We start from the raw sequence: 114,591 nt of genomic DNA, 5'->3' as shown, positions 1-114,591 counted from the left end.
GGACGCCCCGCTCGAGGAAGCGCACGAAGTCTTTCTTGAGGCCAACGACCTGCCCCGGCGCTTCGCCCGCCCCGGTACCCGGATGATCATCGCCGAGACCGGCTTCGGCACCGGACTCAACACCCTCCTGACGCTTCGCGAGTGGCGCGCCCGGGCCCATGACGACGGCTTCCTGTCGCTGATCGGCTTCGAATCGCGGCCGCTGCATCCCGACGACCTCGCCCGCGCCCATCGGCAACTGGGCCTTGACGGCCCGGACGCCGAACGCCTGCGCGACGGGTATCCCCCACCGGTCAGCGGCCTTCACCGGATCCATTTCCCTCGGGCACGCGCGGTGCTGACCCTGGTCTTCGGCGACGCGGCGATCACCCTCCCGCAGCTGAATGCCGCGGTGGATGCCTGGTATCTGGACGGATTCGCACCCCGCCGCAATCCGGGCCTGTGGAATATCGGTGTCTTCCGGCAGATGTCCCGTATCTCCCGGCCCGGCACCACCTTCGGAACCTACGCCGCGGCCGGTCAGGTGCGCCGCGACCTGGAGGCGGCCGGCTTCGTGGTCCGGCGCAAACCCGGGCACGGACGCAAGCGTGAACGCCTGTGCGGCCATTTCCATGACCCGGCTCCCCCCGCCCTGCCCGAGACTCGCGAACGTCCGCGACGCGTAGCAGTCATCGGGGCGGGCATTGCCGGACTGTCGGCCGCCCTGGCCCTGCAGGACCGCGGCTGCCACCTCACCCTGTTCGATCCCGCGGGCCCGGGCGGGGGGGCGTCCGGCAACCCGGCGGCGGTGCTGCTGCCTCACCTGCTCCCCGATGACCCGGGGCTCAATGCCCTGGCGCTCACCGGCATGCGCCACACCCATGCCCTGATCGAACGCGCCGCCGAGGGCCTGGAAGGGGGCCGATCGACGCTCCTGCTGGGTGACAGCGTCGCCTTCCACGGCATCTCCGCGCACGCACGCAAGCGCGTACAGCGACTTCGCGCGCGCGATCCGGCGGAGAGCGGCTACCTTTTCGACCCGGCCGCCACCGCCCCCGCCGGCACTCCCGGGCCGATGCTGGAATACCCCGGCGGGCGGGCGGTGGACATGGGGGCCCTGTGCCGCGGACTGGCCGCCGCACTGCCCGCGGTGGAGCGCACCGGGGTCAGCGCGATCGAGCCGCACGCCACCGACGTCCGGGTGACGTTCGACGGCGACCACCCCGCGCGGGGCTTCGACGCGGTCGTGATCGCCACTGCCGGCGCGCCCCTGTGCCCGGAACAGGCGCGCCTCGGGACCGTGGGAGGCCAGATGACCCGGGTGCAGCACCCCCTTCCCGGCCCCGATTTCCGCGTGCGCACCGGTCAGGGCTACTGGATTCGACGGGACACGGATGATCACTGGATCGGCGCCACCTACCGCCACGACGGGCTCCCGGCGGATCCGGCAGCGCCCCCCGAACCGACCGCCGAAGACGACCGCCACAACCTGGAGCATCTGGCATGGGTTCCGGGCATGCCCGCCCCCGAGGATGCGCGGATCACGCAGCGCTGGACCGGCATGCGCGCCGTCTTTCGCGACCGCCTTCCGCTGGTGGGCGCTTCGCGCATGGACCGCCGGGGCCGGGTCATGCTCACCCTCGGGCACGGTTCACGAGGCCTGCTCTATGCACCGATCAGCGGCGAGCTGGTAGCCGACCGCCTGCTGGACCTGCCGGAACCGCTGGAGCAGAACGTGGCCCGACGCCTGTCGCCGCAACGGGTCGCCTAGTCCGCCCAGGCCACCGCATTGCGGCCCTGTCCCTTGACGCGGTACATCGCCTGGTCGGCCGCCGCGATCAGGTCGGCCAGGGTCTCCCCGTGTTCCGGATAGAACGCCACGCCGATACTCGCGGTCACCACCACCGCAATACGCTCCCCGTCGTCCAGGGTCAGCTCCCAATGGGTATCGAAGACGCTGCGGATCCGCTCGATCAGCGGATGCACCTCGTCGCGAGAAGTCAGCGTCCCGGTCAGCACCAGGAATTCGTCACCGCCCAGCCGGACCAGCAGATCCTCGGCACGCAGGTGCGCCGCCAGATCCGCGGACATGCGGCGCAGCAGCTGATCACCGACGGCATGGCCGTGTTCGTCGTTCACCGGCTTGAAGCGATCCAGGTCGATGAACACCATGGCCAGCTGCCCCCCGTCGCGGCGGGCTCGGGATGTCATGCGGGGAAACGCCCGTTCCATCGCCGCGCGGTTCGCAGCCGCCGTCAAAGGGTCCTGCCAGGCCAGGGTGTGCAGACGCTCCTCGAGCTTGCGCCGCGCGGTCACGTCCAGCGCATGCCAGACGACCGCGGCACGTCCCTCGAAATGCGCGGCAATGGGGCGCACGCGGGCCTCGAACCAGCGCTGCCCGTTTTCGCAGCCATCCCCGGCGAGTTCCGGCTCCGACCGTCGCGCCGGATGCAGCACACCGGGATCGAGGAGGTATTCGGTCTCCTGCAGGGCCCCCTCGTCCAGCGCCCGCCGCACGACTGCCAGGAACTGCCGGGCCACCGCCTCGGGCAGGAACTCCTGGATGCCGTGCCCCACGATCGACCCCGCCCCCCTCCGCCCCGACGCGTCCGCCTCCTTCGCCCCCCGACTATCCCCAAAGGCCCGGTAGATCATCCCGTCCTCCCCCAGCACCAGGGCATGACCGGGCATGGCTTCGAACAGCGCCTCCTGAAGGTCGCGGGCCTGGGCGAGCGCCTCGAACAGCATCCGGTTGTCGTGCACGTCCACCAGGATCAGCAGCATGGCCCGATCCTGCTCCCACGGGATCGGCACCCAGCGCAGCAGATGAAAGCGCCAGTGGCCGTCCGCCATGCGCACGCGCACCTGGCGCCCGGCCGGATCCGGATCTTCCCTGGAAAATACCAGCCCGTTGGGCAGCAACGGGATATCGTCCGGATGGAACAGTTCGAGGTCTTTCACGGAGGTGCCGTCGACCGGGGATTGTCCGGTCGTGCGGCGAAACGCGGGGTTGGTCCAGAGGACCCGGGTATCCCGGACCACCAGAGTGGCGTCCTCCAGGTTGGCGACCAGCGTGTGGTACTGGCTCAGCAGGCGCGCGCGATCGCGCACATGCCCGCTCACGCGCCAGGTCAGTCCGCCCAGTGCAAGGGTGCCAAGGATCCCGAAGGCCCACCAGGCCGGCGGCCTGGAGGTCGGCATGGCCTCGGGCACCGGGCGCGCCAGCAGGACCCATTCGCCACCGGCAAAGCTGACCGTCTTGCGCCACTCCGCCGGCCCTTCGGCAATCCCGTCCGGATCATGGAACACCTCGCCGCGGTGCCCGGTCCCGTCTCGCCCCTGCAGCGCAAACTTGAGCGCGCCGGGAGTGCGGCCGAACCCCGCGCGCGCCAGTACCCGTTCGAAATCCACCGCCACACTGGCCATGGTAAATCCGGGATCCGTTTGCCGGGCCTCGTCCAGCGGGTCGCCCGTTTCTTCCGGACCGACCGGACTGCGGACCAGGAGGCCGGTCCCGCCCTGTGCCAGCTCCCAGGGCCCGGCGACGACGGTCTCTCCGGTTTCCATGACCCGACGGAAGGACGCCGCCTGCTCCGGATGGCTGGCCACGTCGAGACCCAGGGCATCCACATTGCCCTCGCGCGGGTAGACAAAATCGATGCGGGATCCCGCCAGTAACGTGAGCGAGCGAATGACTTCCGGGTCCCGACGGTACAGCCGGTCGGCCATGCGCTCGAACTCGTCGCCATCCAGGTGCGGGCGTGCCTCGACATAGGCGGAGAGACCAACGGTGGCGTGCACCAGGCTGTTGATCACGCTTTCCAGGCGCGTACGCCTGCTGGCCACCTCGCTCGCCAGGTTCGCCTGATGCCGCTCGGCCAGCTGATGCTCCCAGGCACGGTCGGCCAGCAGAAACATCCCGGCGAAGATCAGCATCGCGAGCAGCCCCGACACCACCGACGTGGCGGCAAAACCGCCCGTCCGACCTTGTGCTGTCCCGTCCGTCCCGGCGGTCGGGGCCTCTCCTGCGGCGCTGTCGCCCGGTATCCCGCGCATGTCCGCCCCCTTCGATCCGAACCCCACACCCCCACTATGCCCATTCACCCGGGGGCGCGTAATCCCCGGAGGATGAAAATGGTCATGGGAGGCTGAGAAAGCTCGTCCGCGACAGGCGGAAAAGACGACAATGGTGGGGACGGCCGGACTCGAACCGGCACGGCCTTGCGGCCGGCAGATTTTAAGTCTGCTGCGTCTACCTGTTTCGCCACGCCCCCGCAGACGCGGCGGATGATACCGCGTCAATCGGCGGAGGGCATTCCTTCCTCACCGGCGGCGAATTCCGCCAGCGGCAGCGGGACGTGTATCGACGCCGCCATGGCCCGCAGCAGTTCCACTTCCGCGGTCCGTACCTGCCCCCCGTGCGTCACCGTCGTCAGCATGGCCCGCACCAGCCGCTCCTTGTCCGCCATGCGCAGCGCATCGAGGGTATCCAGTACCCGGTCGAGGACGCCGGCCCACGCCCGGCTCCCTTCGGATTCGGTCCAGGCTTCGGGGAAATCCACCGCGGCAGGCGCCGCTCCCTCGATGCGCTCGATCCCCGCCGCCAGTGCGGCGCGTCCGGCGTCCGGGTCCCCGGGATGGCCATGACGCGCAAGCACGGCAAGCAGGAACCGGGCCTCTTCGTGGTGCCGGTCCAGTCGCCCATGTCCGCCGGCACCGTCCTCACCGGGCTTTCCGGCATCCATCAGGTGCCGGTTGAGCAGACGCCCCAGGGCATATTCGAATGCCGAAACCCGGCCATCCGCATGGATCAGGCGTTCCACCAGTTCCTGCAGCTGCTCGCGTTCCTCGCGCGGGTGCCGGCGCAACACCGGGAAGGCCATTTCCAGCAGCGGAATCCGCAGGTCGTCGCGCAGTTGCGGCACCATCTCGAGCAGCTGGCCGACCCTGCGCTCGCTGTCGCCGCCGCGTTTCTCCGCGACCATCAGGCGCTGTTGCTCGCGCACTTCGGGGTCGGCATTCATCAGGAGATACAGGATCACCTCGGCCGCCCAGCCATCGCTGTGGGCGGCCTGTTCCAGCGGCCCCGGCATCGAGGCCATCAGAATCCCGGCACCCAGTATCTGCGCCAGCCCGGGATCGGCAATGCCGTCCACCAGGCGGTCGGCATCCAGGGGCAGCCCCCCGGGGCCCCGCTGGTCTTCCTTTTCCTGCTGCTCGGCGGCTGCCTCGGCCGCGGCCTGCTCGGCCTCGGCTTCTTCACCCATGCGCCGGGCGACCTCCTCCAGCTCGGACGGATCGAAACCCGGTTCGATCGCTCGGATCCGCTCCTCCAGCGGCGGGTGCGTCGCGAACATGCGCCCGAGCCCCCCGCTGGCGAAGAGCATGTGCCCCACTTCTTCGGAGTCCGCATCCAGGCGGGCATGACGTGCGCCGATCTTCTTCAGGGCCCCGGCGATGCCGTCCGGCTGCCGGGTGAACTGCACGGCCGAGGCGTCCGCCAGATACTCGCGCTGGCGTGAAACCGAGGCCCGGATCCAGCGGCCGAAGAACAGGCCGATATAGCCCACCACCAGCAGTGCCAGCCCCGCGGCCATCAGGCCGGCGGCATTGCGGCTGTCACGCGAGAAACGCATGGCGATCAGCACGCGCTGCCCCACCAGCGCGAGCACCAGGATCCCGTACAGGATTCCGATCAGACGAATGTTCAGGCGCATGTCGCCATTGAGGATGTGTCCGAATTCATGGGCCACGACGCCCTGAAGCTCGTTGCGGTTGAGGGTTTCCAGGGCTCCCCGGGTCACCGCGATGGCCGCGTCACCCGGCGCATGCCCCGCAGCAAAGGCATTGATGCCGCTTTCTTCCTCCAGCACGTAGATCTCCGGTACCGGCACCCCGGAGGCGATCGCGATTTCTTCGACCACGTTGACCAGGCGTCGGCGCAGCGGATCCCGGGTGTCCGGCTCGACCCGCGTGCCACCCAGCTCCCGGGCGACCTGGCCACCCCCGCCCCGCAGTGACGAGGCCCGATAAAGGCTCGCGCCACCGATCAGGACGATCGTGAACAGGGTCACCCAGAACAGGAGATCGAGATTGTTCCGGACCAGCTTGTCCAGCTGCAGGGGCTCGCCCGGCTGTGCCGATGGATCGTGGCCCAGAAACAGCAGGGCGATCGCGTTCATCGCCACCACGATGGCCAGGACGGCCAGGGAAAACAGGACCAGCAGGACCCGGGTGCGGCGATGCGCCCGGTCCTGGTGTTCGAAAAAGTTCATGGTCGGGCTCGCTTACTGGAAGTTGACCTCGACCGCCTCCCGGCGCTGCGGATCCTCGATTTCCAGCAGCTCGGCGCGACGGAAACCGAAGTTGTTCGCGATCAGGCTGTTGGGGAACATCTCGCGCAGGATGTTGTAACTCATCACCGCGTCGTTGAATGCCTGCCGCGCGTAGGCGATGCGGTTCTCGGTGCTGCTGAGCTCCTCGGAGAGCTGCATCATGTTTTCGTTCGCCTTGAGGTCGGGATAGGCCTCGGACAGTGCGAACAGACGCCCGAGCGCGCCGGACAGACCCTGTTCGGACTGCGACAGCTCGCGCATGGCCTCGGGGTTGGACGGATCGGCCGCCGCCTTCTGCAGGCTGCTCTGGGCCTGATTGCGGGCCTCGATCACCGCTTCCAGGGTGTCCTTTTCGTGGGCCATGTAGCGATCCGCGACCTTCACCAGATTGGGGATCAGGTCATACCGGCGGTTGAGCTGCACATCGATCTGCGCGAACGCGTTCTGATAGCGATTGCGCGACGTCACCAGGCGGTTGTACGTCCACACCCCCCAGATCACCAGGAGGATCACGATCCCGAGCAGGACCCATTCCATGTCGCTTCTCCCATGCTTGTAACGAGGTCTTGGCAGTGTACGCGTTACGCCGCCCACTCGCGAGCGCGACGCGCGGACGCGGGACGTTTATCCTTGGCGGACACACACTCACTCCGGCGGCGGCTCTCATGAATCTTTCGTCCCTGCTGGGCATGATCGGCGGCGTCGTGCTGTTCGTCAGCATCATCGCCTTTACCAGCCAGGACCTGCTGGTGTTCCTCAACCTTCCCGGCCTCGGCATCGTGCTCGGAGGGACCCTGGCGGCCACCCTGCTCAGCTACCCCCTGCACGAGCTGGTGCGGGTGTTCCGTCTCGCGGCCACGGTCATCCGCGACGAGCGCTACGACGTCACTCAGGACATGGAGGAGATCGTCGAGGTCTCGCGCCTGTGGTTCGCACAGAACCTGGCCCGGGTGCAGGAACGGCTGGAGACCCTGCGCAACCCCTTCCTGAAAACCGGGGTGCAGCTGGTGATCGACGACACCCCGATGGAAGACGTGTCCGACCTGCTGCACTGGCGCCTGGCGCGGCTGCGCGCACGCGAACTCGCCGAGGCCCAGGTCTATCGCACCATGGCCACCTACGCGCCGGCCTTCGGCATGCTGGGGACCCTGCTGGGCCTGATCAACCTGCTGCTGACCACCGACACCGACGACTTCGCGGTGATCGCGGTGAACCTCGGCATTGCCCTGATCACCACCTTCTACGGCATTCTGCTGGCCAACCTGGTGTTCCGGCCGATCGCCATCAAGCTGGAACGGCGTACCGAGGAACGGGTGGTGGTCATGACCATGGTGCTGGAGGGCATCATGCTGATGCGCAAGGGCCGCACCCCCGGCTACATCCGCGAGACCCTGCGTTCGTTCGCCGAGAACCACCACGATGAAATCCGTCAGGCACCGTCCGTCGCGGAAGACGAAGCGGAGAGCGGCGGACGCTGAACCATGGCCACCCACGGCGAGCCGCAATCAACCCCGTCGGCCCGGGAGCCCACCCGCGGGGGAGACCATGTCCTCCCGCGGGAGACGCTCGCAGTGGAGACCGGACGCAGCGGGGAAAGCCTGCGCGAGGACGAACACGCCTGGATCCTGACCTACCTCGACGTCCTGACCCTGGTGATCGTGGTCTTCGTGATCATGCTGACCTTCGCCGAACCGCGGGACGAAAGCATCCGTGCCGCCGATGACGACCCGGTGGAGCTGGTCTATCGCGACCTCTCCAACCTGGTCGATCCGCGCCTGTTCCGGCTGTCACCCGAGGCCCCGGAAGTGCCGCCCGGACCGGTCGAAGACCCGCCGCTGGCCGCCGATCCGCCCTCGCCCGTGGCGACCCCGGCGGACGACCCGCCACCGGAGGCCGACCCCGAGGCGGTGCGTGACATGCGCGACCGCGCGCCGGAGGGCGTCGAGGTCATCGAACAGCCCGGCAGCATCGAGCTGCGGATCCAGGACGACATCCTGTTCGCCACCGCGCAGGCCGACCTGGCCGCCGACGGGCAGGCGTTGCTGGACGACCTCCTTCCGCTGCTGGAAGAACATGAGGGTCGCGTGACCATCGAGGGCCATACGGACAACGTGCCCATTGCGACCCCGCGCTTCCCGTCGAACTGGGAACTCTCCTCGGCGCGCGCCAGCGGTGTGGTGCGTTATCTCGTCGACCGCGGCATCGACCCCGGCATCCTGCAGGCGGTCGGCCACGCGGACACCCGCCCGGTGGCCGACAACGACACCCCGGAAGGGCGTGCGGAGAACCGCCGCGTATCCATCGTGCTCGAAACCCCCGCCGACTCCTGAGGCCCGGATCAGGCGACCTCGCCGGCAGCGTGACCGGAGGCCCAGGCCCACTGGAAATTGTGCCCCCCGAGATGCCCGGTGACATCCACCACCTCGCCGATGAAATAGAGCCCCGGGTATCCCTTTGCCTCGCAGGTGCGCGACGACAGGGCGCGGGTGTCCACGCCCCCGGCCATGACCTCCGCACGGGCATAGCCCTCGGTCCCCGACGGCGTGAACACCCAGGGCTGAAAACGACCGGCCAGCGCGGCCAGCTCGGCGTCGGAGAAACGCTCCAGCGGCCGCTCCGCCACCTCCGGATCCAGCCAGTGCCGGGCGACCCGCCGGGTGAGCCATTCGCCCAGCACCCGACGCAGCTGGCGCTTCGGCGTCTCTTCGCGCGCTGCGCGCAGCCCCTGTTCCAGGGACTCCCCGGGGAAGAAATCCACCGTCACCGATTGCCCCGGCTGCCAGTACGAGGAAACCTGCAGGATCGCCGGACCGCTCACGCCCCGGTGGGTGAACAGCACATTCTCGCGAAAGCCCGCATCGCCCGCCTCCGCCACCGCGTCCAGCGCAATGCCGGACAGCGCCTCGACCGCCGCGCGTGCGTCACCGTCCAGGGTCAGTGGCACCAGCGCGGGCCGCGTGGGCTCCAGCGGGATATCCAGACGTTGCGCCAGGTCCATGCCGAAGCCCGTGGCGCCCATCCGCGGGATCGGATAGCCGCCGGTCGCGATCACCAGGGATTCGGCCTCGATGACCGCGGACGGCGTGCGCAGGCGCCACGGCGCCTGATCGGATACAACCTCCACGGGCGTGGACGTCCGCAGGGTCACCCCGGCCATGGCGCATTCGTCCAGCAGCATGCGCACGATATCCTTCGACGAATGGTCGCAGAACAGCTGACCGAGCTTCTTTTCGTGATACGGGATCCCGTGCGCCGCCACCAGGGCCACGAAATCCCAGGGCGTGTAGCGCGCCAGGGCCGATTTCACGAAGTGCGGATTCGCGGACAGGAAGTTCTCCGGCCCGCAATCCATGTTGGTGAAGTTGCAGCGGCCGCCCCCGGACATCAGGATCTTCTTGCCGGCCCGCTCCGCGTGATCCAGAAGGACCACGCGACGCCCGCGCGCTCCCGCCACCGCCGCGCACATCATGCCCGCGGCCCCGGCCCCGATCACCGCGACATCGAAGATTTCCGTCGATTCATTCATGGGGCGGGATTCTACCGGAGCCGCACGCGGGTGACCGGCACGCTGCCCCTTGATTGTTCTATACTGGAAATGGAGCACGTAGCAGGCGCCCGGCTGTATCCATGCGCCCGACCGGGCACCGACCCGGGCCCGGCCTCCCCGCATGGACCGGCCGACGGCCAACCTCGACAGGAGCGACCCATGATCAACGGGATCGGACCCAATCCGGCCGCGACGGCCAGCCAGGCGGCGGCCGTGAATGCCAGCCAGAACCAGGACCAGAACCGCGCCCCGGGGGCCCAGCAGCCGGGCTCGGCCCAGGCGAACCAGTCCACGCCCGGGGCACAACAGGCCCAGCCGGGGCAGGCCGCGGCGATCGGTGCCAACCAGGGCGGAGCCGGCCCGTCGGCTCAGGCCGCCGACAACCCCTCGGCCGCGCGTGGCATCGCTCAGGCCAGCGGCGCCCAGGAAACGAACGCCGCGGGCGGGGCCACGGCCGCCGGTGCCATCAACGGGCCCGAGGGCGGTAACGCCGTCAGCGCCACCGACGAGGCAAGCAGCGTCGACGGTGCTTCCGACAACGGTGACGCCCGATCCGCCGAACTCGCTGCCCGCGAAGAGGAGCAGGCGGCCGAGAACAACCTGGCCGCCACCCTGATGCCCGACGGAACCATGGACAACCGCGGCATCAACACCGCGGGTTCCACTCTGGACATCCAGGTCTGACCTCCCGGCCCAGCTGATCGCGCCCGCCCTGCCGCGGCGGGCCGCCCGCATCACCCTCCACCACCGGACGGGTGACAAACCTCATACGCGGAAGCGCCGGGTCATCTCCTGCAGCTCGCGCGCCAGGCGCATCAGTTCCGCTGCCGAATCACTGGCCTGGCTCGTCCCCTCGGCGTTCTGCTCGGCCTCCTCGGTCACCGTGGTGACATTGCGGTTGATGGTCTCGGCGACCTGGCTCTGCTGCTCGGCCGCGCTGGCGATCTGGTCAATCATCTCGGTGATCGACTGCACCGCCTCGCGGATGTCATCCAGCGCCGAACCGGCCTCGCCGGCCTGATCCACGGTCGCGCGTGCCCGTTCCTCGCCGGCCTGATCCACGGTCGCGCGTGCCCGTTCCTCGCCGGCCTGCATCACCTCCACGGCATTGCGCGTGCCCCCCTGCAGGGTCTCGACCGTGCGCCGGATCTCCTCCGTGGATTCATGCGTACGCGACGCGAGGGCCCGTACTTCGTCGGCCACCACCGCGAACCCACGTCCCGCCTCTCCGGCACGCGCGGCCTCGATCGCGGCGTTCAGCGCCAGCAGATTGGTCTGTTCGGCGATCTCCTGGATCACCTGCAGTACCTTGCCGATGCTCTCCGAATCCTGCTCGACCCGCTGGATTGCCTCCGCGGCGCGATGCACCTCGGAGGCCAGCTGCTCGATCCCGGTTACGGTCCGCTGCACGACCTCCTGGCCACTGCGCGTGGATTCCAGCGAGCGGTGCGCCGCCTCGGTCGCCGATTGCGAGTTGCGGGCCACGTCCTGGGCCGTGGCGCTCATCTCGTTCATCGACGTGGCCACCTGCTCGATCTCCCGACGCTGACGATCCCCGCCTTCGCGCGTGCGGTCGGACACGTTCGAGACCTCTTCGGCCGCCGAAGTGAGCTGCCCGCTGGAACCGACCACTGCGCCGATCAGGGAGCGGAACTGTTCCATCACGTCGTTGAACGCCCGGGCCGCACGCCCGACCTCGTCATCGCCGTGCACGTCCAGCCGCCGGGTCAGATCGCCCCCGCCCCCGGCGATGTCACGCAGCCCTTCCGTCATCTCGGCGAGGGGGCGCGTAACGAAACGGCGGATGAACAGAAAGATCGCACCCAGCAGCGGCAGGCTGACCAGGATCGCGAAGCCGAACAGCTGGATCCCGAAATTCGTCGCCCCCTCGTGCACCTCGGTCATGTCGAGACGCATGGACGTGGCCCCGATCACCTCATCTTCTTCCGCGGCCCCGTGACACGCCATGCAGTTGCGTCCCAGGTATTCGCGATGATTGCGGATCGGTTTCACCACGCGCAGCTGGTCGCGCTCGCGATCAACCTCGACAAAGGGTTCTCCGGTATCCAGGACCTCGCGCTCGACCGCATCACGGGGTTCGCTGTCGGCCGTCCCTTCGCCCCACTGCTCGGTGACCGACGCGGCGCGGATCGCGCGCAGGTCGCGAACATCGCCCATTTCCTGGATCTGATCCATGAATTCGTGGCGCGAATCCATGGTGCCGGTAATCATCAGGGTCGTCAGTCCGGCCCAGGTCATCTCGTGCAGACTGCCGGCAAAATGCCCAGCCTGCTCCTGGGCGGTGTCACGCTGCTCCAGCACCGCCCATCCGATCATGCCGGACCAGACGAAGACCAGGGTCAGCCAGATGACGCCGAGCAGCCTCAGCCAGATGGGAAGGTCGTACAGGCGACGCAGCATGCAGTTACCCCGAGGTCATGGATTGCGGGCGCCCGGATTCACCGGCGCCTCCATCCGGGTTTTCGGCCGTTCGGCCCCAACCTTGAATGCCCGAAGGGAGCGCCGACCCCCCCGGCAGGCACCCCACAAACGAAAAGGCCCGCCAGCATAAAGCCGGCGGGCCTGCAATCGAAGATGGAGGCTGGGCCCGGAATCGAACCGAGGTACGCGGATTTGCAGTCCGCTGCATCACCACTCTGCCACCCAGCCGGGGCAAGGCTTGTTCGACGGTCTTGGATGCCGCCGAAACAGAAAGCCCCGGCGGTGCCGGGGCTTCGGGAAATCGTTTGGAGCGGGAAACGAGATTCGAACTCGCGACCCCAACCTTGGCAAGGTTGTGCTCTACCAGCTGAGCTATTCCCGCCCGTCGACAAATGCGTATTCTACAGACAGCGCCGGCTTCGTCAACACCGGATCCGAAAAATTCGTTCAGGCGTCCCGGGCCGCGGCCAGCATGTACTGCACCATGGACACCAGCGTCAGCACCGCCGCCAGATACAGCAGCCATTCCCCGATCAGGAACAGCGACAGTCCCGCCACCGGCTCGGCCCACAGCAGCAGAAAGATGGCCACCATCTGCGCACTGGTCTTGAACTTGCCGATCCAGGAAACCGCCACCTTCGCGCTAGTCCCGACTTCGGCCATCCATTCCCGCAGTGCCGAGATCGCGATCTCGCGACCGATGATCACGATCGCGGCCAGCGCCAGCCCCACACCGGGGTTGTGGTCCACCACAAGCACCAGCGCGGCAGCGACGATCAGCTTGTCCGCCACCGGATCGAGAAAGGCGCCGAAGCGGCTGGTCACCGACCAGCGCCGGGCCAGATAACCGTCCAGCCAGTCGGTCACCGCGGCCAGCGCAAAGATGATGGCCGCCACGATCCCCGCCGCCGGCATCGGCAGCGCATAGAAGGCCCCGATCATCAGCGGGATCATCACGATACGCGACCAGGTCAGCCAGGTGGGGAGTCGTGGAAACATGTCGGATCAGGCCTCGTGGAACTGGTCGTAGATCGCCTGCGCCAGGCGACGATTGATGCCGGGCACCTTGGCCAGCTCGTCGACCCCCGCGCGGGAGACCCCGCGCAGCCCGCCAAAGTGCTTGAGCAACGCAGTGCGACGCTTGGGCCCCAGACCGCGAACCGACTCCAGGGTGGACTCCTTGCGCGCCTTCGCCCGCCGCGCCCGATGACCGCTGATCGCGAAACGATGGGCCTCGTCACGGATCTGCTGAATCAGGTGCAGTGCACTCGAATGGGGCGGCAGTATAGAAGGCGCCTCCACCCCGCTCAACACCAGGGTTTCCATGCCGGGCCGGCGTTCTTCGCCCTTGGCCACCCCGACCACCCGGATGTGATCCAGCCCCAGATCGGCCAGCACGTTCAGCGCCTGGGTCACCTGCCCCTTGCCCCCGTCGATGAACAGGATGTCCGGTTCCCGGCCCTCGCCCTTTTTCAGGCGCGCGAAGCGACGGCTCAGCGCCTGGTGCATCGCGGCATAGTCATCGCCTGGCTCGATCCCTTCAATGTTGAAGCGCCGGTAATCGGACTTGATCGGCCCTTCCGGCCCGAACACCACGCAGGATGCCACGGTGCCCTCGCCGCGGGTGTGCGAGATGTCGAAGCATTCCATGCGCCGCGGCGGCGCCTCCAGTTCCAGCTCTGCGGTGAGCGCATCCAGGCGCGCGGTCTGCCCGGCCTGACTGGCCAGCCGGGTCTTCAGGGCCTGCTCGGCATTGCGCTGCGCCATGTCGACCCAGCGGGCGCGTTCGCCCCGCAGCGACCACGCCAGCCGCACGCGTGCCCCGCGGCGTTCGCCGAGCAGGGTTTCGAGGGCCTCGGCCCCCTCGGGTTCATGCGACAGCAGCACCTGGGGCGGGGGCTCCCGTTCGGCATAGTACTGCGCCAGCACGGCCGCCATGATCTCGTCGTGATCAGCCGCCTCCGGCACGTCCGGGAACAGCTCGCTGTTGCCCAGGTTCTGGCCATTGCGTACGAAGAACACCTCCACCGCGAAACTCCCGCCCGACTGCGCCAGGGCGATCACATCGGCATTGCCCTCGCCGCCGGCGACAAACTGCTGCTGCGAGATCTCGCGCAGCCGGCCGATCTGATCGCGCAGGCGCGCCGCCTTCTCGAACTCGAGTGCGGCCGAGGCGGACTCCATGCGTTCCATCAGATCACCGATCACCGCCTCGCTGTCACCCTCGAGGAAACGCACGCTGGCCTCGACGTCGCGGGCATACTCCTCCGGTGAAATATAGTCCACGCAGGGGGCAGTACAGCGACCGATCTGGTACTGCAGGCACGGCCGACTGCGATGCGCGAACACGCTGTCCTCGCACTGGCGCACCTGAAACAGCTTCTGCAGCAGTGCGAGACTTTCGCGCACCGCCCCGGCCGACGGATAGGGCCCGAAATAGCGCACGCCCTTTTTCTTCGCCCCTCGATGAAATCCCAGACGCGGATACTCGTGGCCGGAAACAAAGATATAGGGATAGCTCTTGTCATCGCGCAGCAGCACGTTGTAGCGCGGCCGGTGCTGCTTGATGAGATTGGCCTCCAGCAGCAGCGCCTCGGATTCGGTGTGCGTGACCGCGATGCGGATGTCCGCGATCTGCCGCACCATCGAACGGATGCGCGGACCGCGGTCATCCCCGCCGCGGAAATAGCTGGTGACGCGGCTGCGGAGGTTGCGGGCCTTGCCCACATAGAGCACCTTCCCGTCCACGTCCAGCATCTGGTACACGCCGGGCGAACGGGTCAGGTTCTCGAGGAAGGGTTCGGGGTCGAATCCGGTCTCTGGCGCGCTCATGGCGCTGTCAGGATACCTGTTCACGGATGCGGGCGAACAGCGTCCGGAACATCGCCGGGGTCAGGCGCCCGGTCTGGGTGTTGTAGCGCGAGCAGTGATAGGAGTCCACCAGCACGGTGTCGTCATCCAGCCGGTGCTCCGCGGCGTGAGCAAACGGGTGCCGGGCGAGTGCCAGCCCGCGCGTGCGCAGCACCGCGTCGTGGGCGACCTTGCCCAGCGCCAGGATCACGCGCGGACGAACCCCGGCGATCTCCGCTGCCAGGTAGCCGTTGCATTCGCGGATCTCGGCGGTGGTCGGACGGTTCTGCGGTGGCAGGCATTTCACCGCATTGGTGATGCGGCAGTCGTGCAGCATCAGGCCGTCATCGGCCCGTTCGCTCTCGGGCGCGCTGGCAAAACCGTATTCGTGCAGGGTGGCGTACAGCAGGATGCCGGCATAATCGCCGGTGAACGGCCGCCCCGTCGCGTTGGCGCCGTGCATTCCAGGGGCGAGCCCGACGATCAGCAGGCTTGCATCCGCCGGTCCGAACGACGGCACCGGAGCCGCATGGTAGCCGGGGTACTCCGCACGCACCTCGTCGAGGAACTGTGCCAGGCGGGAACAGCGCCGGCAGTCGGGGGCGAACCCCCCGGGCGGTTCCGGGGACGGCGCCCCCTCCGCCGGGTTACTCACCCCGCTCCCACTCGCTGTAGGGGTGGCGCGCCAGTTCGGTGTTGTAATAGCGCGGATCGTGCGAGACCTCGTCGCCGAGCCAGTCCGGGCGCGGGAATTCGGCGTCCGCATCGTCGAGTTCCAGCTCGGCGACGATCAGCCCCGCATTCGCGCCGTGGAATTCGTCCACCTCGAACACCCAGCCATGGTGATCGACCCAGTGGCGGGTCTTCTCCACCTGCGCTCCGGCAAGGGTATCCAGCATTGTGTGTGCTTCGGCTTCCGGGACCGGATACTGGTATTCGTCGCGCTCCACGCCCAGGGTCGCGCTCTTGATGTTGAGATTGGCGGCCCCCGACTCCACCCGAACGCGGATGGACGCCCGGTCGTTGCCGCAGAGGTAGCCCTGGCGCATGTAACAGGAACGGTGCGCCTGTTCGCGCCAGCCGTCCCCAGCCAGCAGGAACTTGCGTTCGATTTCGCGTCCCATGTCGGTGTTTCCCTTACATGCGGATCAGGGCCGAGCCCCAGGTGAAGCCGCCGCCGAAGGCCTCGGTCAGGATCAGGTCCCCGCGCCTGATGCGTCCGTCGCGTACCGCCGTGTCCAGCGCCAGCGGCACCGAGGCCGCCGAGGTGTTTCCGTGTCGATCCACGGTGACCACCACGTCATCCATGGACATGTTCAGTTTCTTCGCGGTGGCCTGGATGATCCGGATGTTGGCCTGATGCGGGACCAGCCAGTCCAGTTCCGATTTGTCGATCCCGTTGTGCTCCAGGGTCTCGTCGACGATCTGATCGAGGGTATTGACCGCCACGCGGAACACCGCCCGGCCCTCCATGCGGATAAAGTCCAGATCGGGGTTGTCACCGGGCTGCGAGATGCCCCCCGGGACTTCCAGCAGGGAGCGGTGCTGGCCGTCGGCATGCAGGTGGGTGGAGATGATGCCGGGATCCGTGGACCGCGAGAGCACCACCGCGCCGGCACCATCGCCCCACAGGATGCAGTTCGAGCGGTCGGTGTAATCGGTGATGCGTGACAGCGTCTCGGCCCCCACCACCAGTACGTGCCGCGGCCCGCCGTTGCGCATGAAACGGTCGGCGGTCGCCAGGGCGTACACGAAGCCGCTGCACACCGCCTGGATGTCGAACGCCGGGCAGCTGCCGACCCCCAGCTTGGCCTGCAGGATACAGGCGGTGCTGGGGAAGATCTGGTCGGGCGTCGTGGTCGCCACCAGGATCAGGTCCAGGTCGGAGGCCTTCAGGCCGGCGGCATCCAGAGCACGCTGCGACGCCTGCAGCGCCAGATCCGAGGTCAGCTCCTCTTCCGCGGCGATGTGCCGCTCGCGGATGCCCGTGCGCTCGCGGATCCAGGCGTCGGAGGTCTCGACCATGGATTCCAGTTCCTCGTTGGTGAGGATGCGCTCGGGGAGGTAGCTCCCGGTTCCGGCAATACGGGCGTGGTTCACTCCGGCGTCTCCTGCCGCAGCAGCCGCTCCAGCTGCTTGTCGATGCGGGTCGCGATATTGGCCTCGGCCTCGATCCGCGCAATGCGGATGGCATTGGCGAAGGCCAGCGAATCCGCGCTCCCATGACTCTTGATGACGATGCCCTGCAGCCCCAGCAGCGAGGCGCCGTTATAGCGCCGGTGATCGAACCGCTGGCGCAGTCGGCGCAGCACCGGCAGGGCCATCAACCCGGCCAGACGCGAGTACAGCGAGCTGCGGAACTCGGCCTTCATGTTGCTGGTGATCATTTTCGCCACGCCTTCGCTGGTCTTCAGCGCGACGTTGCCGACGAAGCCGTCGCAGACCACCACGTCGACGTCACCGCAGTAGACATCATTGCCCTCGACAAAACCGACGTAGTTCAGTGAGGATTCCTCGAGCATGCGCCCGGCTTCGCGCACGCGGTCGTTGCCCTTGATCGCCTCCGAGCCGATGTTCAGCAGACCGACCCGCGGGCTGTCCAGGCCGTCCACGGCCTTCGCCAGCACCGAGCCCATCACCGCGAACTGATACAGGTGCTCGGCCTCGACATCGACGTTGGCGCCCAGATCCAGCATGTGGGTATGGGCGTTCATCGACGGCAGGGCGGTGGCGATCGCCGGCCGGTCAATCCCGGGCAGGGTCTTGAGCACGTAACGCGCGGTGGCCATCAGTCCACCGGTGTTGCCGGCGCTCACGCAGGCCTGGGCCTCGCCCTTGCGCACCTGGTCGATGGCGACCCGCATGGAAGAATCACGCTTCGTCCGCAGGGCGACGGCCGGCAGTTCTTCCATGCCGACCACCTGGGACGCGTGGACGATCTCCACCCGATCGCGCTCGGACGCGTTCCAGTCCTCCAGTTCCGGCTCGATGACCTCCCGGTCACCGACCAGCTGAAGCCGAAAATCGCCCTGCCCCTTGAGGGCCCGTCGCGCTGCCGGAAGCACCACGGACACGCCGTGATCGCCGCCCATCACGTCCAGGGCGATGGTGTAGCTGCTGCTCATGCCGAGTACCGTTGTGGCTGCCGGAACCGGGGCTCCCCGGAAACAACGGGGCCACGAGGCCCGTCACCCCGTGGCCCCCGCATGTCCTGCAATTCAGTCTTCGTCGTCGTCGACTTCGACCGGCTGCTGCACGACCTGACGGCCGCGATAGAAACCATCCGGCGTCACGTGATGCCGGCGATGGATCTCGCCCGTGGTCGGATCGGTGGACAGGGTCGCGCCCTTGAGCCCGTCGTGGGAACGGCGCATGTCGCGCTTGGAACGGGTCTTGCGGCGTTGCTGAACGGCCATGATGAATCTCCAGATTGAAGCCAGTTGGTACGGATAGCCCGTGAAACGGGCGGCAGTATAGCGTTTCACCGCGGCGAATGCCCGCCCCGGTCCCCGCGGTCGGGTCAGGAATCGTCCCCGCGGCCGGCAAGGTCGTCCTTCAGCCCGGCCAGCACCGCAAACGGATTCTCGCGTCCCTCGCCCTCGGCGAATTCGTCCGTCCGACCGGTGTTGCAGTCCTCGTGGCGCGGCACCAGCGGCCAGGCCAGCAGGACCTCTTCCTCCACCCAGTCGCGCGGGCGCAACAGGCCCTCGGCATCCAGCTCGATGAAGTCGTCACCGGCGTCGAGGCCCTCGATGGATCCCTCCAGCGGCACCAGCACCGCGTCCGGCGTCAGGCGAAAACGCCAGGCCATCGGCTGCAGACAGCGCTGACACTCGTGCCACAGCTCGCCCTCGATGGTCCCGGAGAGCCGCAACTCGCCCAGCGCCCCCCGCCGGATCTCGAAACGCGCCGCTACATGCAGCGGATGGCCCTCCAGCGACTCGGCACGCAGACGCGGCAGATCGCCGGCCACGAGCGCGTCCATGACGAACTCGCGTTGCTGGACGCGGGGCTGCTGCGGATCAAGTGAGGCGGGGACGCGGCTCATACAAACGGGACCGTGTACAAGGGCGCGGATTATGCGCGCGCGCGAACAGGGCGTCAAACCGAAACAGAAACTTGCGAGCACCCCCCGGGCGTGTCGATACTGCGGTTTCCAGGGTCGCCCGGAGAGCGATGTTGATCCGCAAACTCCTGATCGCCAACCGCGGCGAGATCGCCGTCCGGATCATCCGCGCCTGCCGCGAGCAGGGCGTCACGCCGGTGGCCGTGCATACGGACGCCGACCGCCACGCCCTGCATGTCCATCGCGCGGCGGAAGCGGTCGACCTCGGCCCCGACACCGAGTCCGGTTACCTCGACACCGCCCGCCTGGTGGAAGCCGCCCGGGCGCGGGGCTGCGACGCCGTGCATCCGGGCTACGGCTTCCTGTCGGAAAACGCCGATTTTGCCGAGGCCGTCACGCAGGCCGGCCTGATCTGGGTGGGTCCGCCGGCCGAGGTCATCCGGCGCATGGGCGACAAGGTCGCCGCGCGGGCGACCATGCAGGCGGCCGGTGTCCCGGTCACGCCCGGATCCGACGGCAACCTCGCCGATGCCGAGGAAGCCCGCGCGGTGGCCGACCGCATCGGCTACCCGGTGATGCTCAAGGCGACCAGCGGGGGCGGCGGACGCGGGATTCGCCTGTGCGAGGACGCCGCCGCGGTGGAGCGGCAGTTCGAACGCGTACGCTCGGAGGCCACGCGGGCCTTCGGCCGCACCGAGATCTTCCTCGAGAAGGCGGTGCTCAATCCACGCCACATCGAAGTCCAGATCCTCGCCGATGCCGCCGGCCGCGCCGTCCACCTGTACGAGCGCGACTGTTCCATCCAGCGGCGTCACCAGAAACTCCTGGAGATCGCCCCGTCGCCGGCCCTGACGAGCGACCAGCGGGAACACCTCGGCGCCCTGGCGGTGCGCGCCGCCGAGGCGGCGGGCTACCGCAACGCGGGGACGGTCGAGTTCCTCCTGGACCATGAAGGGTCCTTTCATTTCATGGAGATGAACACGCGTCTTCAGGTGGAACATCCGGTCACCGAAATGATCACCGGCATCGATCTGGTCCAGGCACAGCTGCGCGTGGCGGCCGGTGAACCACCGGGATTCACCCAGGCCGACATCCATCCGCGCGGGATGGCGATCGAATTCCGCATCAATGCCGAAGACCCGGCGAACGACTTCCGCCCCGACACGGGCCGGATCACGCGTTTCGTGCCGCCCGGGGGCCCGGGGGTGCGCACCGACAGCGCGCTGTACGACGGTTACGTGATCCCGTCGAATTTCGACTCGATGTGCGCCAAGCTGATCGTTCACGCCGATACCTGGCCCGCCCTGCTGGCCCGTTGCCAGCGTGCGCTGAACGACCTCGAACTGCGCGGCGTACACAGCACCGTGCCTTACCACCTGGCCATTCTGGACGATCCGGATTTCCGCAGCGGCCACTTCGACACCGGATTCATCGAAGCCCGACCCGGGCTGGCACACCTCCGGCCGCGGCCCGATCCGCGCCGCCGGGCGGCACTGGTGGCGGCCGCGATCGCCGCCCATCACGGCCTGCAGACATGGGCATGATGAGCCGACCATCCCTTTCCCTTCTGCCAATGGACCGCCCATGGACCGCGTTCGCCTGACCGACGTGACCCTGCGCGACGGGCACCAGTGCCTGATCGCGACCCGCCTGCGGACCGAGGACATGCTGCCGGCCTGTGCGCAGCTGGATGCCATCGGTTTCCACTCACTGGAGGTCTGGGGCGGCGCCACCTTCGACGCCTGCCTGCGCTACCTGGGCGAGGACCCGTGGGAACGGCTGCATCGCCTGAAGGCCGCCCTGCCCCGCACCCCGCTGCAGATGCTTCTGCGTGGCCAGAATCTGCTGGGCTATCGCCATTATGCCGACGACGTGGTGCGCGCCTTCGTGGAGCGCGCGGTGGCAGGCGGGATCGACATCATCCGCATCTTCGACGCGATGAACGATGCGCGAAACCTTCGGGTGGCGATCGAGGCGACCCGCGAGGCCGGGGCCCACGCCCAGGGCACGCTCTGCTACACCACCGGGCCAGTGCATGACAGCGGCCAGTTCGTGGCGCTGGCGCGCGAACTCACGGCCATGGGGGCGCAGAGCATCGCGATCAAGGACATGGCCGGACTGCTGACACCTTCGGCCACGCGCGAACTGGTCACCGAACTGGTCGACGCCCTGGACGTACCCGTGCATCTGCATGCCCACGCGACCTCGGGCCTGTCCGAGCTGTGCCACTGGGAGGCGATCCGTGCCGGCTGCCGGCACATCGAAACCGCGCTGACGCCATTCGCCGGCGGTACCAGCCACCCGCCGACCGAGAGCATGGTGGCCGCACTGGCCGGCACGGAACACGACACCGGCCTTGACCTGGAAGCGCTGCAGACCGTCGCCCGCCATTTCCACGACGTGCGGCCGAAGTACCACCGCTTCGAGAGCCGCTTCACCGGGGTGGACACCCGTGTTCAGGTCAACCAGGTGCCCGGCGGCATGGTCTCGAATCTCGCCAGCCAGCTGCGCGAACAGGGTGCCCTGGACCATTTCGACGCGGTGCTGGAGGAAGTGCCGCGGGTCCGCGAGGACCTCGGATACCCGCCGCTGGTCACCCCGACCTCGCAGATCGTGGGCACCCAGGCGGTGATGAACGTGCTCGGTGGAGAGCGCTACGCCCATGTCAGCAACGAAGTGAAGCGCTATCTCGGCGGGCACTATGGCCGGGCCCCGGGACCGGTGAATGCCGAAGTGCGCCGCCGGGCGATCGGCGACGAGCCGGTGCTGGAAGAACGACCGGCCGACCGCCTGGAACCGGAGATGGAACGGCTGACCGCCGAGGCCGGCGACCTTGCCGAATCACCGGAGGACGTCCTCACCTGCGCGCTGTTCCCCGAGATCGGCCGACGCTTCCTCGAGGACCGGCGTGCCGGGACCCTCGCCCCGGAACCCCTGGACCTGCCCGGCGATGACCGCCCCGGCTGCCCCGCGCCGCGGCGTTTCGTCCTGCAGCTCGACGGCGAAGACCACGAGATCGAGATCCGCGGCAGCGGACCCCGCGCCGATGGCCACCGGACCCTGTTCCTCAGCGTGGACGGCCTGCCCGAAGAGGTTGGCGTGCACACCCTGGATACCCAGGTCACCGGCCCCTCCGGGACGTCCGCAGCGGAGTCGGCGGCGCCATCCGCCGGCGGCGCCGCGGGGCCGGCGGCCGGCCCCGGGGATGTCACTACTACCCTGCCCGGTACCGTGGTGGACATCCTGGTGGCCCCGGGCGACCCGGTGGAGGCCGGGCAGGCGGTGGTGGTGGTCGAGGCCATGAAGATGGAATCCGAACTCGTCGCCCCCGCCGCAGGCACCGTGACCGCAGTACATGTGGAACGCGGCGCCGCGGTGACCGCCGGGTGCGTGCTGGTCACTGTCGAAACCGCCGTCGCCACGAGAGACTGAGCCATGCCATCGCCGGAACGCAGCGTCATCCTTGCCTCGACCTCGCCCTATCGCGCACAGCTGCTGCAGCGTCTGGCGCTGCCGTTCGGCACCGATGCCCCCACCGTGGACGAACAGCCGTACCCCGGCGAAGCACCGGCGGATCTGGTCCGCCGCCTGGCCGAAGCCAAGGCACGCGCGGTCAGCGGGCGCCACGGCGACGCCCTGATCATCGGTTCCGACCAGAACGCCGCCCATGCCGAGCGCATCCTGGGCAAACCCGGAGACGAAACAAGCGCCCGCGAGCAACTGGCAATGCTTTCGGGGGGCACGGTCACCTTCCACACCGGGCTTTGTCTGCTGGACACCGCAACCGGCGAGGCCCAAGTGGAAGAGATCCCCTGCCGGGTGACCTTCCGCGATCTGGACGCCGCCGAGATCGCCGCGTACGTACGCCAGGACCAGCCGCTGGACTGCGCCGGGAGTTTCCGTTCGGAGGGTCTTGGCATCAGCCTGTTCGAACGCATGGACACCGAGGACCCCACCGCACTGGTCGGCCTGCCCCTGATCCGGCTGGCCGCCCTGCTGCGCGCGGCGGGCGTGAGCGTTCCCCCGCGTACCTGAATCCGGGACATTGGTCCGGCAGCGGTTTGCGGGTATGATTCGCGCGACTGACTGCAGCCATTGCCCGGTGATCCCCTGATGAATTCGTCGCAGGAGCTGCTCGACCATCTGAGCCGCAACAGCGCGCCCTACGAGGATCCGCTCCTGCGAGTGGAATGGGCGGCGTTGTCCCTGGACGATTTCTGGATCCCGGAGCCGGCCATCTCGCTGTACGGCACGCCGGAATACGACCGCCTGTCCGATGCGCTCAAACGGCGCCTGTCGCAATACGAATTCATCTACTTCATCAGCGGGGCCCTGTGGCTGGAGGGGCTGTTCATGGAGCGCATCGCACGCATCTCGATGCACTCCGCCGACCGCCTCGACCGGCTCAATTACCGTCTGCACGAACTGCGCGAAGAAGCCGGTCACAGCCTGATGTTCATCGAGTTCATGCGGCGCAGCGGTCTGGAACTGCCGCTCCGGCGGTTCCCCAAGCCGCGCATGGCCACGCTGGTCGGACGCTTCGCCCCGTTCGAATCGGCGGTGTTCTGGATTGCGGTGATGATCGGCGAAGAGGTCCCCGACCGCATGAACCGGCTGATCCGCCGCCACCGCGAGACCATCAGCCCCACGGTGCACGACGTGGTCACCACGCACATGATCGACGAGGCGCGGCACATGGCCCACGCCCGGGATACGCTGGAACAGCACATGGAAACCCTGCCGAACTGGCAGAAGATGCTGTACCGGCCGCTGATGCGCCGGGTGTTCCGCCAGTTCGTGCACGCGTTCTATTACCCCACGCAGGACATCTATCAGCTGGCCGGGCTGCCCGAGGGCCCCGACTACTGCCGCGTCGCCCGCAACAATCCGCAGCGCGCCGCGTTCATCGACGACTGCGTGGACCCCGCCCTGCAGCTCCTGCGCGAACAGGGCCTGGTCCTGCACTGGCGCTGACCCAAACCGGCCGCTGATCCGGATCACGGATCCCGAACGGCACGATGCGCTACCCTTCGGCCCATGCGCCCGACCCGCCGCCTCCGCCCCGCACTCTCCACGCGCCACCAGATCGAACTGGGCGTGTTCGTCGTGGTGCTGGTCGCCATTGCGCTGCGGGTATGGCTGCAGCCCGCGCCGGTCACCGAGCAGATCCAGTTCCGTGAGGAACTGCGGGTGGCCTTCGTGGAACATGCCCTGGGCCGCTCCGACCTGGCGGACTACGGAGGGCGCGAACAACTGGAACTGGAGCTCCTCGACCGCCTCGCCGAGCGTCTGGGCGTTTCCCTGGAGGTCCGGCGCGTGGAACGCCCCGCGGATGTCCACGCCCTGCTCCGGGCCGGTCGCGTCGATCTGGGAGCCGGTCTTCTCGTGCCGCCGGGCGACGATGCCGGACTGCGACGGGGCCCCGAGATTCTCGAGGTTCAGCGTATCCTGGCCTACTGGCAGGGGGCCGAGAACGGCGGCCCCCTGCTGTCGCCCATGGACATCCCCGCAGGCAGCCGGATCGGCGTCCCCGCCGGGGCATCGCTGCCGCCCATGCTGCATCGCCCGCACCGGGAGGATGGCCAGGATGATGTCGCCACCACGGCCCCGCATGAAGTCCTGCCCCTGCCCGGGCCGGAGCGGATGCGCGACGCCCTGGAGCGCGGCGAGATCGACTTTGCCCTGATGACATCGCTGGAATACCGGCGCCTGCAGCGGCTGCATCCCGAACTGCGCGCCGGCTACGAACTGGCCGGCACCACCCCGCTGGTCTGGCTGTTTCCCGACCGTGGCGACACCAGCCTGGAACGTGAAGCCGGACGCTTCCTGCAGTCCCTGCGGGACACCGGTGAACTGGAACGGCTACTGGATCGTTACCTCGGCCACCTGGAGACCCACGACCTGGTGGACACCCTGACCTTCGAGCGACGCGTCCATGACCGTCTGGAACGTTTTCGCGATCTGTTCGAGGCCGCCGGCGAGAAATACAACCTCGACTGGCGCTTCATTGCCGCCGTGGCCTATCAGGAATCGCACTGGAACCCCGACGCGGTCTCGCCCACCGGGGTGCGGGGCCTGATGATGCTCACCCGGGCCACCGCGCAGGATCTGGGGATCCCCGACCGCACCGATCCACAGGCCTCGGTGGACGGGGGCACGCGATACCTGCTGCAGATGCGCGAACGCCTGCCGGAAAGCATCCCCGAACCGGACCGGACCTGGATGACCCTGGCCGCCTACAACGTGGGCCTGGGGCATGTGAACGACGCACGTGCGCTGGCCGCCAACAACGGCGACGACCCGGACCGCTGGGTCGACGTGAAGGAATGGCTGCCGCGACTGGCCGAATCCCGCTGGTACGAACAGACCCGGCACGGCTACGCCCGCGGCTGGGAGCCGGTCAGCTACACCCGCAATATCCGCAGTTACTACGACAAGCTGATGCAGCGCTTTCCCGAACCCGGTGATCGCGTGCAGCCCTCCGCCAACGGCTATCGCGACACCCCGCTGGCACTGTAGCCGGGTTATTCGGCACGCCCTCCCGACGATCCGGCACAGTAGCGTGCCAGCAGGGACACGTCGGCGTCACCGCGCCCGTCCGCGCAGGCGGCGTCCACGGCAGCGCCGATCCGCCGGACCCCGTCCAGCTCCAGACCCGTGCGCCGGGCCAGCTCGGCCACGATCCCGGCGTCCTTCTGGTAGAGTCCCAGCTGGAACCCGGGCTCGAAGTCGCCGTCCAGCAGCCGCTGGCCGTGCACCTCGAGGATCCGCGATCCGGCAAAACCGCCCAGCAGCGCCTCGCGAATGCGTGCGGGATCCACGCCCTGCCCCTCGGCCAGCGCAAAGGCCTCGCCGATCGCCGCCAGGGTCTCGCCGACCACCAGCTGATTGCAGGCCTTGGCGATCTGCCCGGCACCGCTGTCACCGACATGGGTGAGCGTGGAGCCCACGGCCTCCAGCAGGGGGCGGATCTGCTCGACCGCGGCCGCGGGCCCGCCGATCATCAGGCTCAGGGTACCGGCGCGGGCACCGGGCTCGCCCCCCGAAACCGGGGCGTCGATGAACACCATGTCACGCTCCGCCGCGGCGCGTGCGAGCTCGCGGGAACGTACCGGCTCGATGGTGCTGTGGTCGATGATGATCAGGCCCGGACGACCGTGTTCGAGCACCCCGCCGGGCCCCTCCATCAGGGCCGCAAAGTCGGGCGTGTCCGAAACGTTGAGCACCAGGACGCGGACCTGCGCGAGCAGCCCGGCCAGATCCCCGTGCACCCGGGCACCGTCCGGTTCGAGGGCCCGCGCCTGTTCCGGACGCCGGGCCCAGACATGCACCTCGGCCCCGGCCGCGATCAGATTGCGGGTCATGGGGGCACCCATGATGCCCAGGCCCACGCAGCCGACCGGCTGCAACGCGGCGGGGATCGTCGCTGACGACATGGAAAACTCCTCGGACTGGAAATCCGGCCAACGTAGCAGAAAAGGAGCCTGCATTGATTCGCAACCTCAGTCCGCATGCCACCGGTGCCCTGTTCGCGTTCATCGGAGTCATGGCGATCAGCTTCGACGGCCTGCTGGTGCGCCTCGCCGATGCCAGCGCGCCGGACATCCTGTTCTGGCGCGGCCTGTTCATGGCGATCACCCTCACCGTCGTGCTGCGGCTGATGAACGGGCGCTGGAGCTGGGCCTGCATGCGGCGCGGCGGCATGGACGCGTGGTGGACCGCGACCGGATTCGCTGCCACCAACTATCTGTTCGTCCTCGCGGTTTTGCATACTACCGTCGCGAATGCCGTGGTCATCCTCGCCGCCTCGCCGCTGTTCGCGGCCCTGTTTTCGGGCCTGATCCTGCGCGAATGGATCCCGCTGCGGACCTGGGTCGCGATCCTGCTCAGCCTGGTCGGCATCGTCGGCGTGTTCGCCGGCTCGCTGGAAACCGGCGGCTGGCTGGGGGACCTGTTCGCGCTGGGCGCGGCGATGGTGGTCGGCCTCAAGCTGACCCTGCTGCGCCGTTCGCCGCAAATCGACCGGCTCGCGGTGATCGCCACCGGCGGCCTGCTGGGCGCGGTGATTGCGCTCTTCTTTGCCGCGCCGCTGGCTGTGTCGGCCACCCGCCTGGCCACGCTGCTGCTGATGGGCGCGGTCCAGCTGCCACTGGCGCTGGTGATGATCGCCCTGGCCACCCGTCACCTCCCGGCCGGCGAGGTCGCCCTGTTCCTGGTCCTGGAAGCGGTGTTCGGTACCCTGTGGGTCTGGCTGTTCCTGGCCGAAGCGCCGCCGCTGATGACGCTCGTTGCGGGGACGGCCGTTCTCGTGACCCTGGCCCTGCACGCGCTCGCCAGCTGGCGCGACGAGGCACACTGAAAGCCGGTTATACTCGGCGACAGGGAACAGCACGGGGAGCCCCATGCCGGGAAGGCACGATCCACCCGCGAAGGACCACGGACATCCGGCACGGATGTTCGCGGGACTGGCCTGGATACTGATGGGCTTCCTGCTGCTCTCGCTCGCCGGGGGCACCGCCCAGGCCCAGACTCCGGGTGGGCAATCCGACGACGCCGACGAGGCCGCCCCCACCATCACCCTGCATTTCTTCTGGACCCGCGAGTGTCCGCGCTGTCTGGACGCGCTGCCGGTGGTCCATCAGCTGGCGCAGGACTACCCCTGGCTGGCCGTGCGCAGCTACGACCTCACCGCACACCCGCAACTGGGCTCGCTCTACCGCCAGATGGCCGCCGAACGTGGCGAACAGGCCCGGGCGGTGCCCGGTTTCCTGTTCTGCGGGGCGATGCTGGAGGGGTTCGACACGCGCGGACGTCAGGAGGCCCGGCTGCGCGAATTGCTGGAGACCTGTCACCGGCGGGTTCAGGCCGGCGAACCGCCCGAGCTGGAACGCACGCTGTGGACCGGGGCCGAGCCGCTGCGCCTGCCCCTGTTCGGCGAGCTGCACCCCGACCGGCTGTCCCTGCCGGCGCTGACGCTGCTTCTCGCGGGCTTCGACGCGTTCAACCCCTGCGCCTTCTTCGTCCTCTTGTTCCTGCTGAGCGTGGTGGTGCACAGCCGCAGCCGGGGCCGCATCCTGCTGATCGGAGGGGTCTTCGTGACCATCTCGGGGGTCATCTACTTCACCTTCATGACCGCCTGGCTGAACGCCTTCCTGGTACTCGGCGAGATGCCTCTGATCACGCGCATCGCCGGGGCCGTGGCGCTGGCAATGGCGCTGATCAATATCAAGGACTACTTCCTGTTCAAGCGCGGGGTATCGCTGAGCATCCCGGATTCGGCCCGGCCGGGCCTGTTCCGCCGCATGCGCGAGCTGACCCAGGCCGACAGCCTGCCCTGGGTGCTGGGCGCCACCGTGGTCCTGGCGGTGGTGGTCAACCTCTACGAGATCCTGTGCACCCTGGGCTTCCCGATGATCTACACCCGGATCCTGACCACCCACGATCCCGGCGCGGTGAGCTATTACGGCTATCTGGTCGCGTACAACCTGATCTACGTGCTGCCGATGCTGGCGATCGTCGCCCTGTTCGCCTTCACCCTGGGCAACCGCAAGCTGCAGGAACACGAGGGGCGTCTGCTCAAACTGCTGTCCGGGATGATGATGCTGGCGCTGGGCCTGTTACTGCTGCTGCGCCCGGACCTGCTCTCCAGCCCGGTGTTCGCGATCGGGGCGATCGGCGTGGCCATCCTGCTGACACTGATCGTGCGCCGGCTCACCCGAGCACGCGCCTCGAACTGAGGAGGTTCCTGTCACACCCGGGCCGTCGGCTCGAACGGGACGACCAGGGCCTGCTCCTCCTCCTGCATCCGCTCGCGTTCTTCCTCGGCCGCATCCTGCAGCCCGAAGAACCACACCACGAACAGCAGCGTGAACACCACGAAGAACGCCATGCCCGCCCACGAGAGCACGTGCAGCACCGGTCCCGGGCGATCCTTTTCCGGCACCTCGGGACGCTGGATGGCGCGATAGTTGAGCCAGGCGAACACCGGCGAGGTCAGGAACGACACCACCATCGCGAACTGCAGCATCGCCAGCAGATCGGTCAGCAGGAACTGAATGATCACGATGCAGGCCACCACCGTGAACAGCAGCCATGCGACCAGCGTGCGCCGCAGCCCCGTCTCCGGGCGGTCGAACAGCAGCAGGGTGCTCATCGCCAGTGAGCGCGGCCAGCCGTCCATGCAGGTCAGGGTAGTACTGAACATCGCCGAAAACGCCGCCAGCACGATCAGCCAGTGCGCCCAGTCGCCGATGGTCGAGGTATACATCTCGATGAAGCGAGCGGAGAACTCGCCGGCCGTCATGTCAGCCAGCTCGATCCCTGCGCCCGCGCGGTACATCACCAGCGCACCCAGGGCGAGGAAGAACACCGCCAGGACCACGGTCACGATGTAGCCGATGTGGAAATCGGTGGTCGACTCGCCCACCGTGGCGCGGTGGCCGGTCTCGATCTCGCGCGAAGTCCGCCACAGCGACGGCCACGCCGCGATGTCGATGGGCGCCGGCATCCAGCCCATGAACATGATGATGAAGCCGATGGAGGCAAGGTCCCACGGGTCGCGCCCGACGAACCCCTCGGGGATCTCCGCGCTCTGCCAGATCGCCACGATCACCGCGGTCAGGGTGGACACCGCCAGCAGGAACACCACCACCTTGGCGATCTTGTCCAGCAGCTGATAATGCCCGGCGATGATGATGGCGGCACACAGCAACAGGATGCCGATGGCGATCCCGGTCACGTAATCGGCGGCATCCACGAACGGGAACGCCAGAAACAGACTGGCGGAGATGAACGCGACCCCCGCGGTATTGAGGAAGGCATTGACCAGATTCAGGCCAAAGAAGGCCGCGAGGAAGCCCTTCCCCATGCGCCGGTAGCCATGCAGGATCGTGTCACCCGTGGCCGCGCGGTACTTCACCGCGTACAGGAAGAACGGGTACTTGAACAGGTTGGCCAGCAGCAACAATCCCAGCAGGGACCAGCCGTAGAGTGCACCGGCCTGGGTCGAGGACACCAGATGGGAACCGCCGATCGCGGCGCCGGCCATCAGGATGCCCGGCCCGATCGCCTTGCCCAGATCCGTCCGGGGCTGCCAGAACAACTGCATGGATCACCTCGCGTTGGCCGGAACAGTCTGCCGCAGAGCTGCTGCCTTTGCAGGAGCGCGCCTGCGCGCAAACGCGGCGAAGGGTAGCGCATTGCCCCGGCGACGACCATGGGCACCGGAAATCCCCGCGCGGTCCTGCCCCCTTCGCGGCACCCGGCGGGAACGCCTTACACTGTGCGGGACCCCGACTACTCGTTTTGCGAAAAGGACACCCCTTGACCGCCATCCGCATCCAGGACCTGCGCAAATGGTACGACGGCACGCCGGTGGTGGACGGCGTCAATCTGGACATCCCGGAAGGCGAGTTCTTCGGCCTGCTGGGCCCCAACGGCGCGGGCAAGACCACCACCCTGCGCATGTTGCTGGGTCTCAGCCCCGTCGATGCCGGTCACATCGAGGTGCTCGGCGAGACGATGCCCGAAGGCGAGCGCCGGATCCGTCACCGCCTCGGGGTGGTCCCTCAGTTCGATACCCTCGACCCGGATTTCACGGTGGGCGAGAACATGTTCACCTACGCGTCCTACTTCGGCCTGTCCGGCCCGGTGCTGCAGGCGCGGGTCGATGCCCTGCTGGAGCGGGTCAACCTGAGCGACAAGCGCGACGCGCGCATCCAGTCGCTGTCCGGGGGCATGAAACGGCGCCTGACCCTCGCCCGCGCGCTGATCAACGACCCGGCCGCGGTGATCCTGGACGAACCCACGACCGGACTCGATCCACAGGCCCGTCACCACCTCTGGCGACAGCTGCGCGAGCTGCGGGCCTCGGGTGTCACCCTGGTGCTGACCACGCACTACATGGAGGAGGCCGAAGAGCTGTGCGACCGCATCGCGATCATCGACCATGGCCGCATCATCGCCTGTGACACGCCCGCCGGGCTGATCCGCGAGCACGTCGAGCCCTGGGTGGCCACGGTCGCCGGCCACGGCGCCGCCGCGTCCATCGAAAACGAACTGGGGCCGCGCGACCGCGCCCACCAGGTCGCCGACACCTGGCTGATCTACACCCCCGACCCGGAAGGCCTGCGCGGCCGGCTGGAGGCGCGCGGGGAACGCATGGGCCTGCGCGAGGCCAACCTCGAGGACGTCTTCCTCAAGCTCACCGGCCACGACCTGCGGGACTGAATACCCATGCGCCAGCGCACCCACCCCCTGCTGCCCCGGCCCGGCCCGCGCCTGTTCGCCGTATGGCGCCGCAACCTGCGGGTCTGGCGCAAGCTGCTGCTGCCCGCGGTGGTCGGCAACTTCGGCGAACCGATCCTCTACCTGCTGGCGTTCGGGGTCGGCTTCGGCGCCATGGTGGGCGAGGTCGACGGCATGCGCTACATGGTGTTCATCGCCTCCGGCATCGTCGCCTCCAGCGCGATGATGACCGCCAGCTTCGAGGGCATGTACTCGGCCTATACGCGCATGGCGGAACAGAACACCTGGCTCGGCATGCTCGCGACCCCGCTCACGCTGGACGACATCGTGTTCGGCGAGGCGGTGTGGGCGGCCACCAAGGGCCTGATCTCCGCGATCACCGTACTGATCGTGGCCAGCCTGCTGGGCCTGGTGGCCGATGCGCGCGCCCTGCTCGCACTGCCGGTGATCTTTCTCGCCGCCTTCACCTTCGGCGCCCTGGCGCTGGTCATCACCTCGCTGGCGCGCAGCTACGACTTCTTCCTCTACTACTTCACCCTGGCGGTCACCCCCATGCTGCTGCTGTCCGGGGTTTTCTTCCCCCTGGAACAGCTCCCCGGCTGGGTGCAGACCCTGACCTGGATGCTGCCGCTGGCTCATGTGATCGAGCTGGTGCGGCCATTGATGACCGGCGAATGGCCGGTCCGGTGGCTGCCCCATCTCGCGGTCATCACTGGCTACGGGGTCCTGGCCATCAGCGTGGCCAGCTACCGCATCCGCCGCCGGCTGTTGCAATAGAGCGGGAATGCTCCAATGATTCGCGTTGTCCTCTAAAACGAACCCTTTCCATCACCTTCAGGTACGAATCGATGAAGAACTGGCTGTTTGCAATCCTTCTGGCCCTGCCGGCCGCCGCGCTGGCGCAGAACGTGGAAATCCGTGACATCGAGGAAGGCGACGGCGACGAGGTCGTGCGTCATGACACCGTGACCGTACATTACACCGGCTGGGTGTACGAGGACGGCGAGGATCAGGGCGAACCCTTCGATTCCAGTCGTGACCGCGGCCAGCCGTTCACCCTGACCCTGGGTGCCGGCGAGGTCATTCCGGGCTGGGAGAAGGGCCTGGAGGGCATGCGCGAGGGTGGGAAGCGCGAGATCATCATCCCGCCGGAACTGGGCTACGGGTCACGCGGCGCCGGTGACGTGATCCCGCCGAACGCCACTCTGCGCTTCGAAGTGGAGATCCTGGAAGTGGAGCGGGCGCCCTTCGGCGGCCTGAACAATAACGAACTGGCCGGGATGCTGGAACGCGACGACGTGACCGTGGTCGACATCCGCCGGCCCGACGAATGGGCCGAGACCGGGGTGGTCGAAGGCAGCCTGCGCATGACCGCCTTCGACGAACGCGGCCAGTTCATTCCGCAATTCGGTCAGGCGTTCACCGATGCGGTAGACCCGGATGACACCGTGGTCCTGATCTGCCGCACCGGCAGCCGCACCGGCGTGCTGGCCCGCGCGCTGGCCGACGGTCTGGGGTACGAGGACGTCTACAACGTCACCGACGGCATCAAGCACTGGCTGGAAGAAGACCGCGTGGTGCAGCACGACTGCCCCGACACCGAGGAGACGGCGGTTTGCTGATGCGGCGACACGCCGGCCCCGGGGCCCTCGGTCTGGTCCTGCTGCTGCTCGCTGCCCCGGCACCGGGCGAAGAAGACAATCGTGAGGACCTTCCGGCGGTACTCCCCGAGCCGGTGACCACCACGCATTCGCTTGAAACGGTGGACGGCGAACGGCTGGAATACCGCGCGACGGTCGGCTACACCCCGCTGGGCGAGGATCGCGAACACCCCGAGGCACGGGTCTTCAGCGTGGCCTACACGGTGGAGGATGAAGACACCGACCGCCCGGTGACCTTCCTGTTCAACGGCGGCCCGGGGGCGGCCTCGGCCTATCTCAACGTCGGCGGACTCGGACCGCGGGTCCTGGACACCGACGACCGGGGCCTGTCGGCCGCCACGCCACCACGGCTGACGGACAACCCGAAGACCTGGCTGGCGTTTACCGACCTCGTCTTCATCGATCCGCCGGGCACCGGTTTCAGTCGGGTGATGGAGGCCGGCGATCCCGAAGATTTCTTCGAGCCGGAGGGCGACCTGGCCGCCCTGGAAGAAACCCTGGAACGCTGGCTGGACGACCACGGACGGCGCGGCGACCCGGTGTACCTCGGCGGGGAAAGCTATGGCGGCTATCGCGCCGGTGCCCTGCCCGCGCGGCTGATGCGCAACTCCGGCATCAGCGTCTCGGGCACGGTGCTGGTCTCCCCCGCGCTGGATTTCGGCATGCTCGAGGGCGGCACCGGCCGTCCGCTCCCGCACGCCCTGATGCTGCCGGCGCTGACCGCCTCGGCACGCGCGCATGACCGCCTGGGCGATGACCCGCCGAGCCTCGAGCAGGCGGAGGCATTCGCGCTGGGGGACTATCTCGAGGGGCTGCTGCACCCGGGACGGATCGACGCCGACTGGATCGATGAAGTGGCCCGCTTCACCGGCATCGACCGCGACCACCTGCGCGCGACCGGCGGCCGCATCACCCTGAACATGGCGCAGCGTGGCCTGCTGCGAGACGAGGGCCGGCTGGTCAGCCTGTACGATGGCGGGATCGATTCGCCGGATCCGGTCCCGACCCGCACGCGGCCGCGGGCCGATGCCATCCTCGACGGTCTGGTGGCCCCGCTGTCCACCGCCATGCTGGACCACCTGCGCAACACCCTGGACTGGTCGCACGGGCATCAGTATCGCCTGCTCAGCCGCGAGGTCTTCGGTGCCTGGGACTGGGACAGCTCGCAGCGGACCGGCCCGGCCTCGGCGATGGACGACCTGGCCACCGCCCTGGCACTCGATCCCCGCTTTCGCATCTTCAGCGTGCACGGCGAGGCCGACCTGATCACCCCCTATTTCGCCACCGAATGGCTGCTGGGGCAGATCGCGCATGCCGCGGACCCGGGCGACGACGAGCGCATCGTCACCGGCCGCTATCCCGGCGGGCACATGCTGTACATGCGTGCCGACACCAACGCCGGGCTGTTCGACGACGCCCGGCGCTTCTACACCGGACACGCAGAAGACGGAGCTGAAGCGGACCCCGACTGACCGCTTGCCGACCCGGGCGCCCTCCGGTTACTGTAATTATGAACAGTATCCGGAGCCGCCCCCGTGTCGTCCGTCCCGTCGCTCACCCCGCGCCAGCAGGCCATCCTCGACTACATCACCGAGGTGGTGACCACCCAGGGCACCGCGCCTACGCGCAACGAGATCGCCGCGGCCTTCGGTTTCCGCTCGCCGCATGCGGCGGAATGCCACCTCAAGGCCCTGGTGCGCAAGGGTGCGATCGAACTGGTGGGCGGGGCGGCCCGCGGGATCCGCCTGTCCCCCGACACGCGCCCCTCGCCCGCCACGCCGTCCGGGGCGGAGGGCATTCCCCTGATCGGCCGGGTCGCGGCCGGCTCGCCGCTGCTGGCCACCGAACACATCGAGGGGCACTACCAACTCGGCGACGCCCTGTTCCGCGCCCGCCCCGACTACCTGCTGCGGGTACACGGCGAAAGCATGCGCGATGCCGGCATCCTCGACGGTGACCTGCTCGCCGTGCGCCGCACGCCGGAGGCCCGGGATGGCCAGATCGTGGTCGCGCGCATCGAGGACGAGGTCACGGTCAAGCGCTTCCACCACGATGGTTCGCGGATCCGCCTGCTGCCCGAAAACCCGGATTTCGCCCCCATCGAGATCGACCCCGAGCGCCGCGAACTCGCGATCGAGGGGATCGGCGTGGGCGTGCTGCGCGATCTGGAAAGGGAATGAGCCGCGCCCTGGACTCACTGCTGGAACACCCGTCCCTGTGGCGCGGCCGCCAGGGCGCCCCCGCCAGCGGCGACGCGGTCTGGCCAGCGGGGACACCCGAACTGGAAACGGCCCTGGGCGGCGGCTGGCCGCGCGGCCAGCTGGTGGAACTGCTGGGCGCGCCCTTCGGCAGCGGCGAGACCCGCCTGCTGGTCCCGATGCTCGCCGCCTGCGGGCGCGCACGGCTGTGGATCGCCCTGATCGGCCCGCCGGCCACCCCCTGGCTCCCCGGCTGGCAACAGCTGGGCATTCCCCCGGAGCGGGTCCTGCTGGTGCGGGCCGACCAGGACGGCGAACGCCTGTGGAGTGCGGAACAGTGCCTGCGCGACCCGGCCTTTGGCGTGTTGCTGATCTGGATCCATGGCCCCGCGGAGACCGCACGACTGCGGCGTCTGCGCCTGGCGGCCGGCGAAAGCCGCGCCTGTGCCGTGCTCCATCGTCCACCACAGGCCGCGGAACAGCCCTCACCCGCACATCAGCGCCTGCAATGGCAGCCCCATGGCCGGGGCCTGCGCCTGCACTTCATCAAGGGCAGCGGCGCCCGGTACCGGCGCGGCCGGCCGCTGGATCTCTCCGTGGCACACCCGCCTCCCGCGGAGGGCACCCCGTGATCCCGGACGCACGCCCTGCGCGGCCGGCACCCGACACGGAGCAAGCCCCCCCGGGTCCGACCCTGCAACTGCTCCCGGGGCTCCCGGGGCTCCCGGAGCCGGCGCGGGAACCTGACCCCGCTCCCGTCCCCGCGCCGGAGGCCCGGGAATGCTGGCTGGCCGTGCAGCTTCCGCATCTGGCCCTGGACCTCCAGGCCCGCCGCCGCGCGGATGCCGACCGTCTCGCGCAGCACCCCCTGCTGATCGTGGAACGCGGGGAACGCCCCCGGGTGCATGCCGCCAACCGTGCCGCGCGCCGCGCCGGCGCCCGTCCGGGCATGCCCCTGGGCGATGCCCTGGCCCTGCTGGACACCCCGGAACTGATCGAGGACGACCCGGCGGCCCGTGCGCGCGAGATTCACCAGCTGGCCGCCGCCCTGCTGCAGTTCAGCGACCACGTGCATCCCGAACCCGAAGAGCAGCGCATCCTGCTCGAGGCCGGGCGCAGCCGGCGCCTGTTCGGCGGGCTTCCGGCCCTGCGCGAACGCGTGGAGGCCCTGCTGCGCGAACTGGGTTTCCAGCCGCGCACCGGCATGGCCCGCAGCCCGGCCGCTGCACGGCTGTTCGCCACGCACCGGCACCCGGAGATCCCCGAGGACCGCGACGCCCTGCGCCGCAATCTGGCACGCTTCCCGCTGAACACCCTGCCGTTGCCCGCGGGCACCCGCGAGGCCCTACAGGCCACCGGCCTGCGGATGTTCGGTGACCTGCTGCGTCTGCCGCGCGCGGAACTGGCACGACGCCACGAACCGGCACTGCTGCAGACCATCGACCGCCTGCTGGGCGATGCCCGCGAGGCCCTGCCGCGCTTTTGTCCCCCGGCCACCCTGGAACTCGCCCTGCGCCTGGATCACGAAATCCGCGCAAGCACCGCGCTGGTGTTCCCGCTGCGCCGCCTGCTGCAGCAGGCCGAGCAGCAATTGCGCGGGCGGGCCCTGAGCCTGCAGCGCATGCAGCTGGAACTGCGGCATCGCGAGGCCACCACCCGCCTGAGCCTGGAACGCGGCCAGCCGGGCATCCGCGCGGCGGACTGGCTGAGCCTGTGGCAGACCCGACTGGAGCGCGAAACCCTGCAGGCCCCGGTCATCGGCCTGCGCCTGCACGCGGCCGACCTGCTGGACCCGCCCGCCACCGATGACGGCCTGCTGACCGGAGACCCCGCCGGCGAGAACAACCCGGGCACGCACCTGCCCGCCGTGCTTGCCCGCCTGCGGGCGCGCCTGGGGGCACAGAAGGTCGGCGGCCTGAGCAACCGGGGAACCCCGGCCCCGGAAGACGCGCAGGAGCCCGTCGGCTCCACCCTGCAACGGGGCCGATCCACGCCCGGTCCCGCGCAGCAGGCCTGCGGCACGGCCCTGTGGGTGCACGCGCCGGTGCCGGCAGCGGCCACGGATCTGCAGGGGCTGCAGCCCCTGGGACGCATGGAAAACGGCTGGTGGGACCGGGGAAACGATCAGCGCCGCGACTATGCCCTGGCGCGCGACCCCCGCGGTCGCGGGGTCTGGGTGTTCCGCTGCCTGCGCAGCGGGCAATGGTATCGCCAGGGCTACTGGGGATAGCCCCCGCGGTTACCGGTGGTGTTCGCCCGCCCGCTCCGGCTGAAACAGCACCTTGTCGATGCGCACGTGCATCACGCCCCCGCCCGGACGCAGCCACTCGATCTCCTCGCCCTCCGAGAGCCCGAGCAGGGCACTGCCCACCGGCGCCATGATCGACAGGGAAAGGCCGCCGCGGCAACGACGGACACTACAAAGCCGGGCACGCGGACGCCGGTGCCTCTGTCCCATCGATTCTGGGGGCGAATGACACAAAAGACAAACCCTCCGCACGATGTGATCCGCATCAAGGCCACACGGTCACCGAACTGCTACACAGGGGGCAGATGTGCATCCCGAGGCCCGCATGAATCTCCAGATGAACGAACCGTTGCCCGGCTTCGATCGCCCCCTCGAAGTCCTGCGTGCCTGTCATCGTCGCCTGAAGGGCTGTCTGGAGACGCTCGACCGCCTGCAGGCCCATGTCCCCGATCATGGTGCGGATGCCGAGGCCCAGGCCGCCGCCCAGCGGCTGCTGAAATATTTCCATGCCTCCGCACCGCACCACCATGCCGACGAGGACGAAGATCTGTTCCCGCGGCTCAAGGGCCTTGGCCATCATCCCGACTGCCATCCCCAGCTGCCCGACTGGCTGGACCGTCTTACCGCGGAGCACGAAACCCTGGAAAACGGCTGGTCCCGGCTGGAGCCGGCCCTGCTCGACATCGCCGAAGGACGCGATGCCTCGCTGGACGGCGCGGCGGAATGGATCGACCAGTACCGCCGCCATCTGGCCCTCGAGGAAGAAGCCGTGCTGCCGCTGGCCGAACACCTGCTGGACGCCGATCAATGCCGCGCCATCGGCGAATCCATGGCCCGCCGGCGCGACCTGGAACCGGAACCCCATGGCTGATTTCACTCTCGACCTGCGCGGGCTGGGCGACCATGCCCATACCCGCGCCTACTACACCCTGCGCGAACTCGGCGCCGGTCAGACCTTCGACGTGCTGGTGGAGGAAGAGCCCGAACTGCTGATGGCCGCGGTCGCACAGCAACTGCGTCATGCCATCCACTGGGAAACCGTCGAGGCCGGCCCGCCGCTGTGGACCCTGCGGGTCCGCCGGCGCGACGACACCGAGCCCGTCGACCTGGTCGATCTCCTCACCCGCGACCACCTGCGTATCGACCGCCTGTTCGCCAGCGCCCTGCACCGGGTCAATGCCGGCGACGCCGAGGGCGCAGCCCCGGCGTTTCATGCCTACGTCGCCGGACTGCGACGCCACGTACACGTGGAGAACGAACTGATCGTCCCGCTGCTCGATCTGCCGCGCCATCCCCGCGGCGATGACCCGACCTCGATCATGCTGCGCGAACACGAGGAGCTGCTGGACCAGACCGCGATGCTGGAACACGAATTCACCGAGGGCGTGGACGAACCCTGGGCCATCGCACCGTTCTTCGCCCTGATCTCGGGTGGTCTGGCCAAACACGAAGGACGCGAGGAACAGAACCTGTTTCCCCACTGGAGCCGGCATTTGCGCGAACAACCCGATGTCGCGCGCGAACTCTTCGGCAAGGCCCGGAGCATGCTCATCGTCCCCGGCGAGACGGACGAAACGGAGGATTCGCCGGAAACGGATCGTTCCCGGGGGCCTGCCCGCTAAGGATCGTCGATGCCGGGCGTCAGGGTCTCCAGCCGGCCGTCCGGATACAGGCCGACCACCCCGGCCCGCCCGACGCCGCGCACCCGCACCCCGTCCGGGGTATGCGCCTCGTAGTCCTGGTGATGGTGCCCGTGAACGATCAGCCCGGCCCCCAGCAGCTCGGCCAGGCCGTCGATGGTGTCGAAGCCGCTGGCATGCGGCGACGGCGCCTCGTGGGTGATCAGGATGTCGGCCCGCAGCCCGCGCAGGCGTTCGATGTCTTCGGGATAGATGGAGGTGCGATGGCGCCGGGGCAGACCCGGCTCGCGATCCCCGGCGCCCTGCCAGCGATCCCGTTCGGGGAGCTGCGCCACATGTTCGCTTCGGGTGAAGAAGACCGGCGCCTTGCAGCGCGGGCCCCGCGGGTACCAGACGCGGCCACGGAACACCCCGCCGAGACCCGCTACCGGCCGGCCGGCCACTTCCGCGACACGCGCGTGCAAATTGCCCGCCACATAGGAACTGCCGAACACATGCGCCCAGGCCGCATCGGTATCACTCTCGTGATTGCCGGGGATCCAGTAGATCGCCGGCATCGTGGCGCCCGCCGCCACGGCTTCCCGCAACGGCGCCAATACTGCATCCAGCGACTGTTCGCGCAGCTCCATGTCCCCCAGCAGAACCACCGCACGCGGACGATGGCGGGCCACCGCCTCGATCAGGGGATCGAAGAGGCCATGGGGATCGCCATAGAACAGAATATCGGGTGCCACGCCGCTCCCGGGGGTTCGCGAATGCGCCTACCCTAACGCATCCCCGCCCCCGGGCGCGCGCTGCCCGCGATCAGCGGAGGTAACGCCCCCGCAGCATGTTGTAGTACAGCGGCTTGATCATGTGCACCTTCAGTCGCCACCACATCCAGCTTGGCTGTCCCTGATCGATGAAGCCGAAGGTCGGGACCTCTTCCAGGGTGTAGTCAAACTCGACCAGGGCCGCCTTGCCGACCTCGGTGATCAGCGGGCAGGAGGTGTAGCCGTCGAAACGCTGTTGCGGTTCGCGATCCTGCAGCACCGACACCAGGTTGTCCGGGGTCACCGACCCGTGGGCCCGGACCGTGGAGGCCGTCTTGCCAATCGCCGTGTCCACCACGTCGCCGGCGCCGAACACGTTCGGGTAGCGGGCATGCTGCAGGGTCTGGTCGTCCACGGCCAGCCAGCCGCCCTCCGCCAGACTGCCGTCTTCCACCGCGAGACCGGCCTCGCGCACCCAGTCGTGGGCGCGCATGGGCGGCACCACGTGCAGGTAGTCGTAGTCCACCGTCTCGCGATTACCGTCGCCGTCCACGAAGGTCGCACGGCGCAGCTCAGGCTCCACGCCCTGCAGCACGGACCCGGATTCGATCCCGACTCCGCGCTCGCGATAGATGTCGCGCACCATCCCGTCAAAACGTTCGACGCTGAACAGCGCGCCTTCCGGGGCGTGATAGTGGAATTCCATGCGATCCCGCTGCCCCGCCTTGCGCAGCAGGTCCTCCGCGATCAGGGTCGCCTTGATCGGTGCACCCGCGCACTTGATCGGCGTATTCGGAATGGTGAAGCGGGCCACCCCGCCCTGCTCGCCCAGGCGCTGCGTCTGTTCGTAGGCATGCCGCGCCTGCTCGGGGCCGGCATAGATACTGGTCAGGCCGTTCTGCCCGATATCCGCGCGCTCCAGGCCTTCGATCGCCTCGTAATCCAGATGGATCCCGGTGGCCACGACCAGGAAGTCATAATCCAGACGATCGCCGCCGGCGGTCTCGACCACCTGGCTCTCCGGATCCACTGCGGCCACGTAGTCCTTCTTCCAGTCGACGCCGCGCGGGATGTAATGCTCGTTGCGCGCGGTCACGTCGCTGACCGAATAGGTCCCGGCCGCGACCAGGGTCCAGCCGGGCTGGTAGTGATGGGTCTCGCTCGGCTCCACCACGGTGATGCGCGCCCCGTCCAGCAGGTCGCGCAACCGCGCCGCCACGGTCAGCCCGGCGGCGCCGCCGCCCAGCACAACGATCCGCGCGCGGGTCTGCACTCCGGCCTGCGCCGCCGCGGGCGCGGACCCCACGGCTGCCGCGGCGGTCAGCCCGCCGGTCAGTTTCAGGAAGTCCCGCCGCGAAAGTCCGTCCCGCAATACCAGCGGTGCCTTCGACGAACCTGCCTTATTGCGATCTGTCATGTGTATGCCTCCTCGCGACCCCGTCATCCCGCGGGGCGTCTTTTTCCGGAGCGGTCGCCGGTGGCGCCGCGCTTCAACCCTTCTGACATACAGTTTTCGTGCCAGTGCCACAAAACCCGCAAAAACCGCTTTCCGCGCGCCTCGGCCGCCCGACTCCGGACGCTTTGTCTGCCGTGACTGTCATTTCCATGTTCCAGACTGTCATGTGCGGCATGTACAACACCCCGGGACTACGAGGCTCGTCCCGGACCGATGCCGCAAACCGCGTCGCAGCGCGAACACGCACGCCAGAGCGAGAACTGGCACGCAACTTGATTGTCATCCGGGCGGAACGCACCACGCGTCCTCTCTCAATCGTTCACGGAGGCAATGCCATGGAGCTTGACCCCTTACTCCTGTCACGACTGCAGTTCGCATTCGTCGTGTCATTTCACGCACTGTTCCCGGTATTCACCATCGGGCTCGCCTCGTTCATCGCCTTCCTGGAGTTCCGGGCCTGGCAGACCGGTGATGCCCTGTACACCCGGATCTCGAAGTTCTGGATCAAGATCTTCGCGGTCGTGTTCGGCATGGGGGTGGTCTCCGGGATCGTGATGTCCTTCCAGTTCGGCACGAACTGGAGCGTGTTCTCGTATGCCACGGCCAATTTCCTCGGGCCGGTGCTGTCCTACGAGGTCATCACTGCGTTCTTCCTGGAGGCGGCCTTCCTCGGCGTACTGCTGTTCGGTCGCGACCGTGTGCCGCAGGGCGTGCACGTTTTCGCGGCAATGATGGTGGCACTGGGCACCTTCATCTCCTCGTTCTGGATCCTGGTGGCCAACAGCTGGATGCAGACGCCCGGCGGTGTGGAGCTGGTTGACGGAGTTTTCCAGGTGACTTCCTGGGGTCAGGCCATCTTCAACGACAGCTTCTGGCCGCGTTTCTTCCACATGGGTCTGGCCTCGCTGCTGACCGCCGGCTTCGTGGTGGCGGGCGTCTCCGCCTACTACCTGCTGCGCAACAAGCACGTCGAGATGAACCGCAAGGCGCTGGGCGTGACCATGTGGATCCTGCTGTTCGCCGCCCCGGCCCAGCTGGTGGTGGGCGACATCCACGGCCTCAACACCTTCGAGCATCAACCGACCAAGGTCGCGGCGATGGAAGGGGTCTGGGAGACCGAACGCGGGGCCCCGTTCCTGCTGTTCGCCATCCCCGACTCGGCCAACGAGACCAACCACTTCGAGATCGGCCTGCCCAACATGGCCTCGCTGGTGCTGACCCACGAGCTGGACGGCGAAGTGCCCGGGCTGAAGGAAGTCCCTGCCGAGGAGCGTCCTCCGGTCGGCATCACCTTCTGGTCGTTCCGCATCATGCTGGCCATCGGCTTCGTCATGATCGGGTTCGCCCTGTGGAGCGCCTGGCTGCGGTTCCGTGGCGACCTGTACCAGTCCGAGCGTTTCCTCAAGGGCCTGACCTGGATGATCCCGACGCCGTTCGTCGCGGTGCTGGCGGGCTGGTTCGTAACCGAAACGGGCCGTGCGCCCTGGCTGGTCTACGAAATCATGGACCACGCGACCGGCCTCACGCCGTCGCTGACCGGTGGCATGGCGCTGTTCAGTCTGCTGGGTTACATCGCGGTGTATGCCGTGGTGTTCACCGCCGGCGTCTATTACATCGTGCGCATCGTGCGCAAGGGTCCGGAGCCGGACCAACCGGTGCAGGAGCCGCAGCACGCCAAGCGCCCGCTGTCGGCGGCCGATACGCCGTTCAACGACAACCCTGCCGCTGACGCAAGGAGCTGAAACCATGGTCGATATCACACTGGTATGGGTCGTGATCATCGCCGTCGGACTGGTCGGCTACGTCCTGATGGACGGGTTTGACCTGGGTGTGGGGATCCTCTTTCCCTTCGCCCCCGGCGAGCAGTCACGCGACATCATGATGAACTCGGTCGCCCCGGTCTGGGACGGTAACGAGACCTGGCTGATCCTCGGGGGCGCCGGCCTGCTGGCGGCCTTCCCGCTGGTCTACTCGGTGTTCCTGCCGGCACTGTACATCGGGGTGTTCCTGATGCTGGCCGGGCTGATCTTCCGCGGCGTCGCGTTCGAGTTCCGCTTCAAGGCGAGCTCGGCGAAATCGCGGCGCGGCTGGAACGCCTCCTTCGCGATCGGCTCGATGGTGGCGGCCTTCGCCCAGGGGGCGGTCGTCGGGGCCTATATCCAGGGCTTCCAGATGGACGGCCTGAACTACGCCGGCACCGCGCTGGACTGGCTGACCCCGTTCACGGTGCTCACGGGTCTGGGCCTGATGGCCGGCTACGCCCTGCTGGGCGCGACCTGGATGATCCTCAAGACCGAGGGTGAAACCCAGGCATTCGCCTACCGCGTGACCCCGTGGCTGCTGGGTGCCGTGCTGGTGGTGTTCGGGCTGGTCAGTGCGATCACGCCGTTCATTGATGCCAAGGTCATGGAACGCTGGATGGGCACCTTCGAGATCCTGTGGGTCCTTCCGGCCCTGGCGCTGCTGGCGGCCTGGCAGATCCTGCGCTCGGTGCGCCGGCGCCACGAAGGGCTGCCGTTCGTCGCCACGATCGCCCTGTTCATCTTCACCTTCCTGGGGCTGATCGTGAGCAAGTGGCCGTACGTGGTCCCGCCGGACTACACCTTCTGGGACGCCGCATCTTCCCCGGATGCGCAGCTGTTCATCCTGATCGGGGCGCTGTTCATCATCCCGATCATCCTCGGCTACACCGCGTGGACCTACTGGGTCTTCCGCGGCAAGGTCACGGCGGACGCGGGTTACCACTAGCGCCATCGCCTGACCGTTCAGGGTTTGCGACCGGGTCTTTCTCTCTCTCTCCGGACCCGGCTCGCAAGCAACCGCCCGCTGCGGGGCGTAAGGGAGACACTGCCCCGTATACGCGTTCGTGTTGGTGTCCCATGTTTTCCGAGACCAGGCGCGGCGCGCTGCCGGTAGTGGTTCTACCGGCAAGGGCCGCAACGCAGAATCGGGGAACATGGGACTCCAACCCCGAAGGGGCTCGGCCGCTTTTGCCCGCTGACGGCGTTGCGGCTCGTTCATGTAGCGCGGCTACACTTCACTCACCGCGCCTTGTCAGCGCGCAAAAGCGACTCGAGCACGAACGCGTATACGGGGCAGTGTCTCCCTGGGCGCCACGAACCTTCGGGTTCGTGGCGTTTTTTGTTTGCGGAGCACCGGAACACGATGCGGGAACATGACTCCAACCGGGAACACGGGAGACACTGCATCGCGCAGGGACCCATTCCCGGACACCGGAGCCGTCAGCATCGTGAACGAAAAGTTGCCCACAGAATCCGTGCCTCAATGGACACGCGGCCTGGACCGCGACGAGGTGGTCAGCATCCTCGACGTGTTTCAGGAGCCCGCCATCCTGCTGTCGCCGGATTACGACATCCTGGGTGCCAATCAGGCCTATCGGCATCTGTACGAGGTAGATGCCGGGGGCAACGGGCAACGCTGCTACGAAGCCTCGCACGACTTCCGGCGGCCCTGTGACGAAGCGGGCGAGACCTGCCCTCTGCGTGACACCCTGGCCACCGGCAAGCCCAACCGCACGCTGCACGTCCACCACACGGCTCGCGGCAAGGAACACGTGGATGTCGAGATGTTCCCGATCCACGGTTCCGACGGCAAGCTGCGCTACCTGATCGAGGTTCTGCACCACCTTCCGGTCTCGTCGCCGCAGGCCGGGGAACAGGGGCTGGTCGGACAGTCCGCCGCCTTCAACGAGATGCTGGGGCTGGTCAGCCGGGTCGCGCCCAGCGAGGCATCGGTGCTGCTGCAGGGCGAGTCGGGCACCGGCAAGGAGCTGGTGGCCCGTGCCGTGCACGACCAGAGCCGCCGCGCGGAAGGCCCGTTCGTGCCGGTGGAATGCTCCGGCCTGACCGAGACCCTGTTCGAAAGCGAGCTCTTCGGCCATGAACGCGGGGCCTTCACCGGGGCCACCCATGCCAAGGCCGGGCTGGTGGAGTCCGCCGCCGGTGGCACGCTGTTCCTCGACGAGATCGGCGACGTGCCCCACGGGCTGCAGGTCAAGCTGCTGCGCCTGCTGGAGACCCGGACCTTCCGGCGGGTGGGCAGCACCGAACCGCGGCGCGCCGATTTCCGCCTGGTCTGTGCCTCGCACCGTGATCTCCGCCAGCTGGTCCGCGAAGGGGAATTTCGCGAGGACCTCTATTACCGGCTGAGCACCTTTCCCATTCGCGTACCGCCGCTGCGCGAACGCAAGGCCGACATCCCGATCCTGTCCCAGGCCCTGTTCGAGCGCCTCGAACTGCCGGCCCGCCCGTATCTCAGTCAGGGCGCGCGCGAGGTGCTGGAACGCTATCCCTTCCCCGGCAACATCCGCGAGCTGCGCAATATCCTGGAACGCGCCGCGCTGCTCAGCGACGGCGAGGAGATCCGTGCGGAACACCTGGGCACCGAGGTGACCGAAGGCGTCGACGACCGCGATCTGCCGCCGCCGCGCGCGCTGGCCGGCGGCGAGATCCGCCCGCTGGAGGAAGTGGAACGCGAATACCTGCGTTACGCGGCCACCGTGCATCGGGGCGACCGGCGCTCGCTGGCGGCGCGTCTGGGACTCAGCGAGCGCAGCCTGTACCGGCACCTGCAGCGGCTGGATGACGACCTCTGAGCCGCACCCGCCGGTGCCGCTCCGCGTGGCGCATCAGCCCGTGACAACCCCGTAACAGCGATCCCCCAGCGGACAGCCGTCGCACAGCGGCCGTGGCCGACAGCGCTGTTTGCCGTGCTCCACGATCAGCGCATGCAGTTCGTTGAACGCCACGGTATCCGCACCCAGCTCGGCCTCCACCGAAGCCCGCAGCGTCTCGTAGCCGTCCCGCGCATGCGGTCGCCCGAGGCGTTCGAACAGTCGCCGGGTGTAGGCATCCACGACGAACACCGGGCGGTGGAAGGCGTACAGCACGATGTCATCGGCCGTTTCCGGACCGATGCCCTTCACCCCCAGCAGGGCCTCCCGCAGTGACCCGGTCTCCAGCGCAGACAGCGCCTCGATCCCGCCCGTCCGCTCGAGGAACGCCAGCAGGTGCCGCAGGCGCCCGGCCTTGACGTTGTAATACCCCGACGGGCGGATCCGCTCGGCCAGTTCCTCCGGCTCCAGGGCCGCCATCCCCGCCGGCGTCAGCGCATCCGCCTCGCGCAGGGCCGCAAGCGCGCGCTCCACGTTGCTCCAGGCCGTGTTCTGCGTCAGCACCGCCCCGACCATGACCTCGAACGCGGTCTCGGCGGGCCACCAGTGCAACGGGCCATAATGCGCATGCAGCCGCTCCAGCACCGTACGGCAGTCCGGCGCCGCGGTGTCAGTCCCGTCGATCATGAGTCAGCGCCCCGGCCGGCCGCGTCCGCTGCGCGCTCCCCTGCCCTGGCGCGCGCCGGGCTTGCCGGATTTTGCGGTCTTCGCCCCGGCACCCGGACGTGACGAACTCCAGCCCTCGCCCTTGTCGCGACCACCGGCTGCCCCGCCCTTTTTCTTTTTCGGCCGTGTGCCGCGACGTTTCTGCGGCGGCTGCAGGTTCTCCGGCACATTCAGCCCCGCCTCGCGATACAGCGCGGCCACTTCGCCCACCTCGAGGTCACGCGCAGCGCCCGATTTCAGCCCGCGCCCCAGCACCACCGGACCGTAGCGCACCCGGATCAGGCGGCTGACCGTGACCCCGACCGCGTCCCACAGGCGCCGCACCAGGCGATTACGCCCCTCGCTCACGATCACGTGATACCACTGGTTCGCCCCGTCGCCGCCACCGGCCTCCAGCGCATCGAAACGGGCCGGACCATCCTCCAGTTCAACGCCCTCCAGCAGCATCCGCCGGGTCTCTTCCGGGACTTCCCCCAGCACGCGCACGGCATATTCACGTTCCATCGCACCGGCCGGATGCATCAGGGCGTTGGCCAGTTCGCCGTCGGTGGTGAACAGCAGCAACCCGGAGGTGTTGAGGTCCAGGCGGCCCACCGCAACCCAGCGCTGGCCCTTGAGCTTCGGCAGGCTGGCGAACACCGGACGCCGTCCCTCGGGATCGGAGCGCGAACAGATCTCGCCGACCGGCTTGTGATAGGCGATCCAGCGGTGCGGATACTCGGGTCGCGTGACCACGCGGCCGCGCACCCGGATCACATCATCCGGCCCCACGCGATCGCCCAGTCCGGCGGTGCTCTGGTTGATCTGCACCTCGCCGCGTTCGATCCACCCCTCGATCTCGCGCCGCGAACCCAGCCCGCGGGCCGCGAGGACCTTCTGTACCCGTTCCTGCATCGAGTCCTGCCACTGTTTATGATGACTGCCCACGATACACCAACCGGAAACCGCCATGAGCACGCACACGCCCGAAGCCGGCAATAACGCCGAACATGAGACCGGGGATCCCGTCACCACGCCCCTGAACATCGCCGTACTGACCGTCTCCGACAGCCGTTCCACCGCCGAGGACCGCTCCGGGGACGCGCTGGTGGAACGGCTGGAAAAGGCCGGCCATCGGCTCGCGGAGCGCGACATCCGGCCGGATGATATCTACGCCCTGCGCGCGGTGGTTTCGCGCTGGATCGCGGACCCGCAGATCGACGCCATCCTGACCACCGGGGGCACCGGCATCACCGGCCGCGACGGCACTCCCGAGGCGGTGTCGGTGCTGCTGGACAAGACGATCGAGGGCTTCGGCGAACTGTTCCGCATGCTTTCATGGGAAGAGATCGGCACCTCCAGCCTGCAGTCGCGCGCCCTGTCCGGCGTGGCCAACGGCACCTATATCTTCGTACTGCCCGGTTCCACCGGCGCCTGCCGCACCGCCTGGGATCGCATCATCCGCGCCCAGCTCGACGACCGCACCATGCCCTGCAACCTGACCATGCTGATGCCGCGCCTGAAGGAAATCTGAGACGCGCAGGAGGTCAGCCCCCTGACCGATCCCCTGACCGCTCCGGCACGGCATTCAGCCATCCACGTGGACCTGCAGCCAGTACTCCAGCAGCGCCGCGTGCCACAGCTTGGAACCCTGGATCCGGGTGAAATACTGGTCCGGGGCGTCCAGCAGTTTGTCGATGTAGGCCGGCTGATACAGCCCGCGCTCGCGCGCCGCACGCGAGTTGAGGATGTCGCGCATGAACTCGAGGAACTCGCCGCGCACGTATTTCAGCGCCGGCACCGGGAAATAGCCCTTGGGCCGGTCCAGCACCGCGTCCGGCAGACGACCGCGGGCGATGCGCCGCAGGACGTCCTTGCCGCCGTCGCCCAGTTTCAGATGCGGTGGCATCGCGGCGGCGGTCTCCACCAGCTCGTGATCCAGGAACGGCACCCGCGCCTCCAGCCCGAAGGCCATGGTCATGTTGTCCACGCGCTTGACCGGGTCGTCGACGATCAACGTGGTCACGTCCAGCGCCAGTACCGCGTCGATGAACGAGTCCGCACGGTCGGTCTCGAACTGGCGGAACTGCTCGCGCAGCCAGTCCCCGGTGATGTCGTCCGCCGGCGGATGACGCAGCATCTCGGCCATCTCCGGGTGATCGCGGTCGAAGTAGTGCCGGCGGAATCGCTCGACCCAGTCGCCGTGGCGGTCCTCCGCCATCCGCGGGTACCAGAAATAGCCGCCGAACACCTCGTCTGCCCCCTGGCCCGACTGCACCACCTTCACGTGCTGCGAGACCTGTTCGGACAGCAGATAGAAAGCCACCGCATCCTGCCCGAACATCGGTTCGGCCATGGCCTCCACCGCCTCCGGCAGCCGTGCCAGCACCTGATCGTTGGGGATCAGCGTGGCCTGGTGATCGGTGGCGTAACGCTCCGCCACCGGATCGGAATACTCGAACTCGGAGCCCTTTTCCTCGGGCTGATCCTCGAACCCGACGGTAAATGTCCGCAGGTCGCGCGCCCCCTCTTCCATGGCCAGCGCCACCAGCAGCGAGGAATCCAGGCCGCCCGACAGCAGCACCCCCACCGGGACGTCCGCGACTTCCAGTCGGCGGCGCACCGCGCGGCGCAGGCCGTGTTCGATGCGCTCCTGCCATTCCGCGTCGCCGACCGCTTCCGCCGGGCGCCGGGCCTGCAGTTGCCAGTAACACTCGCGGCGCTCCTGGCCGCGCGCATCGATGGTGATGTAATGACCGGGTTCCAGCTTGCGCACGCCCCGCAACACCGTACGCGGCGCCGGCACCACCGCATGCAGCGAGAACAGCATGTGCAGGCCCTCGGGATCCAGCTCGGTATCCACGCCGCCGCCGGCCAGCAGGGCCGCGGTATTGGAGGCAAACCGGACCCCGTCGCCGGTGCGCGCGAGATACAGCGGCTTGATGCCCATGCGATCGCGTGCCAGCAGCAGGCGCTGGTGTTCCCCGTCGAACAGCGCGAAGGCAAACATGCCGTGCAGCCGCGCCACCACGCCCTCGCCCCATTCGGCATACCCGCGCAGGATCACCTCCGTATCACCGCTGGAGAAGAACCGGTGACCGCGCCCCTCGAGCTCGCTGCGCAGCGCGCGGAAGTTGTAGATCGCCCCGTTGAACACCAGAGATAGCCCGGTCCCGGGGTCGAACATCGGCTGGTGTGCCCGCTGCGACAGGTCCAGGATGGACAGCCGCCGGTGTCCCAGCGCCACCCGGCCCGAGGCCCACAGGCCATCGGCATCCGGGCCGCGGCGTTCCAGACAGGGCAGCATGCGCGCGACCGCATCCGCGTTCGCGCGCCGTTCGCCCCAGACAAATTCTCCGGCGATTCCGCACATGGGTTATGGATCCATCCCGGTCGAGGTTGGCGAAGTTTGAAAGGCCGTGCGCAGCGCGTCAGCCAGCGCCCGCCCGGCGACGCCGGCCGCGTCACCATCGGCTAGCGTCAGATAGAACGGGACGCGCACACGCCCGCCCGCCTCCAGCGGCAGTTCCGTCAGGCGCCCGGCGTCCAGATCCGCGGCGACCCGGTCCAGCGGGACCCAGGCAAACCCGACCCCGGAACGCAGCACCTCCAGCACCGTGGACACATGCCCCACGGTCCAGCGCTGATCGGCGTCCAGCCAGCCGCCTTCACCGTTGCCACGGGCACCCGAATCGCGCAGCACCACCTGGCGGTGCGGGCGCAGATTGCGACGCGTCAGGGGAGCGCCGGAGGTCGCCAGCGGGTGCCCCGGATGAGCGACACACACCATGGTCTGTTCCCCGATTTCCTGCGCCAGGAAATCCGAGGGCACCTGGGGCGCCAGCAGCATGTCCACGCGCCCCTGCTCCAGGCGCTGCGGACCGTCCTCCAGCACCACCTCGTGCAGCTGGATGCGGGTCGCCGGCTGTTCGCGCGAAAACGCCTCCAGGGCGTGGATGACCCGCGCGGCGGGGATGATCTGCTCCACCGCCAGGTGCAGTTCCGATTCCACACCGGTGGCCAGCGCGCCGGCCAGGGCCTCGATATCCGCGGCCTCCTCGAGCAGGTGTTCGGCTCGCCGCAACAGCGCATGGCCCGCCGGCGTCAGTTCCGCCTTGCGGCCCTGCAGCTCGAAGACCTCGACCCCCAGCTGTTCCTCGAGCTTCTGCACCGCGTGATTCACGCTGGAGGCGCTCTTGTGCACCCGCTCGGCGGCGCGGGCGAAACCGCCCGCATCCACCACCGCCTTGAGCATGCGCCACTGCTCGAGGGTTACCCGGGACATCCGCAGTCCGGGCTGTGCGTGCGCGCATGCCATTCCGCACGCATGCGCTCCACCGCCCGGGCTCCCAGCAGGACCACGTGCACGGTCGACGGATAGATGGTGCCGGCCGCACGCCATTGCTCGGCAAGCTCGGGCTCCTCGCCCCGCCGGATCAGGAAGAAGTCACGCCCCTCTTCCAGCTCACCCTCGCGGGCCCGGAACATGCGGAACGCCGTGCCCTTGGGCTGGCCGTTCCATTCGTCGACCTGACGCAGCGTCAGCACCGGCACATCGCGGTAGAGCACCGGCTCGGGTTCCGGCCCGCCGGCATCCTCGCAACCATGAAAACGACCCGGAGCGCGCGGGTCCCAAGCGTCAGAAGCAATCATGGTGGCATTATGGCACGCACAGACGATGCGTCGACCACCCGCCGACCCCGAGGAATCGCATGGAACTGCTGCAGGATTACGGACTGTTCTTCGCCAAGGTTGTCACCGCCGTCATGGCGGTGCTGATCCTGATGAGCGCTTTTGTCGGGCTGATCGCCCGCAGCCGCGAGCGCCGGCCCGACCAGCTCAACGTCAAACGCCTGAACGACCGCTATGCACGCATGGAAAAGACCGTGCGCCGCGCGGTGGAAGGCCCGCGCACCCGCCTGCAGCGCCTGCGAGACCGCCTGCGCCGGCGCCGCCAGCCCGGACACCCCTTTGATGGCAATGGCAATAGCCAGGGCAACGGGACCCCCGATGGGTCGACAGAATCCGCCGGGGAAAGCGACGCCGACACCGCCGAATCGCCGGCCGAGCCGTCCGCTTCTTCCGCACCCGGCGGGAAGCCGGTCAGCGAATCACCCACCGTGATCGAACTCGAACACGAAGAGGCCCCCGCGCCGCGGGTTTTCGTGCTGCGCTTTCAGGGCGACATTCGGGCGTCGGCAGTGGACAACCTGCGCGAAGAAATCACCGCCGTACTCACTCTGGCCGAGCCCGGCCGCGACCAGGCCGTGGTGTGCCTCGAGAGCCCCGGCGGCATGGTGCCGTCCTACGGGCTGGCCGCCTCGCAGCTCGGACGCCTGCGCGAGGCAGGACTGGATCTCACCGTGGTGGTCGACCGCGTGGCCGCCAGTGGCGGCTACATGATGGCCGCGGTCGGCCATCGCATCGTCGCCGCCCCGTTCGCCATCCTCGGCTCCATCGGGGTGGTGGCGCAGATCCCCAACCTGCATCGCTGGCTCGACCGCCACGACATCGACTTCGAACTGCTGACCGCCGGGGACTACAAGCGCACCCTGACCGTGTTCGGCGAGAATACCGACGCCGCCCGGCGCAAGTTCCAGGATCACCTCGACGAAACCCACGAACTGTTCAAGCAGTTCCTGCAGCGCTACCGCCCGCAGCTGGAACTGGACCGGGTCGCCACCGGCGAACACTGGTACGGGGACCAGGCCCGCGCCCTGGGGCTGGCCGACGAGATCGGCACCAGCGACGACCTGTTGATGAAACTGGCGCGTGAAGCCGAGGTTTTCGAGGTCTCCTATACCCGCGCGCAACCGATCGGCCGGCGGATCGGCATGGCCGCCGAACAACTGCTGGAACGCGTGCTGCACGCCCGCAGCCCCGAAGAACACGCCCGCGGGCCGGGCGAGCCGCCACGCTGACGCACACGCTGACGGAATGGATCCGGCCCGTCCATGCGTCTTGCTGGTATAGCCAGCCCACATTGCAAGGGAGAACGTGATGTCCGCACACGCAAGCCGTATCGGTCCGCTCGCCAGCCTGGTCGCCGGGGCACTCCTGCTGGGCGCCCCGCTGACCGCCCCGGCACAGGACGACATGCCCTGGGGCTCCGCCGAGGTCAACCAGAAGGAGTACGAACCGGCCCGCGTGGTATATGACGTGGCCGTGGATACCGCGGACGAGATGGATTTCGTCCTCGACCGCGTCAGCATGCTCAACAACGTCTACGAGGCCGATCCGTTCGATTCACACATCGTGCTGGTGCTGCACGGCCGCGAGGTGCCCTTCTTCACCCGCGATCAGTTCGATGAACACCGTGACCTGATGCGCCGCGCCGAGTCCCTGACCCGCGCCGGCAACATCGACATCCGCATGTGCGAGGCCTCCGCCGCCCTGCGCGGCATCGAGCCCGAGGACGTGCACGGGTTCGTGGAGATTGTCCCCATGGCCGACTCCGAGATCATCCACCTGCAGCAGGAGGGGTATTCCTACATGCAGTGAGCAAGTGAGCACCCGGCTTCCCGACTGCGGCCAAACTGCAGATCGGAGGACACAAAAAAGGCCGCCGGGGCAAACCCCGGCGGCCTTTTTGCTGTATTGGTCGGGACGGCAGGATTTGAACCTGCGACCCTCTGCACCCCATGCAGATGCGCTACCAGACTGCGCTACGCCCCGAACGCGACATATGGTAATCGAGTGGGGCCGATCGCGAAAGGGGGGCGATCCCCGGTGGCCGCCGCACGCTCAGTTCCGCAGCACCTTCAGTACCGACTCCAGCTCCTGGATCGTGTCCTGGATGATCTGCCGGGCCTGCTGGTGATCCTCGCGCGCCTCATCCCCGGAGAGCTTCTGCCGCGCGCCGCTGATGGTATAGCCTTCTTCGTACAGCAGCGCGCGGATCTGGCGGATCAGGATGACGTCCTGACGCTGGTAGTACCGCCGGTTGCCGCGCCGCTTGACCGGCTCCAGCATCGGGAACTCCTGCTCCCAGTAACGCAGCACGTGCGGCTTGACCAGGCACAGCTCGGCGACTTCCCCGATGGTGAAATACCGCTTGCCCGGGATCGCCGGCAGCTCCTGGTGATTACTCGCTTCCAGCATAGCTCTCGACCCGTTCGCGCAGTTTCTGGCCCGGACGGAAGGTCACGACCCGGCGCGCGGAGACCGGGATCTCTTCGCCGGTCTTGGGATTGCGCCCCGGACGCTGGTTCTTGTCGCGCAGTACGAAATTGCCGAACCCCGAGAGTTTCACGCCCTCGCCGTCTTCCAGCGACTGACGCATCTCCTCGAAGAACATTTCGACGAATTCCTTGGCCTCACGTTTGTTCAGGCCCAGTTCCTCGTTCAGCGTGGCGGCCAGATCCGCCTTGGTCACAGCTGCCATCGATCAGTGCCTCAGGGTCGCATTGAACCGGCTTTCGAGGTGCGCCACCACCGCATCGGTCACGGCGGTCACATCGGAGTCATCAAGCGTGCGATCAAATGCCTGCAAAATCAAGCCCAGAGCCAGACTCTTCTCGTCCGGATTCAAGCCCTTGCCCTGGTAGACATCGAACAGCCGGACGTCACGCAGCAGCTCCAGCTCGAGTTCGCCGATCGCCGCCAGCAGATCCCCGGCGGGCACGTCCTCCTGCACGACCAGAGCCAGATCCCGCCGGATCGAGGGATAAGCCGACAAGGGCCGGAACTGCGCTACCGGGTCGGTACTGACGGTCCGTGCATCCAGGTCGAACAGGAACACCGGCGCCCCGAGGTCGAAGCGCTCCGCCAGCGACGGATGCAGCTTGCCCACCCATCCGATCGCCTGTTCACCCGCCAGCACACGGGCACTCTGACCATCGTGCAGCGCGGGATGCTTTTCCGCGCGGAAACGCAACGGCTCCGCCAGGTTGCCGCAAAGGGTCTCCACCTCGCCCTTCGCGTCGAAGAAGTCCAGCTCGCGGGATGCCGTCTCCCAGTGCTCGGGCATGGCCCGTCCGGTCAGCAGCCCGGCCAGCCGGGGTTCCTGGGACAGACCGGAAGGCCCGGGCACGAAGCGCAGGCCGTGTTCGAACAGCCGCAGGTCGTACTGCTGCCGGGCCGTGTTCCATGCGGCCGTGCTCACCAGCCCCGGCCACAGGCCGGGGCGCATCACGCTCATGTCGGAGGCGATGGGGTTGGCCAGTGCCAGAGGCTCCACCTCGGGATAGAAGCGCTGCGAGACCTCGCGGTCGATGAAGCTGAAACTGATCACTTCGTGGAACCCGCGCCGGGTCAGGCCTTCCCGCAGCGCCTTCAGGCCACCCGGCGGCGTCACCGGCGGCACCGCGCCCGGCAGGGTGCGCGGCAGACGGTCATACCCGTGCACCCGCGCCAGTTCCTCGATCAGGTCTTCCTCGCGCTCCAGGTCGAAGCGCGCACGCGGAGCCAACACCCGCCAGGTGCCGTCGCCACCGGGCTCCACCACGCAGTCCAGCGCCCGCAGGATGCGCTCCACCTCACCGTCCTCCAGGGCGACCCCGAGCAGACGCTCAATGCGTCCGGCGCGGAGGGTGATCGGCCGTTCATCGTGCGTCGACGGGATGTCCCCGGCCGTCTCCACGGGCCCGCAGGCGCCGCCGCAGATCGCCAGCAACAGCTCGGTGGCCCGCTCCATCGCGCGCGGCACCAGGGTGGGGTCCACACCCCGCTCGAAGCGATGCGACGCATCGGTATGCAGCCCGTGTTCGCGCGCCCGGCCCGCCAGCGCACGCGGCGCGAAATGGGCACATTCCAGGACCACCCGGGTGGTGTCGTCATCCACCGCCGAAGCGGCTCCGCCCATGATTCCGGCCAGCGCCAGCGGTTGGGTCTCTCCGGCGATCACCAGATCCCGTTGCGACAGCTCGACCGTCTGCTCGCCGCCCAGCAGGGTCAGGGACTCGCCCTCGCCGCCCCGGCGCACGCGAATCACTTCGCCGGCACGGTCGGCATCGAAGGCATGCAGCGGCTGACCCAGCTCCAGCATCACGTAGTTGGTCACGTCGACAATCGCGGAGAGCGGGCGCACGCCGGCCCGGCGCAGGCGTTCGGACATCCACAGCGGCGTGGGCGCCCGGGCATCCAGGCCCTCGAGGATCCGTCCCGAGTAGATCGGGCAGGCCTGTGCATCATCGACGGTCACGCGCACGCGTCGATCCAGCGTCGCTTCCACCGCGGGCGCCGGGCGGACCTGCAGCGGCCGGTCCAGCAGGGCCGAGCACTCGCGGGCGATCCCGCGCATGCCCAGACAGTCCGCGCGATTGGGTGTCAGGTCGACCTCCAGCACATGATCGTCCAGCCCCAGCGCCGCGCGCAGGTCGCTGCCGATTTCCAGGTCCGCGGGCAGATCCAGCAGCCCCTCGGCGTCCTCGGCCAGGCCGATCTCGCGTGCGGAACAGAGCATCCCTTCGGAGGTCACGCCACGCAGCTTCGAGCGCTTGATGCGGAACTCGCCCGGCAGCTCCGCCCCGATCATCGCGACCGGTGCCACCATCCCCGTATAGACATTGGGTGCGCCGCAGACGATGTTCAGCGGTTCGGCCTCGCCCGCCTCCACCTGACACACCCGCAGGCGATCGGCGTCCGGGTGCGGCTCCACCGCGGTGACGCGGCCAACCCGCACGCCGTGGAACGCCGGCGCCGCCGGCTCGATGGCGTCCAGCTCCAGCCCCGCCATGGTCAGCCGGTGCCCGAGATCCTGCGGGGTCTCGTAGATCTGCAGCCAGTCCTGCAGCCATTCGATACTGATGCGCATTAGCCTGCCTGCCCGAATTGCCGAATGAAGCGGATGTCGTTGTCGAAGAACAGCCGGAGGTCATTGACCCCGTGGCGCAGCATGGCCATGCGTTCGACGCCCAGGCCGAACGCGAACCCGGTGTATTCCTCGGGGTCGATCCCGACATGGCCCAGCACGTTGGGGTGCACCATCCCGCAGCCCATCACCTCGAGCCAGCCGGTGTGCTTGCACACCCGGCAACCGTCGCCGCCGCAGTGCACGCACTGGATGTCCACCTCGGCCGAGGGCTCGGTGAACGGGAAATACGACGGCCGGAAGCGTGTGGCCAGATCGTCGCGCTCGAAGAAGCCGCGCAGGAACGCATCCAGGATCCCGCGCAGATCGGCAAAGGTGATGTCCTCGTCCACGCACAGCCCCTCGATCTGATGGAACATCGGACTGTGGGTCAGATCCGAATCGCAGCGGTAGACCCGCCCCGGCGCGATCGCGCGCAGCGGTGGTTTCTGCTGTTCCATCGCCCGGATCTGCACCGGCGAGGTATGCGTCCGCAGCACGCGGTGGGCATCGAAGTAGAACGTGTCGTGCATCGCCCGCGCCGGATGATGCGCCGGGATGTTCAGGGCCTCGAAATTGTGGGTGTCGTCTTCCACCTCCGGGCCCTCCGCCACGCGGAACCCGAGACCGGCGAAGAAATGTTCGATGCGCTCGATGGTCGACGTGATGGGGTGCAGCGCCCCGCCCGCGGACCGGCGCCCCGGCAGGGTTACGTCCACACGTTCGCGCGCCAGCTGTGCCTCCCGCTCGGCCTCGGCCAGTGCGGTCCTGCGCGCCTCGATGGCCTCCGCCACCCGTTCCTTGGCCGCGTTCACCGCCTGTCCCGCGGCCGGACGTTCTTCCGCCGGCAGCCGTCCCAGCTCCTTGAGCTGGGCGGTCAGCACGCCCTTCTTGCCCAGATAATGGACCCGAACGTTATCCAGCGCCTTGAGGTCCGTGGCGGCCTCGACACGCGCCAGCGCCTCGTCGGTCAGCTCCTGCAATTGCTCCACGTACTATCCCCTTTGCAAACAAAAAAGGGAGGGCCTGAACCCTCCCCTTTCGGGATTCCCGCATGATCCGGGATTGCCGGCCGTCCCCTCCTCGCGCGGAGGGCCGGGACGGCGGTGATCCTGCGGGATCTCAGGCCGCCTGGGCGGCTTTCGCCTGTTCGGCCAGCTTGCCGAATGCGGTCAGATCGTGCACCGCCAGATCGGCCAGCGACTTGCGGTCGATCTCGATGCCGGCCTTCTTCAGCCCGCTCATGAAGCGGCTGTAGGACAGGTCGAACTGCCGCGCAGCGGCGTTGATGCGGACGATCCACAGCGAACGGAAGTCGCGCTTTTTCTGGCGACGGTCACGATAGGCGTACTGGCCGGCCTTGATGACCGCCTGGTTGGCAACGCGATAGACGTTCTTGCGTGCCCCGTAGTACCCCTTCGCCTGCTTGAGGACCTTCTTGTGACGGGCGTGAGCGGTTACACCGCGCTTGACTCGTGGCATGTCTCGATTCCTCGGTCAGTTCAACGATGGTTGGGCAGCATCTTGCGCACGGCGGCCGTGTCGGCCTCGTGCACCATCGCCGGGCTGCGCAGGTGACGCTTACGCTTGGTGGACTTCTTGGTCAGGATGTGGCTGCGGTGCGACTGGAACCGCTTGTACTTTCCCGACCCCGTACGGGTGAAGCGCTTGGCCGCACCCCGGTTGGTCTTGATCTTCGGCATTTTCTGCTCCGGCATTTGGGACCGGTTCCCCGCAGGGCCGGTCGTTTGTGGAAAGGGCGATCAGGTATGCGGAGACCCGCCGCCCCTTGTCGATGTCCGCCCTACTGCTTCTTGCGGGGCGACATCACCATGATCATCTGACGTCCTTCCATCTTGGGGCGCTGTTCCACCACCGCGATGTCGGTCACGTCCTGCTCGATCTTGTCCAGGAGCTGATTACCCAGCTCCTGATGACGCATCTCGCGCCCGCGAAAACGGATGGTGACCTTGGCCTTGTCACCATTCTCCAGGAAGCGCCGCAGATTGCGCAGCTTGACGTTGTAGTCGCCCTCGTCCGTCCCGGGACGGAACTTCACTTCCTTGATCTGGATCTGCTTCTGCTTCTTCCTGGCTTCCTGCGCCTTTTTCGACTGTTCGAACTTGTACTTGCCGTAATCCATGATCCGGCAGACCGGCGGTTCGGCGTTCGGCGAGATCTCCACCAGGTCCAGCCCCGAGTCGCGGGCCATGTCGAGGGCCTCTTCGATGGTGGTGATCCCCCGGTTCTCGCCTTCGGCGTCGATCAGCCGGATTTTCGAACTCGTAATCTGATCGTTCAGGCGAACGGTTTTCGCTGCGCTAATGGCCTTTTCTCCAGTTCAGGTTCCGGTGCCCCGGCTGGTCACCTCTTTCCCGAGGCGTTCGCTCAGTTTATCCAGGGACATGGTACCGAGGTCTTCGCCGTCGCGGGTACGAACCGCGACCTTGCCCTCTTCCATCTCCCGGTCTCCGAGCACCAGCAGGTACGGCACGCGCTTAAGCGTGTGCTCGCGGATCTTAAAGCCGATCTTTTCGTTTCTCAAGTCGGGCTCGACGCGAAAGCCCTGCTCGCGCAGGCGCCGCGCCACGTCCCGGGCGTAATCATCCTGGCGTTCGGTAATGGTCAGCACCGATGCCTGCACCGGGGCCAGCCAGGTCGGGAAATGCCCGGCGTAGTGCTCGATCAGCACGCCGAAGAAGCGTTCCACCGATCCCAGCAGGGCGCGATGGATCATGATCGGGCGGCGCCGCTCGTTGTCCTCGGCGACGTACTCCATGTCGAAACGCTCGGGCAGATTGAAGTCGAGCTGGATGGTCGAGCACTGCCACTGGCGGCCGATCGCGTCGTGGATCTTGATGTCGATCTTGGGGCCGTAAAAGGCGCCGCCGCCCACGTCCAGGCTGTATTCCAGCCCTTTCTTCTCGATCGCACCGCGCAGGGCGCGCGTTGCGTGGTCCCAGATCTCGTCGGATCCCACGGCGTCATCCGGCCGGGTCGACAGATTCACGTCGAAATCCTCGAAGCCGAAGGTGCGCAGGGTCTCCAGGGTGAGGTCGATCACGCCCATGACCTCGGCCTCGATCTGATCCTCGCGGCAGAAGATGTGGGCATCGTCCTGCGTGAACCCGCGCACGCGCATCAGGCCGTGCAGCGCCCCGGACATCTCGCGCCGGTACACCGTGCCCATCTCGCCCCAGCGGATCGGCAGATCGCGATAGGAATGCAGCCGGTCCTTGTACATCAGCACATGGAACGGGCAGTTCATCGGCTTGAGCTGGAACGCCTGGTGCTCGTCCTGCATCGGCTCGTACATCGAGTCGGCATAGAACTCGGCGTGGCCGGAGGTGTGCCACAGCTCCAGGTTGGCGATGTGCGGGGACACGACGAAGTCGTAGCCGGCCTTCTCGTGCATCTCGTACCAGAAGTTCTCGATCTCGCGGCGGATGCGCGCGCCCTTCGGGTGCCAGAACACCAGACCGCCGCCGGCCTCGTCCTGGATGGAGAACAGGTCCAGCTCCGCGCCGATCTTGCGATGGTCGCGGCGTTCCGCCTCTTTCAGGCGATGAAGATGCTCTTCCAGCTGCTGCTTGTTCGGCCACGCGGTGCCATAGATGCGCTGCAGCATCTCGTTGTCGGAATCGCCGCGCCAGTACGCCCCGGCCACGCTGGTCAGCTTGAAGGCCTTCAGCTTGCCGGTGGACGGGATGTGCGGGCCCCGGCACAGGTCGATGAAATCGCCCTGACGGTACAGCGAGATGGTCTCGCCCTGCGGGATGGATTCGATGATCTCGGCCTTGTATTCCTCCCCCATGTTGCGGAAGTACTCCACCGCTTCGTCGCGGTCCATGGTCGAGCGCTCCACCGGCAGATCCTGCTTCGCCAGCTCCTTCATGCGCTTCTCGATCTTTTCCAGATCTTCCGGCGTGAAGCCGCGGTCATACGCGAAGTCGTAGTAGAACCCGTTCTCGATGGTCGGGCCGATGGTCACCTGGGCATCGGGAAAGAGTTCCTTGACCGCCTGCGCCATCAGATGCGCAGTGGAGTGGCGGATGATCTCCACGCCTTCCGGATCGCGGTCGGTGACGATCGCGACCTCGGCGTCGTCGTCGATCTCGTGGCGCACGTCCACCAGTTCGCCATTCACCTTGCCGGCGACGGCCGCCTTCGCCAGGCCGGTGCCGATATCCTTCGCCACGTCCATGATGGTGACGGGTTGATCGAACTCGCGGCGGCTGCCGTCGGGGAGGGATACTGCAGGCATTGCGAAACTCCTTCGCCGACCCATACGCGGGGTCGAACGTCGCTGATTCAGAAAATGAAATAAATTCGGATAACCTTCATGCAAAGGTTATCACGAACCCTGCCCGCCCCGACACGAATCCCGTGCCGACGGCAGGGCGGCGCCCCTGCGCCGCGACTACTCGCCCGCCGTTCCGTCGGCTTCGGGCACGGCCTCATCCAGCGGCACCGGCCCATTCGTCCCCGTGTCTCCCTCGATGATGTCGGTCGACCCCCCGCCCGGATCGGCGTCGTCGGCGTCCATCAGCAGCACGTCCACCCGCCGGTTGCGGGCGCGGCTTTCGGCATCCACGTTCGGGCGCAGCGGGCGGGTATCCGCATGGCCGGTGGCGCGCATGCGGGCCGGCTCCACCCCGGTGTCCTCCATCACGTGCACCACCGAGACCGCCCGCGCGGTGGACAGATCCCAGTTGGAACGGAAACGTTCGCTGCGGATCGGCAGATCGTCGGTATGCCCGGCAATCACGATCTGGCCCGGGGTCTCGGCCAGCACTTCGGCCACCCGTTCCAGCACCGGCACGAAGTCCACGTTCAGGTCCTTTTCACCGATCTCGAAGGCGGCCTGCTCTTCGAAGCGCAGCAGGATACCGGCGTCGTCTTCCGCCATGTCGATCAGCCCCTGCTCGAGCTCGTCCTGCAGGGCCTCGCGCAGGGCCTCGGTGATCTCGTCCTGCTCGCGGTATTCCGGTTCGGGTTCCGGCTCCTCGACGGTGCGCGGCTCCGGCGAGCGGCCTTCGAGGTCGATAACGGTGGGTTCCGGAATGGCGGGCACTTCCTCCTCCACCTCGGTGGAGCCCAGCACCTCGCGCAGCGAATCGGCCATCTGCTCGTACTTCTCCGCGTCGATGGTGGAGAAGGCGTAAAGCATCACGAAGAACACCACCAGCACCGCCATCAGATCGGCGAAGGTGGTCATCCAGCGCGGTGCGCCGCCCTCGCCTTTCTTGCTCCTGCGCACGGCCATCTACGAAGACGACCCCTGAGGCTGCCCCTCGGCCTGTCCCTGCTTTTCGAGCTCCTCGGCCGCCTTCTCGCGCTGCTTGCTGGGCAGGTACGGCAGCAGCATCTCCTCGATCATGCGCGAGTTGAAGCCCTGGTGGATGCAGTTGACGGCATCCACGATCAGGTTCCGGGTGATGTGCTCGGAGCGCGCCCGCATTTCCAGATTGTCCGCGATGGGCAGGGCCACAAGCTGCGCGAAGATCGCGCCGTAAAGCGTTGTCAGAAGGGCCACGGCCATGCCGGGGCCGACCGCTTCGGGGCTCTCCAGGTTACCCAGCATCTGCACCAGCCCGACCAGGGTTCCGATCATGCCGAAGGCGGGCGCCTGCTCGCCAATGGACCGGAACACCTTCTGTCCGGTCTCGTGACGCTCCAGCGACAGCTCCAGATCCTCGCGCAGCACGTGCTGGATACGCTCGGGTTCGAAACCGTCCACCGACAGCTGCAGGGCCTTGGCGTAGAACGCGTTGGGGGTCTCCTCGTCCTCCAGTGCCAGCAGCCCCTTCTTGCGCGCGACCTGCGCCAGTTCCTTGGTGCGCTCGATCAGCCCACGGGGGTCATCCTCCTGGTGATAGAGGGTCTTCACCGCCACGCGGAACGAGCTCATCACGTGGCGGAAGGGGAACTTGATGAACGTAGCGGCCATGGTGCCGCCGACCACGATCAGCACCGCCGGCAGGTGCCAGAAATCCGCCGCCTGACCGCTCAGGACAATGGCGCCGAAGATCACGCCCAAGCCCAGCACCACGCCGAAAAGAGTTGCCTTGTCCAAGTGGGACTCCGCAGAAAAAGACCTGGATGGAATGGCGTCATCCTAATATATGCGCTCGACCCGTGCGCGGCCGCACGGGTCGCGGCTGTGTCACAATCGCGCCATGAGCAGCCACCCCTACGACGCCCTGACCCCCGAATGCATCCTGGATGCGGTGGAATCCACCGGCCTGCGCTGCGACGGGCGCCTGCTGGAACTCAACTCGTTCGAAAACCGCGTCTACCAGATCGGCACCGAAGATACTCACGGAGGATCACGGCCGATCATCGGCAAGTTCTACCGCCCCGGGCGCTGGTCGGATGCCGCCATCCGCGAGGAGCACGCATTCGCCCTCGAGCTGGCGGCGGCGGAGATCCCGGTGGTCGCCCCCCTGCCCGATGCCGACGGCGAGACCTTCCACGAACACGCCGGCTTCCGCTTCGCGCTGTATCCGCAGCGCGGGGGCCGCAGTCCCGATCTGGAACAGCCCGAGGTGCTGGAACGCATCGGACGCTTCATCGGCCGCATCCACACCGTCGGCGCCGCCGCCCCGTTCCTGCATCGCGAGATCATGGACCTTGCCGGTCTGGCCACCGCGGCCCGCGAGGATGTCCTGTCCGGCGCGCATCTGCCGCCGGAGCTGGTATCGGTCTACCGCGACCTCAGTGCCGATCTGGTCGAGCGTCTGCGGGACTTCGAGCCGATACTGGGCGAAGTCCCGGCGATCCGCCTGCACGGCGACACACATCGCGGCAACCTGCTGTGGACCGATGCCGGCCCGCATTTCGTCGATCTCGACGACGCCCGCACCGGGCCCGCGGTGCAGGATCTGTGGATGTTCCTGTCCGGCGATACGCCGACCATGACCGGACAGCTGCTGGACCTGCTGGAGGGATACGAGGACTTTCGTCCCTTCGACCGCCGCGAGCTGGCCCTGATCGCGCCGCTGCGGGCCCTGCGCATCCTGCGCCACGCCGCATGGCTCGCCCGGCGCGCGGACGACCCGGCCTTCGTCCAGGGCTTCCCGGTGTTCTACACGCCGCGTTTCTGGGAGGAGCACATCCTCACGCTGCGCGAGCAGCGCGCCGCCCTCGACGAGCCCCCGCTGAACCTGCCCTGAGGCCTCTCGGACGCCCCGTCAGTAGCGTGCGGGGATGTACTTGCCCGTCAGCAGCGGGCCACGCGCTTCCTGGTCGTGGGCCCAGACGCGCGGTTCCAGCTCCGGTTTCTCGGGTGGATGGTCGCTGTAAGGGATATTCTCCAGGATATCGGCGATGCAGTTGAGCCGCGCGTGGCGCTTGATGTCCGCATCCACCATGCGCCATGGGGCATGCGCGGTATCGGTATGGCGCAGCATGTCGTCCTTGGCCTTCGAGAATTCATGCCACAGCTCACGCGATTTCAGGTCCATGGGCGAGAGCTTCCAGCGTTTGACGGGGTCCTCCACCCGCGCCTGAAAGCGGCGTTCCTGCTCCTGTTCGCTGACCGAAAACCAGTACTTGTACAGCTCGATGCCGTCTTCAACCAGCAGTCGCTCGAACGTCGGACAGGCATGGAGAAAGCGCTGCACCTCTTCTTCCGAGGCGAAGCCCATCACCCGTTCGACCCCGGCCCGGTTGTACCAGGAACGGTCGAACAGCACGATCTCGCCCGCCGTAGGCAGGTGCGCGGCATAACGCTGGAAATACCACTGCCCGCGTTCGTGGTCGGAGGGTTTCCCCAGCGCGACGGTGCGCACGATGCGCGGGTTGCTCTTCTCCATGATGCGCTTGATCACCCCGCCCTTGCCGGCCGCGTCACGGCCCTCGAACAGGATCACCACGCGGCGGCCTTCGGCCTTCACGCAGCGCTGCAGCTTGATCAGCTCCACCTGCAGCCGCCGCAGCTCGCGTTCATAGACCTTGCGCCGCAGCACGCCTTCCTTGTTGTAGTCCTCGGCATCAAAGCGCCGCAGGCGTTCCCCGTCCGCCATCTGCTGTCTCCGGCCATCGCAAACCCTGAGTATGACAGCCCGTGCGGGGCGCGGGCATCCATTCGGGACCGTGACCATGCATTGCAAGCCCGTGCCGAGTCGGGCAGGGTCGAACCACGCAACGGAAGGAACCGAATCATGGCTGACATCGCCTCCTGGGCCGGGGCCCTCGATCCCTGGCAGATCTGGCTGCTCGCCGCCCTGCTGATCCTGATCATCGACCTCGCCATCCTCGGCGGGCTGATGTCCGGCGGTGGCGGCATCACCCTCGTACTGGCCGGCGGCGCCCTCGGTGCCATGGTGGCCGCCGCCTTCGGTGCCGAACTGGCCGGCCAGCTGAGCGCCGGCGTGGTCGGCATGATCCTGGCCGGCGCCCTGGCGTTCTGGGTCGGCCGCCGCTGGGCCGGCCGCCCGCAACAGGGGCCGCCGGATGACCCCCGAGTGCGCGACGAGATCCTGCACCTCGAACCCTACAACGGGGGGCTGGGCGTGCGCGTGCTGGGCGATGCCTATCCCGCCCGGCCCGAGGATCCGCAGCAGACCCTGCAGGAAGGCGATCCCGTGCGCATCCAGCGTTTCCAGGGCATCACCGCCGTGGTCCGCCCGGCCGGCGACGACCCCGGCACCCACTCCAGCCACACCAACGAAGGGAATCCCGCATGAATACGCTCATCACCCTCATTGCCATCGCCGTCCTCGTGGCGGTCTTCCTCAGCATGGGGATCACCATGATCCCGCAGCGCCGCGCCCAGGTGATCGAACGCCTCGGCAAGTACCACCGCACCCTGGAGCCGGGCCTGAACCTGATCATCCCGTTCATCGACCGTCCCCGGGCGATCACGATCCTCACCTTCAAGAACGACCAGCCGGTGGTCCGCACCGAGGACAAGATCGACATGCGCGAAGTCGTGCTGGACTTCCCCAGCCAGTCGGTGATCACCCAAGACAACGTCGGCGTGCAGATCGACGGCGTGCTCTACTACCAGATCATGGACCCGCAGGCCGCGGTCTACGGCACCGAGAACCTGGTGCTGGCGATCCAGACCCTCGCCCAGACCTCGCTGCGCTCCGAGATCGGCACCATGGAGCTGGACAAGATCTTCGAGTCGCGCCAGGAGATCAACGCGCGCCTGCAGACGGTGATGGACGAGGCCGGCAACAAGTGGGGCCTGAAGGTGAACCGCGTCGAGATCCGCGACATCGACACCCCGCAGGAGATCCGCGAGGCGATGAACCAGCAGATGGTCGCCGAGCGCAACCGCCGCGCCACCGTGCGCGAGGCCGAGGGCTACAAGGAAGCCGAGATCCAGAAGGCCGAGGGTGACAAGCAGGCGGAGATCGCCAAGGCCGAGGGCCAGAAACAGGCCGCCATCCTGGTAGCCCAGGGCGAGAAGGAGGCCATCCAGAACGTGATGGCCGCCCTCGAGGGCAAGGCCGACGACCCGATGGCCGGCGTGCAGTACCTGATCGCGCAGCGCTACATCGAGATGCTGCCCGAACTGGCCAAACAGGGCGACCGCGTGTTCGTGCCGATGGAAGGCACCGCCCTGCTGGGATCACTGGGCGGCATGCGCGACCTGTTCGGTGCCGGAGCGATGTCCAGTGTCGACAGCCCGGCCGCACCGGTGACCGGCTCCCCGACGCAGGGAAGCTGACGCCGCGCCCCCCGGCAGGCGCAAAGTGGTCGGTCCGGGGGACGGACCGACCGCCACGGCCTTACCTCACTGGCCTCGCCGCGGCGCCTGCTACGGAGCCGTGGTTCGGGCCGTACCCATACTCAGTGCGGTTCGTGGTGGCGGGCTGCCAGAATCGCCGCCGCCACATCCGCAGGTTCAATCCCCGGGGCATCCAGCCCCACTCCGGACATGGCCGTGGCCACCGCATCCTGCAGCACCGGCTCTTCCAGCGGGATCCCGTGCAGGGCCTCCGCGACCCGGTCCATGCCGTCTTCGGGGAACACCGTGAAGTCGCCGGACAGCAGGAGATCGGCGATCTCGTCGTCCTTCTCCATCAGCTGCGCGCGGATCAGCCCGCCCGCCGCCTTGTGCGCGCCTTCGGTGAGATGCGTGCCCGCGGCGATCTTGACCCCCATCTCGACGAACTTGCGGCCCTTGCGATAGGTCCACTCGGGATCCGCCAGGGCCTGCACCTGTTCATCGATGGCGGCGACCTCCTCGGCCGTCGGCTCGCTCAGCTCGACGTCCACGTCCAGCTCCTCACCGATCCGCTTGAGGAATGCCTCGCGCACCGTCTCGCGCGGCGGCTTCTCGCCCAGCTCGCGGGTCAGCGTGGTGATGTAATCCTCCATGCCGGCACGCAGCTTGTCGCGGAACTTCTCCGACGGCACCTTCAGGCACTGCGCCATGGTCGCGGTGTCGAAATCGAACATGAAACTGCCGACCATCACGGTGGCATCGCCGATGCTGGCCGCACCCGTCCCGCCGATCTTGCGCCCGTCGACGTGGATGTCGTTCACCGGACGGAAGGTCGCGTTGACCCCCAGATCCTGATAGGTGTGGATCACCGGATCGATGAACTTCTGATAGATCTGCGAGACGATGCGCGGGGCCTTCGCGCTCGGGTAGATGAAGTGGAAGAACATCTGGTCGCGGTCCAGATACACCGCGCCGCCACCCACATGCCGGCGCACGATGGGGAGGTTCTGTTCCTCGCAGTACTCCTCGTCCACCTCCAGGGCGATCTCCTGATGCAGTCCCACGCAGACGTAGGGATCATCGGGGTTTACCAGGGTCAGGACCGGATCGTCGTCCGGCCCCATCGCCTCGGCCACGCCGTGGTACACGGCCTGGGAACGCAGTGCGGGCTGCTGCCCGAAATCGATCACGCGCAAACGCATCTTCCTTCCTCTGATCGAGCGGGGCCGCGGCCCCGGTATCCATGACGGCTCCGGCCGCGGGCCGGATCAGAACTCAGCGTACCAGACCACGCCAAAGCTGCGGCCGGGGGCGAGGATCTCCTGCGCGCCACGCGCCGGGTCGATCTGATCCTCGCGCTGGCCGGTCACGTGCTCGCGGTAGGCCTTGTCGGCAATGTTGTTCACCTGGAAGGTCAGCTCGTTGTGGCGCAGCAGACCGGACGGCTGGAAACGATAGCCCACCAGCAGATCCCCGGTCGCGAAGCCGGAAGTCTCGCGTTCGGTGTTATCCGTGAAGCGGTCCGCCGTGCGATCCTGGCGCGCCACCGCGCGCAGCCGGCCTTCCCACTGCCAGCCCTGCTCCACCGAACGACGCAGCGCGATGCTGGCCTCCGGCGGCGGCATCTCCGCCAGCGGCTCGTCGAACCGGCTGTCGCGGTTTTCGCCGCGGATCCAGGTGCCGGTGAACTCGCCGCTCACGTGCTCGGTGAACGGACGCTGGACCTGCAGCTCGACCCCGCGGATGCGCGCCTCGTCGAGGTTGACCGTTTCACGCTGGTTCTGCGTGCCCGGCAACACCACCGCACCGATGTAGTCGCGTATCCGGCTCTCGTAGGCGGAGACCATGTAGCTGAAGCCCTGCAGATGGCCGCGCGCCCCGACCTCCAGGGTCCGGTTGCGCTCGGGATCCAGTTGGGGGTCGGCGATCCAGCGGTAGCCATCGCTGTATTCGTAAGTCAGATAGCGTTCGAGAAGACTGGCCGAACGATACCCTTCGGACAGGCTAACGTACGGATTCACCTCCTCGCGCAGATCCCAGTTGAAGCCGGCCGACCAGCTCAGGTTGTGGTCCACATTCTGCAGATCGCCATCGCTTTCAACTACAGCATCCGCATCGCCTTCCACACGGTCGTAACGCATACCCAGGTTCAGGGTACCGGCATCGAGGAAGGTCTCGTGCTGCACAAACATACCCTGCGAATCGATCTGACCGTCATCGATCAGATCCATGAACAGCGCCCGATTCTCAAGGGCATCCGGATCCGTCAACAACACTTCAAACGGCGCTGCAGCATCATTAGGGCGGAAGCCCTGGTTCACATGACCGATAAAGGAATCCGGGCTCGCCCGCAGGCGCCAGTACTCGGCGCCCACCAGAAGGATCTGGTTGTCGGTCGGGAACAGCTCGGTCTGGATGCGGGCCCCGTCGGTGGTGAAATCGGTGTCGGACACACGGTAGTCCCGGCCCAGCGCATGGCTCCAGTCGTAGTTGCCGCGCGAGAGCTCCTGGCGGTAGATGGAGGCCTCGACCCGGGGCGCCCAGGCGCCGCCGAAATCACCCTGGTAGGTCGCTTCCAGCAGATCACGGGTCTGCGTCGGCGTGTAGTGCGTGTTCAGCCCCTCCGGGGCCGCGCGGAGCTGATCCGGCAGGGGGTCATTCTCCGGGTCCCTATCGTTTACAGACCGCGACGCCAGATACCAAACGTCCTCACGCTCGTCGCGCTGGGCACGGAAACCAAGCTCGTGATCCGGGGTCAGGCGGGTGCGATATCGCAGGTGATAGGCCTGCTGCCGGGTCCCGCTGTCGTCCAGGCGATCACCGTCGCCCATGCGGTAGTCGTCGGTATCCAGATAGGCGGTGGAGAAGTCCAGCACGTGGCGTTCGTTGGAGGCGGTCACCCCCAGCGCGCTGCGCAGCCCGCGATCCACCGAGCTGTAGCCCAGACGGCTCCAGGCGTTGATTTCCTCTTCTTCGGTGAAATCGCCGCTGCGGGTGATGATGTTGATCACCCCGCCCATCGCGCCGGAGCCGTAGAGCACCGAGCTCGGGCCGCGCACGATCTCGATGCGTTCGATCAGGTCCATGTTCACGTAGGAGGCGAGCGAACCGCGCGCCGGCGGCTGCATCGCGTTGACCCGCACGCCGTCCACCAGCACCAGGACCTGGTCACGCTTGAGCCCGCGGATGATCGGGTCCTGCCCCACCGAACCGTCCACCGCGGTGGCCAGGCCCGCCTCGCCACGCAGCAGATCACCGACGCCCACCCCCGGGCGGTTGCGGATTTCGTCGCGGTCGATGACCGTGACCGATGCCGGCGTATCCTCGATCAGGGTCTCGTAGCCGGTGGCCGTCACCGATACCGGTGCCAGCTCCACGGCCTCGTCCTGGGCCAGGGCCGCGCCCGGCAGGGCCAGCAGCGTGGCCAGAGTCGTCTTCCCGATGGTACGTTGCGTCATGGTGATCTCCCCCGTTCCGAAGCCGCGCAATTTAGGCACCTGACGGCCGGGCCGCAAACCGATCCCCACAGCTCACATGGACTTCATCAGGAGACGTTGATGTACTGCAATCGGCTGTACCCGGAAATCGGGCCCGCGAGGGGCGGATGAAGACCCGTCCGCTACTGGGCTGGCGCGAGTGGGTGGGGCTGCCGGAACTGGGGCTCGACTGGATCAAGTGCAAGGTCGATACCGGCGCGCGCAGCTCGGCGCTGCACGCGTTCGCGATTGAAACCTTCCAGCGCGACGGGCACGAATGGGTCCGTTTCGGCATGCACCCGCGCCAGCACGACAGCACGACCGAGACCTGGTGCGAAGCCCCGGTGCTGGATGTACGCCCGGTCACCGACTCCGGCGGCCACCAGAGCGACCGCTACTTCATCCGTACGCCCGTACGCATCGGTGAATCGCTGCTGCCGGTGGATCTTTCCCTGACCGCTCGCGATACCATGCTGTTTCGCATGCTGCTCGGGCGCGAGGCGATGCGGGGCCGGTTTCTGGTCGACCCCGGCGCATCCTTCGCCCTGGGGAAACCCCCGGAGCAGCCCGACAGCCTGCAGCAGGACCACGACGACGAACCCGCAACCAGCCCCCGGGAAACCCCATGAAGATCGGCATTCTGTCGCGCAACACCAAGCTCTACTCCACCCGCCGCCTGGTCGAGGCCGCCCAGGAGCGCGAGCACGAAGTGCGGGTGGTGGACCCGCTGCGCTGCTACATGAACATCACCGCGCACAACCCGCAGATCCACTACAAGGGCGACATCCTCGATGAATTCAACGCGGTGATCCCGCGCATCGGGGCCTCGATCACCTTTTACGGCACGGCGGTGCTGCGCCAGTTCGAGATGATGAATGTCTACCCGCTGAACGAATCGGTGGGCATCTCGCGCTCGCGCGACAAGCTGCGCAGCCTGCAGCTGCTGTCACGCCGCGGCATCGGCCTGCCCGTCACCGGCTTCGCCCACTCGCCGGACGACATCGAGGACCTGCTGGACACGGTCGGCGGCACCCCCTGCGTGATCAAGCTGCTGGAGGGCACCCAGGGGCTGGGCGTGGTGCTGGCCGAGACCAAGCAGGCGGCCGAGAGCGTGATCCAGGCATTCATGGGGCTCAAGCAGCACATCCTGGTGCAGGAGTACATCAAGGAGGCGAAAGGGGCGGATATCCGCTGCTTCGTGATCGGCGACAAGGTGGTCGCGTCGATGAAGCGCCAGGCGAAAGAAGGCGAGTTCCGCTCCAACCTGCATCGCGGAGGCAGCGCGGCGCTTTGCCGCATCACCCCGGAGGAACGCGCCACCGCAGTGCGCGCGGCCAAGGTGATGGGCCTGAACGTCTGCGGCGTGGACCTGCTGCGGTCCAATCACGGCGCGGTGGTCATGGAGGTCAATTCCTCGCCCGGACTGGAGGGCATCGAGGCCGCCTCGGGCAAGGACGTCGCCGGGATGATCATCGATTTCATCCAGAAGAACGCCAAGCCCAACCGCACCAAGACCAAGGGTCGCGGCTGAATGGCCGGACTGCCGCGGGCCCGCCGCAACCGCCCGGTCACGCTGGGCGACACCACCGTGCAGCCGGGCGAACGGCGCACGGTCGAACTGGAAGTCGGCAGCCTGTACACCCATACCCCGGCGCACATGCCAGTGCAGGTGGTCTGCGGCCGGCAGAAGGGGCCCGTGCTGTTCGTCAGCGCCGCCATCCACGGCGACGAGATCAACGGCGTCGAGATCATCCGGCGCCTGCTCAAGGTGCCGGCCCTGCGGCGGATGAAGGGCACGTTGCTGGCGGTGCCGGTGGTCAACATGCACGGCTTCATCAACCAGAGCCGCTACCTGCCCGACCGGCGCGATCTCAACCGCGTCTTCCCCGGATCCCGCAAGGGCTCGCTGGGGGCCCGGGTCGCACGCCTGTTCATGCGCGAGATCGTGCACAACAGCACCCACGGCATCGACCTGCACACCGGCGCGATCCACCGCTCCAACCTGCCGCAGATCCGCGCCAACCTGGACCACCGCGAGACCCGCGAGATGGCGCAGGCCTTCGGCGCACCGGTGATCCTCAACTCGGCCCTGCGCGACGGCTCCCTGCGCGAGGCCGCCGCGGAGCGGCAGGTCCCCATCCTGCTGTACGAGGCCGGCGAGGCCCTGCGCTTCGACGAGCTCTCCATCCGCGGCGGGGTTCACGGGATCATCGAGGTCATGCGCTATCTGGGCATGCTGCCGGCGCCGCCCCGCCAGCGGCGGCGCAAGGAGCCAGTGATGGCGCGTTCCGCCAGCTGGGTACGCGCACCGGAAAGCGGCATCCTGCGGATCTTCGTGCGCGAAGGGGACCGCGTAACCCGCGACCAGACCCTTCTGGCGATCGTCTCCGACCCGTTCGGCGAACGCGAGACCGAGATCCGCGCCCCGGTATCGGGGATCGTGATCGGCCAGTTGCGCCTGCCCCTGGTGAACGAAGGCGACGCGGTCTTCCACATCGCCCAGTTCCACCGCACCGACATCGCCGTGGAACGCCTCGAAACCTTTCAGGAGGACCTCGAGGCGCCGGGCTACCCCTACGCGGACGGCGGCAACGGGCGCGGCGAAGGCCCCTGAGAGGCCTCCGCCCCGGCCCTGACGGCTCAGGACGCCAGCGACCGCTCCAGCTCGGCGAACGACTGGGCCGGCCCTTCGGGGGACACATCCACCCCCAGCTGGCGCCCGATCTGGGTGGCCGAGAACAGCCCGCACACGGCCTCGCTGCCATCATCCCGGCGCAGCACCACCAGGGCATGCTGACGACCCGATTTCTTCAGGGTCCGGACCACGTCGCCCACTCGCGAATGCTCGACCTTGTCCAGATCCATCGCTTCCAGCTCGCTGACCCTGCTCATTACGTGCTTCACTTCCACCGCCTCGCGGGGGATCCCCTCTTCCTGGGCCGCCCGCACCGGGCCCTCGCCCATGATGTCGCGGGCCGTCACCACACCCTTCACCGAGTCCTGCGCATCGACCACCAGCAACAGACGGACCCCGGCATGGATCATCCGCTGCAGCGCCTCGTCGGCCCGCATGTCCGCCATGGTCGTCACCGCCGGCACCTTGCGCAGATCGGTCATGGCGCGATCCGCCGGCGAATCCGGTGTCACCCGCGGCGCCAGGACACCGTCGCAACGAAGCACGGCGGTATCCGCGGACAGCGGACGAGTCTGGATGGGGGCAAAGCTGTTGTTCATGAACCGCTCCTTGACGTGGTTGCACGGCCCTCGCGCGAACCCCGCACGAAGGTCATTCCTCTGGAGTGTAGTCAGAAATCTTGAGTCCAGTGTCATTCCGGACGCAGACCCGCTCAGGGTCCCCGCAGGCACGAGAGAAACCGGCCGGCGGTGAAACAATCACAGAGCAGCAGGATGGATCTGTGGGCTACCAACCCTGAATGCCTCCACCGCCAACGTGGAAGTGACTCGACGGTCACGCATCGGGTCCTGTAAAGTTGTGATACAGGTCTCATACAAGTTGTGATACAGGTCTCATACAAGGTTTGTAGCAAAATGACCCGCAACCGTTGCCAGCTCCTGCAGGAGCCGGGTCACCCGGCTGGCGTCGCCCATGCAGCGACGCCCCGTGGCTTTACCACCTCCATAGACGCACGTTTCAGCGACGGCGCCGCACCGGAGCGGCCATCTTGATCCCGGACGGTCTCGCCAGCCTCGATGCTTGGCTGGTCACGGCGCTGATTGCCGGTTCACTATCCGGCGTCCTAACAGTACTCGTATTCCGTCTGGTTCTCCGTCGCCGCAAAGCGGGCGAGGGAACCACTAGACGCAAGCTGGAGGACGTCCGGCAGACCATCGAGCATGCCCTCGTCCCCATCGAGGACCAGGCAGACAGGCCCAACCTCGCAGCTACGCTTCGCCGAATGCTTCACTCTTCGGAAGAGACATCCGCGCAATTGCTGGTCCAAAAGGAACTCCTCCAGCACCTCCACGATCTTGTGGGAAAGAGCGAGGATTTGTGCGGCATCGCCGATGCCGATTACCGCTACATATGGGCCAACCGCACCTACCGCGAACATTACGGGCTGACTGACGGGGAGCTCTTGGGGCGTTCACTGCCCGAAATACTGGGCGCGGATTATTTCGAGCAAACGGTCAAACCCTATCTGGATCGCTGCCTGGGCGGGGAGACTGTGAGGTACGAGACCGAGCGCACCACGACCGATGGCCAGCGCCGTCGACTCCGGGTGAACTACTATCCGCTTGGCCCTGGTCTCGACCGGAAACAGCGGGCGGGAGCGGTCATTACCGACGTCACCGACCTGCGTACGGCCGAGAACGAACTGCAACGCCAGGCCCACCTGATCGAGATGGCCGGCCAGATCGCCCGCGTCGGCGGCTGGTCAGTATATCTCGATGACGGGCGAATCGCCTGGTCCCCGGTGGTCGCCGAGATCCATGGCATGCCAGCGGGTTACGCCCCGCCGATCGAGGAGGGGATCAACTTCTACGCGCCCGAGTCGCGCGACCGGATCCGCACCCTGTTCAACGACTGCATCGAACAGGGGCTCCCCTACGACGAAGAGCTGGCCATCATTGACACCGAAGGACAGCGCAAATGGGTACGTGCACTGGGCGAACCGCTTTTTGATGCTGAAGGCCGCATCGTGGGGGCCCAGGGGGCCTTCCAGGATCTGACCCGCCACCGCGAACGTGAGCGCCAGCTCCACCGGTTCCGCCACATTATCGAGCAGAGCCCGGCGGCGGTCGCCGTCACCGACCTGGAAGGCCAAATCGAATACGTGAACCCGGCCTTCGAACGGGTCTCCGGCTATTCCAGAGATGAGCTGTTGGGCCAGACACCGGCCCGGATCCAGAGCGGCAACACGCCGGACGAGGTCTATCGGGATCTTTGGGGCACCATCACCGCCGGGGAGACGTGGACCGGAGAGATCCAGAACCGGCGCAAGGACGGAACCCTGTTCTGGGAACAGGATGTCATTTCGCCGCTCAAGGACGAACAGGGTCGGGTCATCAACTACGTGGCGATCAAGCAGGACATCACCTCCCTGAAGAAGGCCGAGGAGCAACTTCGCCGGCTCGCCTTCGAGGACGCCCTGACCGGACTGCTGTCACGTTCTGGCTTCGAACGGGCGCTGCAGGAACGGATCGATGGGGAGCACTGGCATCCGGCCGGTATCCTGGTGATCACGGACATCGCGGCACTGCGCGACATCAACGAGTCTTACGGCTACGAGGCCGGCGACTGGCTGCTGAAGGAATTCGGGCAGCGTCTGAAAGGACAGGGGGGCGACCACGGCCTGGCGGGCCGGATCGGCGGCGACGAATTCGTTGTCTTCCTCCCCGAACCCCGCGAGCCGCCGGAACTCGAGCTGGGCGAGCTGCACGCCGCATTGACCGCGCCCTTCGCGATGCACGGCGCGGAGTTCGAGGTCGCGATTCGCATGGGCTTTACTCGTATGGGTACCCAGCGTCGCACGGCGGAGGATCTGCTGCACGAGGCGGAGCTCGCCCAGTTCCGCAACCATGCCGAGGCCTCCCAGCTCTGGTCGGCGTTCACCCGTCAACTGCTCGAGGAAACCCAGCAGCGCATCGACCTCACGCGCGATCTGCGTCAGGCCCTCAACGAGGACCAGCTCGAACTCCACTTCCAGCCCAAGGTGGACCTGGCCAGTGGCCGGCTGGTGTCCTGCGAGGCGCTGCTGCGCTGGAATCACCCCGAGCGCGGCCTGCTCCCGCCGGACCTGTTCATCAGCCTGGCCGAGCAGAGTCAGCAGATCACCGCAGTGGGCGACTGGGCGCTCGCGCGGGCCTGCCGGCATCTGCGCGAATGGCGCGATGCGGGCCTGGAACCGGTCCGTGTGGCGGTCAACGTGTCGCTGACGCAGTTCGAGGTCGGCAACTTTGCACGACGCGTGCAAAGCATCCTTGAAGAATCGGGGGTCGCCCCCGAGGAACTGGCACTGGAGGTTACGGAAGGGGTGTTCATCGGGCAGTCTCCCGCCCTGTTGCAACAGATACGCGTCCTGCATGAAATGGGCGTGCGCCTGTCCCTGGACGATTTCGGCACCGGCTATTCCTCGCTGCTTTACATCAAGGAATATCCCTTCGACGAGATCAAGATCGACCAAGGCTTCGTGTTCCATCTGCTGGACGAACCTTTCCATCGCCACATCGTGGAGACGGTGGTGACACTGGCCCGGGCGATGGATGCGGAAGTCATTGCCGAAGGCATCGAGTCCGCGCAGGTTGCGGAGGCCCTGCTGGAAATGGGCTGCCCCTTCGGACAGGGCTATTACTACAGCATGCCGCTGGAAGCGGAGGACTTCCGCTGGTTGCTGGAGCAGCGAGGGCGCCTGCCGCTGGGCAGCACTCACCCGCCATCGACCTGAACAACCGGAGTCCGCATGGAACGACCCCAAAACACACTGCAAAAGTTCGAAACCGGCATCGCCGGGCTCGACCGTGCCACTCGCGGCGGCCTGCCCAAAGGCCAGGCGACGCTTGTCCTCGGCCAACCCGCCGCCGGCAAGACCGTCCTGTGTCTGCAGATCCTGGCCCGAGCGGTGGAACAGGGTGCACGCGGCGTTTTCGTGACCTCCGAGGAATCGCCCGAGCAGGTGCGGCGCGACGCCGCCTCGTTTACCTGGGGCGCCGGGCTGCTGGAGTCCGAGCGTTGGCAGCTGATCGACGCACGCCCGCATCCGGGGGCCGAGGCGGCCGGCGAATTCGACATGGGAGGCTTGCTGAGTGCCGTCACGCCCGCGGCCGACGGCGATGCAGGCTGGGTGATTTTCGACGGCATCGACCAGCTCCTGCAGCTCCAGCCAAACCCGCATGCCGCCATCGAGCAGATCCGCCGAATCAACGATCACTGCGAGACCCACGGTCAGGCGATGCTGATCACCGGCAAGGCACGGGGTGACGGCCCCGCACCGGCCTGGCTGGAGGGCATCGAGTTCCTGTTGTCGTCGAGCCTGCTGCTGTCGGCGCGCGTGGTCCAGCAGAAGCTCAACCGCTCACTGCGCATTACCAAGTATCGGGGAAGCGATCATGTCGCCGACGAAATGCCAATGCTGATCGATGGCGAGGGCATCCAGCTCCCCTACCACGAGGCCCCTCCGATCGGTCAGCCAGCGGCCGGCAGCGAACGGCTGACCACCGGCATCCCGCGTCTGGACAGCCTCCTGGGTGGCGGCATCCATCGCGGTTCCAGCCTGCTGATCTCCGGTCGCCCCGGGACCGCCAAGAGCACCCTGGCCGGTACCTTCGCAGAGACCCGGGCAAGGGAAGGCGAACGCGTGCTGTACATCAGTTTCGATGAGCTGGAATCGGCCTACGTGCGCAACCTGACATCGGTGGGCATCGACCTGGCCACCCCGATGGCCCGCGGGGTCGTCCATTTTCAGGATTTTTCCGCCTACGCCTCCAGCGTCACCGAACAATTCCTCGCATTGCGACGCCTCATCGACGGATTCGCTCCCGACTGTCTGATCATCGATCCGGTCTCCGCCTTGCTGAAAGCCAGTGCCACCGAAGGCGCCCATCTGGCGACCGAGCAGCTGACCGATCTGGCCCGCCGACGCGGCATCACCACCGTCCTGACCGCACTGAGCGGTGTAGAGGACCCGGAGGGAGAAGCCACCCTGGGCTATGTCTCCACGTTGGCCGATACCTGGATTGTCGTCGGTTACAACGAACGCGGGGGCGAACGTAACCGGTCGCTGTCCATCGTGAAATCGCGCGGTTCGGCTCACTCCAATCAGCAGCGCGAACTAATCCTGTCCGACAGCGGACTGGACCTCGCGGATGTTTACGCATCCGGCTCGGAGGTGCTGATGGGGACGGCGCGCGCGATGAAGGAACGCGAGGATCAGGAGCGGGAGCGCCAGCGACAGCTGGAACGCGAACGTCGGCGCCTGGACCTGGAACAGCGCATCCTGCAGGCGGAGAAAGAACAACAGCGCCTGGAGGCCGAACGCGACCACCTGGATCGGACAAGCGGCGAGACGGATCGTCTGGAACACGATTATCACGAAGAAATCCGCCGCCGCCGGGACCCGGATCACGATCCGGAACCCTTCAAAGAAGGTCAGCATGCCGACGGAGGAAAACAGCATTGAACGAGAATCAGGACCATGGCGAAGCCTCCATCCCCGTGCTGACCCTCTTCGTAACCGGATCGGCACCCCGCTCGCAGCGCGCGCGGGCCAACCTCGCCCGAATGCTGGAGCAAATCGGCCGCTCCGACATGCAACCTCAGGAGGTCGATCTTCTAGAACAGCCCGAACAGGGCATCACCCAGTCGGTGTTCGCCACGCCATCACTGCTGAAGACCGACACCCATGGCGAAGTCTCCGTGCTCTACGGGGATCTGTCCGAGGAGGAGAAGCTGCGGCGGTTCCTGGCCGAACTGGGAACCGACACGTAAACCGGAAGATGGCGTCCCCGGCAGGATTCGAACCTGCGACCTACCCCTTAGGAGGGGGTTGCTCTGTCCAGCTGAGCTACGGAGACGCGGGCGGGAAACCGGATTATACGCGTGGCAGATAGCATGTCGAAAACGCCGCCCGGTTCGCCTGCAAGCAGGCTCCTGCCATTCCGCTCGCATCGGGTGCGATTCAAACTTAACGGGGCGGCACGGGGTGGCGCCCCGCGCGCCGGCGAACTAATGTACGGTCATGGAGAAACTGAACTCGGAGCAAACCGGCCGTCTGATCGATCTGCTGTGCCCGCTGGTAGGGGTGCGTGGCGAGGTGGACGGACATGTGGTTGAACTGGTCGACATCCTCGACGAGGGGCCGGGCGGTCAGCCGGGCATCGCGCTGATGGATGCCGGGGTGGACCGCAGCATCCAGACCAATCAGTACGGTGATCCGCTGTCGCGCCATTCCCGGGTGCGGACCCTGCCGTTGCTGAGCGAGGTGGAACCCGATCTGCATCCGGTGCTGCGCGCGCTGATCCCGGCCGAGGTGCTGCAGCGCTGCCGGGAGGAACTGCGCCCCGAAGACTGAACCGGTGCCTCAGTCCCGGTTGCCGTTCAGCGTTTCCCGGGCTTCGACCTGCTCCAGCAGCGGTTCCAGTTCCGGCCAGACATTCTCCAGCAGTTGCGGCTGCGCCTCGGCCGCCGGATGGATCCCGTCGTCATGCATCATCACCTCGTCGTCGGACACGCCGTCCAGAAAGAACGGTTCGAAGGCCAGCTCGCGTTCTTTCGCCAGATCCCGGAACACCGCCTCGAAGCGGTCCGTATACTGGGGACCGTAGTTGGGCGGAATGCGGATGCCCAGCAACAGGGTCTTCGCGCCCGCGGTGTCGATCGCATCCAGCATGGCCTCGAGGTTCTCGCGCATGACGGCGGGCGCCAGCCCGCGCAGACCATCATTGCCGCCCAGTTCCAGGATTACGACATCCGGTTCGGCGCGCTCCAGCTCGCCGGGCAGGCGCTGACGGCCACCGGCCGTGGTCTCGCCGCTGATCGAGGCGTTGTGCACCCGCCAGTGGCCATCCCGCGCTTCGAGGCGATCTTCCAGCAGGGCCACCCAGCTTTCGTCCTCGCTCATGCCCCACGCCGCGCTGAGCGAATCGCCGAACACCAGCAGGCGATGGGTGTCGTCCTCCGGGGCCTTGTGGGCAGAATTCTCCGCCGGCGGGGAATTCGCGGCGAGCGGAAGACTCAACAGCAGGGCAAGATACCCAAAGACCAGCAACGGGAAACGCGACATGGATGCATCCTCGCAAGCAGTACTGGAAGCCACGGACCTGCGCCAGCGGGTGGAGGGTCCCAGCGGCACGCTGGACATCCTTCGCGGCGTGTCCCTGGCGGTCAACCCGGGCGAGACGGTCGCCATCCTCGGCGCCTCCGGCTCGGGCAAGTCGACCCTTCTGGGCCTTCTCGCGGGTCTTGACGCCCCCAGTGGCGGAGAAGTTCGCCTGCTGGGCCAGACGATCAGCGAACTGGACGAGGACGGCCGCGCGGCCCTGCGCGCCGGAAGGGTCGGTTTCGTGTTCCAGTCGTTCCAGCTGCTGCCGGCCCTGACCGCGCTGGAAAACGTCCTCCTGCCACTGGAGCTCAACCCGGAACACGCGCAGCAGCCGGCCGCGGAACTGAGCCGCCGCGCCCACGAGGCACTGGAGCGCGTGGGACTGACCGAGCGCGCGCGCCACTATCCGCACCAGCTCTCCGGCGGCGAGCAGCAGCGCGTGGCGATCGCGCGGGCAATCGTCGACCGGCCGGCCATCCTGTTCGCCGACGAACCCACCGGCAACCTCGACGGGCGCACGGGCGAACGCATCATCGAACACCTGTTCGCCCTAACCGACGATGCCGAACCCGGCCACGTCCCCGCTGCCCTGCTGCTGGTCACCCACGACCCCGAACTGGCGCAGCGCTGTGATCGCATTATCCGCATTCAGGACGGGGTTCTGGCATGAGTCCGGCGTCCGGACTGCATCATCCGCTGCGCCAGCTGCGGGGATGGCTGCGGGGCACCCGCCAGGAGTGGCGTTCGGCCGAACTGCGGGTCCTGGCCGCTGCCCTGGTGGTGGCGGTGGCCGCGGTGGCCGCGGTGGGCTTCTTCACCGACCGCGTCGACCGCGGCATGGCCGACGAGGCGGCCTCCCTGCTGGGCGGGGACCTGTCGGTGGTCGCGCGCGATCCGATCCCCGACGAGTGGGTGGAAGAAGCCCGGGAACGCGGGCTGGAACAGGTACGCACGGCCGCCCTGCCCTCGGTGCTGTTCGGTGCGGAGGACCGCTCGCGACTGAGCTCCCTGCGCGCGGTGGATCCCGACTGGCCGCTGGTGGGCGAGGCCCGCATCCGCGATGCCGAGGGCCGGGAACGGGCCGTCACCGAGGGACCGGAGTCCGGCGAGGCCTGGCTGGAGAGCAGCCTGCTGAACGACCTCGGTCTGGAACCGGGGGATACGGTCACCGTCGGACGCCGGGACCTGGAGATCACCGCAGTCCTGACCCTGGAACCCGACCGCGGCAGTGCGCTCACCGATCTCGCACCGCGGCTGCTGCTCGCCTACCAGGACCTGGAATCGACCGAACTGATCGGCCCCGGCAGCCGGGTGCGCTACCAGTTCCACCTGCGCGGGGCGGACAACGCGGTGGCCGGGTTCGAACAGTGGCTGGAACCACGTCTGGAATCCGGGCAGCGCGTCCAGGGCCTGGAGGACGCCAGTCCGGAGCTGCGCGCGGCGATCGAGCGCGCCGAGCGCTTCCTCGGCCTGGCGTCGCTGATGGCCGTACTCCTGGCCGGGGCCGCGATCGCGGTGGCGGCGCATCACTTTGCTCAGCGCCGTGCCGACTCGGCGGCGATCATGCGCACCCTGGGTGCCAGCGCGCGGCGGGTGCTGGCGGTGTATTTCGGGCGTGTGCTGCTGGTCGCCCTGATCGCCTCGCTGATCGGGCTGGCCATCGGCTTCGCCGCGCAGTTCGTGCTCGCCGCCCTGCTCGGGGACTGGCTGGACGCTGATCTGCCCGCGCCCGGCCTGCGACCGGTGGTGGCCGGGCTGGGCGTCGGCCTGATCACCGCCGCCGGCTTCGCCCTGCCGGCGATGCTGCGCATCGGGCAGATCCCGCCGCTGCGGGTGCTGCGCCGTGACATCGGCCTGCCGTCGGCCTCGGTGTGGCTGTCGGGCGGGCTGGCGGTGGCGGCCTTCGGCGCCCTGCTGTGGTGGCAGGCGGCCGATGCGCAGCTCGCCCTGTGGGTCCTGCTGGGCACGGCCGGAGCCCTGCTGATCCTCGGCCTGCTGGGGGCGGCCCTGGTGCTGGCGGTACGCCCGCTGCGTGACCGCGGCGGCATCGCGCTGCGTTTCGGTCTGGCCAATCTGGCGCGGCGCGGCGGGCTCAGCGCGGTGCAGCTGGTGGCCTTCAGCGTGGGCATCCTCGCGCTGCTGCTGCTGGCGATCGTGCGCGTCGACCTGCTGGAGGCTTGGGATGCCAGCATCCCCGAGGATGCGCCCAACCACTTCTACGTGAACATCCAGCCGGGAGAGCAGGACCGGTTGGCCGAACGCATGGTCGAGGCCGGGCTGGAACGTCCGCAGATGGACCCGATGATCCGCGGCCGACTGGTCGCCATCAACGACCTGCCGGTGGGTCCCGAGGACTTCGACGACGAGCGCACCCGACGCCTGCTGGACCGCGAGTTCAACCTGTCCTACGCGGAACAGCCACCGGAGCACAACCCGGTGGTGGAAGGCCACTGGACCCTTGACCAGCCGGATTCCGACGGGCTCTCGGTGGAGGCCGGGCTGATGGAACGCCTGGGGCTGGAACTGGGCGACAGCCTGACCTTCCGCATCGGCGGACGCGCGGTGCGCGGGACCATCACGAACGTGCGCGAGGTCAACTGGGACAGCTTCCGGGTGAACTTCTTCGTCACCGGCGCTCCCGCCCTGCTGGGCGAGCAGCCCCGCACCTATATCACCGCGTTCCGCCTGCCGGAGGACATGCACGACGCCCAGAGCCGCTGGCTGCGCGATTTCCCGGCGGTCACCGCGATCGATGTCAGCGCGATCCTGGAGCGCGTGCGCGACATCATCGAACAGGCCACGCGCGCGGTCGAATACGTGTTCCTGTTCACCCTGGTGGCCGGGCTGACGGTGCTGTTCGCCGCGGTCCAGGCGACCCGCGACGTCCGCCGGCGCGAGGCCGCACTGCTGCGCACCCTGGGTGCTCGGCGCCGCGACATCCGTAACGCGCTGCTGGCCGAGTTCGGGACCCTGGGCTTTCTCGCCGGGCTGCTGGCGGCGATCATCGCCACCGCGATCGGGGCCCTGCTGGCCTGGCAGGTGTTCGACTTCGACTACCGCGTCAACCCGATGACGTTCGTCTACGGGATCGGCGGCGGCACCCTGGGCATCGCGCTGGCCGGGTGGCTGGGAACCCGGCGGGTGCTGGATCAGGCACCGCTCACGGTGCTGCGCGGGCCGGAGTGACGCGGTGGTTCAGTGGCCGTACATCACACCGGTGTCGAGGAACCCGAACAGCACGAGGAAGGCCAGGATCCACACATAGATGGAGAACACCTTCAGGCTGGAGCGATAGAGGAAGAACAGCACCATCTTCAGCGACACCACGCCGACCACCGCAGAGACCACGAACCCGGTGATCAGCGCACTCCACGGCAGATCGCCCAGGCCGTCGTGGTTGAACACGTCCAGCGACTGCACGGCGGTGGCCGCGAGGATGGTCGGGATCGCGAGGAAGAAGCTGTATTCCGCCGCCCAGCGCCGCTTGAGCCCGCTGAACAGGCCGAACACGATGGTCATGCCGCTGCGGCTGAGCCCGGGCACCAGGGCAAAGCCCTGGGCCACGCCGATCACCGTCGCGATGCGCGGGTTCAGCTTGCGCAGCCCCAGCGGCCGCCGGCTCAGGCGGTCGGTCCACCACAGCAATACGCCGGTCAGGGTCAGGGTCCCGGCGATCAGCACCGGGTTGGCGAAGACGTGCTCGAAGGTCGCCTTGAGGGTGAAGCCCACTACGGCGGTCGCGGCCACCGACAGCACGCACAGCATCCCGAGGCGGAAGTACAGCATCTCGCGGCGCGCGTCGCCATGGCGCGAGGCCCACTGCCAGCTCTCGCGCACGATCCCGCCGGAGAGCTGCCACAGGCTGCGGCGGAACACATAGACGATCGACACCAGTGTGCCCACGTGCACCACCAGATCGAACAGGATCATCTCCGGACTCTCCGGCGGCGGCAGCTCGTGCCCCTGACCAATGAGCCAGTGCTGGGTCAGTACCAGGTGCGCGGTTGAACTCACCGGCACGAACATGAAAATACCCTGTACGATTCCCAGCAGGGTCGCGATCCAGATCGCCATCGCCGTTCGCTCCTGTCCGCGGGCGGGGAAGGCGCCGCAGTATACGGAAATCACACCACGAAATCGCCGGGCGCCGTCACACGCCCGCCAGGGAAGAAGCCATGCATGCAGCCGCCCGTCACGCCCCGAGGTCCATTCAGTGTCTTCGCGCCGCCACCGCCGGCCTGATCCTGCTGCTGGCCCCGGTCCTGCCGGGGGCGGCCGCCGCCGACTGCCCCGCCCCGCCGGTAGACAACCGTGTGGCCCTCGACGAGCTGCGCGCCGGCGCGGTGGACGAGGATCAACCCGTGGTCGCCGAGGGCACGGTCAGCGGCGTGTTCCACGGCGAGGACGCGCTGGGCGGGTTCTATCTGCAGGACGATGCGACCGACCCGCCCACCGGGCTGTTCGTGTACGCCCCGGACCACGCGGACGTCGACCTGCAGCCCGGCGATCGGGTGCAGGTCCATGGCCGTTTCGGCCGCCACCACGGCCCCCCGCAGCTGTCGCGGGTGCAGGCACTCGAGCGCTGCCGGCGCGGCGAGCCCCCGCAGGCCGTGACCCTGCGCCTGCCGGAAGACGCCGATCGGCTGGAAGCCCTGGAAGACGTGCGCGTGCGTTTCGACCAGACCCTGACCGTCACCGCCAATCGCGAACTGGCGCGCTACGGCAGCCTCGACCTTGCCGCCGGCGGGCGCCTGCGCCACCCGGGCCAGACCGGGGCCTTCGGTGATGCGGATGCCGGCGACGGCGACGCGAACCGTCGCATCGTGCTGGACGACGGCAGCTACCGGGCCCGCCCCGACCCGGTGCCGTATCTGGACGACACCGGCACCCGCCGCGTCGGCAGTCGGGTGGACGATCTGACCGGCATACTGACCCACGCCTTCGACGCCCACCGCGTGCATCCGGTGGATCCGCCGCAATGGGAGGACGGGGAACGCCCCGATCCGCCGCCCGAGCCCGGCGACGACACCCTGCGCATCGCGACCGCGAACCTGGAGAACGACTTCGTCACCCTGGGCGAGCGCGGCGCGCAGGATCCCGCCGAACGCGAACGCCACACCGCCAAGCTGGACGCCCAGCTCGCGGGCCTGGCGATGGACGTCCTCGCATTCGTGGAACTGGAGAACCGCCCCGCCGCCGGACGCGAGCTGCGCGAGCGGGTGGATGCCCTGGACGAGCGCACGCACATGCGCAAGGCCACTCACCCCGACAGCGGGACCGATGCGATCCAGGTCGGCCTGCTCTACAACCGCGAACGGGTGGAACTGCTGGACACCGCGGCCGACGGGGATGCGGTCCACCACCGTCCGCCGCTGCTGGGCTGGTTCCGTTCACGCGACGGCGGCGAGCCCTTCGGCGTGGTGGCCGTACACTTCAAGGCCAAGACCGGCTGTCCGGAGCACGGCGACATCGACCGCGGTCAGGGCTGCTGGAACCAGCGCCGCACCGAGCAGGCCGAGCGCCTGGCGGAGTGGATCGCCCGGCAGCGCGCGGCCAGACCGGACGACCCGCCGGTGATCATCGCCGGCGACCTCAACAGCTACGCCGCCGAAGACCCGCTGACCGCCCTGCGCGCGGCCGGCAAGGAGGATCTGGTGGCCACGGATCCGGAGACCATCCACACCTACGTGTTCCGCGGCCGCTCGGGGCAGCTGGATTACCTGCTCGGCCCGGAGGCGCTGGCCGCGCGGGTCGTGGCCGCCGACACCTGGGCGGTGAACGCCGACGAACCCGTGTTCCTCGGCTTCGACGGTACTCATCCGGCCGACGGCCCCTGGCGCGCTTCCGACCACGACCCGGTGTGGGTCGATCTGCGCCCGTAGGCCGCCGGTCAGCTGTTATCGGGGGTATTGTCCACCGGCGGGACCTCGGGCCCGGGCGCCGGCTCGTCGCCGGAGACCACGCGCACCGGGAAGGGGGCGCCGGTCAGCGAACCCAGGGTGCGCTGCGGGAACGGGATCTCGATGCCGGCCTCATCGAAGGCCTTCTTCACCGCGATGTGCATGCGATTGCGCAGGTCGAGAAAGTTTTCCCGCTTCGCCCAGACCGAGAACTGCAGTTTCAGCGCCGAGTCACCGAATTCGAGGAAGATGAACAGCGGGCGCGGCTCCTCCAGACACAGCGGTTCGCGATCGGCCACGTCCGTCAGGATCTCGCGCACCCGCACGATGTCGGCGTGATAGGCGACGCCGATCTGCATGTCCAGGCGCCGGATCGGAAAGCGCGTGAGGTTGGTCAGCTGCGATTTCACCAGGGTCTCGTTGGGTACCCGCACCATCAGGTTCTCGAAGGTGCGCAGCTTGACCGACAGCATGTCGATTGACAGCACCTCGCCGGTCACGTCGCCCACCCGGACCACGTCGCCCACCGCGAACGGGCGCTCGCCGATCAGGAACAGGCCCGAGATCAGGTTGGAGGCGGAGGTCTGCGAGGCAAAGCCGATGGCCACCGTCAGGATGCCCGCGGCCCCCAGCAGCACGGTCAGGTCGAAGCCCAGCTCGCGCAGGGCCGATACCCCGGCCAGCACCAGCACCAGGTAGAAACCGATGCGTCGCACCAGCATCGCCTGCTGGGCGTCCAGATGGCGCCCCGCGACCCGGATCAGGGTGCGCGATACCACCCGCGCGAGCAGCAGCCCCACCCCCAGATAGATCGCCGCGCGGACCCAGGCGAGTACCGCATCGGCGGTCATCAGCTCCACGCTGCGTGCGATCCAGGAACCCTCTTCCATGTCGCCCCCCTACTGGAACAGTGCGCTGAACGCGCGCAGGCTGAAGCGGCTGCCACCCGATTCGCGCGGTTCGGCCACCCGCCGCGCGCGGGGCGACTCGGCCGGCGGCCCCTCGCCCAGCTTGACCTCGGCCAGGTCCCGTTCGGGCTCGTGCTGTACCCGTACCGCCGAGGTCCACAGGCGGCCGCGGGCATCCGCATACACCGGCAGGCGCGGCACCGGCAGCTTGATGCGCTCCAGCAGCAGGGTGTCGCCGGCGGCATTGTGCACCGTCAGCGGCGTCAGCACGCGATGGGCGCGCTCGGGCACGTCTTCGAGGGTCATGCGCGCCTGGGTGCGGCTGGCATAGCACAGCTCGCCCTCCACCGTGTTCGGGCCGAACCAGGTATCGGAGGCGGGATACGCGGGAAACTCGTGGAGCCGGGTCTCTCCCAGCCGCAGCTGCACCCAGGCGGGCGTGCTCACATACAGGGTGACCTCGCCGCCCGCGGGCACATGGAACGGTGCCTCCGGACGACTGACGACCGGCCGGTCGGCCAGGGCCACGGCCAGCGTGGCCGTCGCCCCGCCGGGGGTGCCGGCAAACCGTCGCTGCTCCGCCGGTTTCTCGGGCACCGGCTCGCGCGCCGGGATCTCGCGCCGGAAACCGCTTTCCTCCGGATCCCGCTCGCGCGCCAGCCACAGATCCCACTCATCGGCGCAGCGTTTCAGCCACAGGTCCAGCGGCCCGATCGCCCAGTGCCCGGTCGTCCCGGGCGGCAGCTCCACCGGACCCCACCAGCCGGCACCCTCACCGGAATTCGAATGTACGCGTACGCCCATGGGCCCCTCCCTCTCCGGGTCACTGTAGCGCGAAGCCGCGCGCCGCAGAAGCCGCCCGCCACCCCGACCATTCCGCCGCACCGAATAACGGGCTCAGAACAGGTCCAGCTGCCGGTCGTCGGCCGGTCGCGCTGGTGCCGGCGGGCGAAACTGCGAGCAATCGAGATCCCCGGACCAGCGGTCCAGCCCGTGGCGGCGCCGCGCGAGGGCAAAGCGCTGTCCCAGCAGATCGGCCCACGCCCCGGAGCCCCGCATGCGCTGGCCAAAGCTGGAATCGTAGACCCGCCCGCCGTGCGCTTCGCGCAGGCGCGCCAGCACGTGTTCCGCCTTCAACGGCTCGTGGGCCCGCAGCCACTCCTCGAACAGCCCCGCCACCTCGCGCGGCAGGCGCAGCAGTACGTAGTCGGCCGACACCGCACCGGCCTCGGCCGCCGCCTCCAGCAGGGCCTCGGTCTCGCCATCGGTCAGCACCGGGATCAGCGGGGCCACCAGCACGCTCACGGGCACGCCCGCATCCGTCAGCCGCCGGATGGTCTCCAGGCGCCGCTGCGGGGCCGCCGCGCGCGGCTCCAGACGCCGGGACAGACCGCGATCGAGGGTGGTCAGGGACACCGCCACCTGCGTCAGCCCGGCGCGCCCCATCGGCCCCAGGAGATCGAGATCGCGCTCCACCAGCGCCGACTTGGTGACGATGGACACCGGATGCGCGCTCTCCGCCAGCACCTCCAGCAGCTCGCGGGTGACCCGCCATTCCCGCTCCACCGGCTGGTAGGCATCGGTGTTGATGCCCAGCGCGACCGGTGACGGCCGGTAGTTGCGCGCACCCAGTTCGCGGCGCAGCACGGCCGCCGCGCCGGTCTTCACGTACAGCCGGCTCTCGAAGTCCAGTCCGGGCGACAGCCCCACATAGGCATGCGCCGGCCGCGCGAAACAGTAGGCGCAGCCATGTTCGCAGCCCCGATAGGGATTGATGGACAGGGTAAACGGGACATCCGGGGAGTCGTTGCGCACCAGCAGGCTGCGCGGCGTCTCCGGGGTCACTTCGGTGCGCAGCGCCGGGGCGGCTTCGTCGTCCCCGACCCAGCCGTCGTCCACGGGTTCGCGCTGCAGGGGTTCGTAGCGGGCGGCCGGCCGGGTGGCGCTGCCGCGGCCGCGCGGGGGCTCACTCGCCATCGAGCCTTGCGCACAGGGCCCGGAAATACCCGGACTCGGTGGCCAGCCCGGCATCGCCACCGGTGCGCCCGCGCTCGCGCGCCAGTCGGTCCAGCAGCACACGCAGACGGCGCGAATGGCGTTCCCGGCCCTCGGGGTCCTCGGCCTCGCGCAGCAGGGCCTCCACCGAGGCGATCTCGCCGCGCAGCCGGACCTCTTCCGGCACGTAGCCGGCGTTCTTCATGATGCGAAACGCCATGCGCATGTCTTCCGGCACGTCGCGGTCGTCATCCAGCTCCAGCGGCCGCCCGGCCCCGGGCAGATCATCAAACTCCCCGCGCCGCGCGGCATCGGCCAGCTGCGCCTCGATCTGCGCCTCGCTCAGCAGCATGGCGTCAAGCAGCACCGCCCTGCTGAGCCACCGGCAGCATCCACAGCGTCAGCGACAGCAGGATGGCCGTCAGGCTCACCCCGAAGATCGGCAGCATCATCACGCCTGCCAGCGGTTCGCGCCGGAACAGCCGGATGCCCATGCCGCCCAGGCTGATCGCCCAGCCCACGGCCACGAAGAACGACAGGGCGTTGATCTCCCAGGTCCACAGGGCAATCAGGCCCAGCGGCAGGCCCAGGTTGAGTACCACCAGCCCCATCTCCTGAGAGCCCGCGGCCTTGCCGGCCGACAGGGCGTAGGCATAGGCGGCCCAGATCATCATCAGGCCGAAGCCCAGGGCACCGGCCGCGGGCGACTCCAGCGGGGCGCGCAGGATGGCCGCACCCGCCGGCTCCAGCTGCACGCCAAACCCGATGATGGCCGCGGCCACCCCCAGGCTGATCAGCAGCCAGAACCAGAGGGTTCCGCGCTGCACTTCAGGTTCGGTCACACTGTCCCGCACGTTGACTCCTTGCGAAAACGCATTGAAAGGTTCTGGTCGGAGAGACCGCGCCAACCGCCCCGGGGTTCAAACCGGGGGCGGTGCGGACTTCACTCCGCCACCCGCCAGGCGACGGTCTCGCCCGCCCGCAGGGGTACACCCGGATCGTGTCCGAACAGGACCGCCTCGGGCACGGTCCATTCCGCGCGTTCCAGGGTGATGGTGCCGGTGTTGCGCGGCATGCCGTAGAAATCGGCACCATGATGACTGGCGAAACCCTCCAGCCGATCCAGCGCCCCGGCAGCGGCGAATGCTTCGGCGTACAGCTCGATGGCCGCATGCGCGGAATAGATGCCCGCGCAACCGCAGGCCGACTCCTTGGCGTGGCGCGGATGCGGTGCGGAATCGGTCCCGAGGAAGAAACGCGGGTGCCCGCTGGTCGCCGCCCGCACCAGTGCTTCCCGGTGACGCTCGCGTTTGAGGATCGGCAGGCAGAAATGATGCGGCCGCATGCCGCCGGCAAACAGCGCGTTGCGGTTGTACAGCAGGTGCTGCGGGGTGATGGTCGCGCCGACGTTGTCCGGCGCGGATTCCACGAAGGACACCGCCGCCTCGGTCGTCACGTGTTCCAGCACGATGCGCAACCCGGGGAAGTCGCGCACCAGGCCCTGCAGATGGCGTTCGATGAACACCGCCTCGCGGTCAAAGATGTCCACGTCCGGGTCGGTGACCTCGCCGTGGATCAGCAGCGGCAGCCCGGCCCGCTCCATCGCCTCGAACACCGGGTAGCAGCGGCGGATGTCGGTGACCCCGCTGGCGGAATGCGTGGTGGCCCCCGCCGGGTACAGCTTCACCGCATGGACAAAGCCGGATTGGCGCGCCGCATCGATCATCCCGGGCGTGGTCTCCTCGGTCAGATAGAGCGTCATCAGGGGCTCGAAGTCGGCCTCGTCCGGGAGTGCCGCGAGGATGCGGTCACGGTACGCGGCTGCCGCATCCACCGAGGTCACCGGGGGCTTGAGGTTCGGCATCACGATCGCCCGGCGAAAGCGCCGCACGGTGTCCGGCAACACCGAGGCGAGGATGTCCCCGTCGCGCAGGTGCAGGTGCCAGTCGTCGGGACGGGTCAGCGTCAGGCGTTCCATCAGTAATCCTTGTCATCCAGCGAAGTGTTCGCGCAGTGCGGCCTCGCCCCGGCCGTCGACCTCCACAGTCTTGTCGCGGCCGGCCTGGCCGCTCACCACCCGCACCGAATCCGCCGGCAGCCCCAGTTCGGCCGCCAGCAGGCGTTCGACGGCCCGGTTGGCGCGCCCCTTTTCCGGCGCGGCCCGGACTCGCAGTTTGAGGGCGTCGCCCATCCAGCCCACCACCGCATCCTCGCGGGCACCGGGGGAGACGCGCAGCTTCAGTCGGGCCAGGGCCACGCGGTATCAGGCCGGACGCGTGGCCATGTAGGCGGAGAAGACCCCCAGCTGCACTTCACGGTGGACGTCCTCGAAGCCCACCGATTCCAGCGTCTCCATGATCTCCTCCGGGGGCACGCACTGGTCAATGGTTTCCCAGAAATACCGCATCAGGGTATGCCCGTCCGGATCACGTGTCAGCACACGACTGAGAAACGGGATGAAATCGCGGAAGTAGAAACGGGCCATGAACATCTGCCGCTTCGTCCGCGGACGCGAGACCTCGAGGATCATGCAGCGACCGCCGGGCTTGAGCGCGCGAAAGTACTCCGCAAACGCCTCGCGCAGATCCCGCACGTGACGCAGACCGTAGCCCATGTACACGCGGTCGAACTGCTCGCTGGCGACCGGCAGATCCTCGGCCAGCCCCTGGATGAAGCGCGAATTCAGCTTGCCCCGCGCCACATCGATCATCCCGCGCGACGGATCCACGCAGGTGATGCGCTCATCGCCGGTGATCTTGCGGATCTCTTCGGCCACCGGCCCGGTCCCGGTCGCCACATCCAGGACCTCCATGTCCGGCTGCAGACCGGACTGCTTGAGCGAGTAGCGGCGATACGCCTGCCCCGTACCCAGAAAACCGAACCGCAGGATCCGGTCGTAGTAGGGCGCGGTGCGGTCGAACAGGTCGTCGACGAATGCGCGCTTGTTGCTTTCGTCCCCGTAATAGTCCTTGAGGACAGGATGCGGTTTCCGCTCCGGATCGGTTTCCATCGGTTCTGCTCTCCCCTGTGCCCGGTGCCGGGCCGGCCCAACAAGCCGCGAAGTGTACCAATTCCCGGCGCGCCTCACCCCCCCTGTTCGGAGGTGGTCAGAACGTCGCGCTCGAATTCCGCCACCGGTAGCGGCCGGCTGGCAAAGTAGCCCTGATAAAAATCGCAGCTCAGCGCACACAGCGCCTCCAGCTGTTCGGCGGTCTCCACGCCCTCGGCCACCACGGTCAGCCCCAGCCCGTGCGCCATCGCCACGATCGCGGTGGTGATCGACTGGTCATGCACGTCATCCTCGTGCACCACTCCGGCGATGCCGTCGACGAAGCTCTTGTCGATCTTGAGGGTGTCCACCGCAAAGCTCTTCAGCTGCGACAGCGAGGAATAGCCCGTGCCGAAGTCATCCACGGCGAAATGCACGCCCCGCCCCCGCAGCGATTCCAGAATGCGACGGGCCCGCTCGGCATCCGCCATCAGCGCGGACTCGGTGATCTCCAGCTCCAGGCATTCCGGCGGCAGTCCGTGCTCGTCCAGGGTGGCGGCGACCTGTTCATCCAGCGCCATCCGCCGGAACTGCAGCGCAGACACGTTCACCGCCAGCCGGATCGGAGGATAACCCGCGTCCAGCCAGGCGCGCCCCTGCCGGATCACCTCCTGCAGGACCCAGGTGCCCAGCTCCACGATCAGGCCGGTTTTCTCCGCGACCGGGATGAAACGCCCGGGCGACACGCGGCCCAGCACCGGATCGTTCCAGCGCAGCAGGGCCTCGGCCCCGATCAGGCGCCCCGTCGCGATCTCGTACTGCGGCTGGTAATGGACCTCCAGGTGGTCATGCTCCATCGCGCGGCGCAGACGTGAGCTGAGATCGATGCGCTCGCGCGCCGCCTCGGTATAGGCGTCCGAGTAGTAACGATACGACCCGCGCCCCTCTTCCTTGGCGCGCGACAGCGCGGTGCCCGCCTGCTGCAGCAGCGCCTCGGAACCGGCCCCGTGATCCGGGAACAGCGCGATCCCGACGGTCGCCACCACCTCGACCTCCACTCCGTTGCCGAGGTCGCAGGGCTCGGCCAGGTGGCGGATCATGGATTCGGCAATCATGCCGGCGTCGTCCGGGTGGGCCAGATTCTCCACCACCACCGCGAATTCGTCCCCGGCCAGCCGCGCCACGGTATCGGTTCCGCGGCGCTCGCGCTGCAGCCGGATGGCCGCGCTGCGCAGCAGGGCATCGCCGGCGGCGTGGCCGTGGCTGTCATTGACGTCCTTGAAGCGGTCGAGATCCACGATCAGCAGCGCCAGCACCCCGTTGCGCCGCCGCATCAGCGAGATGCCATGGCCCAGACGTGCCAGCAGCAGGCGACGGTTGGGCAGCTCGGTCAGCGGATCATGATGCGCCAGGTAGTCCAGCTCCTCTTCCGAGGCCTTGATCCGCGAGATATCGGCGAACACCGACACGTAATGCGTGAGCCGGCCCTGCGGGTCGTGCACCGCCGTGATGCTCTGCAGCTCGGGGAACACCTCGCCGTTCTTGCGCCGATTCCAGATCTCCCCCTGCCAGTGCCCGTAGAGCTCCAGCTGCCGGAACATGTTCTGGTAGAAGGTGCGGTCATGCCGGCCGGACTGGAACATCTTCGGCGTGCGCCCGATCACTTCGTCCTGGGTGTAGCCCATCAGCTCGGTGAACGCGCGGTTCACCGACAGGATGTGCGCCGTACTGTCGGTGATCACGACGCCCTCGCGGGTGTTCTCGAACACCACCGACGCCAGGCGCCGGCGTTCCTCCTCCTCCCGGCGACGGGTGATGTCCTCCACCGTGACCACGACACGGTCCAGGCTGCCGTCCGCGTGGCGAGTACACTTCAGCGAGAGGTGCGCCACCATCACGCTGCCATCCGCCCGCAGCAGGCGCTTTTCCACGTCATAGCCGTCGCGCCGGCCTTCACGCATCTCGCGATCCAGATCGGCACCCAGGGAACGGTCCTCGGGGTGCGCAAGGCGGTCCCAGTCGAGCTTCGCCAGTTCTTCCGGCCGGTAACCCAGCATGTCGCCCAGGCAGTCGTTGACGCGCTCCCAGCCCTGACCACCCGGCCCTGACACCGCCATGCCCACGAACGGCATGTCGAAGAACACCCGCAGCAGGCGGTCCTGTTCCGAATGCGACTGCATCAGCCGCAGGTTGCGCTGCAGCCATTGCTGACGCCCCACCAGCGCCCCGGCGCCGGCCATCAGCAGCCAGACCAGCAACAGGGCGCCGCCGGTCCATGCCGCCTGCCGATGCGCCCCGGCCACCAGGGGCGCGCGGTCCCGCTTGACCACCACCGACCAGTCATCGAGCTCGAGGCCACGCACCGCCGCCAGACGACCATTATCCTCTTCGCCCAGCGATCCGATCCGCACCGCCTCGCCGGAGCCGCCGCGCAGCAGGCGGCTCTCCAGCTGCGAAAACTCCGCCGGGGGTTCCACGCGCCGGGCGGACTCACCGTCCAGCCGCATCACCACCGGCGCGCGGTCGGACGGATGACTGACCAGCCAGGTGGCCGCATCCCCGTCTTCCAGGTCGATGGCGGCCCCGAGCAGCGGAGCCAGGCGATCCAGATCGGCGGAAAACAGCACCACCGCCAGCGGTTCCGAGTTGCGATCGGCGGGATGATGCAAAGGCGCGGCCCAGTGCAGCCGGGTCGCCCCTTCGTCGTCCACGCTGTCCACGTGCGCCCGGCTGACGGCTCCGGTCTGCATCGCTTCCACGCGGGCCGCTCTGGCCGCGGCGCGCTGGAAGGACGCATCCCCCGCAACCAGCAGTTCCGCGTGTTCCTCCGCCCCCAGGATCGCCACGGAGCGATAACCGTAGGCCGTCCGGATCGCCTGCAGGCGGTTCTCCAGCGTGGTGCGCGCGACCTCGGAGTCGTGGCGCTGCAACGAGCGGACAAACGCGGTGAAACCGCGCGCATCCGCCAGGATTCGAGCATCTCCGGCGCGCTCCGCCATCCACCGATCCACCAGCCCGCCCTTGAGAAAGGCAGTGGCCCGCAGTTCTTCGCGCACCTGCTGATCCGCGGTGGCCTGAGCGATATGGAACGTGCCGAAGGCGACACCACCGACCGAACCGGCGACCGCCACCGCCAGGGCGACCCAGACCCAGGGCTGGCGACCGCGCAACAGTGTCAGACCGCCGCCGTTACGCGTCCGCGCGCCCCGACGGACCCCGAATGTCCGCATGGCCAGGTACAGCAGTCCGCCACTCACCCAGACGAAACCCAGGCCCTTCAGCAGACTGACCCGGGTCAGGCTCGCCTCGATCCCGAAGCTCCACATGAGGAGCATGTCGGACAGCGCGACCCACAGGGAGCCCGCCACGAGATAGCCGAGCGCGATCAGTGCGGCCGCGCTGAGTCGAAACACCGGGGCACGGGAAGACATCAACACCGGGCTCCGGCTGAAAGACAAGACACGTAACGGGATCCCCTGTGTGAAAACCCCGGCTCTGCGGCCGGTTGAAGAATGGAAGCTTCCCCCTCGACAAGCCCCCCGGCTCGGACGCATGGTCTACGCTCGAATCAGGGGCTTCACGGGAACGGCATACGCCCTCGAGAATTTTACGCCCCCAATCCTGTCACAGTATTGAGCTGGATCAAGTCACCAACGTGCGACCATCCGAAAAGGAGCCGCCCATGGACGTCAAGAACGAGAACGGCATCGTCACGCTGACGCTGGACAAGAAAACGGCCAAAAGCATCACCGAAAACCTGACGGAACTGAATGGCGAGGTCCGCAACGGCGCCCGCGCGCTGTCTTCGGTTCTGCAGCAGGGCGTGTACGAGCTGGACAACGAGTTCCGCCAGCCGCCGCACGCATTCGACGAACATGCGCCGCGCCAGCCCTCGATCGAGGACTGAACCAGCGACTCAAACGGGAGGAATGATCATGAATCTGGTCAAGGCCGAAAACGGCGAAATCGTCATCCGCATGCCCGTCGCCGAGGCCTCGGATGCGCTGTACACCCTGCGCAACCGGGCCGACGAGCTGGACGACTGCGAAGACCTGACCGAGGCCCTCGAAGCCGCCGGCGTACCCATGCCCGAAGAGGAAGACCACCGGCGCTACGAATACATGCCGCCGGTCGACTGACCCGCCGGTTACCCGGTTGTGCCGTGCGGGGCCACCCCGCACGGCCGGTTTTACGACCCCTTCAGCGGATCATTGCGTCCAGCGGGTTATCCTGCGGCAGGATCCGCATCCGGCCCTCGCGCAGCTCCTGTGCCACACCCTGCAGGCTGTGCCGTCGCGCACTCACCCCGTCAAGCGACACGAACAGGAACCGCCGCGTGGCCTCCCCCCGCCATACCAGCGCCATGCGCCGCGCCTCACCGGTGGTGCGATCGACCATCTCGTACCAGTCTCCCACCCGGGCGCGACTGGCCTCGAACACCCAGGCATCGTCCAGATCGGTGACCAGTTCGGGATCGTCGTCCTCGTAGCGCAGATGCCGCCGATGGCGGATCCGCTCTTGCGGGTCGAACGCCTCGGCGTCCGCCGTGGCCCGCATGCGCGCAAGATGCGCCCGGCCCAGCTGCTCGACGACCCGGCGCAGCCTTTCCGCCTCGACACCGGCCTGCTCGCCCGCCGCCTTGAGCTCTGCCACCCGCGGCTGGATCTCCGCCGGCGTCGCTCCGCGACAGATCGCTTCCACCACGCTGCGGATCGCGCGGCTCACCTCCTCGTCCTCGCCGCCGTCCGCCGCCAGCAGGTCTTCCCAGGCCGCCTCCACGGAATCCGCCGCCGTTTGTGGCAGGGAGGCCCCGGTCTCCAGCACGCAGACGGTCAGCGAACGCCGTGCGCGCGCCGCGCGTTCCTCGGCCTCGAAGGTCTCCGTGCGCGACTCCTGGCGCCGGTGCCAGCGCGCGTCTTCCTCCTCGATCGCGGCCAGCCAGTCCTCCAGCAGGGCGCGCGCGCCCTCCCGGTCCATGCTGTCCGCCTCGTGACGCAGGCGCTCGACCGAGTCGCGGATGCGTTGCAGATAGGCGTTCACGCCTTCTTCGCCAGCATCTCCTTCAGCATCGTCCGCCTCCGGACTCACACGGATCCCGGTGTTGATCACGCTGCCAATCCACAGGCGCAGCGGATGGGAGCGGTCCCGGAAGAACGACAGATCACGGATCACGACCCGCGCCAGCGCGAACTGCATGTCGGCGATTTCGGCCCGCACGCGCGGATTGAAACCGACCTGGCGGAAGATGTGGTCGAACATCCCCTGCAGCAGGTCGAGAATGAACGGCGTCAGATCCTCCTGACTGCGGGCCTGCTCCGCCGCGGCCGGGGCATTCCCGGAAGTGCCCCCGCACCGGCATCCCCATCCGGCCCGGAACCTGCGGGCGCATCCCCCGCTCCGGACGGGTGCGGGCCACTGCCGGTGGCCCGGGCCAGCTCGGCGGCCCAGCGGGCCCAGGCCTCGGGGGCATCCTCCGCTGACGGCATCTCCGGCCCGCCCCGGGCGGACAGCGGACCGAGATCGGCGTCCGGCGGCCGCACTTCGGAACGGCTCGCAGCGGCCGCCGGATAGGCCTGCCAGCTTGCCGAGCTTTCCCGCTCGCGCGCGCCGCCAGCCGCGGTGCCGGCTTCGGGCTCCTCGGTCACCAGGCCGCAGGCATCCACCGTTTCCACCACAAACGCCATCATCGGCGCACCGGAATCGCGCAGACAGCGCAGATAGCCCTGCATCAGGTCGAGAGTCAGCGCGGTGCGCCCGAAATACCGTTCCGCCGCCTCGATCAGTCGCTCGTACCAGTGCAGCGGCGACCACGGCGCCCAGTTGGGATGTTCGAAGCGCCGGTCCTCGCGCTGGGTCGCCGACAGCCCCGCGAGGCCCTGCCAGTCGCCATCGGCGGTCATCGCCGCACCCGGGGCGCGCGATCGGACCGGTTCAAGCGTCGCCGCCGATCGGCTGACTGCCGACCTGGATCATCCCGTCCTGCACCCGCACCGGAAAGGTCGGGATGGGGTCCTCGGCCGGCGGCGTGAGTGCCTCGCCGGTGTGCAGGTCGAATTCCGCGTCGTGCAGCGGGCAGGTGATGCAGTCGTCGTCGATCGTGCCGCCCGCGATGGGGAATTCTTCGTGCGAGCAGAGGTTCTCGAGGGCAAAGTAGCGGCCATCCACGTTGAACACCGCCACTTCGGTATCCCCGGCCTCGAGCAGCCGGTGGTCTCCGGGTTCAATCGAGCCTTCCGGCCCCACGTCGATCCATTCGCTCATGTGCGTCGTCCGCTCGTTGGTCAGTGGATGGCGTTGTCAGTGGCTGGCGTTGGCGGCGGCCGTCGCCTCCGCATTCACTTCGAGCGAACGGCCACTCTCGGGATCATACGAAAACCGGCCGACCAGGCGCACTTCCTCGCCCACGTGGTCGGCGACCGCCGCATCCGGCGAAATCGCCACGCGGTTGCGCGGATGATCCTCGATCCAGTAATGCCGCGGATCATCGAAGGACTGGACGCGACCGGTCACCTCCACCATCTCGCCGTCAAACTCCGCTGCGGAGCTGCTCAGCTGATCCAGGGTCACCGGCGCCGTGGTCTCCCCGCCGCAGGCCACCAGCACCAGTCCCAGCAGTGCCCCGGCCAACGCCGGACCGGCATGACGAATCCATCCTGATTGCATTGATTCTCTCGGTTTTGCAGTCACGCAACAGGTTACCCGGCGCCCCGCAAAGGCGCCCGAAACCGCCGCCGCTACAGGGTTTCGGACGGCGGCAGCGCGGGCAGTCTCAGGGTAAAGCGCCCCCCGCCGAGATCGGAATCGTTCGACAGCCGGACCGAGCCCGACGTCCCGTCCGGTGCCGTGTGCAGCTCGGCGATCATCGCGCAGAAATACAGGCCCAGTCCGGTCCGCCCGGCGCCGCGCTCCAGCATCGCCTGATCCTCGGTGGTTCGCGAACCCAGCATGGGCTCCGGAAACCCGGGACCGTCGTCTTCCACCTGCAGCCACAGCTCGCCGTCGCGCACTGCGGCCGACAGACGGATGCGAGCGTTGCAGTAACGCACCGTGTTGGTCACCACGTTCTCCAGCACCGCCGTCACCAGTTCCCGATCGAGCACCCATTCCAGGTCCTCGTCGCAGTCGATTTCGGCCGTCACCCCGCTGTGATCCATCAGCGGCTTGCTGGACGCCCAGTAGTCCTCCAGCAGTTCGATCACCAGCAGCGGGCGAAAACGCGGGGTGTAGAGCCCCTGCTGGTTGCGGTACAGCGTGAGCATCTGTACCAGGCTGTCGTGCACGCGATGGGCCTCGTACTGCAGTCGCGCGATGGTCTGCTCGTCGCAGTTGCACTCGCCGGTCTCCGGGTCCCGCAGCGCCTCCAGCGAATTCATCGCCATCCCCAGCGAGTTCTTCATGTCGTGGATGGAAATGGCGATGACGGTACCGAAATCGATGCTCTTCATGTCTCCCCCGGGCCGCCGTTCGATGTCCGCAGGCTCCGCGCGCGTTCGCCCTCACCCGCCTGCTCCAGCAGGTCCGGCAGCACCTCGCGCAGCGCCTGCGGCGGTGATCCGGCCGCCATGGCCGCATCCAGCTGGCCGAGCAACCCCGCGCGATCCACCGCCACACCGGCCAGCAGCAGGCGCAGACGCGTCACCACGACCCACCAGGCCACCTCCGGATGACCACGGTAATCACTCTCCAGGATCTGCAGTTTGGTCCGCGCCTCGCGGGTCGCCCCGCGCGCGATCAATGCCTCCAGCTGATACGCCATGTCACCCGGATGCGGTATCTGCATCTGGGTCGCCAGGGCCATCGCATGGCGCCAGGCCCGTGCGGCGCGCTCGTATTCCCCCTGCGCCAGGGCCAGCCGCCCCAGCGCCCGCTGCCGCGCCAGCGACTTGGGCGAGCGTTCCGCCGCCGCGACCAGCACGTCCAGCGCCTCGCGCTCGCGGCCGGTGCGTTCCAGCACGAACGCCAGCCGATCATGCGCCGGCATGTAATACGGCGTCGCCGCAATGGCCGCCCGATACGCCTCCTCGGCGGCCGCGAGGTTGCCCTCGACTTCGGCCACCTCGCCCAGACGCGCCTGGGCCCAGGGCGGCGTGGTCTCACCCGTCACCGCACGGGCGGCCTCGGCCGCCACGGCCGGCTCGCCCTCGGCCAGAGCCAGATCGCTGCGCAGACGCTGCAGGTCGGCGGCGCGCCCCTCCCCTGCTTCCAGCATGCGTTCCGCCTCCGCCCGTGCCTGCCCGAAGTCGCCACGGCGCCAGTGCTGGTCCAGCGTGCGCAACGGGTCCCGCCGGCGCAGCGCCCGCTGCAGGCGTACTACCAGCAGTTCGCGATTGAAGGGTTTGGACAGGTAGGCATCGGGGCCGCTCTCCAGCGCCCCCATGACCATCTCGTTGCTGTTCTCGGCGGTGACCATCACGAACACCGTGGCCGGTCCGACCCAGCCCTGTTCGCGGGCCCGGTCCAGCACCTGCTGGCCGTCCGGCCCGTCCCCCAGGTTGTAGTCGCACAGCACGATGTCGTAGCGACGCCGTTCCAGCTTGTCCAGCGCATCCACGCCATCACGCGCGAGATCGATGTCCTCGAAGCCGGAGGTCAGCAACATCTCGCGCAGCGTCGCCCGCATGTTGGCGAAATCGTCCACCACCAGCACCGCCAGGCGCGACAGCGGGCGCCCGGCAGAGCCGGCACGGGAAGGGGGAGCGGCGGTCGACATGCGCGCAGTGTGGCGCAGCCAACCGCCGAAACCAAGCCCCGGAACAGGGACTTGTCCCGTATGCGGCGACGCGTCACGCCGCGTCAGTACGGGGCGGCCGTCTCGCCCTGCAGTGCCCGGGTCAGGTTCACGCAGGCGAACAGCAGGATGATCGCCACCGGCAATCCCGCGGTGATCGCCCCGGTCTGCAGCCCGTCCAGGGCCATCTCGCCGCCCACGATCAGCAGGGTCGCCGCTACCGCGCCCTCGGTGATGCCCCAGATCACCCGCTGACGCTTGGGCGAGCGCGTGCTCCCGCGCGAGACCAGCGCGTCGATCACGTGGGTCCCGGAGCCCGACGAGGTGATGAAGTAGGTCGCGATCAGGACGGTCGCCAGCCCCGAGGCCAGATGGAACAGCGGCAGCTGCTCCAGCGTGGCGTACAGCGCAATGGTCGTGTCCTCGGCCACCGCCGCCGCGATCCCCGCCCCGTCTCCGAACAGCTCGAAATGCAGCGCCGTGCCGCCGAACACCGCCAGCCACACGAACACGAAAAGGGACGGCAGCAGCAGCACGCCGGCAATGAACTCGCGGATGGTGCGCCCGCGCGAGACCCGCGCGATGAAGATCCCGACGAACGGTGACCAGGCGATCCACCAGGCCCAGTAGAAGATGGTCCAGCTCTTCTGCCACTCGGCCTCCTGCATCGCGCCGGCGGTCAGACTCAGCTGCACGATGTGGTTGAGATACTCGCCAATGGAGTCGAGGAAGAAACGGATGATGAACAGCGTCGGCCCGGCGAGCAGCACGAACAGCAGCAACGCCGTGGCCAGCCACAGGTTGGCCAGGCTCATCCATTTCAGCCCGCGGTCCAGCCCGGAGATCACGGCCATCACCGCGACGAAGGTGATCGCCCCGATGATCCCCACCTGGAACCAGCCGGACACCGGCATGCCGAACAGCACGTTGAGGCCGGTGTTCAGCTGCATCGCGCCGAAGCCCAGCGAGGTCGCCAGCCCGAACAGCGTGCCGAACACCGCGAGGATGTCGATCACGTGCCCGATCGGCCCGTAGATCCGATCCCCCAGCATTGGATAGAAGATCGACCGAATGGTCAGCGGCAGGCCCTTGCGGAACGAGAAATACGCCACCGACAGGCCCAGCACCACGTACACCGCCCAGGCATGCAGGCCCCAGTGAAAGAAGGTGAAGGCCATCGCTTCGCCGGCCGCTTCCTGGGTCTCGCCTTCGCCGAACGGCGGGTTCTGGTAGTGCAGCATCGGCTCGGCCACGCTCCAGAAGATCAGGCCGATCCCCATCCCCGCGCCGAACAGCAGCGAGAACCAGGCCATGAAGCTGAACTCCGGGCGGTCCTCGGTATTCCCGAGGCGAATCCGCCCGTACGGACTGAGCGCCAGCCAGACCAGAAAGGCAAGGAAGACGGTCACCGCCAGGATGTAGATCCAGCCCAGATACTCGGTGATGAACCCGTGGATCGCGGCAAAGGTCAGCGAGGCCGTCTCGGTGAAGATGACCCCGAACAGCACGAAGGTCAGCACCACGATCGACGAGGCGGTGAACACCACCGGGTTTACGGTGGCGAAGAACGCATGCGGTCGTCCGAATATCATTCGTTCTCTCTCAGGTTTGTGCGTAGATCCGCTGGCCGCGCAGCCGTGCCGTCAGGCCTCGCCCGAGCGGCGGTAATGCTGCCGCAGCCAGCCCCCGACCGCCAGCAGCAGCGCCAGCACGCCCAGCGGCACCAGGGTCCAGGGCTGCAGTGCGTCGCCGTCCTCAATGGCCTCCGCCGCCCCGTAAAGCACGCTGGAATACACACCCCATTTCACGCACAGCCCCAGGGTCGTGGCCAGCACGAAGGTCGCGCGGGGCAGGCCCAGCATGCCCCCGGCATAATTGATGACGGAATGCGGGAACCCCGGGAAGGTACGCATCGCCATCAGATTCAGGAAGTCGCCGTGCCGACGCAGGGCCTCCACCAGCCAGGGATGGTGCCGCAGCGGGCCGCGATCCGCACCCAGACGACCCGCGAGCCAGTACCCGCCCAGCGCGCCCGCGACACTGCCAGTCACCAGCAGCGGGACCGCGACCCATGGCGCCACGAACGGCGCAATCAGCCACACCACCAGACTGCCCGGCAGCGCGAAGGTGAACAGGATCGCCATCAGCACCACCAGCCCCGCGAGCAGCCAGGGATCGCCGGTAAGCCGGCGCCCCGTCTCCAGGATCCATTCCGGATCACCGACGGCCATGCCCAGCCCGATCCCGAGCACCACCAGCCCGGCCAGCAACAGCGGACCGCCATGCTCTTTCAGGGAGCTCGCCATGGTCATTTCAGGCCCGACGGGCGTATCGTGGGAATGCTGACAACAAAAACAGCGAGGAGAGAGAGCAATGCAGAACCGTTTCCTGTTGGGGGCCATCATCGGCCTGATCGCCGGTATCATCCTGGCCTTTGCCTATGCCTACAACGCCGCGCCCGGACTGATGATCGTCGAGGACGAAAGCCAGTATGGCTACGCGGAAACCATCGAGCGCATCGAGACCGCGGCCGAAGCCGAAGGCTGGGCGGTCCCGACCAAGCACGACCTGAGCGGCACCGTGGGCGAACATGGATACGACGTCGCCCCGGTGACGGTCCTCGAACTGTGCCAGCCGGATCACGCCGGGAACCTCCTGAGCGAGGAAGACAACTATCTGGTGACCTCCATGATGCCCTGCCGCGTCTCGGTCTACGAACGCGCTGACGGTACCGCCATCGTATCGCGCATGAACACCAGTCTGGTGGCGCGGGTGTTCGGCGGCAGCATCGCCGAGATCATGGCCGAAGCCACCGAGGACAACGAACGCATCCTCGAAAGCGTGCTGCAGTAAACCGGCCCCGGCGCCCGGCCCGGCCGGGCGCCCTCCCCGCCCGCTTGTCCGCACGAGCGGCAACTACGATGATAGGCCCTCTCACGGAGATCCACGGCGGCCCACGCCGCCCCCGGCCACGAGACTGCCATGTCGTACCTCAAGGACTTTCCGAATGCCGAAGGCTATTTCGGTGATTTTGGCGGCGCCTTCCTGCCACCGGAACTCGAATCCCATTTCGCCGAGATCGAGCGCGCCTGGCGTCAGCTGGCGCTGTCGGCGGACTTCCTGCAGGAACTTCGCTACATCCGCCGGCATTACCAGGGCCGCCCCACCCCGGTCTACTACGCGCGCAACCTCAGCCGCGAGGCCGGCGCGCATATCTACCTCAAGCGCGAGGACCTCAACCACTCCGGGGCACACAAGCTCAATCACTGCATGGGCGAGGCCCTTCTCGCGCGCCACATGGGCAAGAAGAAGCTGATCGCGGAGACCGGCGCCGGCCAGCACGGCGTGGCCCTGGCCACTGCGGCGGCCTGCTTCGGCATGGAATGCGAGATCCACATGGGCGAGATCGACATCGAAAAGGAAGCGCCCAACGTCACCCGCATGAAGCTGATGGGGGCGGAGGTCGTCCCGGTATCTTTCGGCGGGCGCAGCCTCAAGGAAGCGGTGGACTCCGCGTTCCAGTCGTATCTCTCGCAGGCCGACGACGCCCTGTTCGCGATCGGCTCGGTGGTCGGCCCGCACCCGTTCCCGATGATGGTGCGCAACTTCCAGTCGGTGGTGGGGATCGAGGCGCGCGAGCAGTACCAGGAACTGACCGACGGCCAGCTGCCGGAGCAGGTGGTCGCCTGCGTGGGGGGCGGGTCCAACGCGATGGGCATGTTCGCCGGGTTCATCGAGGATCCCGAGGTGCAGCTCAACGGTGTGGAGCCACTGGGTCGCGGCAGCGAACCCGGGCAGCACTCCGCCACCATGACCTTCGGCAAACCGGGGATGCTGCACGGATTCAAGTGCATGCTGCTGAGCGACGACGAGGGCAACCCGGCCCCGGTGCATTCGATCGCCTCCGGACTGGACTACCCCGGCGTCGGCCCCGAACACTCGTATCTGAAGACCACCGGGCGGGCCGCCTATCACGCAATCGGCGATGACGAGACTCTGGATGCCTTTTACCGCCTGTCGCGGACCGAAGGCATCATCCCCGCCCTGGAGAGCGCCCATGCAGTCGCCTGGGCGGTGGAGCACGCGCGCGAGCACCCGGGCAGCACCGTACTGGTGAACCTTTCCGGGCGCGGCGACAAGGACATCGACTACGTGGCACGCACCTTCGGTCATGGCCGGGCGGACTGAAAACAGCGCACGCATTGAGGCTTCCGCCCCGGACGTGCAATCATCTCACTATCACCAAACAAGGGAGGTATCGGGGTGAGCGACAACGACGACCTGCAAAAACAAAAAGAAGAGCTGGAAAAGGCCTACGACACCGATCACGAGATCGGTGAGCAGAACATCAACCCTCTCGGACTGGATCTCCACAACCCGGTTTTCGTGGTCAGTGCCGCACTGATCCTGCTGTTCGTGATCGGCGCCCTGGTCTTCCCGGAACAGGCGAATGACAGCCTCGGCGCCACCCAGACCTGGATCCAGGAAACCTTCGACTGGCTGTTCCTCTCGGCCGGCAACCTGTTCGTCCTCTTCGCCCTCGCCCTGATCCTCCTCCCGATCGGCCGCATCCGTATCGGCGGCCAGGACGCCAAACCCGATTTCGGCGTGCTGTCCTGGTTCTCCATGCTGTTCGCCGCGGGCATGGGCATCGGCCTGATGTTCTGGGCCGTGGCGGAACCGGTGGGTTACTTCACCGAATGGTTCGGCACCCCGCTGGGGATCGAAGGCGGCACCGAGGCCTCCAAGCAAGCCGCGCTGGGCGCCACCATGTATCACTGGGGTCTGCATCCCTGGGCGGTCTATGCCATCGTCGGCCTCGCGCTGGCCTTCTTCGCCTACAACAAGGGGCTGCCGCTGACCATCCGTTCGGCGTTCTACCCGATCCTGGGCGAGCGCGTCTGGGGCCCGTTCGGCCACGTGATCGACACCCTGGCGGTGCTCGCCACGCTGTTCGGTCTCGCCACCTCGCTGGGTCTGGGGGCGCAGCAGGCGGCCTCCGGCCTGGACTTCCTGTTCGACGGCATCGACGGCGGACTGGGCACGCAGCTGGCGGTGATCATCGGCATCACCGTGATCGCCCTGCTCTCGGTCATGCGCGGCATCGACGGCGGGGTGAAGGTGCTGAGTAACCTCAACCTGATCGTCGCCGGGCTGCTCATGCTGTTCGTGATGATCTTCGGCGGCTTCATCGCCTTCCTCGCCAATACCGGCACCACGCTCTCGGCCTATGCCCAGTACATCATCCCGCTGAGCAACCCGGTCGGGCGTGAGGACGAGACCTTCTACCACAGCTGGACGATCTTCTTCTGGGCGTGGTGGATCTCCTGGTCGCCGTTCGTCGGCATGTTCATCGCGCGCGTCTCGCGCGGGCGTACGGTGCGCCAGTTCGTCACCGCCGTGCTGATCGTACCCACGCTGGTCACCGTCATCTGGATGAGCGTGTTCGGCGGCACCGGCATCGATCAGGTGCGCGACGGCATCGGCGCGCTGGCCGACGAGGGCATCACCGACTCCTCGCTGGCGCTGTTCCAGATGCTGCAGAACCTGCCGCTGGCCGCGCTCACCTCGTTCCTGGCGGTGGTCCTGGTGCTGGTGTTCTTCGTGACCTCCTCGGACTCCGGTTCGCTGGTCATCGACAGCATCACCTCCGGCGGCAAGACCGACGCCCCGCAGTCGCAGCGCCTGTTCTGGGCCACCGTCGAGGGCCTGATCGCCGCCGTGCTGCTGGCCGTCGGCGGAGCCGCCGCCCTGTCGGCCCTCCAGGCCGGCGCGGTCAGTACGGGTCTGCCGTTCATGATCGTGCTTCTGGTCATGTCGGTCAGCCTGCTGATGGGGCTGTTCCACGAGCTGAAGCTGATCCGGCTGGCCGAAGCCGAAGCAGCCGGCAAGGCGTAGAACCGGCCTGCCCCGCTGCCCGCTCCGTGTCCCGGAGCGGGCCAGGCCACCCGCCGGGAGCGTCTTCCGGCGGGTTTTTTGTTTTCCGGGATCCGGCCGACATCCGGGCCGATCCCGGCACGGATACAGGAGGTCGCAGCATGCGCCGAGAACGCGTCGAATTTCCGGGCCACCAGGGCCAGATGCTGGCCGGGCGCATCGACCGCCCCACCGGGCCCGTCCGGGCCTGGGCCCTGTTCGCCCACTGCTTTACCTGCGGCAAGGACAACCGCGCCGCCAACCGGATCGCCCGCGGGCTGGCCGAGGCCGGGATCGCGACGCTGAGGTTCGATTTCACCGGACTGGGCGACAGCGAGGGCGACTTCGCCAACAGCGGCTTCTCCTCCAATCTGGAGGACCTGCTGGCCGCGGCCGACTACCTGCGCGGGCGAGAGGCCGCCCCCGCCCTGCTGGTTGGCCACAGCCTGGGCGGCGCGGCGGTACTGGGCGTCGCCGGTCGAATTCCAGAATGCCGCGCAGCCGCCACCATTGCCGCCCCGTTCGAGGCCGACAGCGTGCTGGATCATTTCGGCGAGGCACTGGAGACCATCGACACCGAAGGCGAGGCCACGGTGAACCTGGCCGGGCGTCCGTTCCGCATCCGGCGGGAGTTCGTCGAGGACCTGCGCAGCCAGACCCAGGCCGAACGCATCCGCGACCTCGACCGGCCGCTGATGATCCTGCACGCTCCGGGCGACACGGTGGTGTCGGTCGACGCGGCGCGGCGCATCTTCGAGACCGCGCGCCATCCCAAGAGCTTCGTGTCTCTGGACGATGCCGACCACACCCTGCTCAATCCGGCCGACGCCGAATACGTGGCCGGACTGGTCGCCGCCTGGGGCACACGCTATATCGGCGAAGAACGAGGGGATTCGGCGGACGCGGACGCGCCCGGCGACGGGACCGCAGTGACGGTCGAGGAGACCGGTGACGGCCAGTACCAGCAGGACGTCCGCATCGGCCCGCATCACTTCCTGGCCGACGAACCGCCGGACGTCGGCGGCGATGGCACCGGCCCGAACCCCTACGAGCTACTGCTGGCGTCGCTGGGGGCCTGCACCAGCATGACCCTGCGCATGTACGCCGCGCACAAGCAGCTGCCGCTGGAACGCGTCCGGGTGCATCTGCAGCACGAGAAGCTCAAGGGCGAGAACGGCCCGGTCGACCGCATCACCCGCGAGATCACCATCGAGGGCGACCTGGATGCGAAACAGCGCGAACGCATGCTGCAGATCGCCGATCGCTGTCCGGTACACCGCACCCTGCACGGCGAGGTGCAGGTGGAGACCCGGGAGCGGTCTACAGGTACTTCAGACGCGCGCTGAGGCTGTCCACGTCGGAGACGACATCCTGCAGGGTCGTGCCGCCATCGGAGGAACCGACCACCACGCCCCGGCCGGACACCGGAATGATGCTGTCAATCTGGAAGCGACCGGCGGTCCCGCGCAGGAAACATTCCTCGTCGAAGAACAGGGTGTCGCCCTCGGGGCCGATCGTATCCGCCTCGACGGTCTCGTATCCGATCAGTCCGGGCAGGTCTTCCCGTCCGCCGATCTCGATCGGTTCGATGGACTGTTTTTCGGCATCGATCAGCAGTGCTTTCATCGCTTTCTCCCGTGCAGCAAGTAGTGGTGAATCGTGATGGACCCGGCGCGACCTCAGGGCGTTCCGCCACGCAGCAGGCCGGCCGCGGCGAGGAAATCCTGCAACCCGCGGGTGTAAAGCGACCCGGACCGCAGGAAGCCGTCGTTGTGGCCGCCGCACAGGCCCAGGATCGGCGGGGTGCCCGGGGCCGCCGCCTGCAGGCGGCGCGCATGCTCGAAGGGCACGATCTCGTCCTCGCGCGCATGCACCAGCAGCAGCGGTGCTTCCAGGCGCCGGACATGTTCGAGGACCGGATACGGATGGCGGATCAGCCAGCGTACCGGCAGGAACGGGTAGATCTCCGCCCCCAGATCCGCCGCCGAAGTGAACGCGGACTCCAGGATCACCGCACCGGGTTCGCGCTCCGCCGCCAGGCGCGCCGCCACCGCCGCCCCCAGCGAGCGGCCGAACACCACGATGTCCTCCGTCGCGTAGCCGCGTTCCTCGCGCAGATAGTCCCAGGCGGCCTCGGCGTCGGCGTGCAGCCCCGGCGCATCCGGCCGGCCCGAGGAACGGCCGTAGCCGCGATAATCGATGATCAGCACCGCGAGCCCCACCTCGTGGAACCGCTGCAGCGAATGCAGGCGATGCCCGATGTTGCCCGCATTGCCATGGAAGAACAGCAGCACCGGGGCATCCTCCTCCGGCCCCGGCAGATACCAGCCGTGCAGGCGCACGTCCGCCTCCGGCTCCAGCCACACCTCCTCGAAGTCCAGCCCGGCATCCGCGGGCGTGGAGGTCACGTCACGCGAGGGCATGTAAATCAGGCGGTCCTGGGTCAGATAGACGGTCGCCACCAGCACGGCGTAACCCGTCGCGAGCAGGATCAGGAACCGGATCACATTGGCCATGCCCACGATCCTGAACATCCCCGTCAACGGGCGCAACTCGCGTACAATACGATCCGTACTGCCCATAGCCACCGACATGCCGCAAAACCCCATCCGCGCCTGAAACGGTCCTCGCGATGCGCCATTCCCTGTTGACCAACACCGAACTCCGCGGACTGGATCGCGACCAGCTTTTGCGCCGCCTGGCCGGCGGCGACGCCCCGGATGGCGCCCTGGCCTCCGCACTGGACCGCGCGCTGGAGTCGGTGGACGCCGCCGGTCTGGAGGCGCATGCGCTGGACGTCGCCGAGATCCTCCGCCACCTCAACGTCGACCGTCAGACCCTGATCGCCACCCTGCTGGTCCCGGTCTTCCTCGCCGGGCACGCCGACGCGAAGGCCCTGCGCCGCGACTACGGCGAACGCGTCGCGCAGCTCACCGAGAACGTCTCCGCACTGGTCCGCCGCCGCTTCGAGACCCCGGCCGGCCGGCCCGAACAGGCCGAACGCCTGCGCCGCATGCTGATGGCGATGGTCGACGACGTGCGCGCGGTGCTGATCAAGCTGGCGTTCCGCGTGCAGCACCTGCGCCTGGTGGTGAAGGAACCCGACGCCGGTGCCCGCGCGCTGGCACAGGAGACCCTGGACGTGATCGCCCCGCTGGCCAACCGGCTGGGAGTCGGCCAGCTCAAGTGGGAGATGGAAGACCTCTCGCTGCGCATCCTCGAACCCGAGACCTATCGCGACATCGCGCGCGGGCTGGAGGAGAACCGCACCGAACGCGAAGAGTATGTCGCGCGCTTCACCCGGATGCTGCAAAAGCACCTCGCCGATGCCGGGATCGAGGCCCGGGTGTTCGGCCGGCCCAAGCACATCTACAGCATCTGGAAGAAGATGCAGCGCAAGAACACGTCGCTGTCCGAGCTGTACGACCTGCGCGCCACGCGCGTGATCGTGGACCGGCTGGCGACCTGCTACACCGTGCTGGGCGTGGTGCACAACCACTGGCGCCACCTGCCCGGCGAGTTCGACGACTACATCGCCAACCCCAAGGACAACGGCTACCAGTCCCTGCACACCGCGGTGGTGGGACCGGAGGGCAAAGTCGTGGAAGTCCAGATTCGCACCCGCGAGATGGACGAGTTCGCCGAACTCGGGGTCGCCGCCCACTGGCGCTACAAGGAAGGCGGACGCGAGGATCGCGCCCTGAACCAGGCCATCACCTCGCTGCGCCAGCTGCTGGAGAACGACGGCTCCGACCAGAACCTGCTCGACGAGATCCAGAGCGAGCCACTGCACCAGCGCGTGTTCGTGCTGACCCCGCAGGGCGACGTGCTGGACCTCGCCCAGGGCGCCACGCCGCTGGATTTCGCCTACGCCGTGCACACCGAGGTGGGCCACCGCTGCCGCGGCGCCAAGGTCGACGGGCGCATCGTCCCGCTCACCTACCGCCTGCGCTCCGGCGAACGCGTCGAGGTACTTACCGCCCGCGAGGGCGGCCCCAGCCGCGACTGGCTCAACCCCAACCTCGGCTATCTCAACACCTCGCGGGCGCGGGCCAAGGTGCGCACCTGGTTCCGCCAGCAGCATCAGGACGAGCACCTCGCCACCGGCAAGCAGCTGTTCGACCGCGAATGCCAGCGGCTCGGACTGCACGAACGCATCCCCGATCTCGACCGCGACGAACTCGCGCGGCAGATGAAATACCCCGGGTTCGACGAGCTGATGATCGCGCTGGGCGCCGGCGACATCACCACGGGACAGATCGCCGGACGCCTGGCGCAGATGATCCGCGAGCGCCGCGAACGCGACAAGACCCGCGAGGAGGCGCCCGCCGCGCCGAGCCCCCGTCGCCGCGAGGGCCGCCGCGATGGCGACGCCGCGGATCACAATGCCGAGGACATCCGCATCCGCGGGGTCGGCGGCCTGCTCACCACCCGCGCGCAGTGCTGCGACCCGCAGCCCGGGGACCCGATCATCGGCTTCATCACCCGCGGCGCCGGGGTCTCCGTGCACCGCGACGACTGCCCGAACATCCTGCACCTGCCGGAGGACAAGCGCGCGCGCCTGATCCCGGTCAGCTGGGGCGACGAACCCGAGACCGAGATCGTGTCACTGGAACTGGAGGCGCAGGACCGCCCAGGGCTGTTCGCCGAGGTCGGCGGGGTCTTCTCGCAGAGCGGGATCAACCTGCTGCGGGTCAACACGCAGACCGATCCGGAAGACCGCAGCGTGCGCATGGAGCTGGAGGCGGAGGTCTCCGACCTGGGCGAGCTGAGCGGCCTGTTCGACCGCCTGCATTCACTGGATAACGTCTACGAGGTGCGCCGGGTCAGCCCCGGCGGGTGTTCTGATACGCCCCCACCGCCCGCTGGCCCTGACGCAGGCCCTTGATCTCGCGCGCGGTCTCGGAGCGCCGTTCGGCCAGCCCCGGCACCGTGGCCGCATAGAACTCGGACAACCGCTCCAGCGCCGCGCGCACGTCGGCGTCGACGCCCGGCGGAGGGCGGTCTCCGCTGCTCGCCGTGGCACGCTGGATCAGCGCGCGCGCCTCCTCATCCAGCGCGGGCAGGGATTCCCAGTCCTCGGCATCCCGGGCCGCCTGCAGGCGACCCAGGACATCATCCAGCGCACTCGCCAGCGAATGGGGGTCCAAGACGGTCAGCTGGCGCGGGATGCGGACGCGTTGCGGTATTCCGGCGGGATCTCGTCCCAGCCTGCCTTGATCTCGCGCAGCAGCTTCGACACCTCGTCCAGACGCTCCGGATCGTTGTGCAGGTTGGCCTCGGTCAGGCGGCGCATCATGTAGGAATACAGCGCGGCCAGGCGCTCGGCCAGCTCCGGATTGTGCTTGTCATCCAGCATCGAGCGCAGGGAGTCGATGATGTCGATCGCCTTGCCGATGCGCTCGCCCTTGTAGGCGATATTGCCCGCCTTCATCGCACCCTTGGCCACCGCGATGCGCTCCAGCGCCCCCTCGAACAGCATCTGCACCAGACGGTGCGGATCCGCGACCTGCACCTCGGACAGCATGCCCGCCTGGCGGTAGGAATCGACGTTCTTTCTCGTGTTCATGCCGTACATGCTCGCCTCCGTTCGGAAACCGGACGGCACCTTTGCGGCACCGCCTGCCAATCATCGATGGATCGTTCTGTTACTGTCCCATACCGGCCAGCTGCTGCTGCAGGTAATCCCCTGTCTGCTGCATCTGGGCCACGGCCGTATCCATGCTGGAGAACTGGCGCACCAGGCGGGCCTCCAGCCGTTCGATCCGGTCATCCAGCCGTTCACGCTGGTCATCCACCCGCGACTGCTCGTTCTGCAACCCGTCCTGGCGGACCTGGAACAGACCCTCGCGCCCGGTAATGCTCTCGAGGGTGTCGTCCACCCCGCCGGCCAGGTCGCGCACCGCCGCGGCGATGTCGTCGAAGCCCTCACGCTCCATCGCATCATCGAACCGCTGGGTATCGAACTGCAGCGTCCCGTCACGCTGAGTCGTGATGCCGAGATCCGCGAAGGTCTGGTTGTTGATGCCTTCTACCGACGAGCGTTCGATCAACGCATTGCTCAGGCGGCTGCGTGCACTGCGCACGGTGGAATCCCCGGTCAGCACCGAGGCCTCGTCTTCCTCGACGTCGTAACTCGTCAGTTCCCGGACCTCACCGATCATGCTGTTGTAGGCCTCGACGAACGACTCCAGCTGATTGCGCAGTGCGCCTCGGTCTTCGCTGATCGAGACCCGCGTGGAACCTTCAGCTTCCAGGTCGATGGACAGGCCCTCGATGGTGTCCTCCAGCGTGTTGCTCGGGCTGGTGATGGCCATCCCGTTGATCACGGCCTCGGCATCCTGGGCCTGCACCATCTCGGTCTGGTTCTCCAGACGCTGCAGATCCGCATCACCGTCCACGGTCACCGAGATCGTGTTCTCCGCACCGGTGCGCTCGGCGGTCATCGTCAGGCGCGGGCCGTCGCCGTCGTTCACGATGGAGGCATTCACGCCCGCATCCGCATCGTTGATCGCATTGCGCAGATCACGCAGGGAGTCACCGTCCTCCACCTCGATGGACACCTCATCACCGTCGCCCACCTGGATGGTAAAAGTCCCGGACCCGACGTCGTCGCTCGACTCCTCGAACAGCCCGGAATCGGAGGCCACCGTCTGCGCCCGGGCCAGCTGGTTGACCTCCAGGTCGAAATCCCCGTTCGGCGCATCGCCGGTGACGAACACACTGGCCACGTCGTCGTTCGTCAGCGACACCGACTGCTCGGGCTCGAACTCGGCCAGACTCGACACGGCCGAACCGATCCCGTCCATGGTGTTGCTGATCTGCCCGTAGGCCGAGATCTCCGCCTCGATGCGTTCCTCGCGCTCGTTCAGGCGGGCCTCGCGCGGCGCGCGCTGCGAGTTCACCAGATCGCCCACGATCTGATTGAGATCCAGCCCGGAACCGACACCGAGAGAACTGATGGCCATGATCGTTACCTTCCTGCCCGCTGCACGGGTGTTCCGTCGTTTCTGATCAGGTTAACGGCCCTTCTGCCGAAAACTTGAGCGGATGAATCATTATGGACCCAAGCCTGCCCCCGCGGGATCATCCTCAAGGGCCGAGAGTCACTGTAGGAGCGGCCTCGGCCGCGAAAACGACCGCCGTGTAGCCCCCGCATCCACATTCGCGCGCAAGCGCGCTCCTGCATGGCCCTCACGAAGACCGGGCCAGCGCAATGACGCCTTCGACGTAGCAAAAACAATGCCGCCCGCCCGAACCGCTCATGCCTTGTCGACAAATCCCGTGCCGCCAAGATCCCGTTCGTTCTCGAAATGCTCCGCCAGGGCCAGCATCTGCTCCGGCGGGATCTGGCGGATGATCTCCTCGCTTTCGCCGTCCATCACCGTGATGATGGTACGACCACTGGAATCGTCAACGCTGAACTCCAGAGTGCGTTGACTGTTCTGGAGATAGGCATTGATGGACTCCACCACCGGCGCGAGATCGGAGGCCTCCACCGGCTCCGCCGATTCACGCCCCTCGGTGCCGGATGCTTCCTGCCGCGCGGGTCCGCCCTCGCCAACCGGGGCGGAAGCGCCTTGCCGCTGGAGCGCCGTATCGCCGCCCGGCGTCTCCGGACCGCGGACTTCGGCTCGCCCGCCCCCCGACTCACCGGAACGGGGATTCGACGTGAACCCCTGGACGCCCGTCGTGCTGCCATTGATCATGTCTGTCATCTCTCAACCTCCCGGGCCGGCCGGCGTCGAGCCAGCGCGGCCCCTCCTGGTCATTGGGAGCTTACTGCAACAGCCCCAGTACGTTCTGCGGCACCGCATTGGCCTGAGTCAGAACCGCGATACCGGCCTGCTGCAGCACCTGCGCCCGAGTCAATTCCGCCGTCTCCGCGGCAAAGTCCGCATCCCGGATCCGCGAACGCGCGTCCGACAGGTTCTCCGCGCTGATCTCCAGGTTGGAAATCGTGCTCTCGAAGCGCGTCTGCACCGCACCCAGCTCCGCACGCAGCGAGTTCACCTCGGTCAGCGCACCATCCAGCGCGCCCATCGCCTGGGTCGCTGTTTCGCGCGTCGTCACATCAATGTCGTTGAGGGTGACGTCTGCGGCCGTCGCGGTGTCAAACAGCGTCACTGTCGTGGCGGGACTGTCCTCGTCCAGAGTCACTTCGCCACCGTCCACAGAGAAATTGTCGGTACCCAGCTGAGAAGTCACGGCAATGGTCGTCTCGCCATCGTTGCCCACCCGCAGGGACGCCTCCAGATTCGCGTCCGCCACCGCCGCGGCATTGGTATCACCCGCCGCGGCCGCCTCGGCAATGTCGGCATTGATCAGCCGAACCGCATCCTCCAGCGTCTCCGCACTGCTCAGGTCCACATCAATCTGGGCGAAATCAGCGCCATCAATCTCGATATTGGCGATCGTGTCGATGCCGATGTCCCGGATCTGTTCCTGCGTCAGACCGTTATCGCCCACCACCTCGGTGGTCCCGAGCTGGGAGGTCCGGGCATCGACACCGCTCACCGCGATGCTCTGACCCTGATTCGCCCCCACCTGGAAGAACAGGTCCTCCACCGTGCCATCCAGGATCCGGCCGCCGTTGAACTCGGCCGAATTGGCCACGCGGCTGACCTCCTCCATCAGCTGCTGGACCTCGTCGTTGATCGCCTGACGGTC

The 114,591-nt window shown here is 67.8% G+C and carries 106 protein-coding genes, 5 tRNA genes and 2 pseudogenes (1 of these 113 only partly in view); 46 read left to right on the top strand and 67 right to left on the bottom strand.

Annotated features, from left to right (window positions below):
• Positions 1-1,750 carry the 3' portion of a tRNA (5-methylaminomethyl-2-thiouridine)(34)-methyltransferase MnmD gene (gene mnmD / locus F573_RS0107280; RefSeq protein ID WP_019022026.1) on the top strand. It extends 86 nt beyond the left edge of the window, so the window shows 1,750 of its 1,836 coding nt (coding positions 87-1,836); the start codon falls outside the window, past its left edge; it ends in the stop codon at positions 1,748-1,750.
• Here the strand turns inward: mnmD and F573_RS0107275 are convergent.
• The 4 genes from F573_RS0107275 to F573_RS0107260 all read right to left on the bottom strand — a co-directional run bounded on the left by F573_RS0107275 (position 1,747) and on the right by F573_RS0107260 (position 6,851).
• Entirely contained in the window at positions 1,747-4,035 is a 2,289-nt protein-coding gene (locus F573_RS0107275) for a diguanylate cyclase (protein WP_231384397.1), read from the bottom strand. The genes mnmD and F573_RS0107275 overlap by 4 nt on opposite strands.
• Positions 4,036-4,166: 131 nt before the next feature.
• Positions 4,167-4,253, bottom strand: a tRNA-Leu gene (locus tag F573_RS0107270).
• Positions 4,254-4,277: 24 nt separating this feature from the next.
• Positions 4,278-6,254: a M48 family metallopeptidase gene (locus tag F573_RS0107265; RefSeq protein ID WP_019022024.1), complete on the bottom strand. Its 1,977-nt coding sequence runs from the start codon at positions 6,252-6,254 to the stop codon at positions 4,278-4,280.
• Between the two features lie 12 nt (positions 6,255-6,266).
• Complete coding sequence (locus tag F573_RS0107260; RefSeq protein ID WP_019022023.1) at positions 6,267-6,851, bottom strand: LemA family protein; 585 nt, start codon at positions 6,849-6,851, stop codon at positions 6,267-6,269.
• Between the two features lie 128 nt (positions 6,852-6,979).
• Here F573_RS0107260 and F573_RS0107255 point away from each other — a divergent pair, with 128 nt between their 5' ends.
• Both F573_RS0107255 and F573_RS0107250 read left to right on the top strand, forming a co-directional pair.
• Positions 6,980-7,792, top strand: coding sequence for a motility protein A (locus tag F573_RS0107255; RefSeq protein ID WP_018869369.1), 813 nt, complete (start codon positions 6,980-6,982; stop codon positions 7,790-7,792).
• Between the two features lie 93 nt (positions 7,793-7,885).
• Positions 7,886-8,644 carry an OmpA family protein gene (locus F573_RS0107250; protein ID WP_018869368.1) on the top strand — a complete coding sequence of 253 codons (759 nt, stop codon included), beginning with the start codon at positions 7,886-7,888 and terminating at the stop codon, positions 8,642-8,644.
• An 8-nt stretch (positions 8,645-8,652) separates the two neighbouring features.
• On the opposite strand, the gene F573_RS0107245 is transcribed toward F573_RS0107250, so the two are convergent.
• Complete coding sequence (locus tag F573_RS0107245) at positions 8,653-9,840, bottom strand: NAD(P)/FAD-dependent oxidoreductase (RefSeq protein WP_019022022.1); 1,188 nt, start codon at positions 9,838-9,840, stop codon at positions 8,653-8,655.
• A gap of 180 nt (positions 9,841-10,020) precedes the next feature.
• On the opposite strand from F573_RS0107245, the gene F573_RS0107240 reads away from it, so the two are divergent.
• Complete coding sequence (locus F573_RS0107240) at positions 10,021-10,545, top strand: hypothetical protein (RefSeq protein WP_019022021.1); 525 nt, start codon at positions 10,021-10,023, stop codon at positions 10,543-10,545.
• 81 nt (positions 10,546-10,626) lie between these two features.
• On the opposite strand, the gene F573_RS0107235 is transcribed toward F573_RS0107240, so the two are convergent.
• From F573_RS0107235 to F573_RS0107185, 11 genes are all read right to left on the bottom strand, one after another.
• Positions 10,627-12,282 (bottom strand): methyl-accepting chemotaxis protein, encoded by a 1,656-nt coding sequence (locus tag F573_RS0107235; RefSeq protein WP_019022020.1) that lies wholly within the window; start codon positions 12,280-12,282, stop codon positions 10,627-10,629.
• A 175-nt stretch (positions 12,283-12,457) separates the two neighbouring features.
• Positions 12,458-12,531, bottom strand: a tRNA-Cys gene (locus F573_RS0107230).
• Positions 12,532-12,609: 78 nt separating this feature from the next.
• A tRNA-Gly gene (locus F573_RS0107225) sits at positions 12,610-12,685 on the bottom strand.
• Positions 12,686-12,750: 65 nt separating this feature from the next.
• A complete protein-coding gene (gene pgsA / locus F573_RS0107220) occupies positions 12,751-13,302 on the bottom strand; it encodes a CDP-diacylglycerol--glycerol-3-phosphate 3-phosphatidyltransferase (RefSeq protein WP_018869364.1) in 552 nt (183 codons plus the stop codon).
• Positions 13,303-13,308: 6 nt separating this feature from the next.
• On the bottom strand, positions 13,309-15,135 hold the full coding sequence (gene uvrC, locus F573_RS0107215) for an excinuclease ABC subunit UvrC (RefSeq protein WP_019022019.1): 1,827 nt from the start codon (positions 15,133-15,135) through the stop codon (positions 13,309-13,311).
• Between the two features lie 7 nt (positions 15,136-15,142).
• Positions 15,143-15,808 (bottom strand): uracil-DNA glycosylase, encoded by a 666-nt coding sequence (locus F573_RS0107210; protein WP_019022018.1) that lies wholly within the window; start codon positions 15,806-15,808, stop codon positions 15,143-15,145.
• Positions 15,801-16,277: a CYTH domain-containing protein gene (locus tag F573_RS0107205; protein WP_019022017.1), complete on the bottom strand. Its 477-nt coding sequence runs from the start codon at positions 16,275-16,277 to the stop codon at positions 15,801-15,803. The genes F573_RS0107210 and F573_RS0107205 overlap by 8 nt, the downstream gene beginning before the upstream one ends.
• 13 nt (positions 16,278-16,290) lie before the next feature.
• Positions 16,291-17,253, bottom strand: coding sequence for a beta-ketoacyl-ACP synthase III (locus F573_RS0107200; RefSeq protein ID WP_019022016.1), 963 nt, complete (start codon positions 17,251-17,253; stop codon positions 16,291-16,293).
• Positions 17,250-18,278, bottom strand: coding sequence for a phosphate acyltransferase PlsX (plsX, locus tag F573_RS0107195; protein WP_018869359.1), 1,029 nt, complete (start codon positions 18,276-18,278; stop codon positions 17,250-17,252). Before plsX ends, F573_RS0107200 begins: the two co-directional genes overlap by 4 nt.
• 93 nt (positions 18,279-18,371) lie before the next feature.
• On the bottom strand, positions 18,372-18,569 hold the full coding sequence (rpmF, locus tag F573_RS0107190) for a 50S ribosomal protein L32 (RefSeq protein ID WP_018869358.1): 198 nt from the start codon (positions 18,567-18,569) through the stop codon (positions 18,372-18,374).
• A 104-nt stretch (positions 18,570-18,673) separates the two neighbouring features.
• Positions 18,674-19,138 carry a YceD family protein gene (locus F573_RS0107185; RefSeq protein WP_019022015.1) on the bottom strand — a complete coding sequence of 155 codons (465 nt, stop codon included), beginning with the start codon at positions 19,136-19,138 and terminating at the stop codon, positions 18,674-18,676.
• A 194-nt stretch (positions 19,139-19,332) separates the two neighbouring features.
• On the opposite strand from F573_RS0107185, the gene F573_RS0107180 reads away from it, so the two are divergent.
• The 5 genes from F573_RS0107180 (at position 19,333) to mltF (ending at position 25,738) form a co-directional block, all read left to right on the top strand.
• The gene (locus F573_RS0107180; RefSeq protein ID WP_026300844.1) at positions 19,333-20,763 is read left to right on the top strand and encodes an acetyl/propionyl/methylcrotonyl-CoA carboxylase subunit alpha; all 1,431 of its coding nucleotides are present in this window, start codon (positions 19,333-19,335) and stop codon (positions 20,761-20,763) included.
• A 40-nt stretch (positions 20,764-20,803) separates the two neighbouring features.
• Complete coding sequence (oadA, locus tag F573_RS0107175; RefSeq protein ID WP_019022013.1) at positions 20,804-22,651, top strand: sodium-extruding oxaloacetate decarboxylase subunit alpha; 1,848 nt, start codon at positions 20,804-20,806, stop codon at positions 22,649-22,651.
• 3 nt (positions 22,652-22,654) lie between these two features.
• Positions 22,655-23,254, top strand: coding sequence for a nucleoside triphosphate pyrophosphatase (locus F573_RS0107170; RefSeq protein ID WP_019022012.1), 600 nt, complete (start codon positions 22,655-22,657; stop codon positions 23,252-23,254).
• A gap of 78 nt (positions 23,255-23,332) precedes the next feature.
• Positions 23,333-24,193: a diiron oxygenase gene (locus F573_RS0107165; protein WP_019022011.1), complete on the top strand. Its 861-nt coding sequence runs from the start codon at positions 23,333-23,335 to the stop codon at positions 24,191-24,193.
• A 63-nt stretch (positions 24,194-24,256) separates the two neighbouring features.
• On the top strand, positions 24,257-25,738 hold the full coding sequence (mltF, locus tag F573_RS0107160; RefSeq protein ID WP_019022010.1) for a membrane-bound lytic murein transglycosylase MltF: 1,482 nt from the start codon (positions 24,257-24,259) through the stop codon (positions 25,736-25,738).
• A 5-nt stretch (positions 25,739-25,743) separates the two neighbouring features.
• Here mltF and F573_RS0107155 read toward each other — a convergent pair whose 3' ends face one another.
• Positions 25,744-26,655 carry an NAD(P)-dependent oxidoreductase gene (locus F573_RS0107155; RefSeq protein ID WP_026300843.1) on the bottom strand — a complete coding sequence of 304 codons (912 nt, stop codon included), beginning with the start codon at positions 26,653-26,655 and terminating at the stop codon, positions 25,744-25,746.
• Between the two features lie 53 nt (positions 26,656-26,708).
• On the opposite strand from F573_RS0107155, the gene F573_RS0107150 reads away from it, so the two are divergent.
• Both F573_RS0107150 and F573_RS0107145 read left to right on the top strand, forming a co-directional pair.
• Complete coding sequence (locus F573_RS0107150) at positions 26,709-27,578, top strand: DMT family transporter (RefSeq protein ID WP_019022008.1); 870 nt, start codon at positions 26,709-26,711, stop codon at positions 27,576-27,578.
• A 94-nt stretch (positions 27,579-27,672) separates the two neighbouring features.
• Positions 27,673-28,956: a thioredoxin family protein gene (locus F573_RS0107145; RefSeq protein ID WP_019022007.1), complete on the top strand. Its 1,284-nt coding sequence runs from the start codon at positions 27,673-27,675 to the stop codon at positions 28,954-28,956.
• A gap of 11 nt (positions 28,957-28,967) precedes the next feature.
• On the opposite strand, the gene F573_RS0107140 is transcribed toward F573_RS0107145, so the two are convergent.
• A complete protein-coding gene (locus F573_RS0107140) occupies positions 28,968-30,326 on the bottom strand; it encodes an NRAMP family divalent metal transporter (RefSeq protein ID WP_019022006.1) in 1,359 nt (452 codons plus the stop codon).
• A gap of 215 nt (positions 30,327-30,541) precedes the next feature.
• Between F573_RS0107140 and F573_RS0107135 the strand changes: the two genes are divergently transcribed.
• The 7 genes from F573_RS0107135 to F573_RS0107105 all read left to right on the top strand — a co-directional run bounded on the left by F573_RS0107135 (position 30,542) and on the right by F573_RS0107105 (position 37,554).
• Entirely contained in the window at positions 30,542-31,447 is a 906-nt protein-coding gene (locus F573_RS0107135) for an ABC transporter ATP-binding protein (protein WP_019022005.1), read from the top strand.
• A gap of 6 nt (positions 31,448-31,453) precedes the next feature.
• Positions 31,454-32,242: an ABC transporter permease gene (locus tag F573_RS0107130; protein WP_019022004.1), complete on the top strand. Its 789-nt coding sequence runs from the start codon at positions 31,454-31,456 to the stop codon at positions 32,240-32,242.
• 71 nt (positions 32,243-32,313) lie between these two features.
• Positions 32,314-33,087, top strand: a complete 774-nt coding sequence (locus F573_RS0107125) for an FKBP-type peptidyl-prolyl cis-trans isomerase (protein ID WP_019022003.1) — start codon at positions 32,314-32,316, stop codon at positions 33,085-33,087.
• Positions 33,087-34,598, top strand: coding sequence for a S10 family peptidase (locus F573_RS0107120; RefSeq protein ID WP_038033265.1), 1,512 nt, complete (start codon positions 33,087-33,089; stop codon positions 34,596-34,598). Before F573_RS0107125 ends, F573_RS0107120 begins: the two co-directional genes overlap by 1 nt.
• Before the next feature lie 63 nt (positions 34,599-34,661).
• Entirely contained in the window at positions 34,662-35,306 is a 645-nt protein-coding gene (lexA, locus tag F573_RS0107115; protein WP_019022001.1) for a transcriptional repressor LexA, read from the top strand.
• Entirely contained in the window at positions 35,303-35,956 is a 654-nt protein-coding gene (gene imuA / locus F573_RS0107110) for a translesion DNA synthesis-associated protein ImuA (RefSeq protein ID WP_018869342.1), read from the top strand. The genes lexA and imuA overlap by 4 nt, the downstream gene beginning before the upstream one ends.
• Positions 35,957-36,111: 155 nt before the next feature.
• Positions 36,112-37,554, top strand: coding sequence for a DNA polymerase Y family protein (locus F573_RS0107105; protein WP_026300842.1), 1,443 nt, complete (start codon positions 36,112-36,114; stop codon positions 37,552-37,554).
• A 9-nt stretch (positions 37,555-37,563) separates the two neighbouring features.
• Here F573_RS0107105 and F573_RS14215 read toward each other — a convergent pair.
• A pseudogene (locus F573_RS14215) lies at positions 37,564-37,722 on the bottom strand (GreA/GreB family elongation factor); the annotation flags it as partial.
• Positions 37,723-37,897: 175 nt separating this feature from the next.
• On the opposite strand from F573_RS14215, the gene F573_RS0107095 reads away from it, so the two are divergent.
• Positions 37,898-38,443 carry a hemerythrin domain-containing protein gene (locus F573_RS0107095; RefSeq protein ID WP_018869339.1) on the top strand — a complete coding sequence of 182 codons (546 nt, stop codon included), beginning with the start codon at positions 37,898-37,900 and terminating at the stop codon, positions 38,441-38,443.
• Positions 38,436-39,194, top strand: a complete 759-nt coding sequence (locus F573_RS0107090) for a hemerythrin domain-containing protein (RefSeq protein WP_018869338.1) — start codon at positions 38,436-38,438, stop codon at positions 39,192-39,194. Before F573_RS0107095 ends, F573_RS0107090 begins: the two co-directional genes overlap by 8 nt.
• Here F573_RS0107090 and F573_RS0107085 read toward each other — a convergent pair.
• Positions 39,191-39,946 carry a metallophosphoesterase gene (locus tag F573_RS0107085; RefSeq protein WP_019021998.1) on the bottom strand — a complete coding sequence of 252 codons (756 nt, stop codon included), beginning with the start codon at positions 39,944-39,946 and terminating at the stop codon, positions 39,191-39,193. The genes F573_RS0107090 and F573_RS0107085 overlap by 4 nt on opposite strands.
• A 70-nt stretch (positions 39,947-40,016) precedes the next feature.
• A complete protein-coding gene (locus F573_RS0107080; protein ID WP_019021997.1) occupies positions 40,017-41,381 on the bottom strand; it encodes an NAD(P)/FAD-dependent oxidoreductase in 1,365 nt (454 codons plus the stop codon).
• A gap of 374 nt (positions 41,382-41,755) precedes the next feature.
• On the opposite strand from F573_RS0107080, the gene F573_RS0107075 reads away from it, so the two are divergent.
• The 3 genes from F573_RS0107075 (at position 41,756) to F573_RS0107065 (ending at position 46,035) form a co-directional block, all read left to right on the top strand.
• Positions 41,756-43,162, top strand: coding sequence for a cytochrome ubiquinol oxidase subunit I (locus F573_RS0107075; RefSeq protein WP_019021996.1), 1,407 nt, complete (start codon positions 41,756-41,758; stop codon positions 43,160-43,162).
• 4 nt (positions 43,163-43,166) lie between these two features.
• The gene (gene cydB, locus F573_RS0107070; RefSeq protein ID WP_019021995.1) at positions 43,167-44,168 is read left to right on the top strand and encodes a cytochrome d ubiquinol oxidase subunit II; all 1,002 of its coding nucleotides are present in this window, start codon (positions 43,167-43,169) and stop codon (positions 44,166-44,168) included.
• 502 nt (positions 44,169-44,670) lie between these two features.
• Complete coding sequence (locus tag F573_RS0107065) at positions 44,671-46,035, top strand: sigma-54-dependent Fis family transcriptional regulator (RefSeq protein ID WP_019021994.1); 1,365 nt, start codon at positions 44,671-44,673, stop codon at positions 46,033-46,035.
• Between the two features lie 33 nt (positions 46,036-46,068).
• On the opposite strand, the gene F573_RS0107060 is transcribed toward F573_RS0107065, so the two are convergent.
• On the bottom strand, positions 46,069-46,740 hold the full coding sequence (locus tag F573_RS0107060; protein ID WP_019021993.1) for an endonuclease III domain-containing protein: 672 nt from the start codon (positions 46,738-46,740) through the stop codon (positions 46,069-46,071).
• 3 nt (positions 46,741-46,743) lie between these two features.
• Positions 46,744-47,673, bottom strand: coding sequence for a 23S rRNA pseudouridine(2605) synthase RluB (rluB, locus tag F573_RS0107055; RefSeq protein WP_019021992.1), 930 nt, complete (start codon positions 47,671-47,673; stop codon positions 46,744-46,746).
• A 55-nt stretch (positions 47,674-47,728) separates the two neighbouring features.
• Here rluB and moaB point away from each other — a divergent pair, with 55 nt between their 5' ends.
• Positions 47,729-48,292, top strand: coding sequence for a molybdenum cofactor biosynthesis protein B (gene moaB / locus F573_RS0107050; protein ID WP_019021991.1), 564 nt, complete (start codon positions 47,729-47,731; stop codon positions 48,290-48,292).
• Positions 48,293-48,346: 54 nt separating this feature from the next.
• Here the strand turns inward: moaB and F573_RS0107045 are convergent, their stop codons facing one another.
• The 3 genes from F573_RS0107045 to F573_RS0107035 are packed head-to-tail and all read right to left on the bottom strand — an operon-like array spanning position 48,347 to position 51,411.
• Positions 48,347-50,131, bottom strand: coding sequence for an N-acetylglutaminylglutamine amidotransferase (locus tag F573_RS0107045; protein ID WP_019021990.1), 1,785 nt, complete (start codon positions 50,129-50,131; stop codon positions 48,347-48,349).
• A gap of 3 nt (positions 50,132-50,134) precedes the next feature.
• On the bottom strand, positions 50,135-51,043 hold the full coding sequence (locus F573_RS0107040; RefSeq protein ID WP_018869328.1) for a LysR family transcriptional regulator: 909 nt from the start codon (positions 51,041-51,043) through the stop codon (positions 50,135-50,137).
• Positions 51,031-51,411: a hypothetical protein gene (locus F573_RS0107035; protein ID WP_231384396.1), complete on the bottom strand. Its 381-nt coding sequence runs from the start codon at positions 51,409-51,411 to the stop codon at positions 51,031-51,033. Before F573_RS0107035 ends, F573_RS0107040 begins: the two co-directional genes overlap by 13 nt.
• Positions 51,412-51,470: 59 nt before the next feature.
• Here F573_RS0107035 and sohB point away from each other — a divergent pair, with 59 nt between their 5' ends.
• Both sohB and F573_RS0107025 read left to right on the top strand, forming a co-directional pair.
• On the top strand, positions 51,471-52,679 hold the full coding sequence (gene sohB, locus F573_RS0107030; protein WP_019021988.1) for a protease SohB: 1,209 nt from the start codon (positions 51,471-51,473) through the stop codon (positions 52,677-52,679).
• Between the two features lie 79 nt (positions 52,680-52,758).
• A complete protein-coding gene (locus tag F573_RS0107025) occupies positions 52,759-53,259 on the top strand; it encodes a DsrE family protein (RefSeq protein ID WP_018869325.1) in 501 nt (166 codons plus the stop codon).
• 97 nt (positions 53,260-53,356) lie between these two features.
• Here F573_RS0107025 and F573_RS0107020 read toward each other — a convergent pair.
• The 11 genes from F573_RS0107020 to F573_RS0106970 form a co-directional block, all read right to left on the bottom strand.
• A tRNA-Pro gene (locus F573_RS0107020) sits at positions 53,357-53,433 on the bottom strand.
• Positions 53,434-53,502: 69 nt separating this feature from the next.
• Positions 53,503-53,859, bottom strand: a complete 357-nt coding sequence (locus F573_RS0107015) for a MerR family transcriptional regulator (RefSeq protein WP_019021987.1) — start codon at positions 53,857-53,859, stop codon at positions 53,503-53,505.
• A complete protein-coding gene (locus tag F573_RS0107010) occupies positions 53,843-54,142 on the bottom strand; it encodes an integration host factor subunit alpha (protein WP_024329755.1) in 300 nt (99 codons plus the stop codon). Before F573_RS0107010 ends, F573_RS0107015 begins: the two co-directional genes overlap by 17 nt.
• Before the next feature lie 3 nt (positions 54,143-54,145).
• Positions 54,146-56,512, bottom strand: coding sequence for a phenylalanine--tRNA ligase subunit beta (pheT, locus tag F573_RS0107005; RefSeq protein ID WP_019021986.1), 2,367 nt, complete (start codon positions 56,510-56,512; stop codon positions 54,146-54,148).
• Positions 56,512-57,540, bottom strand: coding sequence for a phenylalanine--tRNA ligase subunit alpha (gene pheS / locus F573_RS0107000; RefSeq protein WP_026300841.1), 1,029 nt, complete (start codon positions 57,538-57,540; stop codon positions 56,512-56,514). The genes pheT and pheS overlap by 1 nt, the downstream gene beginning before the upstream one ends.
• 130 nt (positions 57,541-57,670) lie before the next feature.
• Entirely contained in the window at positions 57,671-58,030 is a 360-nt protein-coding gene (rplT, locus tag F573_RS0106995) for a 50S ribosomal protein L20 (RefSeq protein ID WP_018869320.1), read from the bottom strand.
• 20 nt (positions 58,031-58,050) lie between these two features.
• On the bottom strand, positions 58,051-58,251 hold the full coding sequence (rpmI, locus tag F573_RS0106990) for a 50S ribosomal protein L35 (protein WP_018869319.1): 201 nt from the start codon (positions 58,249-58,251) through the stop codon (positions 58,051-58,053).
• Positions 58,252-58,352: 101 nt separating this feature from the next.
• Positions 58,353-58,874, bottom strand: a complete 522-nt coding sequence (gene infC / locus F573_RS0106985) for a translation initiation factor IF-3 (RefSeq protein WP_081619210.1) — start codon at positions 58,872-58,874, stop codon at positions 58,353-58,355.
• Positions 58,875-58,889: 15 nt separating this feature from the next.
• Positions 58,890-60,812 (bottom strand): threonine--tRNA ligase, encoded by a 1,923-nt coding sequence (thrS, locus tag F573_RS0106980; protein ID WP_019021983.1) that lies wholly within the window; start codon positions 60,810-60,812, stop codon positions 58,890-58,892.
• 156 nt (positions 60,813-60,968) lie between these two features.
• On the bottom strand, positions 60,969-61,814 hold the full coding sequence (locus F573_RS0106975; RefSeq protein WP_019021982.1) for a flagellar motor protein MotB: 846 nt from the start codon (positions 61,812-61,814) through the stop codon (positions 60,969-60,971).
• Entirely contained in the window at positions 61,815-62,624 is an 810-nt protein-coding gene (locus F573_RS0106970; RefSeq protein ID WP_019021981.1) for a motility protein A, read from the bottom strand.
• 103 nt (positions 62,625-62,727) lie between these two features.
• On the opposite strand from F573_RS0106970, the gene F573_RS0106965 reads away from it, so the two are divergent.
• Positions 62,728-63,723 (top strand): serine/threonine protein kinase, encoded by a 996-nt coding sequence (locus F573_RS0106965; RefSeq protein WP_038033260.1) that lies wholly within the window; start codon positions 62,728-62,730, stop codon positions 63,721-63,723.
• An 18-nt stretch (positions 63,724-63,741) separates the two neighbouring features.
• On the opposite strand, the gene ppk2 is transcribed toward F573_RS0106965, so the two are convergent.
• The gene (gene ppk2, locus F573_RS0106960) at positions 63,742-64,575 is read right to left on the bottom strand and encodes a polyphosphate kinase 2 (RefSeq protein ID WP_019021979.1); all 834 of its coding nucleotides are present in this window, start codon (positions 64,573-64,575) and stop codon (positions 63,742-63,744) included.
• Positions 64,576-64,713: 138 nt separating this feature from the next.
• On the opposite strand from ppk2, the gene F573_RS0106955 reads away from it, so the two are divergent.
• Together F573_RS0106955 and F573_RS0106950 are read left to right on the top strand one after the other, a co-directional pair.
• Complete coding sequence (locus F573_RS0106955; protein ID WP_019021978.1) at positions 64,714-65,238, top strand: NfeD family protein; 525 nt, start codon at positions 64,714-64,716, stop codon at positions 65,236-65,238.
• A complete protein-coding gene (locus F573_RS0106950; protein WP_019021977.1) occupies positions 65,235-66,230 on the top strand; it encodes an SPFH domain-containing protein in 996 nt (331 codons plus the stop codon). Before F573_RS0106955 ends, F573_RS0106950 begins: the two co-directional genes overlap by 4 nt.
• Before the next feature lie 122 nt (positions 66,231-66,352).
• Here the strand turns inward: F573_RS0106950 and F573_RS0106945 are convergent, their stop codons facing one another.
• Together F573_RS0106945 and F573_RS0106940 are read right to left on the bottom strand one after the other, a co-directional pair.
• Complete coding sequence (locus tag F573_RS0106945) at positions 66,353-67,432, bottom strand: biotin/lipoate A/B protein ligase family protein (protein WP_019591283.1); 1,080 nt, start codon at positions 67,430-67,432, stop codon at positions 66,353-66,355.
• A gap of 66 nt (positions 67,433-67,498) precedes the next feature.
• The gene (locus F573_RS0106940; protein WP_026300839.1) at positions 67,499-69,688 is read right to left on the bottom strand and encodes a TonB-dependent siderophore receptor; all 2,190 of its coding nucleotides are present in this window, start codon (positions 69,686-69,688) and stop codon (positions 67,499-67,501) included.
• Positions 69,689-69,834: 146 nt separating this feature from the next.
• Between F573_RS0106940 and F573_RS0106935 the strand changes: the two genes are divergently transcribed.
• The 3 genes from F573_RS0106935 to F573_RS0106925 are packed head-to-tail and all read left to right on the top strand — an operon-like array spanning position 69,835 to position 72,320.
• The gene (locus F573_RS0106935; protein ID WP_018869308.1) at positions 69,835-70,335 is read left to right on the top strand and encodes a RimK/LysX family protein; all 501 of its coding nucleotides are present in this window, start codon (positions 69,835-69,837) and stop codon (positions 70,333-70,335) included.
• Positions 70,332-71,237 (top strand): 30S ribosomal protein S6--L-glutamate ligase, encoded by a 906-nt coding sequence (gene rimK / locus F573_RS0106930; protein ID WP_019021974.1) that lies wholly within the window; start codon positions 70,332-70,334, stop codon positions 71,235-71,237. Before F573_RS0106935 ends, rimK begins: the two co-directional genes overlap by 4 nt.
• Positions 71,238-72,320 (top strand): succinylglutamate desuccinylase/aspartoacylase family protein, encoded by a 1,083-nt coding sequence (locus F573_RS0106925; protein WP_018869306.1) that lies wholly within the window; start codon positions 71,238-71,240, stop codon positions 72,318-72,320.
• A gap of 26 nt (positions 72,321-72,346) precedes the next feature.
• On the opposite strand, the gene F573_RS0106920 is transcribed toward F573_RS0106925, so the two are convergent.
• Complete coding sequence (locus tag F573_RS0106920) at positions 72,347-72,940, bottom strand: CBS domain-containing protein (protein WP_018869305.1); 594 nt, start codon at positions 72,938-72,940, stop codon at positions 72,347-72,349.
• Positions 72,941-73,698: 758 nt separating this feature from the next.
• On the opposite strand from F573_RS0106920, the gene F573_RS0106915 reads away from it, so the two are divergent.
• From F573_RS0106915 to F573_RS0106905, 3 genes are read left to right on the top strand one after another with little or no spacing between them, the layout of a single operon-like run.
• Entirely contained in the window at positions 73,699-76,113 is a 2,415-nt protein-coding gene (locus F573_RS0106915) for an EAL domain-containing protein (RefSeq protein WP_019021972.1), read from the top strand.
• 15 nt (positions 76,114-76,128) lie between these two features.
• Entirely contained in the window at positions 76,129-77,844 is a 1,716-nt protein-coding gene (locus tag F573_RS0106910; protein ID WP_019021971.1) for an ATPase domain-containing protein, read from the top strand.
• Positions 77,841-78,152 carry a circadian clock KaiB family protein gene (locus F573_RS0106905; protein WP_019021970.1) on the top strand — a complete coding sequence of 104 codons (312 nt, stop codon included), beginning with the start codon at positions 77,841-77,843 and terminating at the stop codon, positions 78,150-78,152. The genes F573_RS0106910 and F573_RS0106905 overlap by 4 nt, the downstream gene beginning before the upstream one ends.
• Positions 78,153-78,161: 9 nt before the next feature.
• Here the strand turns inward: F573_RS0106905 and F573_RS0106900 are convergent.
• Positions 78,162-78,238: transfer RNA gene (locus F573_RS0106900), tRNA-Arg, on the bottom strand.
• 164 nt (positions 78,239-78,402) lie between these two features.
• Between F573_RS0106900 and F573_RS0106895 the strand changes: the two genes are divergently transcribed.
• Positions 78,403-78,735, top strand: a complete 333-nt coding sequence (locus F573_RS0106895) for a hypothetical protein (RefSeq protein ID WP_018870782.1) — start codon at positions 78,403-78,405, stop codon at positions 78,733-78,735.
• A 9-nt stretch (positions 78,736-78,744) separates the two neighbouring features.
• Here the strand turns inward: F573_RS0106895 and F573_RS0106890 are convergent, their stop codons facing one another.
• Positions 78,745-79,446 (bottom strand): arylesterase, encoded by a 702-nt coding sequence (locus F573_RS0106890; protein ID WP_019021969.1) that lies wholly within the window; start codon positions 79,444-79,446, stop codon positions 78,745-78,747.
• Between F573_RS0106890 and F573_RS0106885 the strand changes: the two genes are divergently transcribed.
• Together F573_RS0106885 and F573_RS0106880 are read left to right on the top strand one after the other, a co-directional pair.
• Entirely contained in the window at positions 79,445-80,155 is a 711-nt protein-coding gene (locus F573_RS0106885) for an ABC transporter ATP-binding protein (RefSeq protein WP_019021968.1), read from the top strand. The genes F573_RS0106890 and F573_RS0106885 overlap by 2 nt on opposite strands.
• Complete coding sequence (locus tag F573_RS0106880) at positions 80,152-82,671, top strand: ABC transporter permease (protein WP_019021967.1); 2,520 nt, start codon at positions 80,152-80,154, stop codon at positions 82,669-82,671. The genes F573_RS0106885 and F573_RS0106880 overlap by 4 nt, the downstream gene beginning before the upstream one ends.
• Before the next feature lie 9 nt (positions 82,672-82,680).
• Here F573_RS0106880 and F573_RS0106875 read toward each other — a convergent pair whose 3' ends face one another.
• Positions 82,681-83,559, bottom strand: coding sequence for an undecaprenyl-diphosphate phosphatase (locus F573_RS0106875; protein ID WP_018870778.1), 879 nt, complete (start codon positions 83,557-83,559; stop codon positions 82,681-82,683).
• Between the two features lie 101 nt (positions 83,560-83,660).
• On the opposite strand from F573_RS0106875, the gene F573_RS0106870 reads away from it, so the two are divergent.
• Positions 83,661-85,367, top strand: coding sequence for an ExeM/NucH family extracellular endonuclease (locus tag F573_RS0106870; protein ID WP_019021966.1), 1,707 nt, complete (start codon positions 83,661-83,663; stop codon positions 85,365-85,367).
• 8 nt (positions 85,368-85,375) lie between these two features.
• Here F573_RS0106870 and F573_RS0106865 read toward each other — a convergent pair whose 3' ends face one another.
• The 9 genes from F573_RS0106865 to F573_RS0106825 all read right to left on the bottom strand — a co-directional run bounded on the left by F573_RS0106865 (position 85,376) and on the right by F573_RS0106825 (position 94,708).
• A complete protein-coding gene (locus F573_RS0106865; protein ID WP_019021965.1) occupies positions 85,376-86,275 on the bottom strand; it encodes a mechanosensitive ion channel family protein in 900 nt (299 codons plus the stop codon).
• A 9-nt stretch (positions 86,276-86,284) separates the two neighbouring features.
• Positions 86,285-87,097 (bottom strand): hypothetical protein, encoded by an 813-nt coding sequence (locus F573_RS0106860; RefSeq protein WP_019021964.1) that lies wholly within the window; start codon positions 87,095-87,097, stop codon positions 86,285-86,287.
• 93 nt (positions 87,098-87,190) lie between these two features.
• The gene (locus F573_RS0106855; protein ID WP_019021963.1) at positions 87,191-88,270 is read right to left on the bottom strand and encodes a PA0069 family radical SAM protein; all 1,080 of its coding nucleotides are present in this window, start codon (positions 88,268-88,270) and stop codon (positions 87,191-87,193) included.
• Complete coding sequence (locus F573_RS0106850; protein ID WP_019021962.1) at positions 88,260-88,640, bottom strand: DUF1992 domain-containing protein; 381 nt, start codon at positions 88,638-88,640, stop codon at positions 88,260-88,262. Before F573_RS0106850 ends, F573_RS0106855 begins: the two co-directional genes overlap by 11 nt.
• A gap of 4 nt (positions 88,641-88,644) precedes the next feature.
• Positions 88,645-89,130, bottom strand: coding sequence for a hypothetical protein (locus F573_RS0106845; protein WP_026300837.1), 486 nt, complete (start codon positions 89,128-89,130; stop codon positions 88,645-88,647).
• A 101-nt stretch (positions 89,131-89,231) separates the two neighbouring features.
• The gene (pyrC, locus tag F573_RS0106840; protein ID WP_018870771.1) at positions 89,232-90,266 is read right to left on the bottom strand and encodes a dihydroorotase; all 1,035 of its coding nucleotides are present in this window, start codon (positions 90,264-90,266) and stop codon (positions 89,232-89,234) included.
• Between the two features lie 12 nt (positions 90,267-90,278).
• The gene (locus F573_RS0106835; RefSeq protein ID WP_019021960.1) at positions 90,279-90,545 is read right to left on the bottom strand and encodes a DUF167 domain-containing protein; all 267 of its coding nucleotides are present in this window, start codon (positions 90,543-90,545) and stop codon (positions 90,279-90,281) included.
• Positions 90,546-90,551: 6 nt separating this feature from the next.
• Positions 90,552-91,298, bottom strand: a complete 747-nt coding sequence (locus F573_RS0106830) for a class I SAM-dependent methyltransferase (RefSeq protein WP_019021959.1) — start codon at positions 91,296-91,298, stop codon at positions 90,552-90,554.
• 74 nt (positions 91,299-91,372) lie between these two features.
• Entirely contained in the window at positions 91,373-94,708 is a 3,336-nt protein-coding gene (locus F573_RS0106825) for a bifunctional diguanylate cyclase/phosphodiesterase (protein ID WP_019021958.1), read from the bottom strand.
• Positions 94,709-94,959: 251 nt separating this feature from the next.
• Between F573_RS0106825 and F573_RS0106820 the strand changes: the two genes are divergently transcribed.
• Positions 94,960-95,184: a hypothetical protein gene (locus F573_RS0106820; RefSeq protein ID WP_018870767.1), complete on the top strand. Its 225-nt coding sequence runs from the start codon at positions 94,960-94,962 to the stop codon at positions 95,182-95,184.
• A 28-nt stretch (positions 95,185-95,212) separates the two neighbouring features.
• Positions 95,213-95,416, top strand: coding sequence for a hypothetical protein (locus F573_RS0106815; protein WP_026300836.1), 204 nt, complete (start codon positions 95,213-95,215; stop codon positions 95,414-95,416).
• 61 nt (positions 95,417-95,477) lie between these two features.
• Here the strand turns inward: F573_RS0106815 and F573_RS15550 are convergent.
• The 7 genes and pseudogenes from F573_RS15550 to F573_RS0106780 all read right to left on the bottom strand — a co-directional run.
• Positions 95,478-97,126 (bottom strand): annotated as a pseudogene (locus F573_RS15550) (DUF1631 family protein); the annotation flags it as partial.
• Positions 97,127-97,208: 82 nt separating this feature from the next.
• Positions 97,209-97,538, bottom strand: a complete 330-nt coding sequence (locus F573_RS0106805) for a non-heme iron oxygenase ferredoxin subunit (protein WP_018870764.1) — start codon at positions 97,536-97,538, stop codon at positions 97,209-97,211.
• A 36-nt stretch (positions 97,539-97,574) separates the two neighbouring features.
• Positions 97,575-97,904, bottom strand: a complete 330-nt coding sequence (locus F573_RS0106800; RefSeq protein WP_019021954.1) for a hypothetical protein — start codon at positions 97,902-97,904, stop codon at positions 97,575-97,577.
• 107 nt (positions 97,905-98,011) lie between these two features.
• Entirely contained in the window at positions 98,012-98,722 is a 711-nt protein-coding gene (locus F573_RS0106795; protein WP_019021953.1) for a sensor histidine kinase KdpD, read from the bottom strand.
• The gene (locus tag F573_RS0106790) at positions 98,719-99,987 is read right to left on the bottom strand and encodes a response regulator (RefSeq protein ID WP_019021952.1); all 1,269 of its coding nucleotides are present in this window, start codon (positions 99,985-99,987) and stop codon (positions 98,719-98,721) included. Before F573_RS0106790 ends, F573_RS0106795 begins: the two co-directional genes overlap by 4 nt.
• 83 nt (positions 99,988-100,070) lie before the next feature.
• On the bottom strand, positions 100,071-101,597 hold the full coding sequence (locus F573_RS0106785; RefSeq protein ID WP_019021951.1) for a BCCT family transporter: 1,527 nt from the start codon (positions 101,595-101,597) through the stop codon (positions 100,071-100,073).
• Between the two features lie 51 nt (positions 101,598-101,648).
• A complete protein-coding gene (locus F573_RS0106780; RefSeq protein WP_019021950.1) occupies positions 101,649-102,317 on the bottom strand; it encodes a TVP38/TMEM64 family protein in 669 nt (222 codons plus the stop codon).
• 61 nt (positions 102,318-102,378) lie between these two features.
• Between F573_RS0106780 and F573_RS0106775 the strand changes: the two genes are divergently transcribed.
• From F573_RS0106775 to F573_RS0106760, 4 genes are all read left to right on the top strand, one after another.
• Positions 102,379-102,858, top strand: a complete 480-nt coding sequence (locus F573_RS0106775; RefSeq protein WP_019021949.1) for a DUF302 domain-containing protein — start codon at positions 102,379-102,381, stop codon at positions 102,856-102,858.
• A 129-nt stretch (positions 102,859-102,987) separates the two neighbouring features.
• On the top strand, positions 102,988-104,193 hold the full coding sequence (gene trpB / locus F573_RS0106770) for a tryptophan synthase subunit beta (RefSeq protein ID WP_019021948.1): 1,206 nt from the start codon (positions 102,988-102,990) through the stop codon (positions 104,191-104,193).
• 75 nt (positions 104,194-104,268) lie between these two features.
• Positions 104,269-105,903: a BCCT family transporter gene (locus F573_RS0106765; protein ID WP_019021947.1), complete on the top strand. Its 1,635-nt coding sequence runs from the start codon at positions 104,269-104,271 to the stop codon at positions 105,901-105,903.
• A gap of 140 nt (positions 105,904-106,043) precedes the next feature.
• Positions 106,044-107,267, top strand: coding sequence for an alpha/beta fold hydrolase (locus F573_RS0106760; protein WP_019021946.1), 1,224 nt, complete (start codon positions 106,044-106,046; stop codon positions 107,265-107,267).
• On the opposite strand, the gene F573_RS0106755 is transcribed toward F573_RS0106760, so the two are convergent.
• Complete coding sequence (locus F573_RS0106755; protein WP_018871314.1) at positions 107,242-107,547, bottom strand: hypothetical protein; 306 nt, start codon at positions 107,545-107,547, stop codon at positions 107,242-107,244. The two genes, F573_RS0106760 and F573_RS0106755, sit on opposite strands and share 26 nt — an antisense overlap.
• Before the next feature lie 53 nt (positions 107,548-107,600).
• Positions 107,601-108,437, bottom strand: coding sequence for an alpha/beta hydrolase (locus F573_RS0106750; protein ID WP_019021945.1), 837 nt, complete (start codon positions 108,435-108,437; stop codon positions 107,601-107,603).
• 116 nt (positions 108,438-108,553) lie between these two features.
• On the opposite strand from F573_RS0106750, the gene F573_RS0106745 reads away from it, so the two are divergent.
• Entirely contained in the window at positions 108,554-110,809 is a 2,256-nt protein-coding gene (locus tag F573_RS0106745; RefSeq protein ID WP_019021944.1) for a bifunctional (p)ppGpp synthetase/guanosine-3',5'-bis(diphosphate) 3'-pyrophosphohydrolase, read from the top strand.
• Here F573_RS0106745 and F573_RS0106740 read toward each other — a convergent pair.
• From F573_RS0106740 to F573_RS0106720, 5 genes are all read right to left on the bottom strand, one after another.
• Positions 110,748-111,071 carry a flagellar protein FliT gene (locus F573_RS0106740; RefSeq protein ID WP_019021943.1) on the bottom strand — a complete coding sequence of 108 codons (324 nt, stop codon included), beginning with the start codon at positions 111,069-111,071 and terminating at the stop codon, positions 110,748-110,750. The genes F573_RS0106745 and F573_RS0106740 overlap by 62 nt on opposite strands.
• A gap of 5 nt (positions 111,072-111,076) precedes the next feature.
• Entirely contained in the window at positions 111,077-111,499 is a 423-nt protein-coding gene (fliS, locus tag F573_RS0106735; protein ID WP_019021942.1) for a flagellar export chaperone FliS, read from the bottom strand.
• A gap of 70 nt (positions 111,500-111,569) precedes the next feature.
• Positions 111,570-112,889: a flagellar filament capping protein FliD gene (fliD, locus tag F573_RS0106730; protein WP_019021941.1), complete on the bottom strand. Its 1,320-nt coding sequence runs from the start codon at positions 112,887-112,889 to the stop codon at positions 111,570-111,572.
• 294 nt (positions 112,890-113,183) lie between these two features.
• Positions 113,184-113,639 (bottom strand): flagellar protein FlaG, encoded by a 456-nt coding sequence (locus F573_RS14840; protein WP_019021940.1) that lies wholly within the window; start codon positions 113,637-113,639, stop codon positions 113,184-113,186.
• 61 nt (positions 113,640-113,700) lie between these two features.
• Positions 113,701-114,591, bottom strand: an 891-nt coding sequence (locus F573_RS0106720; RefSeq protein WP_019021939.1) for a flagellin, incomplete at its 5' end; no start/stop codon positions are given.

The sequence above is a fragment of the Thioalkalivibrio sp. ALE23 genome (assembly GCF_000378545.1).
Classification (GTDB): domain Bacteria; phylum Pseudomonadota; class Gammaproteobacteria; order Ectothiorhodospirales; family Ectothiorhodospiraceae; genus Thioalkalivibrio.
Note: the sequence above shows the minus strand (reverse complement) of the source record. Positions and strands in the feature narration are given on the sequence as shown.

Coding starts and splice junctions, on each gene's coding strand:
- F573_RS0107275 (WP_231384397.1), bottom strand. CDS start 4,035: ATGCGCGGGATACCGGGCGACAGCGCCGCAGGAGAGGCCCCGACCGCC.
- F573_RS0107265 (WP_019022024.1), bottom strand. CDS start 6,254: ATGAACTTTTTCGAACACCAGGACCGGGCGCATCGCCGCACCCGGGTC.
- F573_RS0107260 (WP_019022023.1), bottom strand. CDS start 6,851: ATGGAATGGGTCCTGCTCGGGATCGTGATCCTCCTGGTGATCTGGGGG.
- F573_RS0107255 (WP_018869369.1), top strand. CDS start 6,980: ATGAATCTTTCGTCCCTGCTGGGCATGATCGGCGGCGTCGTGCTGTTC.
- F573_RS0107245 (WP_019022022.1), bottom strand. CDS start 9,840: ATGAATGAATCGACGGAAATCTTCGATGTCGCGGTGATCGGGGCCGGG.
- F573_RS0107240 (WP_019022021.1), top strand. CDS start 10,021: ATGATCAACGGGATCGGACCCAATCCGGCCGCGACGGCCAGCCAGGCG.
- F573_RS0107235 (WP_019022020.1), bottom strand. CDS start 12,282: ATGCTGCGTCGCCTGTACGACCTTCCCATCTGGCTGAGGCTGCTCGGC.
- pgsA (WP_018869364.1), bottom strand. CDS start 13,302: ATGTTTCCACGACTCCCCACCTGGCTGACCTGGTCGCGTATCGTGATG.
- uvrC (WP_019022019.1), bottom strand. CDS start 15,135: ATGAGCGCGCCAGAGACCGGATTCGACCCCGAACCCTTCCTCGAGAAC.
- F573_RS0107205 (WP_019022017.1), bottom strand. CDS start 16,277: ATGGGACGCGAAATCGAACGCAAGTTCCTGCTGGCTGGGGACGGCTGG.
- plsX (WP_018869359.1), bottom strand. CDS start 18,278: ATGAGCAGCAGCTACACCATCGCCCTGGACGTGATGGGCGGCGATCAC.
- rpmF (WP_018869358.1), bottom strand. CDS start 18,569: ATGGCCGTTCAGCAACGCCGCAAGACCCGTTCCAAGCGCGACATGCGC.
- F573_RS0107185 (WP_019022015.1), bottom strand. CDS start 19,138: ATGGACGCGCTCGTGGCCGGCGATCTGCCGCGTCTGCGTGCCGAGTCG.
- oadA (WP_019022013.1), top strand. CDS start 20,804: ATGGACCGCGTTCGCCTGACCGACGTGACCCTGCGCGACGGGCACCAG.
- F573_RS0107170 (WP_019022012.1), top strand. CDS start 22,655: ATGCCATCGCCGGAACGCAGCGTCATCCTTGCCTCGACCTCGCCCTAT.
- F573_RS0107165 (WP_019022011.1), top strand. CDS start 23,333: ATGAATTCGTCGCAGGAGCTGCTCGACCATCTGAGCCGCAACAGCGCG.
- mltF (WP_019022010.1), top strand. CDS start 24,257: ATGCGCCCGACCCGCCGCCTCCGCCCCGCACTCTCCACGCGCCACCAG.
- F573_RS0107155 (WP_026300843.1), bottom strand. CDS start 26,655: ATGTCGTCAGCGACGATCCCCGCCGCGTTGCAGCCGGTCGGCTGCGTG.
- F573_RS0107145 (WP_019022007.1), top strand. CDS start 27,673: ATGTTCGCGGGACTGGCCTGGATACTGATGGGCTTCCTGCTGCTCTCG.
- F573_RS0107140 (WP_019022006.1), bottom strand. CDS start 30,326: ATGCAGTTGTTCTGGCAGCCCCGGACGGATCTGGGCAAGGCGATCGGG.
- F573_RS0107130 (WP_019022004.1), top strand. CDS start 31,454: ATGCGCCAGCGCACCCACCCCCTGCTGCCCCGGCCCGGCCCGCGCCTG.
- F573_RS0107125 (WP_019022003.1), top strand. CDS start 32,314: ATGAAGAACTGGCTGTTTGCAATCCTTCTGGCCCTGCCGGCCGCCGCG.
- F573_RS0107120 (WP_038033265.1), top strand. CDS start 33,087: ATGCGGCGACACGCCGGCCCCGGGGCCCTCGGTCTGGTCCTGCTGCTG.
- imuA (WP_018869342.1), top strand. CDS start 35,303: ATGAGCCGCGCCCTGGACTCACTGCTGGAACACCCGTCCCTGTGGCGC.
- F573_RS0107095 (WP_018869339.1), top strand. CDS start 37,898: ATGAATCTCCAGATGAACGAACCGTTGCCCGGCTTCGATCGCCCCCTC.
- F573_RS0107090 (WP_018869338.1), top strand. CDS start 38,436: ATGGCTGATTTCACTCTCGACCTGCGCGGGCTGGGCGACCATGCCCAT.
- F573_RS0107080 (WP_019021997.1), bottom strand. CDS start 41,381: ATGACAGATCGCAATAAGGCAGGTTCGTCGAAGGCACCGCTGGTATTG.
- F573_RS0107075 (WP_019021996.1), top strand. CDS start 41,756: ATGGAGCTTGACCCCTTACTCCTGTCACGACTGCAGTTCGCATTCGTC.
- cydB (WP_019021995.1), top strand. CDS start 43,167: ATGGTCGATATCACACTGGTATGGGTCGTGATCATCGCCGTCGGACTG.
- F573_RS0107060 (WP_019021993.1), bottom strand. CDS start 46,740: ATGATCGACGGGACTGACACCGCGGCGCCGGACTGCCGTACGGTGCTG.
- rluB (WP_019021992.1), bottom strand. CDS start 47,673: ATGCAGGAACGGGTACAGAAGGTCCTCGCGGCCCGCGGGCTGGGTTCG.
- moaB (WP_019021991.1), top strand. CDS start 47,729: ATGAGCACGCACACGCCCGAAGCCGGCAATAACGCCGAACATGAGACC.
- F573_RS0107045 (WP_019021990.1), bottom strand. CDS start 50,131: ATGTGCGGAATCGCCGGAGAATTTGTCTGGGGCGAACGGCGCGCGAAC.
- F573_RS0107040 (WP_018869328.1), bottom strand. CDS start 51,043: ATGTCCCGGGTAACCCTCGAGCAGTGGCGCATGCTCAAGGCGGTGGTG.
- F573_RS0107035 (WP_231384396.1), bottom strand. CDS start 51,411: ATGATTGCTTCTGACGCTTGGGACCCGCGCGCTCCGGGTCGTTTTCAT.
- sohB (WP_019021988.1), top strand. CDS start 51,471: ATGGAACTGCTGCAGGATTACGGACTGTTCTTCGCCAAGGTTGTCACC.
- F573_RS0107025 (WP_018869325.1), top strand. CDS start 52,759: ATGTCCGCACACGCAAGCCGTATCGGTCCGCTCGCCAGCCTGGTCGCC.
- F573_RS0107015 (WP_019021987.1), bottom strand. CDS start 53,859: ATGCTGGAAGCGAGTAATCACCAGGAGCTGCCGGCGATCCCGGGCAAG.
- F573_RS0107010 (WP_024329755.1), bottom strand. CDS start 54,142: ATGGCAGCTGTGACCAAGGCGGATCTGGCCGCCACGCTGAACGAGGAA.
- pheT (WP_019021986.1), bottom strand. CDS start 56,512: ATGCGCATCAGTATCGAATGGCTGCAGGACTGGCTGCAGATCTACGAG.
- rplT (WP_018869320.1), bottom strand. CDS start 58,030: ATGCCACGAGTCAAGCGCGGTGTAACCGCTCACGCCCGTCACAAGAAG.
- rpmI (WP_018869319.1), bottom strand. CDS start 58,251: ATGCCGAAGATCAAGACCAACCGGGGTGCGGCCAAGCGCTTCACCCGT.
- thrS (WP_019021983.1), bottom strand. CDS start 60,812: ATGCCTGCAGTATCCCTCCCCGACGGCAGCCGCCGCGAGTTCGATCAA.
- F573_RS0106975 (WP_019021982.1), bottom strand. CDS start 61,814: ATGGCCGTGCGCAGGAGCAAGAAAGGCGAGGGCGGCGCACCGCGCTGG.
- F573_RS0106965 (WP_038033260.1), top strand. CDS start 62,728: ATGAGCAGCCACCCCTACGACGCCCTGACCCCCGAATGCATCCTGGAT.
- ppk2 (WP_019021979.1), bottom strand. CDS start 64,575: ATGGCGGACGGGGAACGCCTGCGGCGCTTTGATGCCGAGGACTACAAC.
- F573_RS0106955 (WP_019021978.1), top strand. CDS start 64,714: ATGGCTGACATCGCCTCCTGGGCCGGGGCCCTCGATCCCTGGCAGATC.
- F573_RS0106950 (WP_019021977.1), top strand. CDS start 65,235: ATGAATACGCTCATCACCCTCATTGCCATCGCCGTCCTCGTGGCGGTC.
- F573_RS0106945 (WP_019591283.1), bottom strand. CDS start 67,432: ATGCGTTTGCGCGTGATCGATTTCGGGCAGCAGCCCGCACTGCGTTCC.
- F573_RS0106940 (WP_026300839.1), bottom strand. CDS start 69,688: ATGACGCAACGTACCATCGGGAAGACGACTCTGGCCACGCTGCTGGCC.
- F573_RS0106935 (WP_018869308.1), top strand. CDS start 69,835: ATGAAGACCCGTCCGCTACTGGGCTGGCGCGAGTGGGTGGGGCTGCCG.
- rimK (WP_019021974.1), top strand. CDS start 70,332: ATGAAGATCGGCATTCTGTCGCGCAACACCAAGCTCTACTCCACCCGC.
- F573_RS0106925 (WP_018869306.1), top strand. CDS start 71,238: ATGGCCGGACTGCCGCGGGCCCGCCGCAACCGCCCGGTCACGCTGGGC.
- F573_RS0106920 (WP_018869305.1), bottom strand. CDS start 72,940: ATGAACAACAGCTTTGCCCCCATCCAGACTCGTCCGCTGTCCGCGGAT.
- F573_RS0106910 (WP_019021971.1), top strand. CDS start 76,129: ATGGAACGACCCCAAAACACACTGCAAAAGTTCGAAACCGGCATCGCC.
- F573_RS0106895 (WP_018870782.1), top strand. CDS start 78,403: ATGGAGAAACTGAACTCGGAGCAAACCGGCCGTCTGATCGATCTGCTG.
- F573_RS0106885 (WP_019021968.1), top strand. CDS start 79,445: ATGGATGCATCCTCGCAAGCAGTACTGGAAGCCACGGACCTGCGCCAG.
- F573_RS0106890 (WP_019021969.1), bottom strand. CDS start 79,446: ATGTCGCGTTTCCCGTTGCTGGTCTTTGGGTATCTTGCCCTGCTGTTG.
- F573_RS0106880 (WP_019021967.1), top strand. CDS start 80,152: ATGAGTCCGGCGTCCGGACTGCATCATCCGCTGCGCCAGCTGCGGGGA.
- F573_RS0106875 (WP_018870778.1), bottom strand. CDS start 83,559: ATGGCGATCTGGATCGCGACCCTGCTGGGAATCGTACAGGGTATTTTC.
- F573_RS0106870 (WP_019021966.1), top strand. CDS start 83,661: ATGCATGCAGCCGCCCGTCACGCCCCGAGGTCCATTCAGTGTCTTCGC.
- F573_RS0106865 (WP_019021965.1), bottom strand. CDS start 86,275: ATGGAAGAGGGTTCCTGGATCGCACGCAGCGTGGAGCTGATGACCGCC.
- F573_RS0106860 (WP_019021964.1), bottom strand. CDS start 87,097: ATGGGCGTACGCGTACATTCGAATTCCGGTGAGGGTGCCGGCTGGTGG.
- F573_RS0106855 (WP_019021963.1), bottom strand. CDS start 88,270: ATGGCGAGTGAGCCCCCGCGCGGCCGCGGCAGCGCCACCCGGCCGGCC.
- F573_RS0106850 (WP_019021962.1), bottom strand. CDS start 88,640: ATGCTGCTGAGCGAGGCGCAGATCGAGGCGCAGCTGGCCGATGCCGCG.
- pyrC (WP_018870771.1), bottom strand. CDS start 90,266: ATGGAACGCCTGACGCTGACCCGTCCCGACGACTGGCACCTGCACCTG.
- F573_RS0106830 (WP_019021959.1), bottom strand. CDS start 91,298: ATGGAAACCGATCCGGAGCGGAAACCGCATCCTGTCCTCAAGGACTAT.
- F573_RS0106825 (WP_019021958.1), bottom strand. CDS start 94,708: ATGTCTTCCCGTGCCCCGGTGTTTCGACTCAGCGCGGCCGCACTGATC.
- F573_RS0106820 (WP_018870767.1), top strand. CDS start 94,960: ATGGACGTCAAGAACGAGAACGGCATCGTCACGCTGACGCTGGACAAG.
- F573_RS0106815 (WP_026300836.1), top strand. CDS start 95,213: ATGAATCTGGTCAAGGCCGAAAACGGCGAAATCGTCATCCGCATGCCC.
- F573_RS0106805 (WP_018870764.1), bottom strand. CDS start 97,538: ATGAGCGAATGGATCGACGTGGGGCCGGAAGGCTCGATTGAACCCGGA.
- F573_RS0106795 (WP_019021953.1), bottom strand. CDS start 98,722: ATGAAGAGCATCGATTTCGGTACCGTCATCGCCATTTCCATCCACGAC.
- F573_RS0106790 (WP_019021952.1), bottom strand. CDS start 99,987: ATGTCGACCGCCGCTCCCCCTTCCCGTGCCGGCTCTGCCGGGCGCCCG.
- F573_RS0106785 (WP_019021951.1), bottom strand. CDS start 101,597: ATGATATTCGGACGACCGCATGCGTTCTTCGCCACCGTAAACCCGGTG.
- F573_RS0106780 (WP_019021950.1), bottom strand. CDS start 102,317: ATGACCATGGCGAGCTCCCTGAAAGAGCATGGCGGTCCGCTGTTGCTG.
- F573_RS0106775 (WP_019021949.1), top strand. CDS start 102,379: ATGCAGAACCGTTTCCTGTTGGGGGCCATCATCGGCCTGATCGCCGGT.
- trpB (WP_019021948.1), top strand. CDS start 102,988: ATGTCGTACCTCAAGGACTTTCCGAATGCCGAAGGCTATTTCGGTGAT.
- F573_RS0106760 (WP_019021946.1), top strand. CDS start 106,044: ATGCGCCGAGAACGCGTCGAATTTCCGGGCCACCAGGGCCAGATGCTG.
- F573_RS0106755 (WP_018871314.1), bottom strand. CDS start 107,547: ATGAAAGCACTGCTGATCGATGCCGAAAAACAGTCCATCGAACCGATC.
- F573_RS0106750 (WP_019021945.1), bottom strand. CDS start 108,437: ATGGCCAATGTGATCCGGTTCCTGATCCTGCTCGCGACGGGTTACGCC.
- F573_RS0106745 (WP_019021944.1), top strand. CDS start 108,554: ATGCGCCATTCCCTGTTGACCAACACCGAACTCCGCGGACTGGATCGC.
- fliS (WP_019021942.1), bottom strand. CDS start 111,499: ATGTACGGCATGAACACGAGAAAGAACGTCGATTCCTACCGCCAGGCG.
- fliD (WP_019021941.1), bottom strand. CDS start 112,889: ATGGCCATCAGTTCTCTCGGTGTCGGTTCCGGGCTGGATCTCAATCAG.
- F573_RS14840 (WP_019021940.1), bottom strand. CDS start 113,639: ATGACAGACATGATCAATGGCAGCACGACGGGCGTCCAGGGGTTCACG.